The following is a 115,343-nucleotide window of genomic DNA, read 5'->3' on the forward strand; positions in this document are numbered from 1 at the left end:
CTGGCGCACCCAGCGTTCGGGCTTCTCGCCCCGTACGCGGAACAGCCCGTCGTCGTTCCGGGTGACCGTGAAGCCCGCGTCGTCCACGGCCTTGGGCCGGATGACGACGCGCGTGGCCTCCTGCGGCGGGCGCGCCGCGCGGGCCTCCTCGATGATGCCGCCGAGCGCGAACGACAGCTCCTTGAGGCCGTGCCGCGAGACGGCCGAGACCTCCAGGACGCGGTAGCCGCGAGCCTCCAGGTCGGGGCGGATGATGTCGGCCAGGTCCTGGCCGTCCGGGATGTCGACCTTGTTCAGCACGACCAGCCGGGGCCGGTCCTGGAGCCCGGCGCCGTACTCCGTCAACTCCCGCTCGATGACGTCGAGATCGGACATCGGGTCGCGGTCGGACTCCAGCGTCGCGCAGTCCAGTACGTGCACGAGCACCGAGCAGCGCTCCACGTGCCGCAGGAACTCCAGGCCCAGGCCCTTGCCCTCGCTCGCGCCGGGGATCAGCCCGGGGACGTCCGCGACGGTGAAGACCGTCGAACCGGCCGTCACCACACCGAGGTTGGGCACCAGCGTGGTGAACGGGTAGTCGGCGATCTTCGGCTTGGCCGCCGAGAGGACCGAGATGAGCGACGACTTGCCCGCCGACGGGTAACCCACCAGGGCCACGTCCGCGACCGTCTTCAGCTCCAGCACCACGTCCCGCGCCGTACCGGGCTCGCCCAGCAGCGCGAAGCCCGGCGCCTTCCGGCGCGGCGACGCCAGCGCCGCGTTGCCCAGCCCGCCGCGCCCGCCCTGCCCGGCGACGAAACGGGTGCCCTGCCCGACCAGGTCGGCCAGCACCTCGCCGTCCCGGCCGAGCACGACGGTGCCGTCCGGCACGGGCAACACCAGGTCCGTACCGTCCTTGCCGGAACGGTGGTCGCCCTCCCCCGGGCGGCCGTTGGTGGCCTTGCGGTGCGGGTGGTGGTGGTAGTCGAGGAGGGTCGTCACGTCCTGGTCGACGACCAGGACGACGTCGCCGCCGCGACCGCCGTTGCCCCCGTCGGGGCCGCCCAGCGGCTTGAACTTCTCGCGATGCACGGAGGCGCAGCCGTGGCCCCCGCTACCCGCGGCGACGTGCAGCTCGACGCGGTCCACGAAGGTGGTCATGACGGGTGCCTCCAGATGGCGTGCGGGGTGACTCGGGTGACGCGAATGGTGCGGTCGTACGGGGTCGTGCGCGCCGTACGGGATGGTGCGGGTCGTACGGGTACCGCCGTGGCGGACGTACGTAACGGATCGAGGGCGGCGCCGCTCCCCAGCGGGGAGAGGCGGTCCGCCCTCGGAGTTTCCGGTGCCTCGACGAGTGGTTACTCGGCGACCGGCACGATGTTCACGACCCTGCGGCCGCGAGCGGTGCCGAACTTGACCGAGCCCGCGTCCAGCGCGAACAGCGTGTCGTCCTTGCCGCGGCCCACACCCGTGCCCGGGTGGAAGTGGGTGCCGCGCTGCCGGACGATGATCTCGCCCGCCTTGACGACCTGGCCGCCGAAGCGCTTCACGCCGAGGTACTGCGCGTTGGAGTCGCGACCGTTCCGAGTGGACGAGGCGCCCTTTTTGTGTGCCATGTCTTGTCAGTCCCTTACTTCGCAGCCGGGGCGGGGATGTCCGTGATCTTCAGCCCGGTGTGCAGCTGGCGGTGACCGATCCGCTTCTTGTACCCGGTCTTGTTCTTGTACTTCTGGATGCGGATCTTGGCGCCCTTGTGGTGGTCCACGACCTCGGCCTGGACCTTCACACCCGCCAGCACCCACGGGTCGCTGGTGACGGTCTCGCCGTCCACCACGAGCAGCGCCGAGAGCTCGACGGTGTCGCCGACCTTGCTTTCGGCATTACGGTCAACCTCGATGACGTCGCCCACAGAAACCTTCTGCTGGCGCCCGCCGGTGCGCACGATCGCGTACACGCGGAACTCTCTCTCGCTCGATTCGGGACCCCTGATGCCAGCCACCCGCGCGGGACAGGACCCACGGCTGATCCGTGACGGACCGAGCGGCCTCTTCCGGCGTACGCACGCGGCTCTCGCCTCGTACGCGCGATCCGGAAGGGATGTGCTCAGGAGCGCGGCGCGTCTTTCCAGACATGCCGACGGTCAAGGTTACGGGGCCTTGACACGGCTGGTCAAACCAGGGCCCGGCGGTGGAACGGCCGCCGCCCCCGCCGTACGGAACGGTGGGGGCGGCGGCCTTCGTACGTGACGCGTCAGGCGTCGGACGGGGTGGTCTCGGCCTTCTTCGCCGCCGTCTTCTTCGTGGCGGCCTTCTTGGCCGTGGCCTTCGCCGCCGCCTTCTTGGCGGGCGCCTTCTTCGCCGCGGTCTTCTTCGCGGTGGCCTTGGCCGCGGACTTCCTGCCCGCCGCCTTCGTGTCCCCGTCCGCGCCGTCGGCAGCGTCCCCGGCGTCGGCACCGTCCCCGGCACCGGCCTCCGGAGCGGTCACCGTCGTGACGGCCGCCCCGTCCGCCGACGCGGGCGAACCGGCCGGAGCCGAGACCGTACGCGTCGCACGGCGCCGCGTCCGCGCGGGCGGCGCGGCGGAGACGGACGGCTCCGACGCCACCGGCTCGCCGTCCGACGTGCCGAACGGGTCGGCCACCGGCGCGTGTTCCTCGGGGGCGACCACGATCGCGGCCGCCTCGTCGGTCGCCTTCGGCGAACCGGCCGGGGCCGTCGCCTTCCGCGTGGCCCGGCGCCGACCGCGCGCCGGGGGCTCCGCCGCCTCGGCCGCGTCACCGCTGCCGTTGGCGTTGCCGCTGCCGCTGCCGTTGGCGCTGCCACTGGTGCCGCCGTCGCCGTTGGCGCCCGCGTCCGCGCCGGGACCGGCCGCGGCACCGTTCGCCGCGCCGTCGGGCGCCGAACCGTTCGCGTGCGCCGCGCCGTCGCCGTCCGCCGGGACCACCGTCACCGCCGCGTCGTCCGCCGCCTTCGGCGCACCCGCGGGCGCGCTGGCCTTGCGGCTCGCGCGGCGCCGCGTACGCGCCTGCGGCTCCGCCGCGTCCGTACCGGCCGTCTCGCCCGAGGGCGAGCCCGCCTGCCGTCCGGCCCGGCGCCGCGTACGACCGCCGCCGCGCCCGCCCGCCGCGGCCTCCGCCTCGGCCACGCTGCTGTAGAGGTCCTCGTCCGCGACGAACTCCGGCGCGGGCAGCGCCTTCGGCTCCGCCACCTCGGCCGCGACCTCCGCCGCCGACTCCGTACCGTGGTCGTCACGGTCGCCGTGCTGCTCGTGCCCGTCCGCACCGGCGTCCGCACCGGACTCCGCGCCACCGGACGCGGTCTGCGCGGCGGCGGCCGCCTTCTGCTTGCGCTTGCTCTTCTTGCCGCCCGCGCCACCGGAGTTGCCGGTGCCCCAGGACTGCGGGTGCTCCATGTGCACGATCACGCCGCGCCCGTTGCAGTGCACACAGGACTCGGAGAACGACTCCAACAGCCCCTGCCCGACGCGCTTGCGCGTCATCTGCACCAGACCGAGCGACGTCACCTCCGCCACCTGGTGCTTCGTACGGTCCCGGCCCAGGCTCTCCAACAGCCGCCGCAGGACCAGGTCGCGGTTCGACTCCAGCACCATGTCGATGAAGTCGATGACGATGATGCCGCCGAGGTCGCGCAGCCGCAGCTGGCGCACGATCTCCTCGGCCGCCTCCAGGTTGTTCCTGGTGACCGTCTCCTCCAGGTTGCCGCCCTGGCCGGTGAACTTCCCGGTGTTGACGTCGACCACGATCATGGCCTCGGTCCGGTCGATCACCAGCGAACCGCCGCTGGGCAGCCACACCTTCCGGTCGAGCGCCTTCATCAGCTGCTCGTCGATGCGGTACGTGGCGAACACGTCCACGTCCGACGTCCACTGCTGGAGCCGCTCGACGAGGTCCGGCGCCACGTGCGACACGTAGCTGCTGATCGTCTCCCACGCCTGCGCGCCACTGACGATGACCTTCGAGAAGTCCTCGTTGAAGATGTCGCGGACGACGCGGACGGTCATGTCCGGCTCGCCGTAGAGGAGCGTCGGCGCGTTGCCCTTCTGGGCCTTGCGCTTGATGTCCTCCCACTGCGCCTGGAGCCGCTCCACGTCGCGGCGCAGCTCGTCCTCGCTGGCGCCCTCCGCGGCCGTACGCACGATCACGCCCGCGTCCTCGGGCACGACCTTCTTCAGGATCTGCTTCAGCCGCGACCGCTCGGTGTCCGGCAGCTTGCGGCTGATGCCGGTCATCGAGCCCTCGGGCACGTACACCAGGTAGCGGCCCGGCAGCGACACCTGGCTCGTCAGACGCGCGCCCTTGTGCCCCATCGGGTCCTTGGTGACCTGCACGAGCACGGACTGGCCGGACTTCAGCGCGGTCTCGATCCGGCGCGGGCCGTGGGACAGGCCGAGCGCCTCGAAGTTGACCTCGCCCGCGTAGAGCACCGCGTTGCGGCCCTTGCCGATGTCGACGAAGGCGGCCTCCATCGACGGCAGGACGTTCTGCACCTTGCCGAGGTAGACGTTGCCGACGTACGAGGTCGACTGCTCCTTGTTCACGAAGTGCTCGACGAGGACGTCGTCCTCCAGCACCCCGATCTGCGTACGGTCCCCGGCCTGGCGCACCACCATGACCCGTTCGACCGCCTCGCGGCGGGCCAGGAACTCGGCCTCGGTGATGATCGGCACCCTGCGGCGGCCCTGCTCGCGCCCCTCACGGCGGCGCTGCTTCTTCGCCTCCAACCGGGTCGAGCCCTTGATGGACTGGACCTCGTCGGACGGCTCGCTGTCCTTCTTCTTGCGGGGCTCGCGGATCTTGACGACCGTACGCTCCGGGTCGTCCCCACCGTCCGCCTGCGCGGCGCCGTCCGAGTCACCGCTGCGGCGACGCCGGCGGCGACGACGGCGCGAGCTGCTGCTCGAACCGCCGGAGGAGTCGCCGGAGTCGGCGTCGTCCCCGTCGGCGTCGTCGCCGTCCGTCCCGGCCTCGGCGTCACGGCCCTGACCCTGGCCACGGCCCTGGTCGGCGCCGTCCGTACCGGAGTCGGCGGCCTGGTCCTCGGCGCCGTCGTCCGCGCCGTCCGCCGCGTCACCACGGCGACGGCGACGGCCGCCCCTGCGGCGGCGGCGGGCGGGACGGTCGCCGCCGTCCTCGTCGGACGCGTCGGAGTCGTCCGCGCCGGAGGCGTCGTCGTCACCGTCCTCGTCGCTGTCCGCGCCGGAGTCGGCACCCTGCTGCGCGGCGCGGCCGCGGCCGCTCTCGCGGGCGTCGTCCTCGCCGTCCGCGCCGCGACGGCGACGGCGACGGCGGGCGGGCGCGGCCGGGGCGGCCTCCACCTCGTCCTGCTCGTCCTCGTCGTCCTCCAGCTCCGCCTCGGCGGCGGCGGCCGCGGCGGCGCTCTGCGCGGTCTGGAACGTCGGCTCCGTGAACACCGGCGCCTGGAACACCGCCATCGGCGGCAGGCTTCTGCCCCCGGACCCCTTGCGGGCGGGCTCGCTCTTCTCGCCCTTGCCGGACTTCTCCGCCTTACCGGCCTTCTCGCCCCTGCGGGCGGACCCGGCGGGCGCCTCGGCGGCCTTGCCCGCGTCGGCGGCGGGCGCCTCGGGGGCGCTCTCCGCCGTCGCGGCGGCGGCCTCGGCCGGAGCGTCGGCGGTGGCCTTGCGGGACGCGCGGCGGCGCGTACGGCCCTTGGGCTCGGCGGCGTCGGCCTCGGCACCGTCGGAGGCCACGGCGGCGGGCTCGGGCGCGGCGGTCCCGGCGGAGTCCACCGTGGCGGGCTCGTCGGCGGGCGCGCTGGCGGCCGGGCTGGTCGCCTTGGCGGAGGCGCGGCGGCGCGTACGGGTCTTGGGTTCGGCGGGCGCGGCGTCCCCCGCGTCCCCGGCGGCGGGTGCGGGCGCGGTCTCGGCCACCGGCGCGGCGGCGGACGCGCGGCGGCGCGTACGGGTCGGGGCGGCCGTCTCGGCGGCCTGCTCGCCCGTGCTCCCCGCGTCCCCGGCGGCCTCGGCGGCGGGTGCGGGCGCGGGGGCCGTGGCGGCGGAGGTGGCGCGGCGGCGCGTACGGCGCGGGGGCGCGGCGTCCCCGGCGGAGGCGACGGGCTCGGCGGCCGCGACCGGGGCGGGCTCGGCGGACGCGGGCGCGGCGGCGGTCACGGTCGTCACGGCCGACTCGGGCGCCGCCGACGGCGGACCCGCGGGCCGGGACGCTGCGCGGCGGCGGCGCGGCGGCAGGGTGTCGCTGGGGCCGCCGGTGTCGGCGGGGCTCCCGGCGCCGGTAGTCTGTACGCCCTCCGGCGCGGCCGGGGACCCCGTGGAACGGGGCTCGTGCGTGTTCGTGTGCGTGCTGTCCGCGGCTGCGGACTCGCTGGACTCGGGCATGCGGGCGGTTCTCCCGTCACGCTCCCGGGCGCCGCGCCGGTTCCGGTCGCGATCCGCGCGCTGCGCGGGACCGCGCCCGGGGCGAGGGCGCCACACGGGAGCTGTTGTCTAGCTCGCCGGTTCCGGCCCTGGGGGCTCGGCTACGGCGAAAGTCTTCTGGTCGGTGCACGCCCGGCCGGACAGCGGCCCGGGTGGCTCCCTGGCGCGTGCGTCGGCGGCGGTGCGTTCGGCGGCGGCTCCTACGCGGTGACTGCCCCTGCTGATTCCGGGGCGACCCCACTCGGCGCCGTCGCAACGAGGGTTGCGTCGCGGTCGGGCCCGAACGGGTCGGTCACCGTGCCGGTCTCCTCATCGAGCGGCCCCTGCGCCAGCCTGGTCACCGCTGCGGGGACCGGCGGCGCCAGGTCGGCCGTAGCTCGGAGGCCGGACAGGACGTCGTCAGGTCGTACGGCAGGTGTCAGGTGCCGTACCACCAGGCGCAGTATCGCACAGGCTCCCGTCGGCGTCCTATCGTCAGGCTCCCGTACGGCCTCCAGCGACGCGACCGCGCCGCGCGCGTCGAAGGTGCGCATGCCCTTCTTCGTCTGCCGCTGGACCTCGACGGACTCCGCCGCGAGGAAGACGCCGACGGCCGTCTCCGCGGCCTCCGGCGTCACGCCGTCCAGCCGCAGCTCCCAGGCGGACGCCTGGAGCCGTTCGACGAAGTCGGACGTACGGGCCTCGACGGCGTCCACGAGGTCGAGCCCCGTGGGCATGCACGCGTCGAGTACGGCGCGGAGCCGCTCGGGGTCGCGGCGCTCGGCGAGGGCGATCTCCAGGTACTCGGCCTCGCTGCCCGTACCGGTGGGGGCGGCGTTCGCGTACGAGACCTTGGGATGCGGGGTGAACCCCGCCGAGTACGCCATGGGCACCGCGGCCCGGCGCAGCGCCCTCTCGAAGGCGCGCTGGAAGTCACGATGGCTGGTGAACCGGAGGCGGCCACGCTTGGTGTAGCGCAGTCGGATGCGCTGCACCGCTGGTGCGGGCGGCGGGCCTTCGGGCTGTCGCTTGCCCAGTGGTTCTCTCCTTGGTGCCTGGTCCCGGGGACGGCCCTGGTGAGCGGGTGGCCGCCCCTCGGCTACGGGTTCCGTCGAAGGGGTCGGAGGCCCGCACCCCGCCCCACGGCGCCGGAGCGCTCCGGTGGTGCGTTGTGCGGATCATCCTCCCGCCAAGGGTACGCCGCGCCACCGCGCGAGGGGACGCCGCCGCTCCCCGGCCCGCGCGCGTACCCGTGTCGCCAGGCGGGGGCAGGATCTCGGGCGGGGACCTCGGAGTGGCCTCGCGGGCGGGGTCAGGGCAGTTCGCCGTGCTGACAGAGCTGGCGGGCGACGTCGCGGAGCTTGACGTTTTTCTCCTGCGAGTAGCGACGCAGCACGTCGAACGCCTGATCCTCGTCCAGGCGTCGGCTGCTCATCAGAATGCCCATGGCCTCACCGATGATGTGGCGCGTGGCCAAGGCGTTCTCCATCTGCGAGTGGGTGCGCGCGCCGGAGAAGGCGACGGCGGCGTGGGAGGCGAGCAGCCATCCCGCCATCTCGCTGTCCTCGGTGAACGCCCCGGGCTTGTGCGAGTAGAGGTTGAGCGCGCCGAGTTCCTCCTCGTCGGTGAAGAGCAGGAAGCCCATCATGCTGCCCACGCCCAACTCGCCGGCCAGTGGCGCGTACTCGGGCCAGCGCTGCTCAGCGGCGGTCAGGTCGGCTATGCGGTAGACCCGTTCACGGTCCGCGAGGCGGGCGGCGTCGAAGCACGGCCCCTGTCCGAGCCGCTCCTGCAGTTCGTGGCTTCCGAGAACCAGTCGGCTGGTGGGGGCGAGCGTCTCCACCTTCCCGTCGTGCAGGACGAGGATGCCGGCCGCGTCGCAGCCCTCGACCAGTTCGGTGGCCGAGGCGGTGATCCGCCCCAACGTGGCGTCCACCGAGTCCTGCTTCAGCAGGTCCCGCGCCATCGTCGCCATCTCCTGCGCGAAGCGTCTCCAGTCCATACCGTCCTCCACGGCACCATGCGAACAACCTGACCGGATTGCCGTTCCCGGTTCCCGGATGGTCATGCACCGATGTCGCGCAGACCGCAGAGGGCGAGGACCGCTGTCACCGACCCGCGCCAGCTCCACCCGGGTCGGGCGGGAGAGGGCGGCGCGAACACGGCGAAGGACCGGTCGGCGCGGGTCCCGTCCACCGAGGCGCGGCCTCGCGAGAGGCGGTCCGGTTCGTACGACCGACCGCGCGGCCCACCGTGTTGCGCACCGCGAGGCCCGGCCGGGTGCGGGGCACCATGAGCCGGGAGAGCGGCCCGACGCGTCGCTGCCGCGGGCCCACCTCACGGCGGAGACGGGACTCGTAGGCGGCGAAGGCGCGGGCGTGGTCACCGGGCCGGGCGGCGAGCTCCTCCGCGAGGGCGTACGCGCCCGCCATCGCCATGCTGGACCCGTCGCCCAGCAGGGCCGTCGCCGCCGCCGCGTCCCCGAGCAGTACGACCCGCCCGAGGGACCACGAAGGCACCCGGACCGTGGTCAGGGGGTCGAGGAACGGAGCCGGGTGGTCGAGGTACGCCGTCACGAACTCGGGGGCCCGCCACCGCACGTCGGCGTAGGCGTCGGCCACGGTCTGCTTGTGCAGGCCGACGTTCTTGCGGTCGTGGGGCGCCGACCGTGCGGCCCGGAAGGTGAAGATCGCGAGCGGGGTGGTCCGCGAGGGGTGGAGGACCAGCATCCGGTTCGGCACGGTCAGCATCGTCATCTCGGTCGGGTCCTCGACGGCGTCCGGCCCCAGCGGGACGGTCGCGCCGTACAGGCCCAGGTCGCCCGCGAAGAGCCGCTCGGGGCCGAAGACCAGGCGTCGTACGGTGGAGTGCGCCCCGTCGGCACCGACCACCAGGTCGAAACGCCGTGGCGCGGACCGCCGGAAGGTGACGTCCACGCCGCCTTCGTCCTGGTCGAGAGCGGTGACCGTGTCGTCGAACAGGAACTCGGCCTCGGCCTGCGCCGACCGGTGGAGCACCTCGGACAGGTCGGCTCGGGTCACCTCGACCGTCGACGCCCCGTCCGAGGTGAGCGGGAGTCGCAGGACTCGCCTGCCGCCGGGGTCGAGCAGCGTCAGCGACCGGGCACGGGTGGCGAGTTCGCGGAGCCGCGGGAGGATGCCCATGCCCTCGGCGGCCGGGATCGCGGGCCCCTTGACGACGACGGCGCTGCCACCGGAGCGCAGCTGCCGGGCGTGTTCGACGACCGTCGGCCGGTAGCCGTTCCGGGAGAGCCAGTACGCGAGCGCGGGCCCCGCGATTCCGGCTCCGACTATCAGCACCTCGGGCTTCTTCATGACGATGACCTCTCGGGGTGTCGTTGACCAGGTCCCCGGCGGGCACGGGGCGGCACCGTCGAGATCAGGTACGATCAATTTCGTACCTCAGTGGAGCACACCCTTCAGGTACGATGCAAGTCATACCTGAAGGGGGTGCCGCGTGACCGGGAGGAACCTGGTCGGCCCGGAGGCCGACGCGCTCGATCTGGGTGCGGTGTTCCGCGCCCTCGCCGACGAGCACCGTCGTTCGGTGATGACGGAGTTGGCCGCCGACCACGGCGACGCCGAACGGGGCTGCAACTCGTTCGCTCTGCCGATCTCGAAGCAGACCCAGACCCACCACTTCCGGGTCCTGCGCGAGGCGGGTCTCATCGACGAGATCGACTACGGCAACCGCAAGGGCATCCGACTACGGCGCGCGGACATCGAGAGGAGATTCCCCGGGCTGCTCACGCTCCTGGACGCGGAGTCCCCCGGCGGGCACTCGTCCTCGCCGCCCGGTTGAGCGCACCGGAATGAGTCGCCCCCGAACGACGACCGCCCCCGAACTTCGCGGAAGTTCGGGGGCGGTCGTCGTTCCCGCTGGGACAGGTCACGAACCGTTCTTGACCGTCAACGGCAGCAGCTTCTTGCCCGTCGGGCCGATCTGGATGTCGAGGTCGAGCTGCGGGCAGACGCCGCAGTCGAAGCACGGCGTCCAGCGGCAGTCCTCGACCTCGACCTCCTCCAGGGCGTCCTGCCAGTCCTCCCAGAGCCAGTCCTTGTCGAGGCCCGAGTCCAGGTGGTCCCAGGGCAGGACCTCCTCGTACGTGCGCTCCCGCGTCGTGTACCAGTCGACGTCCACGCCCTGCGGCGGCAGCGCCTTCGCGGCGGACTCCATCCACAGGTCGTAGCTGAAGTACTCGCGCCAGCCGTCGAAGCGGCCCCCGCGCTCGTACACCTCGCGGATCACCGCGCCCACGCGGCGGTCGCCGCGGGAGAGGAGGCCCTCGACGATGCCGGGCTTGCCGTCGTGGTAGCGGAAGCCGATGGAGCGGCCGTACTTCTTGTCGCCGCGGATCGCGTCCCGCAGCTTGCCGAGGCGCGCGTCGGTGTCCTCCACGGACAGTTGCGGCGCCCACTGGAACGGGGTGTGCGGCTTGGGTACGAAGCCGCCGATGGAGACGGTGCAGCGGATGTCGTTCGAACGGGACACCTCGCGGCCCTTGGCGATGACGCGGGTCGCCATGTCGGCGATCTGGAGGACGTCCTCGTCGGTCTCGGTGGGCAGGCCGCACATGAAGTACAGCTTCACCTGCCGCCAGCCGTTGCCGTACGCGGTGGCGACGGTGCGGATCAGGTCCTCCTCCGAGACCATCTTGTTGATGACCTTGCGGATGCGTTCGCTGCCGCCCTCGGGCGCGAAGGTGAGGCCGGAGCGGCGGCCGTTGCGGGTCAGCTCGTTGGCGAGGTCGATGTTGAAGGCGTCGACGCGGGTGGAGGGGAGGGACAGGCCGATCTTGTCCTCCTCGTACCGGTCCGCGAGCCCCTTCGCGACGTCCGCGATCTCCGAGTGGTCGGCGGAGGAGAGCGACAGCAGGCCGACCTCCTCGAAGCCCGTGCTCTTCAGGCCCTTCTCGACCATGTCACCGATACCGGTGATGCTGCGCTCCCGCACCGGCCGGGTGATCATGCCCGCCTGGCAGAAGCGGCAGCCGCGCGTGCAGCCGCGGAAGATCTCCACGGACATCCGCTCGTGCACGGTCTCCGCGAGCGGCACCAGCGGCTGCTTCGGGTACGGCCACTCGTCGAGGTCCATGACGGTGTGCTTGGAGACGCGCCACGGGACACCCGAACGGTTGGGCACGACGCGGGAGATGCGGGAGTCCGGCAGGTACTCGACGTCGTAGAAGCGGGGCACGTACACCATCCCCGTACGCGCCAGGCGCAGCAGCAGCTCGTCGCGGCCACCGGGGCGGTCCTCCGCCTTCCACGCGCGGATGATCTCGGTGACCTCCAGTACGGCCTGCTCGCCGTCACCGACGATCGCGCAGTCGATGAAGTCCGCGACGGGCTCCGGGTTGAACGCCGCGTGCCCGCCCGCGATCACCAGCGGGTGGTCCTCCGTACGGTCGCGGGACTCCAGCGGGACGCCGGACAGTTCCAGCGCGGTGAGGAGGTTGGTGTAGCCCAGCTCCGTGGCGAACGAGACGCCGAGCACGTCGAACGCGCCGACCGGCCGGTGCCCGTCCACGGTGAACTGCGGGACGCCGTGCTCCCGCATCAGCGCCTCCAGGTCCGGCCACACGCTGTACGTGCGTTCCGCGAGGACGCCGTCGCGCTCGTTCAGCACCTCGTAGAGGATCATGACGCCCTGGTTGGGCAGCCCCACCTCGTACGCGTCGGGGTACATCAGCGCCCAGCGGACCTCGGCGGCGTCCCAGTCCTTGACGGTGGAGTTCAGCTCGCCGCCGACGTACTGGATCGGCTTCTGGACGTGCGGGAGGAGGGCCTCCAGGCGCGGGAAGACCGACTCGACTGGCATGGGTGGTTCCTCGGATCGGGGGGCTTCGGAGCAGGGGCTGTCGTGAGGCTGTCGTTCGGGGTGGCCATCCAGCCTAACGCGGCGGCGGCGCCCGCCCGGCGGCCCCACCGGTGGGCGTCAGAGCGGGGCGGCGTCCGCGACCTTCCGCCAGAGGGCGGGCAGTTCCCGCTCGTACTCCTCCGCGAGGGCGCGCTCACTCGCGTACAGCATCCCGTACGTGAACGTCTCCTCCCCCGCCGCGTGCGCCTCCCTCGCGACCCGTTCCAGGGCCTCGCGGGCGACGACGCCGTCCTGGTGCTCACCGAGCAGGTCCTGGACCCGGGTCATCCGCTTCTGCTGCCGCTTGGCGTCCTTGCCGAGGGCGGGCCGGGCGGCCTCCGCGGCGTAGCGGGCGCGTTTGGCGGCCTTGCGCGCCTCGTGGAGGGCGGTGTCGCGCTCCGGCCCGGCGGGGGTGGCGAGGGCGCGGCCGACGCGGGTGGCGAGCCGGTCGAAGTCGCGGGTGACGGCCTTGGCGGTGGCCTTCGCGGCGGGCCGGGACGCCTTGGGGCGCAGCGGCGGTTCGCGCAGGAGGGCGTCGAGGGCGTCGAGCAGCGCGAGGTAGCGGGCGCCGTCCAGGGTGGCGGCGAGCGGGGGCCGCTCCCCGGTCGGGGCCGCGGGCGCGAGGAGCCGGGCGCGTACGGGAGCGAGCCGTACGGGGCCGGGCTGGAGGCCCTGCGGCAGCTCCGCGAGCCGTTCGGTGAGGCGGGCGGTGAGCACCTCGTGGTCCCGGTCGACGCCCAACTCCCCGGCGAGCCACTTCAGTTCGGCGCGCAGCGGGTCGGTGGCCGCGCGGTCCAGCACCCGCCGGTACGAGCGGAAGCAGCTGCGCAGCCGCCGGGTGGCGACGCGCATGCGGTGCACGGCGTCGGGGAGTCCGCGGCGTACGGCGGGGTCGAGGAAGACGAGCGCGTCGCGCTGGGCGCGTACGTAGTGCAGGACGTGCTCCCCGGCGGTGGGCCCCGGATCGCCGTACGGCCGGGGCGGTTTGACGGGGTGGACGACCTCGCCGTGCGCCTCCGTCCCGGCGGCGGAGCCGTCGGGGGCGCCGGTCTCGGCGAGCGCGCGGGCGAGCTTCGACGTGTCGGGGGCGCGTCGTACGCCCGCCGCGCGCAGCCGCTTCCCGATCCGGTCGAGGAGCTTCGCGGGGGCGCCCTCCGCCGACTCCGTCTCGATCTCCGTCCAGGCGGCGGTGCCGCCGCCCGGCAGCCGTTCGGCGCGCACCCGGTCCACGGCGACCTCGACGAGGAGGGCGCCGGAGGCGTCGAGCAGGTGCAGTACGCGGCGTTCGGTGCGGAGCCGCATCACCGGGACGAGGGGCTCCTCGCGGACCCGGGAGCGTACGAGGGCGGTGAGCGCGGCCGGTACGTCCCCGGACGTGGGTCCGCCGGAGAGCGGTTCGCGGATCTCGTCCCGTACGCCCGGCTCGACCGGCAGCTTCAGGTGCCAGCCGTCGTCGCCACCGCCGGTGCGGCGGCGCAGGGTGACGCCGTCGGCGGCCAGGCGACCGGCCGCGGTGTCGAAGTAGGTCGCGTCGAGCCGCACCGTGCCCTGCTCGACGGCGGTCCCCACGCCCCGTACGAGGAGGTCGGGGAGGGTCGTGTCGTCGTCGGCCGCGTACTTCCGTTCGGTCTCTCGCACCACATCCGCCATCCCGCGAACGTAATCGGGGGATCGCCGCTCCGCAATGCGCCCATCTGCCCTGTTTGCCGCCGGGCGACCGTGGAAGACCCCGCGCGGGCTACGCCGAAACCGGCCGCTGCACCTTGATCGACTGGAGGAGTCCGACCGCGATCCACACGGCGAACATCGAGGTGCCGCCGTACGACACGAAGGGCAGCGGCAGTCCCGCGACGGGCATGATGCCGAGGGTCATGCCGATGTTCTCGAACGTCTGGAACGCGAGCCAGGCGATGACACCGGCGGCCACGATCGTCCCGTACAGCTCCGTGGTCTCGCGCGCGATGGCGCACGCGCGCCACAGCACGACGCCCATGAGCAGGATGATGAGGCCGCCGCCGATGAAGCCCAACTCCTCGCCCGCGACGGTGAAGATGAAGTCCGTCTGCTGCTCGGGCACGAACTGGCCGGTGGTCTGCGTGCCCTCGAAGAGGCCCTTGCCGCCGAGCCCGCCCGAACCGATCGCGATCCGCGCCTGGTTGGTGTTGTAGCCGACGCCCGCGGGGTCGAGGGCGGGGTTGGCGAACGCGGCGAAGCGGTTGATCTGGTACTCGTCGAGGATGCCCAGCATCCACACCGCGACGGCGCCGGACGCGCCCGCCGCGACGAGGCCGACGATCCAGCGGTTGGAGGCGCCGGAGGCGAGGAGGACGCCGAGGACGACCACGACGAGGACCATGACGGAGCCCAGGTCGGGCATGAGCATGATGACGAGGACCGGTACGGCGGCCAGGGCCAGGGCCTGCACCACCGTGCGGTGGTCGGGGTGGTCACGGTCACCGGCGTCGACGCGGGCGGCCAGCAGCATGGCCATGCCCAGGATGATGGTGATCTTGAGGAACTCGGCGGGCTGGATGGAGAATCCCGCGCCGAGCTGGATCCAGGCGCGCTGTCCGTTGATGGTCGCGCCCAACGGCGTCAGCACCAGCAACGCGAGGAGCACGGAGATCCCGTACAGCACCGGCACGGCGCCGCGCAGCCTGCGGTGGCCGACCCAGATGGTGACGCCCATCAGCGCGATGCCGATGAAGAAGAACAGGGCGTGCCGCAGCAGGAAGTACTGCGGGTCGCCCTGGTTGATCTCCGTACGGTTCCGGGTGGCCGACCAGACGAGCAGCGCGCCGACGGCGGACAGCCCGGCGGCGGCGAGCAGCAGCAGCCAGTCGAGCCGCCAGGCGACGGAGCCGCGCGCGGTGAGGCGGTGCCAGGTGGAGGCGTTCTGCGGTCCGTAGCGGCCGAGCGGGTAGGAGTGGGTGCTCACTCGACGGTCTCCTCGGCCTTCCCGGACGCCTCGGCGGCCCGCTTCTTCTCCCGCGCGGCGAACTTCTCGTCCTTCCGCGCCTGGATCTGCCCGTCCCGGTCGATCTTCGGCAGGGCCTTCTCCGGCTCCGGGAGGAGCGCGTTCGCCGGGTTCTGCTTGCCCTTGGCGTCGACGCCGTAGAGCGCGTTGTAGATGTTGCGGACGGCGGGCCCGGAGGCGCCGGAGCCGGTGCCGCCCTGGGAGATCGTCATGACGACCGTGTAGTCCTCGGTGTACGTGGCGAACCAGGACGTGGTCTGCTTGCCCGCTACCTCGGCCGTACCGGTCTTGGCGTGCATCGGGATCTTCTTCTGCGGCCAGCCCTCGAACCGCCAGGCGGCGGTGCCGCGGGTGGCGACGCCCGCGAGGGCCTTGTCGATCTCCTTCAGCTCGGCCTTGCTGACGGGGAGCTTGCCGTGCGACTTCGGCTTGATCTCCTCGACCTCGGTGCCCTCGGGGTTGACGACGGCCTTGCCGAGGCTCGGGTCGTAGAGCGTGCCGCCGTTGCTGATCGCGGCGTAGATCGTCGCCATCTGGATCGGGGTGACGAGCGTGTCGCCCTGGCCGATGGAGTAGTTGACGCTGTCACCGGCGCGCATCTTCATGCCGGAGACGCAGTTCTCCTTGGCGATCTTGTCGGCGTACGTCTTCGGGTCCTTGATCTTGCACCAGCTGTCCTTGTTGGCCTTCCAGTAGTCCTTCTTCCACTGGCGGTCCGGGACGCGGCCGGGGACCTCGTTCGGCACGTCGATCCCGGTCTCCTTGCCGAGGCCGAACTCGTGCGCCATCTCGTAGAACCAGTCGTTGGCCTTCTTGTTCGGCGTCATCCCGCCGTCCTTCTTCCACTGCTCGTGCGCGATGCGGTAGAAGACGGTGTCGCAGGAGACCTCCAGGGCACGGCCGAGGTTGATCGCGCCGTGGCTCTCGGACTCGAAGTTCTTGAAGACCTGGCCGCCGATGTTGTACGACGACGAGCAGTCGAACCGGTCGTTGAAGCTGTGGCCCGCCTTGAGCGAGGCGGCGGTGGAGATGACCTTGAAGATCGAGCCGGGCGCGGCCTGCCCCTGTATGGCCCGGTTGATCAGCGGGTAGTTGGACTCCTTGCCGGTGAGGCGCTGGTAGTCCTTGGCGTCGATGCCGCCGACCCAGTCGTTGGGGTCGTACTCGGGGTTGGACGCCATCGAGACGACCCGCCCGGTCTTGGACTCCAGGACGACGACGGCGCCCGCGTCGGCCTCGTAGTTCCGGCCGGTGTTGCGGTCGTTCTGCTTGCGGGCCTCCTCCATCGCCTTCTTCAGCTCCTTCTCGGCGACCGCCTGGACCCGCGAGTCCATGCTGGTGACGAGGCTGGAGCCGGGCTCGGCCTGCTCGCTCTGGGTGCGGCCCATGACACGGCCGAGCTTGTCGACCTCGTACCGGTCGACACCGGCGTCGCCGCGCAGCGCCTTGTTGTAGCTGCGCTCCAGGCCGGAGCGGCCGATCTGGTCGGAGGAGAGGAACGGCGAGTCGCTGTCCTTGGCCTCCTCGATCTCCTCGTCGGTGACCGGGGAGAGGTAGCCGAGGACCTGCGAGGTGTGCGAGCCGTACGGGGCCGGGTAGCGGCGTACGGCCGTGGGCTCGGCGCTGATGCCGGGGAAGTCCTCGGCGCGCTCGCGGATCTGCATGGCCTGCTGCGCGCTGGCCTCGTCGGTGACGGGGATCGGCTGGTACGGCGAGCCGTTCCAGCAGGGCTGCGGCGTCTCCGCGTCGCACAGCCGGACCCGCATCTTCACCTCGTCGGGCTTCATCCGCAGCACCTCGGCGAGACGTTCCAGCACCACGGCGCCGTCGTCGGGCTGCTTCATCAGCTCGGTGCGGTTCGCGGTGACGACGAGACGGGTCTCGTTGTCCGCGATGGGCACACCGCGCGCGTCGAGGATGGAACCGCGGACGGCGGGTTGGACGACCTGCTGGACGTGGTTCCCGGCGGCCTCCTCCTGGTACTCCGCGCCGTTGCGCACCTGGAGATACCACAACCGGCCGCCCAGGGTCAGCAGCAGGGAGAACACCAGGATCTGGATCGCGACCAGCCGGATGGTCACCCGTGGGGTGCGTCCGGTCTCCGGGATGTTGCTCACAAGCGCTTGACCCCCTTGATCCGTGCTGCCTTGTTACGGGTGGCGCGGCTGAGGAGCGAGCCGCGCTGCCCGCCGATCCGGGCGGGCTTGACACCGTCACGACCGCCGCCGCCCATACGGAGTCCCGTGCCCGCGACCAGCCAGCCGTACGCGCCCTCGCCCGAAGCGCTGCCCGACGCGTCGGTCGCGAGCGTGTCGCTCTCCAGCCGCCGGGCCGCCGCCATGACGAGCGGCACGGTGAACGGGGCCAGCAGCAGGTCGTACAGCGTCGCGGTGAACAGCAGCCCACCGAGGCCGACCTGACGGGCGGCGGTGTCGCCGACGAGCGCGCCCACCCCCGCGTACAGCAGCGTGGAGCTGATCGCCCCGCTGGCGACGACGAGCATGGGCACGGTCGCCGAACGGTGCTGGCCGCTCTCCGGCTTGGTGAGCCCGGCGGCGTACCCGACGACGCACAGCACGAGGGCGTAGCGGCCCACGGCGTGGTCGGCGGGGGGCGCGACGTCCGCGAGGAGCCCGGCGGCGAAGCCCACGAGGGCGCCGCCGGTGTGCCCGTAGACCATCGCGAGACCGAGGACGGTGAGGAGCAGCAGGTCCGGTACGGCGCCGGGGAGTTGGAGCCGCGCGAGGACGCTCACCTGCACCAGCAGGGCGAGCGCGACCAGCACCGCCGAGAGGAGGATTCGGTTGACTCTCATTCCTCGTCTCCCGTGTTCGCGTCGGGTGCGGCGCCCTGGTCCACGTCGTTCGCCTGACCGGCCGGGTCGTCGTTCCGTCCCGCCTCGTCGCCCTGCGGCGGGTCGCCCTGGGCGGGGTCGTCGGCGTTCCCCTGGCCGTTCCGGCCGTTCCGGTCCTCCTGGCCGTTCGCGCCGGGGGTCGCGGTCACGGTGACGGTCGGGGTGGGCTTGGGCTTCTCGGGCTGGGGCCGCAGGACGTTGTCCCGCGGGTCCTTGCGGGGCGCCTCCACGACCACGCCGACGATGTCGAGCTTGCTGAAGCCGACGTACGGACGGACGCGCAGGGTCCGGGTCAGGTCCCCGCCCTGCCGCTCGACCTTGCTGACCTCACCGACCGGCACGCCGGGCACGAACGGCTTCCCGGCCTGCGAGCCGAAGGTGACGAGCCGGTCGCCGGACTTCACCTTGGCCTTGCCGTTGAGCAGCTGCACCGTGAGGGCGTTGCCGCCACGGCCGGTGGCGAAGCCCAGTTCGCGGTTGCCCTCCAGCCGGGTGCCGACGGTGAAGTCCGGGTCGTTGGCGAGCAGCACGGTGGAGGTGGAGTGGCCCGCGGTGGTGACGCGGCCGACGAGACCGTCGCCGTTGAGCACCGTCATGTCGCGGCGGATGCCGTCGTCCGTACCGGCGTCGATGGTGACCGTCCACGAGAAGCCCTGCGTGGCTCCTATGGCGATGACCTCGGCGGGCTTCACGCCGTATCCCCCGGCGCCCGCCGTCTTGAGGAGCTTGTCCAGCTCGCGGGCGCGGGCCCGGTTGCCGTCGGCGGAACCGGCCTCGCGCTTGAGCGTCATGATCTCCTGCTCCAGCGCCTTGATCCGGTCGTGCCGTTCGTCCGAGTCCCGTACGGCCGCGACGGCGTTGCCGACGGGGTCGACCGCCGTCGCCACTCCTTCCTGCACTGGTCCGAATACGGACGCGGCTCCTTGCCGCGCACCGTCGAGCGGGGACTGCTCACCGCCTCTGATGTCCACCGTGATCAGTGCGAACGCGATGGAGACCAGCAGGACGAGCAGCAGCCGACTTTCTCGTGTGTCCCTCACGTGCGACGGCCGTGCCTTTCTCAGTCGGACCGGGTCGTGCGTGTGTCGTACGGGTCGTACGGACGGGGCTCACCTCGGCCGTACGACCCGGTGTCAGCGCCGCGGCTGCGCGTCGAGGACCTGCTGGAGCGCCTCGAACTCCTCCACGCACTTGCCGGAGCCGAGCGCGACGGAGTCGAGCGGGTCCTCCGCGATGTGGATCGGCATGCCCGTCTCGTGGCGCAGGCGCTCGTCGAGGCCGCGCAGCAGGGCGCCGCCGCCGGTGAGCACGATGCCGCGGTCCATGACGTCACCGGACAGCTCGGGCGGGCACTTGTCGAGGGTCGTCTTGACCGCGTCGACGATCGCGTTGACCGGCTCCTCGATGGCCTTGCGGACCTCCGCGGCCGAGATCACCACCGTCTTGGGGAGTCCGCTGACCAGGTCACGGCCGCGGATCTCGGTGTGCTCGTCCTTCTCCAGGTTGAAGGCCGAACCGATGGTGATCTTGATGCTCTCGGCGGTGCGCTCACCGAGCAGCAGGCTGTACTCCTTCTTGATGTGCTGGATGATCGCGTTGTCCAGCTCGTCGCCCGCGACGCGGATGGACTGCGCCGTGACGATTCCGCCGAGCGAGATCACCGCGACCTCGGTGGTGCCGCCGCCGATGTCCACGACCATGTTGCCCGTGGCCTCGTGGACCGGCAGCCCGGACCCGATGGCCGCGGCCATCGGCTCCTCGATGATGTGCACCTGCCGCGCGCCCGCCTGGGTGGACGCCTCGATGACGGCGCGGCGTTCCACTCCGGTGATACCGGAGGGAACACAGACGACGACGCGGGGGCGTGCCAGATAACGGCGTTTGTGGATCTTCAGGATGAAATAGCGGAGCATCCGCTCGGTGATCTCGAAGTCGGCGATCACGCCGTCCTTCAGGGGGCGGACCGCGACGATGTTGCCCGGGGTGCGGCCGATCATCTTCTTCGCCTCGGCGCCGACCGCGAGGATGCCGCCGGTGTTGGTGTTGATGGCGACGACGGACGGCTCGTTGAGGACGATCCCGCGACCTCTGACGTACACCAGCGTGTTGGCGGTCCCGAGGTCGACAGCCATATCACGGCCGATGAACGACATGTTGTTCGCCATGAGGATACGTCTGGCCTTCCAACTGGATCGATGGGCAGGGGAGGACGGCTGGGGTGTGTGGATACGCGTCGCGCGGCGGGAAGCGAGGGTCCATCGTAAACGCGGTCACCGGGACACGTGGCAGGGGTTCCTCCGCCATTGTGGGCGGAACGCCGGTCGTCATCCGTAATGGTGACGTCGTGTCCGAGTGATGCGTTCCCCCGAACGGGCTCGCATATACCAAAGGGCGACCGAGGAATTGTGGCCGCCCCAGGTCAACGACACGAATACCGTGACACCCCGTCAGCCATATGTCAGCTGAAATCCGGGAAAAAAATCTTCAGTTCCCGCTCCGCGGACTCCTCGGAGTCCGAGGCGTGGATCAGGTTCTCCCGGACGATGGTGCCGAAGTCACCACGAATGGAACCGGGCGCGGCGGCGATCGGGTCGGTCGGCCCGGCCAGCGCGCGTACGCCCTCGATGACACGTTCGCCCTCGACCACCAGGGCCACCGAGGGCCCGGACGCCATGAACTCCATCAGCGGCTCGTAGAACGGCCGCCCCTCGTGCTCCGCGTAGTGCTGCTCCAGCGTCGCCCGGTCGAGGTCACGGAGTTCGAGGGCGCGGAGTGTCCAGCCCGCCTTGCTCTCGATACGGCCGATGATCTCGCCGACCAGACCCCGGCGTACGGCGTCGGGCTTGAGCAGGACGAGCGTGCGCTGGCTCATGGTGCGGACTCCTTGGGAAACGGCGGCTGCCCGCGGGCAGCGGGTGGTTCGATGCGCGAGTGCTCAGAGGCTACACGGGTGCGGTGGCCGCTCGTCACGCAGCGTCAGGCTCCGGCGGGTACGCCGCCGCGCGGGCCGCCTTCGCCTCGTCCACCTTGCGCCCGTAGTGCACCGACGCCCACCACAGGGCGGTGAAGACGGCGCCCAGCACGAACATCGTCGGCACCACGAGACCGCTCACCACCAGACCCGCCTGGAGCAGCCAGCCGAACGCCAGGCCACCCGGGCGTGTCAGCACGCCGCACAGCAGCAGGCACAGCACCATGGCGGTGCCGCACACCGCCCACACGGTGCCGGTGGACAGGTCGGTCGTCCGCATCGCCACCAGGCCCGCGAAGCCGATCACGAAGAACTCACCGAGCAGGGTGCTCGCGCAGAGGGTACGCACTAGCGGCCCCCGCCCAGCAGCAGCCGCGCCTCTCCGACGGTGATGACGGAGCCGGTGACGAGGACGCCCGCCGCGCCGTACTCCCCCTCCTCCTCCGCCAGGGTGATGGCGGCCTCGACCGCGTCGTCCAGCCGCGGCTCGACCTGTACGCGCTCCTCCCCGAACACCTCGACGGCGAGCGCCGCCAGCGCGTCCACGTCCATCGCGCGCGGCGTCGAGTTCCGGGTGACGACGACCTCGGTGAGGATCGGCTCGAACGCCTCCAGCATGCCGCGTACGTCCTTGTCACCGCTCGTACCGACCACGCCGATCAGGCGGCTGAAGCCGAACGCCTCGGTGACGGCGGCCGCGGCGGCCTCCGCTCCCGCCGGGTTGTGCGCGGCGTCCAGCAGGACGGGCGGCGACTTGCGCACCAGCTCCAGCCGGCCCGGTGTGGTGGCGGCGGCGAACGCCTGCCGGACGGTGTCGATGTCGAGCGTACGGGCGTGGGCCGAGCCGACGCCGAAGAACGCCTCGACGGCGGCGAGCGCCACGCACGCGTTGTGCGCCATGTGCGCGCCGTGCATCGGCAGGAAGACGTCCGGGTACTCCCCGCCGAGGCCGCGCAGCGTCAGCAGCTGTCCGCCGACGGCGACCTCGCGCGAGACGACGCCGAACTCCATGCCCTCGCGGGCGACGGTGGCGTCCACCTCGACGGCCCGCTTGAGCACCACCGACGCGGCCTCGACGGACTGCTGCGCGAGCACGACCGTCGCGTCGGCCTTGACGATCCCGGACTTCTCGCCCGCGATCTCCTCCGGGGTCTCCCCCAGCCGGTCGGTGTGGTCCAGCGTGACGGGGGTGATGACGGCGACGGGCGCCTCCATCACGTTCGTCGCGTCCCAGGTGCCGCCCATGCCGACCTCGACGACGGCGACGTCGACCGGTGCCTCCGCGAAGGCGGCGAACGCCATGGCGGTGAGCACCTCGAAGAACGACAGCCGGTACTCCTGCCGGGCGTCGACCAGCTCCAGGTACGGCTTGACGTCCTCGTACGTCGCGACGAAGCGCTCGGCGGGCAGCGGGGCGCCGTCCACGCTGATCCGCTCGGTGATCGACTGGACGTGCGGGCTGCTGTACCGGCCGGTGCGCAGCTCGAACGCGCCGAGCAGCACCTCGATCATGCGGGCGGTGCTGGTCTTGCCGTTGGTGCCGGTGATGTGGATCGACGGGTACGCCCGCTGCGGCTCGCCCAGCACGTCCAGCAGCGCGGTGATGCGTACGCGGGAGGGTTCGAGCTTCGTCTCGGCCCAGCGGGTGGCGAGTTCCTCCTCCACGGCGCGCAGCGCGCGGTCCGCCTCGGGGTCCTCGGGGCGGGCGGGGGCGAGTCCCGGCTGCGGGACGCCCACCTGCGCGCGGAGCGTACGACTGCCCGCCTCGATCACGGCGAGGTCGGGGTCGCGGGAGGTCTCCGCCTCGACGATGTCCTCGAAGTCGCCGTCCTCGAAGTCGCCGGAGGTCGCGGCGGGGTCGTCGGCCGGGTCGGGTTCGGGCTGCTGGGGCTGGTCGCTCACGCGGGCCAGTCTACGGATGCCCGCCGGGGCCGCCCGCCCCGGCGCCCGTCCGCGCGGGCGGGCGCGGGGCGGGCCCGAGGGCGGGCGCCGGGAGGGCCGCGGCACGGCCCCGGAGGCGGGGCCGGGGCGTCACCCCCGCGGCAGCCGGTCCAGCTGCTCGCGGATGCGGGCGATGTCCGCCTCGGCCTGCCCGCGGCGCGCGCGGATCTTGTCCACCACGTCGTCGGGGGCCTTGGCGAGGAAGCCCTCGTTCCCGAGCTTCGCCGTCGTCTGCTTCAACTCCTTCTCGGCCAGGCCGAGGTCCTTCGTCAGCCGCTTCCGCTCGGCCTCGAAGTCGATCGCCCCCGACAGGTCCAGCGCGACCGTGACCCCGGCGACGGGCAGCGACGCCGTCGCCGCGAACTCCTCGCCCGCAGGCTGGAGTCGGAGCAGCGAGCGGATCGCGTCCTCGTGCGCCGCCAGCGCCGTACCGCCCAGGTCGAGCCGCGCCGGGACCCGCTGCCCCGGCTGGAGCCCCTGGTCGGCGCGGAACCGCCGGACCTCGGTGATCACCTGCTGGAGCGTGTCGATCTCGCGCTCGGCCGCCGCGTCGCGGTAACCGGAGTCGGCGGGCCAGTCCGCGACGACGACGGACTCGCGGCCGGTGAGCGTCGTCCACAGCGTCTCGGTGACGAACGGGACGATCGGGTGCAGCAGCCGCAGCAGCACGTCCAGCACCTCGCCGAGGACCCGGCCCGAGACCTCCGCCGGGCGGCCGCCCTTCTGGAACGTGGTCTTCGTCAGCTCCACGTACCAGTCGAACACCTCGTCCCACGCGAAGTGGTAGAGCGCGTCGCTGAGTTTGGCGAACTGGTAGTCCTCGTAGAAGCCGTCGGCCTCGGTGACGACCGCGCCCAGCCGGGAGAGGATCCAGCGGTCCTCGGCCGCCATCTCGTCCGGGGACGGGAGCGGGCCCTCGACGGTGGCGCCGTTCATCAGGGCGAAGCGGGTGGCGTTCCAGATCTTGTTGGCGAAGTTCCGGGACGCCTTCACCCAGTCCTCGCCGATCGGCACGTCCGTACCGGGGTTGGCGCCGCTGGCCAGGGTGAAGCGGAGGGCGTCGGAGCCGTACGCGTCCATCCAGTCGAGCGGGTCCACCACGTTGCCGAAGGACTTCGACATCTTCTTGCCGTGCTCGTCGCGGACCAGGCCGGTCAGCGCGATGGTGTGGAACGGCGGGGTGCCGTCCATCGCGTACAGCCCGAACATCATCATCCGCGCGACCCAGAAGAAGATGATGTCGTGGCCGGTGAGGAGGACGTCCGTGGCGTAGAACTTCTCCAGGTCCGGGGTGCGTTCGGGCCAGCCCAGGGTGGAGAACGGCCACAGGCCGGACGAGAACCAGGTGTCCAGCACGTCCTCGTCGCGCCGCCAGCCCTCGCCCGTCGGCGGCTCCTCGTCCGGGCCGAGGCAGACGACCTCGCCGTCCGGGCCGTACCAGACGGGGATGCGGTGGCCCCACCACAGCTGACGCGAGATGCACCAGTCGTGCATGTGGTCGACCCAGTCGAAGTAGCGGCTCGACATGTCCGCCGGGTGGATGCGCACCCGGCCGTCGCGCACCGCGTCGCCCGCGGCCTGCGCCAGCGGGCCGACCTTCACCCACCACTGGAGCGACAGCCGCGGCTCGATCGTCGTCCGGCACCGCGAGCAGTGCCCGACGGAGTGCGTGTACGGGCGCTTCTCCGCGACGATCCGGCCCTGCTCGCGCAGCGCGGCGACGATCGCGGAACGGGCCTCGAAACGGTCCAGGCCCTGGAACGGGCCGTGCGCCGTGATGTTCCCGCGCTCGTCCAGGACCGTGAGCATGGGCAGGTCGTGCCGCTGCCCGATGGCGAAGTCGTTCGGGTCGTGCGCCGGGGTCACCTTGACCGCGCCGGTGCCGAACTCCGGGTCGACGTGGGTGTCCGCGACGACGGGGATCGTACGGTCGGTCAGCGGCAGCTTGATCCGCTTGCCGACGAGCGCCGCGTACCGCTCGTCGTCCGGGTGCACGGCGACGGCGGTGTCACCGAGCATCGTCTCGGCGCGGGTCGTCGCGACGACGAGGCTCTCCTCGCCCTCGCCGTAGCGGATGGAGACCAGCTCGCCGTCGTCGTCCTGGTAGTCCACCTCGATGTCGGAGATGGCGGTGAGACAGCGGGGGCACCAGTTGATGATGCGCTCGGCGCGGTAGATGAGGCCGTCGTCGTACATCCGCTTGAACACGGTCTGCACGGCGCGCGACAGGCCGTCGTCCATCGTGAAGCGCTCACGGGACCAGTCGACGCCGTCGCCGAGGCGGCGCATCTGGCCGAGGATCTTCCCGCCGTACTCCTCCTTCCACCGCCACACCCGCTCGGTGAACGCCTCCCGGCCGAGGTCCTGGCGCGACTTGCCCTCGGTCTCGGCGAGTTGCTGCTCCACCTTGTTCTGCGTGGCGATGCCCGCGTGGTCCATGCCGGGCAGCCACAGCGACTCGTAGCCCTGCATCCGCTTACGTCGGGTGAGGGCGTCCATCAGCGTGTGCTGGAAGGCGTGGCCGAGGTGCAGGGAGCCGGTGACGTTCGGCGGCGGGATGACGATGGTGTACGCGGGCTTGTCGCTCTTGGGGTCCGCCTCGAAGTAACCGCGCTCCACCCAGCGCTCGTACAGCCGCTCCTCTACCTCGGCCGGCGCGTACTGTGTCGGCAGATCGGCGGGGGCTGCGGCGTCGGACCCGTCGCTGTGCGGGGTCCGCTGAGAGTTGTCGGTCACGTCGCTCAGTGTAGGCGCGGGGGTGTCATGGTCTCGAACCGGTTTGCGTCCCGATGGGGCGCGGCGGCCCGCGTTCCGTCAAGATGAGCGTGCGTGTCCACGCACAGTCGACGGAGGGGGAACGCACCATGAGCAACGGCCAGCCACCACCGGGTCCGTACGGCGGACAGCCCGACCCGTACGGCACTCCCCCGCCACCGCCCCAGGGTGCCCCGAACCCGTACGGCGGGCCGCCGACGCCGCCCCCGCCCGGACAGCCCGGCTACGGGTATCCGCAGCAGCCCAACCCGTACGCGCAGCAGGGTCCCTACGGCCCGCAGCAGCCGTACGGCCCGCCCGGCCCGCCGATACCGGGGCAGGGCGGCGGCCAGGGCCGGAAGGTCGCGCTGGGCATCGGCGCGCTGGTGGTGGTGGGCGCGCTCATCGGCGGCGTCCTCGCCCTGTCCGGCGGTGACGACGACGGCGGCGACGACGCGGACGGGACGAAGGGCGGGAAGCGCGGGACGGCGGCGGTCGCCCCGTACAAGATCGTGCCGCCGGAGTCGGTGCTCGACGGCGAGTACACCTCCGCCGGGACCGGCAGCAGCTCCGAGGACCTCGCGGGCGACGCGCAGGCGAAGCGGGTCGGCGTCGAGAACGGCACGGGTGCCTCCGACGACTACCGGTCCACCAGCAAGGAACAGCTCCAACTCGCGGGCGTGTACGGCAAGGTGGCCGACCCGGAGAAGGCCGCCGACGGCATGTTCGACATCGTGCACGACAACCAGGCCAAGGGCGCCCAGGTCATCCAGAACTACCGGGTCGAGACCACCGACGGGCCCCAGGAGTACACCCCGGAGGGGTTCGACGGCGCCCTCATCCGGTGCGAGACCCGTCGGCAGACCGGCCAGATCAGCGGACAGCAGGTCGAGTTGGAGTTCCCGACCTGCGTGTGGGCGGACAACGCCGCCGTCGGCGTGGTCTCCCAGACCGGCGCGGCTCCCGCCGCCGGCGCCGGTGTCTACGGCGAGTCGATGACCCAGGACGAACTCGCGGAGGCCACCGCCGAGATCCGCGAGGCCGCGCGGGAAGAGATCTGAGCGGTGTCCGGGCGGCCTCCTCGGGCCGCTCCACCGCGTCCGACGCCGCGAAGTCCGACGTCGCGCACCACCCTTCGAAGACCACCGCGACACCACCTAGGAGAAGTGACGGCTCGATGAGCTTCAACCAGCCGCCGCCCGGCCCCTACGGCCAACAGCCCCAACAGCCCGGTCAGCCGGGCCGGTCCGGGCAGCCCAACCCGTACGGGCAGCCGCCCCAGCCGGGTTACGGCTACCCGCAGCAGCCCCCGCCGCCGCCCCAACCCCCGCAGCAGCCGGGGTACGGCGCGCCGCAGCAACCGCCGCCGGGCGGGCAGCCCGCCTACGGCTACCCGCAGCAGCCCGGCCAGCCGTACGGACAGCCGTACGGGCAGCAGCCCTACGGCCAGCCCGGCATGCCCGGCCCGCCCGTGCCGCCGCCACCGGGCGGAGGCGGGAAGGGCAAGGCGATCGGGCTGACCGTCGGCGCCCTGGTGGTCGTCGCCGCGATCGTCGGCGGAGTCGTCGCGTTCACGGGTGACGACGGCGGGGCCTCCGACGACGGCAAGTCGTACCGCCTGGAGGCCAAGCCCCAACTCCTCGGCGAGTACAAGCGGATGGGCGGCGAGGACACCTCCACCGGCGACGACTTCGGCGCCGAGGACCAGCGGCGCATCGGCATCACGAACGCCACCGGCGTGAAGGCCACGTACTCCACGATGAACATGGAGAGCGGCAGCACCGCGCCGCCCGACCCGAGCGAGATCGCGTCGGCCAAGCTGCTGTCGTTCATCGGGGCGTACGGCGACGTGGCGGACCCGGAGACGTCGGTCGACGCGTTCTTCACGTACATGCGGGGCGAGATCGCCGGGGACGACGACACCGAGGTCGTCGGCAGCCCGGAGAAGCAGTCGCCGGACGGCTTCGACAACGGCGTCATGAAGTGCCAGGTGCTCCGGAACAAGGCACCCGAGGCGGGCGAGCCGCCGCAGATGACGATGTGCGCGTGGGGCGACAAGAGCACCCTCGGCGCGGTCATCCCCGTCAACGGGGCGAGCGCGCCGTCCACTTCGGAGGCGGCGAAGACCACGGCGGACGTACGGAACGAGGTGCGCGTGGAGCAGTAGGGGCGTCAGCGTCCGTACGCGAACGGCACACGGAAGAGGGGCGCCCCCGCCGGATTACCGGTGGGGGCGCCCCTCTTCGACGTACGGGCGTCGGCGCTACGCGCTCTTGTCGTGCCGCTCCTGGTCGGTGCCGCGCGTGCGGGGCACCAGGGTCGGGTTCACGTTGGAGTGGACGACGTCCTCCGTGATGACGACGCGCTCCACGTCCTTGCGGGACGGGACCTCGTACATCACCGACATCAGGACCTCCTCCATGATGGCGCGCAGACCCCGCGCGCCGGTGCCCCGCAGGATCGCCTGGTCCGCGATGGCCTCCAGCGCCGGGCGGTCGAAGTCCAGCTCGACACCGTCGAGTTCGAACAGCCGCTGGTACTGCTTCACCAGGGCGTTCCGCGGCTCCATCAGGATCTGGAGCAGCGCCTCGCGGTCGAGGTTGTGGACGCTCGTGATGACCGGCAGCCGCCCGATGAACTCCGGGATCATCCCGAACTTCACCAGGTCCTCGGGCATGATCTCCTCGAACTGGTTGCTCGCCTCGATCTCCCGCTTCGACCGGATGGTCGCGCCGAAGCCGATGCCCTTGGCGCCCGCGCGGGACTCGATGATCTTCTCCAGACCGGCGAAGGCGCCGCCGACGATGAACAGCACGTTCGTCGTGTCGATCTGGATGAACTCCTGGTGCGGGTGCTTCCGTCCGCCCTGCGGCGGCACCGACGCGGTCGAGCCCTCGAGGATCTTCAGCAGCGCCTGCTGCACGCCCTCGCCGGAGACGTCGCGCGTGATCGACGGGTTCTCGCTCTTGCGGGCGACCTTGTCGATCTCGTCGATGTAGATGATCCCCGTCTCGGCCTTCTTGACGTCGTAGTCGGCCGCCTGGATCAGCTTCAGCAGGATGTTCTCGACGTCCTCGCCCACGTACCCCGCCTCGGTCAACGCGGTGGCGTCGGCGATGGCGAACGGTACGTTCAGCATGCGGGCGAGCGTCTGCGCCAGCAGCGTCTTGCCGGAGCCGGTCGGGCCGAGCAGCAGGATGTTGGACTTCGACAGCTCGATGCCGTCGTCGCGGCCCTGCGCGCCCGCCTTCTCCTCCGCCTGCACCCGCTTGTAGTGGTTGTAGACGGCCACGGAGAGCGCCTTCTTGGCGGCCTCCTGCCCGACGACGTAACCCTCGAGGAACTCGTAGATCTCGCGTGGCTTGGGCAGTTCGTCCCAGCGCACTTCGGAGGTCTCGGCCAGCTCCTCCTCGATGATCTCGTTACACAGGTCGATGCACTCGTCGCAGATGTAGACACCTGGACCCGCGATGAGCTTCTTCACCTGCTTCTGGCTCTTGCCGCAGAACGAGCACTTGAGCAGATCGCCGCCATCACCGATGCGTGCCACGAGGTGCTTCCCCTTCGCCTGGGATCCGTCCGCTCCGACGGACCGAGGTACGTGCACTCCGACCGTACCTTGCCGGACCGCCGATTTGGGCCCCCCTTGGACGGACTCGGTACGGCTGAGCGACAGCCGGACGCCGGGTCCCGCCCAAGGAGGGCGCGGGACTTCAGACCTCGACCGAACTCTTGCGGGTCGAGACGATCTGGTCGATGAGACCGTACTCCAACGACTCCTCGGCCGTAAGGATCTTGTCGCGCTCGATGTCGTCGCGGATGGCCTCGATGTCCCGCGTCGAGTGCGTGGCCAGCAGCTGCTCCAGCTGCGAGCGCATCCGCTGCACCTCACGGGCGGCGATCTCCAGGTCGGACACCTGGCCGCGGCCGGTCTCCGTGTACGGCTGGTGGATCAGCACCCGGGCGTTGGGCAGCGCCATCCGCTTGCCGGGCGTACCCGCCGCGAGCAGCACGGCGGCGGCCGAGGCGGCCTGGCCCATGCACACGGTCTGGATGTCCGGCTTCACGAACTGCATCGTGTCGTAGATGGCCGTCAGCGCCGTGAACGAGCCGCCGGGGCTGTTGATGTAGACCGAGATGTCGCGGTCCGGGTCCATCGACTCCAGGCACAGCAGCTGCGCCATGACGTCGTTGGCCGACGCGTCGTCGATCTGCACGCCGAGGAAGATCACGCGCTCCTCGAAGAGCTTCGCGTACGGGTCGTACTCGCGCACGCCCTGCGACGTCCGCTCGACGAAGCGCGGGATCACGTAGCGCGACTCGGCGGTCGGCCCGGAGTAGCGGCCCTGGAGACCGGGGAGGCCGGGGGTGCCGGAGGGACCGGGGAAACCGGAAGAAGAAGTCATCGGAGCTTTCTCCTGGTGGTGGGCTGGCTGCGGGGAGCGGGCGCGGTCTGCGTGGTCGACGGGGCTCACGCGCCCGTACCGCCACCGCCCGGGAGCTGGGCCGCGTCTCCGTAGACCTCGTCGATCAGGCCGTAGTCCTTGGCCTCCTGCGCGGAGAACCAGCGGTCGCGGTCGGCGTCGCGGGTCCACTGCTCGACGGTCTGACCGGTGTGCAGGGCCGACAGCTCGGCCATCTTCTTCTTCGTGCGCAGCAGCTGCTCGGCGTGGATCTTGATGTCCGATGCGGAGCCGGCCAGTCCGGCGGACGGCTGGTGGATCAGCACCTCGGCGTTGGGGAGCGCGAAGCGCTTGCCGCGGGTGCCGGCGCTGAGCAGGAACTGGCCCATGGAGGCGGCGAGGCCCATGGCGATGGTCACCACGTCGTTCTTGATGTACTGCATGGTGTCGTAGATCGCCATACCGGCCGTGATCGAGCCGCCGGGGCTGTTGATGTAGAGGTAGATGTCCTTGTCCGGGTCGGCGGCAAGGAGCAGCAGCTGTGCGGTGATCTTGTTGGCGATGTCGTCGTCGACTGCCTGGCCGAGGAAGATGATCCGCTCGTTGAGCAGTCGGTTGTAGACCTGGTCGCCGAGGCCACCACCGAAGTTGGGCTCAGCGGCGGCAGAAGGCATCGGAAGCGTCACGTGTCCACCTGCTCGTATCCGGACGGCTGCGACTCGGCGTGGCCGTCACTGGCGTCGTCTGTACGGTCGTTTTCTACGGGGGCGGGGCGTCCCGGCGGCCCTCCTCGGGCCCGTCGGAGAACACCCCTGCCATCCGTATCTATGGACCCTAACGCGCTGGTCGGCGGGTGCCATCCCGCTTCCGGAACTGTTCGCTGTGAGCGCAGGTCGGGCGCCTCGGAGGGCGCGCGTGAGGCGGCCGGGCCGGGGGCGGCACATGGCCCGCCCCCGGCCCGCCGGTACGCGTCGTGGCGTGCCCGCGACGGGGCCCGCCGTCAGCTCTTGTCGGCCTTCTCGGCGTCGTCGGCCTTCTCGTCGGCCTTCTCCTCGGCGGCGGCCTCCGCGGGCTCCTCGGTGGACTCCGCGTCGACCGTCTCGCCGGTCTCGTCCTCGTCGTCCTCGAGGTCCACCACGTCGCCGTTGGTGTCCTTCACCGTGGCGGCCTCGACCACGACGGCCAGCGCCTTGCCGCGGGCGACCTCGCCGACGAGCATCGGGACCTGGCCGCCCTCGACGATGGCCTGGGCGAACTGGTCGGGGCTCATGCCGGAGGACTGCGCGCGGCGCATGAGGTGCTCGGTGAGCTCCTCCTGACTGACGTTCAGCTTCTCCTTGTTGACCAGTTCGTCGAGCACGAACTGCGTCCGGATGCCCTTCTCCGCCTGCTCCTTGAGCTCGGCGTCGAACTCCTCCTCGGTCTTCTCCTGCATCCGCAGGTACGCCGCGAGGTCCAGGCCCATCTGCGCCAGCTGGTGGTTGACCAGGTTGTGCTTACGGGTGTTGATCTCGTCCGCGAGCAGCTTCTCCGGGACGGGCACCTCGACCAGCTCGATGAGCGCGTCGAGGACCTTCTCCTGCGCCTCGGTGGCCTGCTCGTACTTCTTCGAGGTCTCCAGCCGCTTGCGGCTGTCCCCGCGCAGCTCCTCCAGGGTGTCGAACTCGCTGGCCAGCTGCGCGAAGTCGTCGTCCAGCTCGGGCAGTTCACGGGCGGAGACGGTCTGCACGTCGACCTTGACCTCGGCCTCGCTGCCGGCGGCGGAGCCGCCCTTCAGCTCGGAGGTGAAGGTGGCGGAGCCGCCCGCCTCCAGGCCGGTCACGGCGGCGTCGATGCCTTCGAGCAGCTCGCCGCTGCCGATGGTGTAGTCGACGCCCTGCGCGACGCCGTCCTCCAGCACCTCACCGTCGACCTTGGCCTCCAGGTCGACCTTGACGACGTCGCCCTCGGCGGCGGCGCGCTCCACGACGGAGGTGGAGGCGAAGCGCTCGCGCAGCTGCTCGACGGACTTGTCGATGTCATCGTCGGAGACCTCGGTGGCCTCGACGGTGACCTCGATGCCCGAGTAGTCCGGGATCTCGATCTCGGGGCGGATGTCGACCTCGGCGGTGAAGGACAGCAGCTCGTTGTCCTTGAGGTCGGTGATGTCCACCTCGGGCTGGCCGAGCGGGGTCAGCTCGCCCTCCTCGACGGCCGACTGGTAGAGCTTCGGAAGCGCGTCGTTGACGGCCTCCTCCAGCACCGCGCCGCGGCCGAAGCGCTGGTCGATCACCCGGGCAGGGATCTTGCCCTTGCGGAAACCGGGCACCGTGACCTGCTGGTTGATCTTCTTGTACGCCGCGTCGAGGCTGTCCTTGAGCTCCTCGAAGGGCACCTCGACAGTGAGCCGAACCCGGGTCGGGTTCAGGGTCTCCACGGCGCTCTTCACGGTCGGTCTCCTTGGGGCTGACTACTTGGGGCTACTGCGAGTTCCTACGAAGGATGGGCGCCCCGTATGCGGTACGAAGGTTGCGACAAGAGGTCGCGGACACGACACAGGCACGCGCGTCACCCATAGTACGTGGTCGGGGTGGCCGGATTCGAACCGACGACCTTCCGCTCCCAAAGCGGACGCGCTACCAAGCTGCGCCACACCCCGTCGGTGCGACACGTAGCGTACATGCCGTACGATGCACAGCGTGCCGCTCCGGCCACGGTGCACGACAAGTGGACACCGGGGCAGCGGATCGAGGGCCCCGGCCCGGACGACCGATCACGCGGCGCACGCGGGCGTAGCTCAATGGTAGAGCCCTGGTCTTCCAAACCAGCTACGCGGGTTCGATTCCCGTCGCCCGCTCCGGACACCGACGGCCCGGCCCCCGAGGGGACCGGGCCGTCGGTGCGTACACGGGAGCCGTCCATCGGCGGGACGGGGCCCGGGCAGCCCCTAGAAGCCGCTGAGGGTGTTGGCGAAGACGTCGACCATGTCGTTGACCGCCGGGGCCGCGCCGGTGGAGGCGAGGAAGAAGCCGAAGAGGGCGGCGACGAGGGCCGGGCCGGTCTTGATGGAGCCGCCGCGGAGCATCAGCGCGAGGACGACTCCGAGCAGCAGCACCACTGACAGGGAAATGGCCACACCTGATCACACCTTCGCGGTCGAACGCACCACCTGGGAGCCCCTCGCCACCGGCTCCTCGTCCGGTCCCATCGTGCCACCAACTGCCCCTCCCGTGGGGCGGAGTGACAGGTCATCGCGCCGCGTGCGGCGGAGGACGCTCGCGCCGCGGATGTTTCCCGTACGAGGGAACGCCGCCGGGCCCGATCCCGTCTGCCAGGGCGGCGGAGGGACCGGACGGAACGGGGTGGGACGGAAGGCGGGAACGGGGTACGCGGCGCGGGAAGTGCCGAGTCGAGAGCGGTACGTGGCCTGTACAGGCAGTCGTCCCGGGGTGGAGCGCCGGGGGTGACGACAGAGCGACAGGTCGATAAACGCATACCCATGGGCTCCTGAATTTACGGGCCCCGGATCGGCCGCTATCGTGATTCGGATGTTGCACGCTCGTTATGAGCGGGCCCCGCTCCCCCCGGCCCGCCCTGAGACGCCTCCCCCCACGTCAACGGAACCGCCGCCGAAAGCACGCGGCGCCTCCGGGGCGAAGCAACGTGATCCCTTCTTCGACAACGCCAAGTACCTGACGATCCTGCTCGTCGGTGTCGGACACGCATGGGACCCGCTGCGCGCCGACAGCCGTACGGCGGAGGCGCTGTACTACGTGATCTACACGTTCCACATGCCGGCGTTCATCCTCGTCTCCGGCTATCTGTCGCGGAGTTTCACGGGGAAACCGGGTCAGCTGAAGCGTCTGGTCACGGGTGTCGCGGTGCCGTATCTCGTCTTCGAGATCGTCTACACCCTCTTCATGCGCTGGGCGGACAATCCCGACCGCGCGTTCAGCCTCCAGAAGCCCGGGTTCGCGCTGTGGTTCCTCGTCGCGCTGTTCATCTGGCGGCTCACGACGCCGTTCTGGAAGACGCTGCGCTGGCCGGTGCCGGTGGCCCTGGCGATCGGTGTGGCCGCGAGCGTCACGGACGACATCGGCTCGGACCTGAACCTGATGCGGGTCCTCCAGTTCCTCCCGTTCTTCGTCATCGGGCTGCAACTGCGCCCGGAGCACTTCCAGTTGGTGAAGCGTCGCGAGGCGCGGCTGGCCGCCGTGCCGGTGATCGCGCTGACGCTGCTGTTCTCGTACTGGGCCGTGCCGCGCATGAGCAAGGACTGGTTCCTGCACGAGAAGTCGGCGTCGGAGATGGCCGTTCCGGACTGGGCGGGCGCGGCGATGTACCTGGCGCTGTTCGGCTGCGGCCTGGTGCTCACGGCCTGCTTCCTGTCCTGGGTGCCGCGGCGGCACATGTGGTTCACGGCGCTGGGCGGCGGCACGCTGTACGCGTACCTGCTGCACGTCTACCCCATCAAGCTGTCGCGCGAGTTCGACTGGTACGACATGGAGTGGGTCGACCACCCGCTGAGCCGCGTCGCGATCACCCTGCTGGCCATGGTGATGATGACCGTGCTGTGCACGCCGCCGGTCCAGTGGATGTTCCGCTTCGCGATGGAGCCGAAGATGACCTGGTTCTTCAAGGAGGACCCGGTCGCCAGGGCGAAGGAGCGCGAGCAGGGCCACGAGAAGGGCGCGGGCGCGGCGCAGGAGGCCCCGGCCGCCCCGGGGCGGGAGAAGCCCGCCGAAGCCCCCCGCTGAGCCACCACCACCCCGTACGAACGCCCGCCCGCACGCCACAGCCGTGCGGGCGGGCGTTCGCCGTCTCCGCGCGACGTGCGGGGGGCCGGACGCCGGGGGCCGCCCGGTCGCGTACGGGAGGGGCTCTCAGTCGCGGCAGATCAGCAGCAGCGCGCGGTCGTCGTTGACGTCGCGGGCGACCGACTCGATCAGGTGCCAGGCGGCGCCCGCGAAGCCCGTGGCCACGTACCGGTCGGCCTCGCCGGTGAGCCGGTCGATGCCCTCGGAGAGGTCGCGTTCGGCGGTCTCCACCAGGCCGTCGGTGAACAGCATCAGCACGTCGCCCTGCCGCAGCGTCCCCTTGACCGGGTCGAACTGGCCCCCGTCGTACACCCCGAGCAGCGGCCCCTCGCCGGACTTCTCCTCCCACTCCCCGGTCGCCGCCGACCGCTGGAGCCCGGGGACGTGGCCCGCGGAGAACAGCTCGTAGTCGCCGCTGTCCAGATCGAGCACGAGGTGGACGGAGGTCGCGAAGCCCTCGGCCCAGTCCTGCCGCAGCAGGTAGCCGTTGGCCGCCGGGAGGAACGCGTGCGGCGGGAGCGAGCCGAGCAGGCCGCCGAACGCGCCGGACAGCAGCAGCGCCCGGGACCCGGCGTCCATGCCCTTGCCGGACACGTCGGTGAGGACGACCTCCAGGGTGCGGTTGCCCGGCCCGGTCCGCGCGGCCACCACGAAGTCGCCGGAGAAGGACTGGCCGCCCGCCGGGCGGAGCGCCATCTCGCGGTGCCAACCCCGGGGCAGGGACGGCAGTTTGCTCTGCACGCGGATACGTTCGCGCAGGTCGAAGAGCATCGTCCCGCCGCGCCGCCAGGGCACGCCGACCCGGCTGCGGAACTGCGCGACGAGCAGCCCCGACAGCCCCACAGCGGCGACCGCGAGCACCGTGCCGGGGGTGACGCGGCCCGCGCCGTCCGGGTACGGGTCGAGGGCCGTGGCCTGCACGATGAGACCGGCGGCAGCCGCCGCGTACAGCGCGAGCAGGCTCGCGGGGCGCAGCAGCAGTCCGCCCGCGATGATCGGCAGCACGAGGGACTCGGGCGCGCACCACAGGGGCTGGCGGATGGTGGCGTACGTGAGGGCGGGCACGGTGAGCAGGAGCGCGACGAGCACGAGCCAGTCGGAGCCGCCGCCGCGGAAGTAGTCGACGGCGGAACGGCGCATGCTCGTACGGACCCGGTGCAGCGCCTTGCGCGCCCTGGACCACCGGGCCGTCGGAACAACCGCTTTCACTCGACGTGCCGCCATGCCCTGTGACCTTATCGACCGCTCGGGGGCGCGTCGATTCCCGGGGCGGGACCGGGCGTTCACCGGTATCGTGCCGCTCGCCCGCCCGCCGGGCGCGCGGCCGGGTCCGCGCGCTGCCCGTACACCTCCGCGTACTGCCCGTGCTTGCCCGCGCCCGTTCCGGCGCCCCCGCGCCCCGGGGACGGCGCGTGCGGTCCGCGCGGGGCGGCGCGGGCGGTCTCGCGGGGCGGTGGTCGGCACTGGTACGCATGGCGCATGACGACTGGACTGCGGGTGCTGCGCCGGGCGGAGTTGGACACGTTCTTCGAGGTGCTCGTCGCGGCGTTCGCCGGGGCGCTGGAGACGCCCGAGGAGCAGGAGAAGTGGCGTACGGTCATCGACCCCGACCGTTCGCTGGCCGCCTGGGACGACGGCGCGATGGTGGGCACGGCGGGCTCGTACGGCTTCCGCGTGACGGTGCCGGGCGGGGCGGCCGTGCCCGCCGCCGGGGTCACCATGGTGAGCGTGCTGCCGACGCACCGGCGGCGCGGCGTCCTCACCTCGCTGATGCGGCGGCAGTTGGACGACGTACGCGCCTGGGGCGAGCCCCTCGCGGTGCTGACCGCGTCCGAGCCGGGGATCTACGGGCGGTTCGGCTACGGCGTCGCCACCGAGCAGTTGAGCGCCCGCGTCGACACCTCGCGGGTACGGCTGTCGCCGCCGCCGGGCGGTGACGCGCTGCGGCTGCGGCTGGTGGACCCGCGGGACGAGGGCGTACGGCAGCGCTGCGCGGCGCTCTACGCGGCGCGCGTCCCGCTGCGCCCCGGCATGCTCGTCCGCAGCCCCGGCTGGGAGCGGGCGGACACGCACGACCCGGAACGGCTGCGCGCGGGGGCGTCGGCGCTGCGGTGCGTACTGGCCGAGCGGGACGGCGAGTTGCGCGGGTACGCGCGGTACGCGGTGCGCGCCGACGTGGACTCCACCGGGCCGAAGGGCGAGGTGCTGGTGCGGGCGGTGGAGGCGTGCGACCCGGTGGCGCTGGGGGCGCTGCTGGGGCACCTCTTCGACCTCGACCTCACGACGTGGCTGACCCTCGGCAACCGGCCGGTGGACGACGGCTGGCTGCACATGGTGTCCGACGTGCGGCGTTGCGGGATCGCCCTGCGGGACGGGCTGCACCTGCGGCTGGTGGACGTGGGCGCGGCGCTGGCGGCCCGTACGTACGCGGCACCGGTCGACGCCGTGCTGGAGGTGGCGGACGGCTTCTGCCCCTGGAACGAGGGGCGTTGGCGGCTGGTGGGCGGCCCGGCGGGCGCGACGTGCGTACGGACGGACGACGCGCCGGATCTGGCGCTGTCCGTACGGGAGTTGGGCACGGCCTACCTCGGCGGGCCGACGCTGCTGGCGCTGGCGGCGGCGGGGCGCGTACGGGAGGTGCGGGCGGGGGCGCTGGCGGAGGTGTCGCGGGCGTTCCGGGGGGACGTTGCCCCGTGGCTGCCGCACTCGTTCTGACCGGGGCGGGGCGTACGGGCGGGCGGGGCCCGGCGCCGGGGGCTCAGCGGGGCTGGCACTCCGGGCACCAGAAGAGGTTCCGCCCGGCGAGCACGGCGGTGCGCACCTCCGTGCCGCAGACGTGGCACGGCTGGGTGGCGCGGCGGTACACGTACACCTCGCCGCCGTGGTCGTCCACGCGCGGCGCGCGGCCCATCGCCTCCGGCAGGTGCTCGGGGCGGACGGTGTCGATCCGGTTGTGCTCCACGCCCGTGCGCATCAGGGCCACCAGGTCGGCCCAGACCGCGTCCCACTCGGCGCGGGCCAGGTCGCGGCCCGCGCGGTACGGGTCGACGCCGTGCCGGAAGAGGACCTCCGCGCGGTAGACGTTGCCGACGCCCGCGACGACCTTCTGGTCGAGCAGCAGCGCGGCGACGGACGTACGGCTGCGGGACACGCGCGCCCACGCCGCCTCCGGGTCGCCCGCGACGCCGTCGCCGTGCCGCAGCGGGTCCGGGCCGAGGCGGGCGTGGACGGCGGCCTTCTCCTCGTCGGTGACCAGCTGGCAGCGGGTGGGGCCGCGCAGGTCCGCGTACGCGTCGTCGCCCGCCAGCCGCAGCCGTACCTGCCCGACGGGCGCGGGCGCCGGGCCCGTACCGAAGCGGAACGTGCCGTACAGGCCGAGGTGGATGTGCGTCCAGCCCGCCGCGTCGAAGCCGAGGAAGAGGTGCTTGCCGTGCGCGTCCGCGCCGCGCAGCACCCGCCCGTCGAGGAGCGCGGCGCCGTCGGAGAACTTCCCCTGCGGGCTGGACGCGCGCACGGCGCGGCCCGCGAAGCGCGCGTCGAGGTCGTCGGCCAGCCGCCGGATGGTGTGACCCTCGGGCACGGGCCGACCTCAGCCCCGCGGGCCGGGCAGCGGCGGGAGTTCGCGCGTCGTCTCGTACGCGGAGAGCATGCCGACGCGGCGGGAGTGGCGCTGCTCGCCGGAGTACGGGGTGTCGAGGAAGGTCCGTACGAAGGCGACGGCCTCGTCGGTGGTGTGCATGCGGGCGCCGACGCTCATCAGGTTGGCGTCGTTGTGCTCGCGGCCCAGCGCGGCGGTCTGCTCGCTCCAGGCGAGGACGCAGCGGGCGCCCTCGACCTTGTTCGCGGCGATCTGCTCGCCGTTGCCGGAGCCGCCGATGACGACGCCCAGGGAGCCGCCGTCCGCCACGGTGCGCTCGGCGGCGCGGAGGCAGAAGGGCGGGTAGTCGTCCTGGGCGTCGTACGCGTGCGGGCCGCAGTCGACGGGCTCGTGGCCCGCCGACTCCAGCCACGCGACGAGGTGGTTCTTGAGTTCGTAACCGGCGTGGTCGGAGCCGAGGTAGACGCGCATGGGCGCAGTCTAGGCGGTGCTCCGACGCCCTTCGCGGGGCGGCCCGGGGCCGTCCGGCGAGGGCCCGGCGGTCAGGACCTCTCGCCGACCAGCTTCCAGGCCGCCGGGAGCGCGCCCATCGCGAGGGCGGCCTTCAGCGCGTCACCGACGAGGAAGGGCACCAGGCCGTCCGCGATCGCCTCGCCCGCCGACAGGTCGGCGGCGAACGCCAGGTACGGGACGCCGACCGCGTACGTCACGGCCATGCCGACCGCCATCGTGCCCGCCGTGCGGAGCACGCCGCGGTCGCCGCCGCGCCGGGCGAGGGCGCCGACGACGGTGGCGGCGAGGAGCATGCCGAGGATGTAGCCGAAGGACGGCATGGCGGCGCCGGTCGCGCCCTCCGAGAACCAGGGCATCCCGGCGACGCCCGCCACCGCGTACAGCGCCATGGACGCGAGGCCGCGCCGCGCGCCGAGGGAGGCGCCGACGAGGAGCGCGGCGAAGGTCTGCCCGGTCACGGGCACCGGGGAGCCCGGCACCGGCACGGCGATCTGCGCGGCGACACCGGTCAACGCGGCGCCGCCGACCACGAGGGCGACGTCGCGGACGCGCGCGCGTCCGGCGGTGGACGCGGGGAGGACGTCCGCGAGGACGGCGCCGGGGCGGACGGTGGTGGCGGAAAGACTCATCGGAACTCCGGTACGGAAATCAGGACTTGAGCGGACCTTCCGACGCTAGCCGAAGGGCGCGCGGAGCAGCGCGTGAGTTTGGCGACAGTGCCGCGAGGTGTACGGCGGCGCCCGCCGGGACACGTACGCGCTCCGCCCGCCGGACCGTGCCGACGGGCGGAGCGGGGACGGTCGCCGCCGGGTGCGGCGGGTGCCGTCAGTCGAACTGCGGGTCCCGGTCGCGCGTCCGCTTCAGCTCGAAGAAGCCGGGCGTCCCCGCGACGAGCAGGGTGCCGTCCCAGAGGCGCGCGGCCTCCTCGCCCTTGGGCGCGGGCGTGACCACCGGGCCGAAGAAGGCGATCTGCTCGCCGTCCGGTCCGGGTACGGCGATCACCGGGGTGCCGACCTCCTGGCCCACGAGGTCGATGCCCTCCTTGTGGGAGGCGCGCAGCTGGGTGTCGTACGCGTCGGTGTCGCCCGCCTCCAGCAGCTCCGCCGGGAGCCCGGCGTCCTCCAGCGCGGCGGCGATCAGCTCGGGGGAACGCTCCTCGCCCCGGTTGTGGATACGGGTGCCGAGCGCGGTGTAGAGGCGCGCGAGCGCCTCGTTGCCGTGCTTCTCCTGGGCCGCGATACAGACGCGTACGGGCGCCCACGCGGACTTCATCAGCTCGCGGTAGCGCTCGGGCATCTCGTCGAGCCGGTCCTCGTTGAGGACCGCGAGGCTCATCACGTGCCAGCGGACCTCGACGTCGCGCACCTTCTCCACCTCCAGCATCCAGCGGGAGGTCATCCAGGCCCAGGGGCAGACGGGGTCGAACCAGAAGTCGGCGGGCGTCTTCTCGGACATGTCCTCGCATCTCCTCACACATCGGAACGGCAGGCGGCGGGCACCCCGACCGTACGGTCGGCGGTACCGCGCCCGCCTGAGGAACATGCGGGCGGACCGGACCATTCCCCGGTGTGCCCGCCACCACCGCCGTGCGATGCTGACCCGATCCGTTCGCTATCCGAGACGAGGAGTCCGCTGTGCCCGGTGAGAATCTGACCCGCGACGAGGCCCGCCGCCGGGCGGAGCTGCTGTCCGTGGACGGGTACGACGTGGCGCTGGACCTGCGGTCCGCGTCGGCACCGGTGCCGGAGGGCGCGGAGCGCACCTTCCGCTCCACCACGACGATCCGGTTCCGCTGCGCCGAGCCGGGCGCGGCCACGTTCGTCGACCTGATCGCGCCGACGCTGCACTCGGTCCGGCTCAACGGGCGCGACCTCAACGCCGACCTCGTCTTCGACGGCTCCCGGATCGCGCTGGAGGGCCTGGCCGCGGAGAACGAGCTGACGGTCGACGCGCGCTGCGCGTTCAGCCGTACCGGCGAGGGCCTGCACCACTTCGTGGACCCGGAGGACGGCAAGGTCTACCTCTACACGCAGTACGAGCCCGCCGACGCCCGCCGCGTCTTCGCCAACTTCGAACAGCCGGACCTCAAGGCCCCGTTCGACTTCACGGTGACCGCGCCCGCCGACTGGACGGTGCTCAGCAACGGCGCGCGGGAGGGCGAGCCCGCGCCCGCCGACGGGGGCGCCGCCGTGTGGCGCTTCGCCCGTACGAAGCCCATCTCCACGTACATCACGGCGGTCGTCGCGGGCCCGTACCACCACGTCACCGACCACTACCGGCGCACCTTCGACGACGGCACCGTGCTGGACGTGCCGCTCGGCGCGCTCTGCCGCAAGGGGCTGGCGCGGCACTTCGACCCGGAGGACGTCTTCCGGGTGACCAAGCAGGGACTGGACTTCTTCCACGACCACTTCGACTACCCGTACCCGTTCGGGAAGTACGACCAGGCATTCGTGCCGGAGTACAACATCGGCGCGATGGAGAACCCGGGCTGCGTCACCTTCCGCGAGGAGTTCGTCTTCCGCGGCCGGGTGACGGAGGCGTCGTACGAGGGCCGGGCGAACGTCATCCTGCACGAGATGGCGCACATGTGGTTCGGCGACCTGGTCACCATGGAGTGGTGGGACGACCTGTGGCTGAAGGAGTCGTTCGCGGACTACATGGGCGCGCTGTCGCTCGTGGAGGCGACGCGCTTCCACGACGGCTGGATCACCTTCGCCAACCGCCGCAAGTCCTGGGCGTACCGCGCCGACCAGCTGCCGTCCACGCACCCGGTCACCGCGGACATCCACGACCTGGAGGACGCGAAGCTCAACTTCGACGGCATCACGTACGCCAAGGGCGCGTCCGTGCTGAAGCAGCTGGTGGCGTACGTCGGGCGGGACGCGTTCCTGGAGGGCGCCCGCCGCTACTTCAAGCGGCACGAGTGGGGCAACACCCGCCTCGGTGACCTGCTGTCCGTCCTGGAGGAGACCTCCGGGCGGGACATGGGCGAGTGGTCGAAGGCGTGGCTCCAGACCGCCGGCGTCAACTCCCTCACCCCGCAGGCGACGTACGACGCGGAGGGCCGCCTCACCGAGCTGGCCGTCGTGCAGGAGGCCGCCGACTCGCACCCGGTGCTGCGGCCGCACCGCATCGCGGTGGGCCTGTACCGGCGGGCGGCGGGCGGCGCCCTGGAGCGGTACGCGCGGGCCGAGGTGGACGTGACCGGCGCGCGTACGGCCGTGCCGGAGCTGGCCGGTGCCGAACGGCCGGAGCTGGTGCTGCTGAACGACGAGGACCTGACGTACTGCAAGGTCCGCTTCGACGAACGTTCGCTGGCGACGCTCCGCGAGCACCTCGGCGGGCTGACCGACCCGATGGCGCGCGCGCTGTGCTGGTCGGCGCTGTGGGGCATGACCCGCGACGGGCTCATGCCCGCCCGGGACTTCCTCGCGCTGGTGCTGCGCTTCGCGGGCGACGAGACGGACATCGGCGTGCTCCAGATGCTGCACGCGTGGGCGCGTACGGCCGAGGTGCAGTACACGGCGCCCGACCGGCGCGAGGAGGCCGCCCGGGAGCTGGCCGAGGGCGCGCTGAGCGGGCTGCGGCAGGCCGCGCCGGGCAGCGGGCACCAGCTGGCGTGGGCGCGCTTCTTCGCGGCGGTCGCGCACGGCGAGCACGACCTCCAGCTGCTGAGCGGGCTGTTGGCCGGTACGGCGCGGGTGGACGGGCTGGAGATCGACCAGGAGCTGCGCTGGACGTTCCTGCACACGCTGACGGCGCACGGCGCGGCCGACGAGGCGGCGGTGGCCGGGGAGTTGCGCCGGGACGACACCGCGTCGGGGCGGCGGCACGAGGTGCGCAGCCTCGCGGCGCGCCCGTCGTCGGCGGTGAAGGCGGAGGCGTGGGACGCGGTCGTGGGCTCCGACCGGCTGTCCAACGCGCTGGTGGAGGCGACGATCTCGGGCTTCTCGCTGCCGGGGCAGCGGGAGCTGGTCGCGCCGTACGCGCCGCGCTACTTCGAGGTGCTGGAGGAGATCTGGCGGACACGGTCCATCGAGATCGCGATGGCCGTCGTACGGGGTCTGTTCCCCGCGCTCCAGGGCGACCGCGCCACGTTGGACGCCACCGACCGGTGGCTGGACGGGCACCCGGACGCGGCCCCGGCGCTGCGGCGCCTCGTGCTGGAGGCGCGCGACGACCTGGCGCGGGCGCTGACGGCGCAGGAGTGCGACGCGCGGGCGGGCGCGCGCTGAGACCGCACCGGTGCCCGCTCCCCCGCGCCCCGGCGGGGCGGGCGCCGGATCGGCATTCGAACTGCCGTACTTGAGGCCGCGGTTGTCCCTGTTTCGCGACGGCCCTGTAACAGGGGGTGGGACGAGCCGCCCGAATGGGCATCGACGGGGGCATGACGTACGACGCCCCGCTCTCCCCCCGGCCCCTGAGCCACCTCAACGACGCGTCACCGCGGGTGCTGGACAGCCGCGCCCTGCGCGAGCACGGCGTGACCGACGCCGAGGCCGGTGCCCGCTGCCGTCCGGGCGGGCCGTGGCAGATGCCGCTGCCCGGCGTGTACCTGCTCCACCCCGGCCCGCCGACCAGCACCGACCGGCTGCACGCGTGCCTGCTGTACGCGGACCGGCCCGCGCGGCGGACCCCGGCGCGTACGGCCGCGTACGGGCGTACGACGGCGGCTCCGTCGGCGACCCTGGCGGCCGGGCGGGCGCGGCCGTCCACGCCGGTCCGACTCCCCGCGTCCGACGCGCAGTTCACCGGTTTCGCCGCGCTCGCCCTGCACGGCTTCACGTCCGTGCCGCCGCTGGCCACCCTCGCCCGGATCGACGTGCTGGTGCCCCGTACGCGGCGGCTGCGCTCCGTCGGTTTCGCCCGCGTCGTGCGCGCGCAGGCCGTGCCCGAGCCGGAGGAGATCACCGGGCTGCCGGTGGCGCCGGTGACGCGGGCGCTGGCGGACGCCGTACGGCAGACGGAGGACGCGGTGGCCGTACGCCGGATGCTGACCGAGGCCGTACGCGCGCGGCACTGCGAAGCGCGGGCGATCGTACGGGAGTTGGGCCGGGCGCGGCTGCTGGCGCGGCCGCAGGTCGTCGGCGCCGTCGACACACTGCTGGCGGAGGGGCGGGCCATCGCGGAGGAGCACCTCTACGACATGGTGTGCTTCCAGCGGCTCCCCGACCCCTGCTGGAACGTCGACCTGCGGCTGCCCGGCGGGCCGTGCCTGGGGAGCGTCGACGCGTACTGGCCGGAGCAGGCCGTGGCCGTCGAACTGGACACGCGGGCGCACCGGCACGGGCACGAGGAGGAGGCGCTGCGGGAGGAGCGCGCGCGGCGGCGGGAGGCGCTGGAACGCTTCGGGATCACCGTCGTGCACCTGGCCCCGGCGGCGCTGCGGGACTCGCCGCGGCAGCAGGCCGCGATCGTACGGACGGCCCTGATGGCCGCCGACGACCGCGAACCGGCGGCGCGGGTGGCGGTGACGCCCAGGTGACCCCGGGGGTGCCGGGTCACACCCTCTTCTTCGGCTTCCGCAGCACCAGTTCGGTGTTCCGGTCGCCCTCCTCCCCCGCGAGTTCCGTACGGCGGCCGGGCGCGTTGAAGGACAACTCCCGGTAGAGGGAGGCGAGTCCGGCCTGCGAGAGGTCGGCGTGGTCGGTGCGGTGCGGGGCGGCGGACTCGATGAGGGTGGTGAAGAGGGACAGGGTGCCGTCGCCGTTGTCGGTCAGCTCGATGGTGCGGGCCAGCTGCGGGAAGTCGATGTGCGAGGCCGTGGAGACCTCCCAGAACGTGCCGTGCGGCGTGACGCTGTTGCGGTGGCCGTGGCCGTTGATCCAGGCCAGCACGTGCGGGTTGCGCCCGAGCAGGTCGGTCAGCTCGGCGCCCCCGTCGGGGGTGCTGTCCGAGGTGTGGTGGCTGAACACCAGCACCCAGTCGTCCCGGTGCCGCTTCAACTCCTGCTCCAGCCAACGGAGTTGGCCGGGGCCGACGCGGCCCTCGTAGTGGCCGCCGCGCCGGGTGGTGTCCAGGCTGATGCCGACGACGTCGTCCGATATCCGGAACGAGTAGTAGGCGCGCTCCTCCACGAGGTTCGCCTCGGTGTAACCGTGGCCGACCGGGCCGGGCCCGGTGTACCTCGGGTCGAGGTGCGCGGCCAGGTACTCACGCGGCGTGAACGGCGCCCGCCCCGGGTCCGGCGTCACGGCCCGCAGCTCGGCGCGGTGCGTACGCAGCAGCTCCTTGTACTGCTCGCCCTTCGGGTCGCGTCCCTTGCGCACCTGCTTCCACAGGGCGGCGCCCTCGGCGCGCGGCAGGTCGTACAACTTCCGCCCGCCGACGGCGAATTCGGTGAGGAACGGGTCGGCCGAGGCGTAGCAGCCGCCGGGCAGCAGGTCGTGGTTGCCGACCGTGGAGTACCAGGGCAGGGCCAGCCCGGGGCTGCGCACCTCGCGGATCGCGGCCTCCAGGAAGCCGTCGAGGCGCGGGAAGCCGAGCTGCTTGTCACCGTCGCGGAGCGCGGAGTCCGGCTGCCAGTACAGCTCCAGGCCGGAGTTCTGCACGCCCTCGTACGCGCGGGAGTCCCCGGTGTTCGGGGTGATCCGGCCGCCGCTCATCGCGGTGAGGAACCACTCCAGTTCGGCCGTGCAGTTGTTGTCGGTGTTGTCGCCGGTGGTCATCACGAACGACAGCGGGGCACCCGTCGCGGGGCCGCCCGGCAGGGAGTTGACCCGTTCGATGAGCGAGACGACACCCGCCACCGACAGGGCCTCCTGCGGGCGCCAGGCGCTGGCCGTCTCGGCCCGCAGGTACTCGTACCGCAGCGGGTGCTGCACGTCCACCATGTGCAGGTCGGTGAACTGCGCGAACGACGCGAGCGCCGTACGCGTGTCCGCGCGCCCCGCCGAGGGCGCCGCCAGCTCCGCGCGCACCACGCGGTCCCAGCCGGGGCCGTCGCCGAGCCGCCGGTAGCCGCCGCCCCCCTGCGGGGTGGCGACGGAGTGGAGGGTCGTGCCGGTGGCCGAGGGGTGCTCGGCCGCCGCGGCGGCGGCCATCCGCCGCGGGCCGGGTACGGCACGGGCGGCGGCGGGCGGCCCGGCGGTGGCGGAGCCGCCCGCGGGGCCGAGGACGACGCCGAGACCGGCGGTGGCGCCCGCGGCGCCAGCCATGGTGAGGAGCCGGCGGCGCTCCAGGAGGCCGCCGGGGGAACGGGGGGTGGGGGCGGCTGCGTGGGGGGCGGACGTGGGGGTCTGCGTACGGCTTCTGCCGGACATGCGCGGTCTCCCGAGTGCGAACGCGGCGTGTGCGGGCGGGCTGGTCCCCACCCACTCGGGATGTTTGGCAGCGCGGATGGCCTGCGCTTTAACGACGCGGGAACGGGTGGCGCCCATCTCCGTTCTTGGATCACCGTTCTTCGCGTTCGCCATGCCCCGCACCCCGCCGCGTGTCCCGCCGCTCATGCGGAGTTCACCCGCGGCCGAGGGCGGCGCCGTACGCGGTGAGCGGGGCGTACCCGCGGCGTAGGGGTCCGGGGCGGGTGCGCGGCGGCTCCGCGCGCGGGGGAAATGTCACCGCGTCGGCCCGGGACCGCATGGAAGGATGACGCGAACGTCTTTGCAGAGGGAGAGGGAGATGACCACGTGCCTGGGACGAATCTGACCCGCGCGGAAGCACAGGAGCGGGCGCGGCTGCTGACCGTGGACGCGTACGAGATCGAGCTGGACCTGAGCGGCGCGCAGGAGGGGGGCACGTTCCGGTCGCGGACGACGGTGCGCTTCGACGCGGCCGAGGCGGGCGACACGTTCATCGACCTGGTGGCGCCGACCGTCCACGAGGTGGTGCTGAACGGCGCGGCCCTGGACCCGGGGAAGGTCTTCGCTGACTCGCGGATCGCGCTCGACGGGCTGGCGGCGGGCGCCAACGAGCTGCGCGTCGTCGCGGACTGCGCGTACACCAACACCGGTGAGGGACTGCACCGGTTCGTCGACCCGGTGGACCAACAGGCGTACCTCTACACGCAGTTCGAGGTGCCGGACGCCCGCCGTGTCTTCGCCAGCTTCGAACAGCCGGACCTCAAGGCGTCGTTCGCGTTCACCGTACGCGCCCCCGAGGGCTGGGTGGTGATCTCCAACTCGCCGACGCCCGAGCCCGAGGGCGACTCGGGCGCGGTCTGGCGCTTCGCTCCCACGCCGCGGATCTCCTCGTACATCACGGCGCTGATCGTCGGCCCGTACCACAGCGTGCACTCCAGCTGGGAGGGCGAGGACGGGCGGCTGGTGCCGCTGGGGCTCTACTGCCGTCCGTCGCTGGCCGAGTTCCTCGACGCGGAGGACATCTTCGCGGTCACGCGGCAGGGCTTCGACTGGTTCCAGGAGAAGTTCGACTACGCGTACCCCTTCGAGAAGTACGACCAGCTGTTCGTGCCGGAGTTCAACGCCGGGGCGATGGAGAACGCGGGCGCGGTGACCATCCGCGACCAGTACGTCTTCCGGTCCAAGGTGACGGACGCGGCGTACGAGGTGCGCGCCGAGACGATCCTGCACGAGCTGGCGCACATGTGGTTCGGCGACCTGGTCACCATGGAGTGGTGGAACGACCTGTGGCTGAACGAGTCGTTCGCCACGTACACCTCCATCGCGTGCCTCGCGCACGCGGAGGGCAGCCGGTGGCCGCACTCCTGGACCACCTTCGCGAACCAGATGAAGACCTGGGCGTACCGGCAGGACCAACTGCCGTCCACGCACCCGATCATGGCGGAGATCCGCGACCTGGACGACGTCCTGGTGAACTTCGACGGCATCACGTACGCCAAGGGCGCGTCGGTGCTGAAGCAGCTCGTCGCGTACGTCGGCGTGGACGAGTTCTTCCGCGGCGTGCAGGCGTACTTCCGGCGGCACGAGTGGGGCAACACCCGCCTGTCCGACCTGCTGGACGCGCTGGAGGAGACCTCCGGGCGGGACCTGCGGACCTGGTCGAAGGCGTGGCTGGAGACGGCCGGGATCAACGTCCTGCGCCCGGAGATCGAGACGGCCCCGGACGGCACGATCACCTCGTTCGCCGTACGCCAGGAGGCCCCCGCCCTCCCGCCGGGCGCCGCGGGCACCTCGACGCTGCGGCCGCACCGCGTCGCCGTGGGCCTGTACGACCTGGTCGACGGACGGCTGGTGCGCACCGACCGGATCGAGCTGGACGTCGACGGGCCGCTCACCGACGTACCGCAGGTGGCGGGCCGCCCCCGCCCGGCGGTCGTCCTGCTCAACGACGACGACCTGTCGTACGCCAAGGTCCGGCTGGACCCGGCGTCGCTGGAGGCCGTCACGCGGCACCTCGGTGACTTCACCGAGTCGCTGCCGCGCGCGCTGTGCTGGGCCTCCGCCTGGGACATGACGCGGGACGGCGAACTGGCCACCCGCGACTACCTGGAGCTGGTGCTCGCCGGGATCGCCAAGGAGTCGGACATCGGCCTGGTGCAGTCGCTCCAGCGGCAGGTGAAGCTGGCCCTCGACCTGTACGCGGCGCCGGACTGGCGGCCGACCGGGCTGGCGCGCTGGTCGGAGTTCGCGCTGGAGCGGCTGCGTGCCGCCGAGCCGGGCAGCGACCACCAGCTGGCGTGGGCGCGGGCGCTGGCGGGCACGGCCCGTACGGACGAGCAACTGGGCCTGCTGGAGGGGCTGCTGGACGGCTCCCGGTCCGTGGACGGGCTGGCCGTCGACACCGACCTGCGCTGGTCGCTGCTGCTGCGGCTGACGGCGACGGGCCGCGCGGACGGCGCGCGCGTCGACGCGGAGCTGGCCCGGGACGCGACCTCGGCGGGCGAGCGGCACGCCGCGTCCGCGCGGGCGTCGCTGCCGACGGCGGAGGCGAAGGCCGAGGCGTGGGCGTCGGTGGTGGAGAGCGACAAGCTGCCGAACGCGCTCCAGGAGGCGGTCATCGGCGGCTTCGTGCAGACGGAGCAGACGGAGCTGCTGGCGCCGTACACCGAGCGGTACTTCGCCGCGCTGAAGGACGTCTGGGAGACCCGCAGCCACGAGATGGCGCAGCAGGTGGCCGTGGGGCTGTACCCGGCGGCCCAGGTCGAGCAGGCCACGCTGGACGCGACCGACGCCTGGCTGGCGTCGGCGGAGCCGGGCGCCGCGCTGCGGCGGCTGGTGACGGAGTCGCGCGCGGGCGTGGAGCGCGCGCTGCGGGCACGGGCGGCGGACGCCGCCGCGGGTGGCGCGGCCGGGGGCGGCGCGAGCTGACACGGCGGAGCGGGCGCGCGGCCGGTGGGTACCGGCCTCGCGCCCGCAGGGGCCGAGGTGGTGTCCGTACGGGCGGTCGCCGGAGCGGGCGCCCGCGGCGTCAGCTGTTCGGCTGCTGCTTGCGGGACTTGTCGCTCACGACGACCAGGCCCGCGATCACCAGGAACAGCAGCACGGGCAGGCCCACGAAGACACTGAGGGTCTCCAGGACGCTCAGGCCGGGGCCCGGGTCGTCGCCGTCGTCGCGGGTGACGGCGAAGGCGGGGGACGACATGAACAGCAGGGCAGCCGTCCCGGCGGTGAGGGTGCCTGCGCGCAACGCGTTCTTCTTGTTTGCCACGCTCAGACGGTAACGAACGCCCGCCTCCGGCGCGCGCCCGGGGTCGCGTAAGCGGCGTGGCCCGGCCCACGGCCCGCCGGGCGGGCCGTACGCACGGTGAACGGGGTGGGAACGGAGCGGGAACGTGCCCTCCGCACCGGGCACAACGGGCGTACGCGCGCATACGTGCCCGCACCGGGGCGCGCGGGCCAAGGAATGGCCAACGCATCGCCACGGGTCGCCAAAGCTATGCCCATGACTTGGTGCGAGGTCTGGTGCCACGGGCCCCGGGTGCGTCGGATCGGTCCGTGACCACCACCTCCGCACACTCCGCCCCCACGCCGGGCGACATAGCGCCGCACCCCGGCGCCCCGCTCCGCCGCTCCGTCCTGCGCGGCGCGCTGACCGGCGCCGCGGCGCTCGGCGCCGGGCTCGCCCTCGCCTCCCCCGCCGCCGCCTCCCCGGCCCCCACGGCGCCGCCGCGCCCCCCGCGCCCCACCACCCCGGGGGCGGCCCTGCGCGCGCTCGCGGAGGGCAACGCGCGCTGGCGCTCGTACCGCGAACGGCACCCGCACGAGACCCGCGCCGTACGGGAGGAACTGGTCACCGGCCAGCACCCGTTCGCCGTCGTCCTCAGCTGCGTCGACTCGCGCGTCCCGCCGGAGCTGGTCTTCGACCAGGGGCTGGGCGACCTGCTGACCGTGCGCAGCGCCGGTGAGGTGCTGGACGAGGCGGTGCTCGGCAGCATCGCGTACGGCGTGCTGGAACTCGGCATCCCCCTGGTCCTGGTGCTCGGCCACCAGTCGTGCGGCGCGGTCGGCGCCGCCGTCGCGGCCGACGAGAGCGGGGAGGAGCTCCCCGCCCACATCCAGTACCTGGCCGACCAGATCGCCCCGGCCATCGACCGCGACCAGGAGGGGGACGCCCGCGTCGACGCGACCATCGACGCCAACGTACGGCTGGTGCGCTCCCGCCTCCTCGCGGAGCCGGACCTCGCCGCGAAGGTGTCCGCCGGTGAACTGGCCGTCGCCGGGGCCCGTTACGAGCTGACCGACCAGCGCGTGCACCGGCTGGACTGAGCCGGGAGCGGGGGCGGGCGGCCGGGCGCGGGACGGCCGGGTTCAGGTGACCAGGCCGTGCCGGTACGCGTACACGACCGCCTGCACCCGGTCCCGCAGGTCCAGCTTGGTGAGGATGCGGGACACGAACGTCTTCACCGTCTCCTGGCTGATCAGCAGCGCCGCCGCGATCTCGCTGTTGGAGAAGCCGTCCGCGAGGAGCCGCAGCACCTCCAGCTCGCGCGGCGTCAGCGGTACGTCCTCGGCCGCCGCGCCGTCCGCGGGCCGGATGCGGGCGGCGTACGTGCCGACCAGCCGCCGCGTCACCTCGGGGTCCAGCAGGGCGGCGCCGGTGGCGACCGTACGGATGCCGTGCAGCAGCTGGACGGGCGGCGCGTCCTTCAGCAGGAAGCCGCTCGCCCCCGCGCGCAGCGCCTGGTAGACGTACTCGTCCAGGTTGAACGTCGTCACCACCAGCACCTTCACCGGGTGCGCCACCCCGGCCCCGGCCAGCAGGCGCGTCGCCTCGATGCCGTCGAGCACCGGCATGCGCACGTCCATCACCACGACGTCCGGGCGGAGTTCCACCGCGAGGTCCACGGCCGTACGCCCGTCGCCGCACTCGCCCGCGACCTCCAGGTCCGGCTGCGCGTCGATGATGGTGACGAGGCCCGTACGGACCAGCACCTGGTCGTCGCAGACCAGCACCCGGATCGGGGCCGCGCCGCTCACGAGGGCTTCCCGGCGGGTATGCGCGCCCGTACGTGGAAGCCGCCGCCCGCCCGCCGACCCGCGCTGAAGTCGCCGCCGAGGACGCCGACCCGCTCCCGCAGCCCGTCCAGGCCGCGCCCGCTGCCGCCGGGCGACGCGGTGTCCGTGCCGGAGCCGTCGGTGCCGACCTCCACGGTGATCTCCCTCCCGCCATGGCGCACGTCCACCGAGGTACGGCTGCCGTGCGCGTACTTGAGCGCGTTCGTCAGGGCCTCCTGCACCACCCGGTACGCCACGAGTTCGGCGCTGCCCGTCGACTCCGGCGGCGTGCCCTCCTCGGTGAACTCCACCGGCTGGCCCGCCTGCCGCGTCTCCTCGACGAGCGTGCGGATGCGGCCGACGGACGGGGCGCGGACCCCGCCGGAGTGGTCCGGGTTGAGCAGGTCGAGCAGGTGCCGCAGGTCGGTGATGGCCCGGCGGCCGGTGTCGCTGACGGCGGTCAGGGTCTCGTCGAGCCGGTCGGGCGCGGCCGTCAGATAGCGGGCCGCCTCGGCCTGGACGACCATCGCCGTCACGTGGTGCGTCACCACGTCGTGCAACTCCCGGGCGATGCGCGTGCGTTCGGCCGCGCGGCTCTCCTCCGCGACCCGGCGGCGGCGGTCGGCCTCCGCTGCGCGGACGGACCGCAGCCAGGTGCCGATGCCCCACACCAGGACGAGCACCAGGTAGAACGACACGAACTCCGCGACGGAGGCGTCCGTACCGCGCCGGTGCACCTCGTACGCCATCGGCACGTACGCCGCCGAGAGCACCAGACCCACCGTGTGCCGACGCCACTCCAGATGGCAGCCCGCGCTGAGCAGCGCGAGGGACAGGCCGGTGCCCGCCACCGTGTGGTAGCCGCGGATCTGGTCGAGCGCGAAGCCGAGGCAGACCAGGGCGAGGCAGGCGGCGGGCCACCTGCGGCGTACGGCGAGCGGCAGCGTCTGGAGGGCCACCGCCACCACCGCGAGGGCGTCGAAGGAGCGGTCGGGTACGCGGCCGAGCAGCGTCCCGTAGTGGTGGAACGAGGGCACGAGCGACGCGGCGAGAAGGGCGAGCCCCGGGGGGAGGTCGCGGACCTCGACGGGCGCCCGGCGCCACGGCTCCGGGACCCGCCGCAGCGTCTCTTCCCGAAGCCGCCGAAGCTGGATCACCGGGAAAGGCTATGCGTGGTGTCAACCCGCGCGACCCGCCCGCCCCGGGGGACGAGGTGGCCGCGGCGGCGGGCCAGCCACAGGAACGCGGCCGTCAGCGCCAGCCCGGCGAACACCGCGTACAGGCTGCCCTCCGGGCCGAAGTCCCCGCCCGTGGCGAGCGCCGGGCCGGACGTCACGGAGTCGAGCAGGCCCCGCGGGGTGTCGTTGCCGGAGACCTCGGTGCTGAAGACGCCGGACGCGGCGTAGTTCCAACCGAAGTGCACGCCGATCGGCACCCACAGGGTGCGGGTGGCGACGTACGCGGCGGCGAGCATGCCGCCCGCCTCGATCGCGACGGCCACGGCGCCCCACGGGCTCGCGTCCGGGTTGAGCAGGTGCGACAGGCCGAACAGCAGGGCGGTCAGCACCAACGCGAGCCAGGTGCCCGCCCGTTCCTCGACCAGTCGGAAGAGGACGCCCCGGTACAGCACCTCCTCCGTCACCGCGGCGGCCGCCATGAAGCCGACCAGCCCGGCCGCGCCCGCCGGGGAGGCTATGCCGTCGACCTCGTAGTAGCCGAGGAACGCGAGGTTCACGACGACGAACGCGAACATGCCCGCGCCGACCAGCAGTCCACGGCCGAACGCGGGCGCCGCGCCCTCCCGCGCCACCTCCGTGACCGGGCGGTGCTCGGTGCGTCCCACCACCCAGCGGTAGACGAGCAGCGCCAGCACCGCCGCCGGGAGGCCGCAGACGAGGGTCAGCCAGGGCCTGCCCTCCACCGCCGTGATCGCCTGACCGCCGACGGCGGAGACCGCCACCACCGCCAAGACCTGCCACACCACTCGCATGAGGACTCCTCCGCAGATCCCCGCGGCAGGGGCGCCGCGACCGCGCCGAACGCTACGGATCGGGCGCCGCGGAATCGTCACCGTACGGAGGACACCTGCGCGTAGCTCGCACGGGGGACGGCGGTCAGGGGGCGGGGGCAGGCGCGGTGGGTGCGGGCGGCGGCGCGGACGGTACGGCGGGGGTGGGCGTGGGCGCGGCGAGCACGGGCGGCGCGGCGCCCAGACCGCGCCGCACCTCGTCGAGCAGCGCGTGCACGCGCGGCGAGGCCGCCAGGTCCTCCAGCCCGTACGGGGTGCCGCCGCCGTCCGCGACCGGCAGCCGCCAGTTCGGGTACTCCCCGCTGGTGCCCGGCACGTTCTGCGGGCGGCGGTCACCGATCGCGTCCGGCAGCCAGACGCCGAGCATCCGGGCGGGCGTACGGACCAGGAAGCGGTGCGCCGCCTTGATCTCCGCCTCCTCGTCCCCCACGCCCTCCGGGAGCAGCCCGAGCCGCCGGAACAGGCCGAGCCAGCCCGCCGTCTCCGCCGCGTCCGCCGACACCTCGACGGGCAGGGGCCGCGCCAGCAGGCCCAGCCGGTCGCGCAGCACGACGTGGTCGCCCGACAGCCGCGCCGCCGCGGGCGGCAGGTCGTGGGTGGTGACGGTGGCGAGGCAACCGGCCCGCCAGGCGTCCGGCGGCAGCGGCGGCGGCTCGGCGGCCGTACGGGCGCGGGCGGCGCCGTCGCGCGGATGGTCCCGTTCGAACCAGAGCACCGACGTGCCGAGCACGCCCCGGTCCGCCAGCTCCTCCCGTACGCCGTCCTCGACCGTCCCCAGGTCCTCCCCGATGACGGCGGCGCCCGCGCGGTGCGCCTCCAGCGCGAGGGCGCCGAGCATGGCCTCCGCGTCGTACCGCACGTACGCGCCCTCCGTCGGCGGGCGGCCGTCGGGCACCCACCACAGCCGGAACAGGCCCATGACGTGGTCGATGCGGAGCGCCCCGCTGTGCCGCAGCAGCCCGGACAGCACCTCGCGGTACGGCGCGTACCCCTGGTGGGCCAGGGCGTCCGGGCGCCAGGGCGGGAGCCCCCAGTCCTGGCCGCGCGGGTTGAACGCGTCGGGCGGCGCCCCGATCGACATGCCCGCCGCGAACACGTCCCGCTGCGCCCAGCTGTCCGCGCCGTGCGGGTGCACCCCGACGGCCAGGTCGTGGACGAGGCCGACGGCCATGCCCGCGTCCCGCGCGGCCCGCTGCGCGTGGCCCAGCTGCTCGTCGGTCAGCCAGGCCAGCCAGCTGTGGAAGTCGACCCGGTCCAGCAGCTCACGGCGCGCCCGCGCCGTACGCGTCGAACGCGGGTCGTCGAGGCCGGCGGGCCAGGTCCGCCAGTCGGGGCCGTGCGCCTCCGCGAACGCGCACCAGGTGGCGTGGTCCTCCAGGGCGGTGCCGCGCGCGGCGAGGAAGTCGCAGTACGCCGCGCGCCGTCCCGGCCCCAGCGGCACCTGCCGGACCAGCTCCAGCGCCTCCCGCTTCAGCGCCCAGACCGCGTCCCGGTCGATGCGCGCGCCCGCGCGGAGGACGGCGTCCCGCAGGCCCGCGGCCCGTACGGACAGCTCGGCGGCCCGCAGCCGGGCGGCGTCGGACAGGTGCGCGTACTCCGGGACGGCCTCGACGCGCAGGTGCACCGGGTCGGGGAAGCGGCGCGTGGACGGGCGGTACGGCGAGGGGTCCGTGGCGTCCGCCGCGCCCGCGCCGCCGGGGACCGCCGCGTGCAGCGGGTTGAGCTGGACGAAGTCCGCGCGGTGCGCGCGGCCCGTCCAGGCCGCCAGCTCCGCGAGGTCGCCGAGGTCGCCCATGCCCCAGGAGCGCGCGGACAGCAGCGAGTAGAGCTGGGTGAGCAGGCCGAAGCCGCGCCCGTCGGCGCCGCGTCCGCGCGGTCCGGCGATCCGGTCGGGGACGACGAGCAGCGTGGCCCGCGCGGTGCGCCCGTCGGGTGCCCGCGCGTGCAGCGTGTGCGCGCCGAGGGGCAGCGGGGTGCCCGGGGTCCAGTCGCGGGAGCGGGTGCCCGTACCGCCCGTGGCGGCGACGGGTCCGGCCGGGTGCCCGGCGTCGGGGTCCTCCGGGTCGACCCGGAGGGTCGTGCCGTCGGGGAGCGCGGGGAGGGTGCTCCGCGCGGAACCGGCGCGCAGCACGACGGTCGGCGGCAACAGCCGCCGGGACTCCCGCTCGTGCCGCGCCAGGGAGCGGCGCACGGCGTCGGGCGTGGAGGCGTCCACGCCGAGGGCGGCGAGCACGGCGACGACCGAGTCGCCGGGCACGTCGACGCGCTGCCCGGCCACGGGCTCGTACGACGTGCAGACACCGTGTGCAGAGGCGAGCCGCGCGAGGCGGTCCATCAGATGTCCGCGGACTCCGTGCCGAAACCGGTGCCGGTCGGCTCGCTGGTCAGCGGCAGCTCGGCGGCGATCGGCGCCTCGCTCGTCAGGGGCGCGACGTCCGCGAGCGGGGGCTCGCTGGTGAGGGGTGCCTCGGGGCACCCGCAGGTGCACGAACCGTCCAGTCCGGAGTCCGGGTCGGACACGCCGGACAGGTCCACCGGCTCGTGCCCGGGTTTCAGCGGGGGCGAGGGGATCGTGCTGCGCGGGGTGAGGGCGGTGAGGAGGAGTTCGGCGGACGCGGCCACGGTGGGCCTCCGTTCGTGGACGTCGTGGGTCGAGGTCTGACCTACCCAGCCTGCACAGGTGCAGACGTCTCGCGAGACATAACGTGGCTCGGCTCACAATGGTTCCGCAGGCGATTTGCCGGTGCGGGGCGCCGCCGGACGCAGGGATTCCGGGCGGACGGGGATTCCCGCCCCAGGATTTGCGCACCGCTCACGTACGGTGACCGACACAGCCCGTGCCCGCGCGGCCACCGAAACGCGGGGACATCAGGGGGCAATCCGGCCACTCTCGTTGACAGCGGCACCACGCGGTGGTGGGCTCAGTCGCCGGCTGCCGTCGGTACGCCCGTGCGGGTGCCCGCGCGCCCGTACGGGAGCGCGTGCGCGGTCCCGCGTACGGCGCGGGCGGGCCGTCCCCCAGCAGCGCACGACCGGAGGAGCCGTGGTGCAGTCGCCGCACAGCGAGCCGCGCAGCGAGACCGTCGACCGGGCCGCCGGAGCGGACGGTCCCGACGCGACCCCCGCCGCCGCGCGGGACGCCGCCGGTCCCCCCGCCGCCGTTCCCGCCGTGCCCCCTCCCCGGCGCGGCCCGAAGCACGCGCGCGTCCGCCGGAGCGCGCGCCGCGCCGGTGCGGGCGCGCTCGTCGCGGCGTTCGTCGGCGGGCTGCTCAGCGGGGCGCCCGCCGCGCAGGGCGCGCCGTCCGCCGACGGCGTGGCCGACGCCCCGGACGACGAGGCGGCGCGGGAGTCCCGGCAGGGCGGCCCGCCGCAGGTGTGGCCGCGCCCGCAGGCGATGCGGGCGGGCGGCACGTCCGTACCGCTGGGCGCCGAGGTGACGCTGGTCTCGGACGCCGACGCCGACCCGTACGCCCTGGCCGCCGTACGCGACCTGCTGCGCGACGCCGGTGTCCGCACCGTGCACGAGGCGCGCCCCGGCGGCCCGGCGCCGCGGGGCGGCGCCGTGGTCCGTCTCGGCGGCGCCGCCGCGGACGGCGCGCTGCGCGAGCTGCGCGCGCCCGCCGTCGGCGACCTGCCCTCCGGGGGCTACCGGCTGGCCGTCGGCCAGGCCGGGGGCCGCCCGACGGTGGCCCTGTCGGGCCGGGGCGGCGACGGGCTGTTCCACGGGGTGCAGACCCTGCGCCAGCTGCTGGACGGGACCGGCGGCACCGTGCCCGGCGTCGTCGTACGGGACTGGCCGACGGCCGCCGTGCGCGGCGTGACCGAGGGCTTCTACGGGCAGCCGTGGACCCACGAGGAGCGTCTCGCGCAGCTCGACTTCCTCGGCCGCACCAAGCAGAACCGCTACCTGTACGCGCCCGGCGGCGACCAGTACCGCGAGGCCACCCGCTGGCGCGACCCGTACCCGGCCGAGCGGCGCGCCGAGTTCCGCGAGCTGGCCCAGCGCGCCGCGCACCGGCACGTGACGCTCGGCTGGGCCGTCTCGCCCGGCCAGGGGTTGTGCTTCTCGTCCGCCGGGGACCGCAAGGCGCTGCTGCGGAAGCTGGACGGGATGTTCGCGCTGGGCGTACGGGCGTTCCAGCTCCAGTTCGACGACGTCAGCTACGACGAGTGGCACTGCGGCGCCGACGCCGACCGGTACGGCAGGGGGCCGGAGGCCGCCGCGAAGGCGCAGGCCGAGCTGGCCAACGCGGTGGCGGAGCACCTGGCGAAGCGGGAGGGCGCGGAGTCGCTGTCGGTGCTGCCGACGGAGTTCTACCAGGAGGGCAGCTCCGCGTACCGCGCCGCGCTCTCCCGCGAGCTGGCCGACGGCGTGGAGCTGGCCTGGACGGGCGTCGGCGTGGTGCCGCGCACCATCACGGGCGGCGAACTGGCCGACGTACGGGACGCGTTCCCCGGCCACCCCGTGGCCACCATGGACAACTACCCCGTCAACGACTACGCCCCGGACCGCCTGTTCCTCGGCCCCTACCAGGGCCGGGCGCCCGCCGTGGCCGCCGGTTCGGCCGCCGTGCTGGCCAACGCGATGGAGCAGCCGACGGTCTCCCGCATCCCCCTCTTCACGGCCGCCGACTACGCCTGGAACCCCCGCGGTTACCGGCCCGACGCGTCGTGGCGCGCCGCCGTCGACGACCTGGCGGGCCCCGACCCGCGCACCCGCGCGGCGGTGCGCGCCCTCGCGGGGAACGACGCGTCGTCGATGCTCGACGGCGAGGAGTCGGCGTACCTGCGGCCCGCGATGAAGGAGTTCTGGGCCGCGTACGGGAGCGGCGGCTCCGGTGCCGCCGCCGCCCGCGAGCCCGGCGCCGAACTGCGCGCCGCCTTCCGTACCATGCGCGGCGCGCGGGACCGGGTGCCCGCCGGGATCGGCCGCGAGGCGGGGCCCTGGCTGCGGCAGTTGGCGCTGTGGGGCGAGGCGGGCGAGCGGGCCGTGGACATGCTCGCCGCGCAGGCCGGGGGCGACGGCGGCGCCGCGTGGGCCGCGCAGCTGGAGGTGCGGCGGCTGCGCGACGAGGCCGCGAAGAAGGGGTCCGTGACGGTCGGCAAGGGCGTGCTGCGGGAGTTCGTCGACCGGGCGCTGAAGGAGGCGGACGGCTGGACGGGCGTACGGAAGGACGCGTTCGGCGACGAGCAGGCCCAGGGCGGCCCCGCCGCGCGCCCCGGCTCCCCCGTGGAGAACGCCGTGGACGGCGATCCGGCCACCGCGTACCGCGCCGGGGCCGCGCCCCTCGCGAAGCTGCCCACCGGCGGCCGTCCCCGCGTCCCGGCGCCGCCGGACGACCTGACGGTCGGGCTGCCCGCGACGCGCGAACTGGCGTCCGTGACGGTGCTGACCGAACCGGCCGACGAGGACGGCGGCACCCGCGCCGACATCGAGGCGCACGTGCCGGGGCAGGGCTGGCGGCGCATCGGGCGGCTGTCGGGCAGCGGCGCGACGGAGGCGGCGGCGCACGGGCTGCGCGCGGACGCGCTGCGGCTGCGCTGGAGCGCGGACTCGAAGGCGCCGGTCGTGCACGAGATCACGCCCTGGTACGCCGACACCCCGGACGCCTCGCTGGCGCTGTCCCGCGACGACACGTACGCGTCCATCGGCGGCCCGCCCGCCGAGATCGGCGTGAAGCTGAAGGCGCACCGCCCCGTCGAGGTGCGCGGGCGGCTGGCCGTGGACGCGCCGGAGGGGTTCACCGTACGGGCGCCGGGCCGGGTGACGGTGCCGCGCGGCGGTACGGCCGAGGTGCCGCTGACGGTGACGGCGGGCCCGGAGGTGCGGCCGGGCACGTACGAGGTGCCGGTGTCGTTCGGCGACGAGCGCCGCACGCTGACCGTACGGGCGTTCCCGCCGGTCGGCGGCCCGGACCTGGCGCGTACGGCGGAGGCGTCGTCGTCGGGTGACGAGACGGCGGACTTCCCGGCGGGCGGCGTCAACGACGGCCGTACGGACACCCGTTGGTCCTCGCCCGCCGAGGACGGCGCGTGGGTGCAGCTCGAACTGGCGCGCGCGGCACGGGTCGGCGAGGTGCGGCTGCACTGGCAGGACGCGTACGCGAGCCGCTACCGCGTGCAGGTGTCGCCGGACGGGCGGCGCTGGCGCACGGCGGCGACCGTACGGGACGGTGCGGGCGGCCGGGAGACCGTACGGATGGACGCGCCGCCGGACACCCGCTTCGTACGGGTGCAGGGGGACAAGCGGGCGACCCGCTTCGGCTACTCCCTCTGGTCGGTGGAGGTGCGCGCCGTGCGGCAGCAGGACGACCGCGAGCGCGGGCGGGAACGGAAGCCGGAACGGGAGCGGGAGCGGGGCGGGGAGGGCGACCGCGGCCGGGAGCCGGGGCGCGCGGAAGCGCCGGAACGGCCCGCGCGGGAGCCCTGACCCGGTGTGTCCCGGGCGGGCCCGCCCGGGACGTACGAAAGCCCGGTCTCAGGCAGAGAGTCTGCCGTCGATCCGGGCGAGGGCGTCGTCGGCGCCGTACGGTTGCAGGTACGGCAGCCAGCGCGGGTCCCGATGGCCTGTCCCGATGATCCGCCAGGCCAGTCCGGACGGCGGCGCGGGTTGGTGCCGCAGCCGCCAGCCGATCTCCCCGACGTGTTTGTCCGCCTTCACGTGGTTGCAGCGGCGGCAGGCCGCCACCACGTTCTCCCAGGTGTGCTGACCGCCGCGGCTGCGCGGGACGACGTGGTCGACGCTGGTCGCCACACCCCCGCAGTACGCGCACCGGCCGCCGTCCCGGGCGAACAGCGCGCGGCGGGTGAGCGGCACGGGGCCGCGGAAGGGCACCCGCACGAAACGCTTGAGCCGGACCACGCTGGGTGCGGGCAGGGCCCGGGTCGCGCTGTGCATCAGGGCGCCGGAGTCCTCGAGACTGACGGCCTTGTCGTTGAGGACGAGTATGAGAGCGCGTCGCAACGGCACGACACCGAGCGGCTCGTACGACGCGTTGAGGACCAGGACATGCGGCACGGTGCCTCCTTGTACGTCGGCGGCGCGTGGCTCGCGCCGGGACGATCTCCCCTCAGTGTGTCCCGTGCCCCGGTCGCGGCGCCACCACGACCGCATAACGCAAGCGGGAGCGTTTCACCCCATAGGGGATATTCCGTTCGGCATGAGCCTCGTCACGTGCGACGGGGCGTCCACGGGCACCCCGGAAGCGGTCACTCCGCCGTTGTCGCGCCGTGACCGGCGGTGACGCGCCCCCGGCGCCGCGGAGCCGCGCGCGGGAGGCGGCACCGGCGACGCGCGCGAGCCGGGGAGCTGGGAGGTTGTGCAGAGGATGGGCCATTAGTGTGGGCCCTTGGTGGGCAAGCCTGTTCGCGTCCCCCCGCGCTCCCCCGCGCGTCCCGCACGGAAGGTTCTGCTGTGTCCTGGTTGCTCGGTGCCACCCCTCCTCCGGACGCGGAGACGTCCCTGGAAGACGCCCAGGAGACGGCGAACAACGCGGCGGGCTGGTTCGGGGACAACTGGTCGAGCTGGCTCGCGGGCGGTCTGCGCATCACGCTCGTCCTGATCGTCGCCGGCGTGCTGCGGTTCCTGGTGCGGCGGGCGATCACCAACTTCCTGCGCCGCATGAACCGCAACGCCGCCGCCGAGGCCAGCGGCAACGCCCTGCGCGGTCGCGGCCTGCTGGTCAACGTCGAGCGGCGGCGCCAGCGTTCGGAGGCCATCGGCTCCGTGCTGCGCAGCGTCGCCACCATGGTGATCATGGGCACGGCCGCGCTGATCGTGCTGTCGATACTCGGCATCAACCTCGCGCCGCTGCTCGCCAGCGCCGGTGTCGCGGGCGTCGCGCTCGGCTTCGGCGCGCGGAACCTGGTCACCGACGTACTCACCGGCATGTTCATGCTGCTGGAGGACCAGTACGGCGTGGGCGACCGGATCGACGCGGGCGAGGCCACCGGCGAGGTGCTGGAGATCAACCTGCGCGTCACCAAGCTGCGGGGTGACGACGGCGAGGTCTGGTACGTGCGCAACGGCGAGATCCGGCGCGTCGGCAACCTCAGCCAGGGCTGGGCCACGGCCGCGCTGGACGTACAGGTGCGGGCGCGCGAGGACCTGGAGGAGGTCCGCGCGGCCGTCGCCGCGGCGGGCGAGGACATGGCGAAGTCCGAGCCGTGGGACGAGGTCCTGTGGGCGCCCGTGGAGATCCTCGGCCTGGACTCGGTGACGCTGGAGTCGATGGTGCTGCGGGTCTCCGCACGGACCATGCCCGACAAGGCGCTGGGCGTGGAACGGGAGTTGCGCTGGCGCATCAAGCGGGCGCTGGACCACCGGGGCATCGAGATGGTCGACGACGAGTCGCTGGCCCTGGAGGCCGGGCGGCAGGCGCTGGAGAAGCCGTCGCGGCCGTCCCCCGACCGGTCCTCGCGCCCGGCGCGGCCGTCCCTGCGGAAGTGACGCGCCCGGGAGGTCCGCCGTACGACCGCCGCTGAGGCGCGCGTACGACCACCGCCGGGCGCCGTACGCGCGTCTCCGACCGGCGAAGCCCCGCCCGGCCGGCTTCCGCGCGGCGGGCCGCGACCGGCGCCGTATAGAGATCCCCTATGCCGTCCGCTGTCTTTTCGTCTTTGCCGCCCGCTGTTCCCCGCCCGTAGCGTGAAACGGGCCGACGGGGAGAACGGCGCGCTTTCTCGGACAGGGGCGCGAGCACCCGTCGGCGCTTCTTTCCTCTTCCGGAATTCGCACGGACGAAAGGGCCGGTGGAACGACCATGCTCGAAAACGGAGCGCCAGCAGGAGAACTCGCGGGAAAGCGGGCCCTCGTCACGGGTGGCTCGCGCGGGATCGGCGCCGCGGTCGTACGGCGGTTCCTGGCAGCGGGTGCCGAGGTCCTCACGACCGCCAGGTCGGAGCCGGACACGGTGCCGGAAGGGGCCACGTTCGTGACCGCCGACGTACGGACCAGGGCCGGTGCGGAGGCGCTCGCCGACGCCGCCCGGAGAGTGCTCGGCGGAGTGGACGTCCTGGTGCACAACGCGGGCGGCGCCCAGCCCTACCCGGACGCGTCGGCGATACCCGACGAGGAGTGGCAGGACCAACTGGACCTGTGCTACCTGGCGCCCGTACGGCTGAACTCCCTGTTGACACCGGACATGCGGGAGCGGCGGACGGGAGCCGTGGTGCACGTCTCCTCCGCCGCGGTGGCCACCCCGCTGCCGCAGTTCCTGCACTACACACCGGCGAAGGCGGCGCTGGAGAACTACAGCCAGGGACTCGCCGCGGACCTCGCCCCGTTCGGCGTGCGGGTCAACACCGTGAGCCCGGGCAGGGTCGCCACGCCCGGCGGTGAGGCCACACGGAAGGTCTGGGCTCGCCTGAACCCGGCCTCGGGCCCGGCCGGTGGTGGCGGCGACAACGTGCCGTTGGGACGTGACGGCCAGCCCCGTGACATCGCCGAAGCGGTGCTCTTCCTGGTGTCCGGACGGGCGAGTTGGCTCACCGGTGTGAACCTCACCGTGGACGGCGGGGAATTCCCCCGGAGTTGAGCAGCGCGGTGTGCCCGTAAGGGCATCTCTCACGGATATCGGATCGCGTGTGCCGTCCTCGCCCGACCGGTGAGGACGGCACGGGCCGGGGGCGGTTCCGGGAATTCCCGTGAAAGGGCCTCCCCCGGTCCTCAGGTCGGCTGCGGGCCGGTGGTGGACCAGCTCTCCTCGCGCAGGAGTTCCAGCAGGACCGTCTCCGCCGGGCCCGCGTCGCGCCGGACGACGGCGATGACGGGCCGGGAGACGGTCGGCAGGACCGGCCGGACGAGGTGCTCGTGACCGTGGGGGACGGCGGACGCGGGAACGAGCGTCGGGCCGAGCCCGTGCGCGGCCCAGCGGACGGCCGTCGCCGTCTGGGAGACGCGGGCGGCCGTGGGCGGGTCGTTCCCCCGCAGCACGTCCAGCAGGACGCCGTCCAGGACGCTGTCGCGGTCGAACCTCACCCACGGCTCGCCCGCGAGCGTACGCGGGTCGACCCGGTCCTCGGCGAGCTGCCGGTGTCCGGCCCCCAGCACCACGACGAACTCCTCGTCGCCGAGCTGGTGGGCGTCGGCGGGGCTCTCCGCGCACTTCGCCATCAGGGCGAGGTCGAGTACGCCCCGGCGCCCCAGCCTTTCCAGCTCGGCGGAGCTGGGCTCCTCGAAGACGGTGATCTCCAGCCGGGGGAAGCGGCGGCGCAACGTGCCCAGCGCGCGCGGCAACTGCCGCGTACCGAAGCCCATCTGCACCGAGACCACCAGCTCGCCCGCCAGTTCCTCCGCGCCGCTCCGCGCCGTCGCCCGCGCCCGTCGCGAAGCGCGCACCGCGACCTCCGCCTCCCGCAGGAACGCGCGGCCGACGACCGTGGGCACCAGCCCGGTCGGCGTGCGGACGAACAGCTCCACGCCGAGTTCCCGCTCCAGGCCCCGGATCTGCTGGGAGACCGACGGCTGGGCGACGCGCAGCAGTTCCGCGGCGGCCGTCACGGAGCCCGCCTCGGCCACTGCCAGGGCGTACTCGAACTGGCGCAGGCTCATCGGCCGGTCGACCTCCTCGTGGCGGGCCGCCGCCCACCACCGTCGTGACACGGTGATCCTCCCACGGCGGTTCCGTACGGGACGCGGCCCCGTCCGACCGTTGACGCCGGTCGGGCGGGGCCTTACTGTCCTCAGCACAGAATAGGAAGCTTTCCTAACAGTGTCCGTCGACGACGGACCCCGCCGACCCGGGTGGAGGCAGTCCATGACCCAGGCGTCCCCAGGCACCCCGCGCGTGCTGCGCGCGATGAACGACCGCGCCGCGCTGGACCTGCTGCTCGCGCACGGGCCGCTGTCCCGCAGCCGGATCGGCAAGCTCACCGGCCTGTCCAAGCCCACCGCGTCGCAGCTGCTGGCCCGTCTGGAGGCCGCCGGGCTCGTCGTCGTCACCGGCACCAGCGAGGGACGGCCCGGCCCCAACGCCCAGTTGTACGCGGTCGCCCCGACCGCCGCCCACGTGGCCGGGCTGGACGTCACCACCCTCGGCATCCGCGCCGCCGTCGCGGACATCACCGGCCGCACGGTCGGCACGTACGAACTGCCCACGCCCGGCCGCCGGGCCGCCGCCGACACCGGCGAGCTGGTCGTCCGCGCCGTGGACGGCGCCGCCAAGGACGCGGGCCTGGTCCGCGGCGACCTGCACCGCGTCGTCATCGGCACCCCCGGCGCGTTCGACCCGAGCACGGGTCGGCTGCGCTACGCCTCGCACCTGCCCGGTTGGCACTCCCCCACGCTCCTCGACGAGTTGGCCGCCGCGCTGCCGATGCCCCTCGCGTACGACAACGACGTGAACCTCGCCGCCGTCGCCGAGCAGCGGCTCGGCGCCGCGGGCGGCGCGGACGACTTCCTGCTGCTGTGGAACGAGGAGGGCATGGGCGCCGCCCTCGTCATCGGCGGCCGTCTGCACCGCGGCTTCACCGGCGGCGCCGGTGAGGTCGGCTTCCTGCCGGTGCCCGGCACCGCGCTGGTACGGAACGCCGCCCGCACCGGCAGCGGCGGCTACCAGGAGCTGGCCGGGGCCAACGCCGTACTGCGGCTGGCGGACGAACTGGGCCTGGCGTACGACCGTTGCGCGCCCATGCACGAGGCCGCGGCCGCGCTGCTGCGCCAGGCGCTCGCCGCGACGGCCGCCGGGCCGGGCAGCGCGGCGGCGGCGGACGCGGGACGGTACGGGGAGCTGCTGCGGCGCTACGCGACCGGGCTCGCCACCGGACTGGCCTCGCTCGTCGCCATGCTCGACCCCGAACTGATCGTGCTCTCCGGCGGCGTGCTCGCCGCGGGCGGCGAGCGGCTGCGCGAGCTGGTCCGCGCCGAACTGGCCGAGCTGGCCGTGCCGCGGCCCCGGCTGGTGCTGGGCACCGTCACCGAACACCCCGTGCTCAGCGGGGCGTTGCAGAGCGCGCTCGCCACGACCCGGGACGAGGTGTTCGACACCTCGCGCTGACCGGACCGCGCCCCGCCACCCGAGCGACACCGCCCGCACCCCGCACGTCACCCGCCCCAGCCCCGCCACGCCCCGCCAGAGGGAGGCCCCGCCATGCCCGGACACCCGAGAGCGGCCCGCAGCCGATCCGGCCGCACCCGCCGCGCCCCGTACGCCCGTACCGCCGCGCTCGCCGCCGTCACGGCCGTCTGCCTGCTCGCCGGTGCCTGTACGGGCTCCAGCGGCGGCGGCGCCCAGGACGACCCCGACGCCGAGACCACGCTCACCTTCTGGCACGGCTGGAGCGCGCCGAGCGAGGTCGAGGCGATCGACGCGAACATCGAGGCGTTCGAGGAGAAGCACCCCAACATCACGGTGAAGACCGTCAAGAACGTCAGCGACGACAAGCTCAACCAGGCGCTGCGGGCGGGCGGCGGCGACTCCCCCGACGTGGTGTCCTCCTTCGCCACCGACAACGTCGGCCGCTTCTGCGCCGCGAACGCGCTCGCGGACCTGAAGCCGTTCCTGGCGAAGTCGGGGATCGACCCGGCGAAGACCTTCCCGAAGCCGATGCTCGACTACACGCAGTACGAGGGGAAGCGCTGCACGCTGCCGCTCCTCGGGGACGCGTACGGGCTCTACTACAACAAGGACGCCTTCGCGAAGGCGGGGATCGAGGCACCCCCGAAGACGTTCTCGGAGTTCGACGAGGTCGCGAAGAAGCTGACGAAGGAGAAGGGCGACTCGTACTCCCAGCTCGGCTTCATGCCGAACTACCACGGATACGAGTCCACGGTCGAGCACTTCGGCGCGCAGTTCGGCGTCGACTACTTCGACGCGGACGGCAGGGCCGCGAACGCCTCCGACCCCGGCATGAAGGCCCTCTTCACCTGGCAGCGCGAACTCGTCGACGCGCTCGGCGGGTTCGAGAAACTGGAGCGCCACCGCTCCACCTTCGGTGACGAGTGGGGCGCCAAGCACCCGTTCCACACCGGGCAGGTGGCCATGCAGCTGGACGGCGAGTGGCGCGGCAAGATGGCGAAGGAAGCGGGCGCGGACTTCGAGATCGGCACCGCCCCGCTGCCCGTACCGGACGGCCAGGAGGACTCGTACGGCAAGGGCTACCTCTCCGGCACCGTCGTCGGCGTCGCCAGCTCCAGCCCCCGCCAGAACGCCGCCTGGGAACTGGTCCGCTTCCTCACCACCGACACGAACGCGGTGGTGGACTTCGCCAACGCCATCCACAACGTGCCGTCCACCCTCGCCGCGATGAAGTCGCCGCGACTGAACGAGGACCCGGACTACCGCACGTTCGTAAAGATCGCGCAGCACCCGGGGAGCCGCCACGCGCCCGGCAGCGTCAACGGCGCCGCGTACCTGCTGACCCTCCAGGACCTGGGCTACGCCTACGAGTCGGGCCGGGAGAAGAGTCTGGACGCCGGGCTGCGGAAGGCGGACCGCCAGATCGACAAGGACCTCGCGCAGGCGGGCTGACGCGCCCGCGCCCACGGCGCGCACGCACCACCCCCACGGCAACCACGGCAACCACGGCACTGGAGGAACGGCGGTGAAAGGACCGCGATGACCACGATCCACCCCGGGCTCAAGGCGAGGCGCCGCCGTTCCGCGCTGCGGACGGCCGCCTTCCTCTCCCCCTGGCTCCTCGGCTTCAGCGTCTTCTTCGCGTACCCGCTGCTGGCCACCCTGTACTTCTCGTTCATGAAGTACGACGGCTTCACCGCGCCGGTCTGGAACGGGCTGGCCAACTGGAGCTACGTCTTCCAGGACTACCCGTTCTTCTGGCCCGCCCTGCGGAACACGCTGTGGCTGGTCGTCGTGATGGTGTCGCTGCGGGTCGTCTTCGGACTCGGCGTCGGGCTGCTCGTCACGCGCGTCAGGACGGCGCCGGGCCTCTTCCGTACGTTCTTCTACCTCCCGTACCTGGCGCCGCCGGTCGCCGCCACCATGGCGTTCGTCTTCCTGCTGAACCCCGGTACGGGACCGGCGAACACGGTGCTGGACCTCTTCGGGATGCCGCAGCCGGGCTGGTTCAAGGACGCCGACTGGTCGAAGCCCGCGCTGACCCTGCTGGCGCTCTGGGGCATCGGCGACCTCATGATCATCTTCATGGCGGCGCTGCTCGACGTGCCCCGGGACCAGTACGAGGCGGCCGAACTCGACGGCGCGGGCCCGTTCGCCCGCTTCCGTTACGTGACGCTGCCGAACATCTCCCCGATCCTGCTGTTCGCGGTGGTCACGGGCGTCATCGAGACGATGCAGTTCTACACGCAGCCGCTCGTCGCCGGGAAGGTCGCCTCCGGCGTGATCGGGGGCTCCGGCCAGCAGTTCGAGCCGGGCTACCCGGACCAGTCGACGCTCACCGTCCCGCAGATCGTCTACAACCTCGGCTTCCAACGGTTCGACACGGGCTCGGCGTGCGTCGTCGCCCTCGTCCTGTTCGCCCTCTGCATGGCCTTCACCGCCGTGCTCATGCGCCGCGGCAGCGGCTTCCTGTCAGCGGAGGACTGAGGCCCGATGTCCACACGGACCGACCGACTCCCGCGCACCGCGCCGGAGCCCACCTCCCGGACCGCGCCGGGGACCGCCGGGCGCCCACCCGCGCCGTACGGCCGCCGCGCCGCCACCCTGGAGTGGATCGCGGTGCACGCGCTGGCGGTCGCCGCGGCGCTGTTCTTCGTGCTGCCGTTCGTCTTCGTGCTGCTGACCGCCGTGATGAGCGACAGCCAGGCGCTCACCCGCGACCTGTGGCCGAACACCTGGGAATGGGGCAACTTCCGCACCGTCTGGGAGACCCCGGGATTCCTCACCTGGTGGCGGAACACCCTGCTGTACGCGGGCCTCGGCACGGTCCTCGCCGTCGGCTCCAGCATTCCCGTCGCCTACGCGCTCGCGAAGTTCCGCTTCCGCGGCCGGAACCTGATGATGATGGCGGTCATCGCCATGATGATGCTGCCGCCGCAGGTCGTCATCGTGCCCATGTACCTGTTCTGGTCGAAGCAGCTCGGCCTCTCCGGCACGCTGTGGCCGCTGATCGTGCCGATGGCGTTCGGGAACCCGTTCACCATCTTCCTGCTGCGGCAGTTCCTGCTGACGATCCCCCGGGAGTACACGGAGGCGGCCCGGATCGACGGCTGCGGCGAGTTCCGGGCGATGGTCCGCGTCGTACTGCCCATGGCGAGACCGGCACTGGCGGCCGTCGCCCTCTTCCACTTCTTCTACTGCTGGAACGACTACTTCGGCCCGCAGATCTACGCCTCCGAGAACCCCGGCGCGTGGACGCTCAGTTACGGACTCGAATCGTTCAAGGGAGCGCACCAGACCGACTGGAACCTCACGATGGCGGCCACCGTACTGGTCATGGCGCCGGTGATCGTCGTGTTCTTCTTCGCACAGAAAGCCTTCATCGAAGGCGTCACCCTGACAGGAGTAAAGGGCTGAGCATGAAACTAGCTGTTGTCGGCGGCGGTTCGACCTACACGCCCGAACTCATCGACGGTTTCGCCAGACTGCGCGACACCCTCCCCCTCACCGAACTCGTCCTCGTCGACCCGGCCGCCGAGCGCCTGGAGACCGTGGGCGGGCTGGCCCGCCGTATCCTCGCCAAGCAGGGCCACCCGGGCCGCGTCACCACCACCACGGACGTCGACAAGGGCGTCGAGGGCGCCGACGCCGTCCTGCTCCAGCTGCGCGTCGGCGGCCAGGCGGCCCGCGCGAAGGACGAGTCCTGGCCGCTGGAGTGCGGCTGCGTCGGGCAGGAGACCACGGGCGCCGGGGGGCTCGCCAAGGCCCTGCGGACGGTGCCGGTGGTGCTGGACATCGCGGAACGCGTACGCCGCCGGGCCCCGGACGCCTGGATCATCGACTTCACCAACCCCGTCGGCATCGTCACCCGCGCCCTGCTCCAGGCCGGACACCGGGCCGTCGGGCTGTGCAACGTGGCGATCCACCTGCAACGCAAGTTCGCGGGCCTGCTGGGCGTCGCCCCCGAGGGCGTGCACCTCGACCACTACGGTCTCAACCACCTCACCTGGGAGCTGGCCGTACGCCTCGGCGGCCCCGACGGCGAGGACGTGCTGCCGTCGCTCCTCGACGCGCACGGCCCGCGGATCGCCGACGAACTCCGGCTCCCCGCGCCCGTACTGGCCCGGCTAGGGGTCGTGCCCTCGTACTACCTGCGCTACTTCTACGCGCACGACGAGGTCGTCGACGAGATGCGGACGAAGCCGTCGCGGGCGAGCGAGGTCGCGGCGATGGAGGCGGAACTGCTGGAGATGTACCGGGACCCCGCGCTGGACGAGAAGCCGGAGCTGCTCGCGCGGCGCGGCGGCGCCTTCTACTCCGAGGCCGCCGTCGCCCTGGCCGCGTCGCTCCTCGGCGGCGGGGCGGGGGACGGCGCGGACGCGGGCGGTGTGCAGGTCGTCAACACGTACAACCACGGCACGCTGCCCTTCCTCCCCGACGACGCCGTCGTCGAGGTCCCCGCGCGCGTCGGCCCGCACGGCGCCCGCCCGCTGCCCGCGCCCCCGCTCGACCCGCTGTACGCGGGACTCGTCGGGCACGTCTCCGCGTACGAGTCGCTGGCCCTGGACGCGGCGCTGCGCGGCGGGCGCGAACGGGTCTTCCGCGCCCTGCTGTCCCACCCGCTCGTCGGCCAGTACGCACAGGCCGAGCAGCTCACCGACCGCCTGCTCGCACACAACCGGGAGCACCTCGCGTGGCTCTGACCGACGCCTGCCTGGCCATCGACGCGGGCAACAGCAAGACGGACGCGGCCGTCGTCGCCGCCGACGGCGCCGTACTCGGCACCGCGCGCGGGGGCGGCTTCCAGCCCGCCGTCACCGGCGTGGCCGCCGCCGTCGGCGCCCTCGCGGCGACGGCCGCGCGCGCGGCGGCCGCCGCGGGCGCCGACGGTGCCCGGTTCACCGCGGCGGGCGGCGTCCCGGTGCTCGCGGACGTGTCCGCCTGCCTGGCCAACGCCGACCTGCCGCGCGAGGAACGCGAACTGGGCGCCGCCGTCGCCGCGTACGGCTGGGGTCGCGCCTCCCACGTCGCCAACGACACGTTCGCGATCCTCCGCGCGGGCCTCCCCGACGACGGCTCCGTACGCCACGGCGCCGCCGTCGTCTGCGGCGCGGGCATCAACTGCGTGGGCCGCGACGGCGCCGGGGAGACCCACCGCTTCCTGTCCCTGGGCCGGGTCTCCGGCGACTGGGGCGGCGGCGGCGGCCTCGCGGAGGAGGCGATGTGGCACGCCGCGCGCGCGGAGGACGGCCGCGGTGAGGACACCGAGCTGGCGCGTACGGTGCCGGGGCACTTCGGGCTGCCCACGATGTACGCGCTGATCGAGGCGCTGCACCTGGGCGAGCTGCCGTCGGTGCGGCGGCACGAGCTGGCGCCCGTGGTCTTCGAGACGGCGCGCGCCGGTGACGCCGTGGCGCGCGGCCTGGTGCACCGGCAGGCCGACGAGATCGTGTCCCTGGTGACGGTCACCCTGGAACGGCTGGATCTGCTCGGCCTGGAGACACCCGTACTCCTCGGCGGCAGCGTGCTCGCGGCACGCCATCCGATGCTCCAGGACCGGCTGACGGAGCAGCTCGCCGCCCGCGCGCCCAAGGCCGTACCGCGGCTGGTGACGGCCCCGCCGGTGCTGGGCGCGGCGCTCCTCGGCCTGGACCGGCTGGGGGCGCCCGAGGCGGCGTACGCGCGACTGCGCGACCACTTCTCGTGACCGCGCGCGCGGTCACGGGAAGTCCGCGGAGGGAGGCGGGGAGTGACGCGGAGGGAACGCGGAAACGGGTGCGGCGGGAACGGTGCCCCGGCGCCGGTGACGCGCGGACGGTGCCCCGGTTCGCGGCGGCGCGCCCGCACCCGCGCGCCGGGCGGCGCACCCTCCCGTACCGCCTTCCGTACCGCCTCCCGCACGGCCTCCGCGCGGGCCCGTTCTTTCGTCGGCATGCGCCGGGGTTTCGGGGGTACGTGCCCAGGACGTTCCCCCATGCGGCACACGCCACCCGCAAGTGAACTCCCGCCGCACACGGGAACGTTCGGGGCGCGCGGGGAACCGGACGGGCGCCCCGCGCGTGAAGAGAGTCGAGGACGTGGGTCGGTCGGCACACCAGGCGGCAGATCGCGATTCGAACAAGATCCCGGCACCGGCCGTGTGGCGACCGGACGGTTGCCGCCATACTGCTGGCCGTGGGCCCGAAGCCGTCGCGGTCCAGCGTCGTCGTCGGGCCGGGCCCCGCCGGCGTCCGAGGGGGAGGTCTCGACCCGTGACACAGCCGCCCGACGTGCGTACCGCGCCACCACCGGCCACGTCCCCGCCGGCAGGCGTGCCCGTACCGCACGCCTCCGCGCCTCCGCCGCCCTTCGAGCCGCGGCAGCACCAGCCGGTCTGGATCGAGGGCGCGAGACGGGCCCGGGAGGTCGCCGGTACGGAGCCCGGACGGCTTCTGATCATCGGGGCGGCGCTGGCCGCCCTGATCATGGCGTTCGGCGTGACCACCGCGTGGCAGGTGCACGACCGCCGGTCGTCCGCGAGCACCGTCATCGAGCACAGCGAGCCGCTGGCCCGTGACGCCGCCCGCATCTACCGCTCCCTCGCCGACGCCAACACCACGGCGTCCACCGGCTTCCTCGCGGGCGGCAACGAGTCGCTCGCCGTACGCAAGCGGTACGAGCAGGACATCCAGATGGCGTCCGAGCTGGTGGCCAAGGCGGCGGCGAACTCGGAGGGCGCCGAGTACGCGCAGTACCAGATCACCATCCTGAACCGGGAACTGCCGCGCTACACGGGCATGGTCGAGTCCGCGCGCGTGAACAACCGGCAGGGCCTCCCGCTGGGCGGCGCCTACCTCCGCTACGCCAACGACCAGATGACGGCGGAGCTGCTGCCCGCCGCCCGCAAGCTCTACAAGACCGAGATCGACGCGGCGTACGACGACTACCACGGCGCGCGCGAGTGGCCCCTGAGCGCCCTCGGCCTCGGCGTGGTCACCCTCGGCGCGCTCGTGTGGGCCCAACGGCGCCACTACCACCGCACGAACCGCGTCCTCAACCCCGGCCTGGTCGGCGCCACCGTGGTGACCGTGATCACCCTCGGCTGGCTGGTCGGCGGGCACACGATGGCCCGCTCCGACTTCACCGACGCGCACAAGGAGGGTGCCGTCTCGATGAGCATCCTCACCGACGCCTGGACCAACGTGCTCCGGGCGCGCGGCGACGAGAACATCTGGCTCGTCGGGCGCGGCTCCGGCAAGGACTACGACGCGATCTACGAGAAGCGCATGAAGGCCATCGCCGGTGAACGCGGCGAACGCGGCGGGCTGCTCGCCCAGGCGCTCGCCATCGCCGACGACCGCGCGGGCAGCGAACCGGTCCAGGAGGCCATCGCCGGGGTCAACACCTGGCGCGAGAAGCACCGGGACGCCCGTACGAAGGAGGAGAGCGGGGACTACCAGGACGCGGTGAGCCTGGTGATCGAGTCGAAGGACAGCTCCGAGGAAGCCTTCAACAAGGTCGACAAGAAGCTGCGCGAGGCGAGCGTGCACGAGCAGGGCCAGTTCCTGGGCGCGGCCCGGGACGGCCGGGACACCCTGGGCGGCCTGCCGGTCGGGGCGACCGTACTGGCCGTGCTGGGCGCGCTGGGCGCGCTGCTGGGCATCGGCCGACGGCTCTCGGAGTACCGGTGAGGTCGAGGGGAGAGGCGGCGACGATGGGACCGAAACGCAGGGAACGACGCTGGGCCGTCGCGGTCAGCGGGCTGGCGGTGGCCGCCACGGCGCTGGCGCCCGCGCTGCTGCCCGGCGGCACGGGCGACCGGCCGGACGACCGCGCGGGGCACGGACGCCTCGACGAGGACCCGGGCGGCGAACGGGCCGCGGACGGCGGTACGGACGCGCGGCCCGCGTCCGCGCCGCGCGCCCCCGCGGCACCCGCCGCGCCGGACGACCCGAAGCCGGAACGCGAGGTCTGCGCGGACGGCAGCGACCCGGCGGCCAGCCTGAAGCCGTCCGGCGCGGACGGCGAGGCCGTCAAGCGGATCAAGGACCGCGGTCGGCTCGTGGTCGGCGTGGACCAGAACAGCTACCTGTGGGGCTACCGCGACCCGGCCACCGGTGACCTCGAAGGCTTCGACATCGACCTGGTCAAGGCCATAGCCGAGGACATACTCGGGGACGACGCGGAGATCACGTACAAGACCATCCCCACCGACCAGCGCATCCCGGCCATCCAGGACGGCGAGGTCGACATGGTGGTCCGCACGATGACGATCAACTGCTCGCGCGCCGAGGAGGTCGCGTTCTCCAACGCGTACTTCGAGAGCGGCCAGCAGCTGCTCGTGCCGCAGAGCAGCCCCATCGACGGGATCAACGAGTCCATCACCCGCAAGCGGATCTGCATCGCCACGGGCTCCACCGCCGAGGAGGTGCTGAACCGCGAGGAGTACCCGCTGGGCGCGGTGCTGGTGAAGGTCCCCAACCAGCTGGACTGCCTGGTGCGGGTCCAGGTCGGGGAGGCCGACGCCGTCCTGACCGACAACGCGCTCGGCGCCGGGCAGGCCGCGCAGGACTCGTCGGTGCAACTGGTCGGCGGGCTGGGTTCCATCGAGCCGTACGGCGTGGCCATGCACAAGGACGACAAGGACCTGGTCCGCCGGGTCAACAAGGTCCTGGATGACTACACCCAGGGCGGCGGGGGCAGCAAGTGGTCAGCCTCGTACGAGAAGTGGCTCGCGGAGATCATCCCCGACGACGACCCGAAGCCGCCGGCGCCGATCTACAGCGACGACTGACACGTACGGCGGCACGCGGCGCGCACGCACGGTGTGCGCCGCGCGGACGGCGTACGGCGGTGTGCGGCGGCGCGGCAGGGCCGCGGCAGGAAGCCCGACGGAGACAGTCCCGACGGAGACAGTGAGGTGATCGATGGGGCCCTCGGGACCCACCGGCCCGGTGATGAGCCGGGAGGAGGCGGACCGCGCCCTGGCGCGGCTGGACGCCGAGCACGAGGCCGTCGAGACCACCCTGTTGTCGCTCCAGGACCACGCCGGTCGCCGTCTGCTGGAGGGCGCCGACCTCACCGGCACCACCGCGCGCCGCTGGGCCGAGGCGGAGCGCGTGATGACGGTGCTGTGGACGGCGTACGACGTCTACGCCCGTGCCCTGCACCACGCCCGTGAGCTGCGCGCCCGCCGCCGCTGGCCCAGCCGCGACGACCTGGCGGAGCTGACCGCGCTGCTGCGCGGCAGGCACACGCTGTCCGTACCCGCCCCGGACGGGCCCGCCCCGGACGGCGACGCGGGCACCGCGGACCCGGACGAGGAGCTGACGCTCGGCGGGCTCGTCGCCCGCATGAACGCCGGGTACGCGCGCGCCCTGGACGTCGTCGCCGCCGCCGACTCCGTGTGGTCCGCGCTGCCCGCCCGGATAGACCTGCTGGCGGAGGAGTTGCAGCGCGTCCGCTCGCTGGCGCACTCCGTCGGGGTGCGTCCGGGCGAGCACCCGTCGGGCGACGAGCTGGACGACATCACGGACGAACTGACCGGGCTGCGCGCCGAGGTGCTGCGCGACCCGCTCGCGTTCTGGACGGCGGACGGGGGCAGTTCGGCGCCGGGCGTGGGCCGTCCGGACACCACGCGGTACGACGCGGCGGCGCGCGCCCTGGAGGACGTACGGCGGGAGATCGACGCCGTCCTCACCGTCCGGCAGGACGCGGAGCAGCGGCTGATGAGCCTGCGTGACATCCTGTCCCGCGCGGACCGCACGCTGGCGGAGGCACGTTCGGCGCGCGGCGAGGTGCTGGCGAAGATCGCCGCGTCCGAGGTGCCCGCGGTGAGCGGACCGCCGACGGCGCTCCAGGAGCAGCTGGTGCGCGCCGCCGACTACCGCAGGCACGCCCAGTGGCACCGGTTGTCCCCGCTGCTGGAGAGCCTGGAGCAGCGGGCGGAGGACGAGTTGGAACGGGCTCGCGCCTCGCTCTCCGCCGTGACCGCGCCGCTGGCGGTCAGGGCGGAGCTGCGTGGCCGACTCGACGCGTACCGTGCCAGGGTGTCCCGGCACGGCCTGGCCGAGGACCGGATGCTGATGGAGCGGTACGACGTCGCACGCCGCATGCTGTGGAGCGCGCCGTGTGACCTACGGGCGGCGGAGGACGCCGTACTGCGCTACCAGCGGGCGGCGCAGGAGATCCTGGTACCCCGGCAGGGCGGAGCCGCCCGAGCCGATCACAGGGGGGAAGCATGAGCGAAACGCCGGACGCGCCGAAGAGGCGGTGCCAGCGCCCGGGTTGCACCGGTGTCTACGAGGACATGGGCGAGGGCGAGCTGTACTGCGACACGTGCGGTCTCGCACCCGTCGTCTCGCCGGAGGGCCTGATCGGCTCGGCGCCGACGGGGCGCTCCGTGGCGCGCGGCGGCCTCCTGCCGGGTTCGTCGTCGATCCCGTCGTCGCGTACGTCGGCGCCGTCGTCGCGGTCCTCCTCGCAGTCGTCGCAGTCGTCGTCCCGCTCGTCGCACTCGGTGCGCTCGCAGTCGTCGCGCCGCTCCGTGTCGGGTCGGCTGTCCCGTTCGCTGTCGCACGGCGTCGGGTCCGGGCGGCAGGTGTCGGTCTCGGTGCGCAGTTCCCCGTCGCGCACGGTCGGCTCGGTGCGGGCCCGGATGGGCGTGGGCCTGGTGACGGTGCCGGACGTGCCGCGCGCCGACCCCGGCACGGTGGTGCTGCCCAACCCCGAGGTGCCGGAGCGCAAGCGCTTCTGCAGCATCAGCGACTGCGGCGCGCCCGTCGGCCGTACCCGGGGTGACCGGGCGGGGCGTACGGAGGGCTTCTGCACCAAGTGCGGCAACCCGTACTCCTTCGTGCCGAAGCTCCGCAAGGGCGACATGGTGCACGGGCAGTACGAGATCGTCGGCTGTCTCGCGCACGGCGGGCTCGGCTGGATCTACCTCGCGGTCGACCGCGCCGTCTCCGACCGCTGGGTGGTCCTCAAGGGCCTGCTGGACACCGGCGACCAGGACGCCATGGCGGCCGCGATCTCCGAGCGGCGCTTCCTGGCGGAGATCGAGCACAACAACATCGTGCGGATCTACAACTTCGTCGAGCACCTGGACCGCCGTACGGGCAGCCGCGACGGCTACATCGTCATGGAGTACGTCGGCGGCAAGTCCCTGAAGGAGCTGGCCAACGCCCGCCGTACGTCCGAGGGGCGCCGCGACCCGCTGCCGGTCGAGCAGGCGTGCGCGTACGGCATCGAGGCCCTGGAGGCTCTCGGCCACCTGCACTCGCGCAACCTGCTGTACTGCGACTTCAAGGTCGACAACGCCATCCAGCAGGACAACCAGCTGAAGCTGATCGACCTGGGCGCGGTCCGGCGCATGGACGACGACGACAGCCCGATCTACGGCACCGTGGGCTACCAGGCGCCCGAAGTCGCGGAGCACGGGCCCTCGGTGGCGTCCGACCTGTACTCGGTGGCGCGCACGCTGGCGGTCCTCACCTTCGACTTCCAGGGCTACACGAACGTCTTCGTGGACAGCCTGCCGGAGCCGTCGAACGTCGAGGCGTTCCAGCGGTTCGAGTCGTTCTACCGCTTCCTGGTCCGGGCGACCGACCCGGACCCGCACCGCCGGTTCGCCTCGGCAGCCGAGATGTCGGAGCAGCTCACGGGCGTGCTGCGGGAGGTCGTGGCGCTCCAGACGGGCCGCCCGCGACCCTCGGTGTCGACCCTGCTCGGTCCCGAACTGCGCGTCGTGGACACCGAGTTGCTGGCCGCCACCCGTGGCGACACCTCCACGCTGGGCGGCCGCAAGGCGTCGTCGCCGCTCTACTGGCTGCGGCGCGGCGGACGCGCCTGGGCCTCGGCCGTCGTGAACGGCACGACCGTCGGCGAGGGGGACGGGACGAAGGGTCAGGACGGCGCGGAATCGGGCGACGCCACGGCCGAACCGGGCGCCGCGAACGGCGCGAACGGCGCGAACGGCTCCGGCGGTACGGGTCGGGGTGCCACCCCGGGCACCCCCGCGGCATCCGCCGTACCGCCCGGCGCGGCCGGACAGGGCGCCGTACCGGCGGCGTTCGCCGGTGCCCACCCCGACGGCGGCCCCGCCCCCGGCACCCCGGCACCCACGCCCCTCTCGCCGCAGGGCGCCGGTACCCCCGTGCCGCTCGCGGCACCGGAGGGCCTCGGGGCGCCCTCGCAGCAGGGCCGCGTCGCCGGGCGGCACGGCGCGTACGTCGGCACGCCCGCACACGTACGGCTGCCCGGCCGCCCACCGCCCCCGCCCGGCGGCCCGGTCGGCGGGCACGGCAGCACCGGGCCCCGGCTCGTACCGCTGGAGGCGAGCACCGCCGCCCTCTCGCTGCCGGTGCCGAGGGTGGACACCTCGGACCCCAACGCGGGCTTCCTCGCCGGGATGATGACCTCCGCGCCCGCGGAGGTGCTCGCCGCCCTGCGGGACGCCCCGGTGCAGTCCGTCGAACGGCGCCTGCGCGAGCTGCGCGCCCGGCTGGAACTGGCCACGCAGGAGGGCCGCCGGGCCGCCGAGCGGGCGCTCGTCGACCTGGAGGCGGAGCACTCAGACGACTGGCGCGTGGTGTGGTACCGCGGCGTCGTCGGCCTGGTGTCCGGCGACTGGGAGTCGGCGGCGGTCGCGTTCGACGCGATCTACGACGCGTTCCCCGGCGAGCCCGCGCCGAAGCTGGCGCTGGCCATCTGCGCGGAGGTGCTGGGGCAGCTCGACAACGCCGCCGAGTACTACCGCCTCGTCTGGTCCACCGACCCGTCGTACGTGAGCGCCGCCTTCGGGTTGGCCCGCGTACGGCTCTCGGTCGGCCAGCGGCAGGGCGCCGTACAGACGCTGGAGTCCGTACCGGAGGCGTCCATCCACTTCACCGCGGCACGCGTCGCGGCCATCCGCGCCCGGCTGCGGGAACGCTCCCCCGAGGAGCACCTGCTCGTCGACCTGCACGCGTCCGCGCTCCAGATCGTCCGGCTGCGGGACATCGGGCTGGACGAGCGGCGCGGTGAGGAACTGACGACCGAGGTGCTGGGCAGAGCGCTGGACTGGGTGCTCGCGGGCCGGAACGGCGCCCCCGGCGGCCCGCACAGGCAGGGCCCGACGAGCGGTCTCCTGCTGGGCTGCCGCCTGGAGGAGGAAGCCCTGCGCGCGGGCCTGGAACGTTCGTACCGGAAGCTGGCGCGACTGGCGCTGACCGGTGCTGAGAGGATCGAACTGGTGGAACAGGCCAACAGGTTCCGCCCCAGGACGTGGGTGTGACGATGGCACAGGTCGACCAACTGTCCGCCTGCCCGAGCTGTGCGGAGCCGCCCGAGCAGGGCGACCTCTTCTGCGGCGCGTGCGGCTCGGACCTGCGGACCCCCGCACAGCGGGCCGCGGCGTACGACGACCGCCCGACGGCGGGGATGAACGACGAGCCGCTGCCGCGGCTCCCCGACGGCCCGGCACCGGGCGCGGCACCCGACGCCGCCGCGCGGCCGGAGAGCCGCAAGTCCGGCGGCGGTGGGGCGCGCGGCGGCGGGACCGCCCGTACGTCCCGCGGCGACGCGGCGAACCGCGACGCGGCGGCCGGTGGCGTGCCCGCCAACGGCCACGGCACGTCCGCGCCGGAGCACGCGCACACCTCCACCGAGGCAGACTTCCTCCTCCAGCCCGCCGCGCCGACGGCCCGTACCTCCGCCGAGCGGTCGGAACGCGGGGACGACGACGGCCGCGCGCACAGCACCGAGGACTCCGCGACCGGCGCGGACGCCTCGCCCCCGATGCCGCCCCCGCCGCCGCCACGGCCCGCGTCCGCGGCGCCCCGGCGGTCGTACACACCGCAGCCGTCGCAGGCCGTGGACCCGCGTACGGCGGACCCGCAGGAGTTGCGCGACGACACCCCCGGCCGTACCGCCGAGCCCTCCGGACCGGCCACGGCCGCCGCCGCGGCGAAGCCCGCCGTCCCGCGCTGCGTCGCCTGCGGCACGGGCGCGATCGACGCCGACGGCTACTGCGAGCACTGCGGCCACAAGCAGCCGCAGCCCCGCGACCACATGGAGCACGAGCTGCGCTACGTGGCCGCCGCCAGCGACCGCGGGCTGCGCCACCACCGCAACGAGGACTTCTTCGCCATCGACGCCCCGGTGATGGCCGACGGCACCACGGCCACCATCGCCGTCGTCTGCGACGGCGTCTCCTCGGCGTCCCGTTCCGACGAGGCGTCGGCCGCCGCCGCCGAGGCGGCCCGCGCGTCGATGAGCGTGTCCGTTCCGCGCGGCGTGCACACCCAGCAGGCGATGCACGAGGCGCTGCTCGCCGCGGGCAAGGCCGTCGCGGACCTCGCCACCGACGAGGACGCGGAGTCCCAGCGGAACGCGCCCGCGTGCACCATCGTCAGCGCGGTCACCGCGGGCGGTCTGCTCACCGTCGGCTGGATCGGCGACAGCCGGGCGTACTGGGTGCCGGAGGACCGTACGTCATCGGCCGCCCGGCTCACCGAGGACGACTCGTGGGCGGCCCAGATGGTGGCGGCGGGCCTGATGAACGAGGCCGACGCGTACGCCGACCCGCGGGCCCACGCGATCACCGGCTGGCTCGGCGCGGACGCGTACGACCTGGAGCCGCACACGGCGTCGTTCAAGCCGGAGCAGCCGGGGGTGATCGTGGTGTGCACGGACGGACTGTGGAACTATGCCGAATCAGCGGACGAGATGGCCGCCGCGGTACCGCCCGACGCCCGTTCACGGCCGATGCGATGCGCTCAGCACCTGGTCGGCTACGCACTGGACGCGGGCGGCCACGACAACGTAACAGTGGCACTCGTGCCGTTCCCGGCCCCCGACGAGAGGGCAGGATCGGCCTGACACCCCAGGGCCGGGGGGACCGGCGACGGGTCAACGGGGGCGGCGTGGGGAAACCGAGAGGGCACAGCTCTCGCCGGTTCTCCCCCGGTTGCCTCTCTGCCTGCTCACCCCGGAACAGGAGCGGACCACCATGGCCAACTTCTCGAAGTCGAGCGTCCCGCAGTTCTCGGTCAGCGTGTACCAGAACGCGCACCTGCCCGCGGGAGGGCAGGAGATCAACGCGATCGTCACGGTGACGTCGACCGGCGGCGGCACCTCGGGCGGCGTACCGCTGCCGGTGGGCGTCCAAGCGGGCACGCCACCCGGGCAGAGACCGGACGCGGCGGTCGTGGTGATGGTCGACTGCTCCGGCTCGATGGACTACCCGCCGACGAAGATGCAGAACGCGCGCCACGCCACCGCGGCCGCCATCGACACCCTGCGGGACGGCGTCGCGTTCGCCGTCGTCGCCGGCACCCACCAGGCCAAGCAGGTCTATCCGGGCAGCGGGCGGCTGGCCGTGGCCGACGCCACCACGCGCGCGGCGGCGAAGGACGCCCTGCGGCACCTGTCCGCGAGCGGCGGTACGGCGATCGGCAACTGGCTGCGGCTCGCGGAACGGCTGCTGGCCTCCGCCGACGTGTCGATACGGCACGGCATCCTGCTCACCGACGGGCGCAACGAGCACGAGGACCCGGAGCAGTTGCGGGCCGCGCTCGACGTGTGCGCGGGCCGCTTCACCTGTGACGCGCGGGGCGTCGGTACGGACTGGGAGGTCAAGGAGGTCACGGGGATCGCCTCCGCGCTGCTCGGTTCGGCGGACATCGTGGCCGATCCGGAGGGTCTGATCGCCGACTTCAAGCGGATGATGGAGTCGGCCATGGGCAAGGAGGTCGCCGATGTCGGACTCCGCCTGTGGACGCCCCAAGGGTCTGTGATCCGTTTCGTCAAGCAGGTTGCGCCAACTGTAGAAGATCTCACCGAACGTCGTACCGAGTCCGCGCCCCGTTCCGGCGACTACCCGACCGGTTCCTGGGGTGACGAATCTCGCGATTACCACGTCTGCATCGACGTCCCGGCGGCCGAGGTCGGCAGTGAAATGCTCGCCGCACGCGTGTCGTTGGTGCTCCCGTCCCCGGACGGGAGCGCGCCGCAGACGCTGTCGCAGGGCCTGATCAGAGCGGTGTGGACGGACGACTCGACCGTCACCACCCAGATAAACCCGCAGGTGGCCCACTACACCGGGCAGGCGGAGCTGGCCCAGGTGATCCAACTCGGCCTGGAGCTGCGGAAGTCCGGCGACGTACCCGGCGCGACGGCGAAGCTCGGCCGGGCGGTGCAGCTGGCCAACGCCTCCGGGAACGCGGAGACTGCGAAACTGCTTTCGAAGGTGGTCGACGTGGTGGACGCTGTGACGGGTACTGTTCGACTGAAGGCGAAGGTCGCCGACGCCGACGAAATGACCCTTGAAACGCGGTCGACTAAGACAGTCCGTGTGAAGAAATAGCAGTACGGAGGGGGAGGCACGAGATGCCGACTTGCCCGAACGGCCACCGGTCGGCGGCCGACGACTGGTGCGAGGTCTGCGGTCACCGCATGGCGCCCGCGCCCGGCGCCGCCCCCGGTGCGGCCGCGCAGCCGCCCGCACCGGGCGCACCGCAGGGTTACGGCTACCCGGGAGCGCAGAGCGCGCCCCCCGGCGCCGGTCAACCCGCGTACGGATACCCGGGACCCGGCCAGCAGCCGGGCCGCGCCGAGGCGTGCCCGCAGTGCGGCACGCAGCGCGAGGCGCAGGCGCCGTTCTGCGAGGGGTGCCGGTTCAACTTCCTGACCAACTCCCCCACCGCGTTCAGCCCCACCGCGCACCCGGGGCAGCCCTACCCGCCGCAGCAGCCGTACGGGTACCCGGCCCAGTACCCGCCGCCCGGCCCGCAGGGCTACGGCTACCCGCCACCCGCGGCGTATCCGCCCCCCGGCCAGCCCATGTACGGCTACCCGGCGCCGGGTCAGCCGCCCGTGCACCCGGGTGCGCCCGGCCAGCCCGCGTACGGATACCCCGGCGCGCAGCCGCCCCCGCCCGTGCACCCGGGCGCCCCGGGGCAGCCCGCGTACGGATACCCGGGCCAGCCGCCGGTTCCCGGCCAGCCGGGACAGCCCGGTCAGCCGGGTGCGCCCGCCCACCCCGGTCAGCCCGGTCAGCCCGGCGCGGCCGGTCAGCCCGGAGCGCCCGGCCAGCCCGCGTACGGCTACCCGGGTCCGGCCCAGCAGCAGCCCGGCCAGCAGGCCCCCGAGGCCGCCCCCGCCGGTGCCCCGGCGCCGGAGCCGCAGGGCGGCGAGCCGGAGCAGGCGCCGGTGCCGGAGCGCGCACGGCTGTCCGCCGTCGGCCCCAACGGCTCGGTGCCGGGCGGCGGTCCGGTCTCGCCCGTGGCCCCGCCGCCGCCGGGCGGCCCGCAGGCCGGCCAGCCCGAGGCCGGTGGCCGACCCGCCGCCGGTGACTGGATGCTGTCCCCGCCGAGCGCACCCGTACGCGAGGAGCCCCCGGCCCCGAGGCCGGTCGGCGGCTACGGCTTCCCGCCCCTCGTCGACGCGCCCCCGCCCGGCGGTGCCTCCGCACCCGCCCCGGCAGCGGCGCCCGCTCCCGCGGGTGCGGCGGCGCCCGGGGTGTTCGGCAGCCCGAGCGTGCTCGGTTCGCCTCCCGGCCAGGCCGCGGCGGCGCCCGCGGGCGCACCCGCCGGTGTCGGCCTGGAGACGGGCTGGACGGCGCGGATCGCCCCGGACCGCGAGTACTTCAAGGCCATGATGGAGCGCAGCGGCCCGGACGCCTCCGAGTTGGACCTGCCGCCGGCCGAGGCCGCGCGGGAGATCCCCCTCAGCGGGAACCAGATCACGATCGGGCGACACCGCCAGTCGTCCGGCGAGATACCCGACATCGACCTGGCCAGCTCGCCGGAGGACCCGGGCGTCTCGCACGCGCACGCCGTGCTCATCCAGCAGCCGGACGGCAGTTGGGCGGTGGTGGACCAGGACTCCACCAACGGCACGACGATCAACGGCAGCGAGGAGCCGATCCAGCCCTTCGTGCCGATCCCGCTCTACAACGGTGACCGCGTCCACGTCGGCGCCTGGACCACCATCACGGTCAAGCAGCACTGACGACCGGCCGGTGCCCGTCGGGCACCGGCACGCGACGCACGTACGGCGGCCCCCGGCCGGACCTCCACGGTCCGCGCCGGGGGCCGTTGGCGTGTGCCGGGGGCGCGGCGGGCGGGCACGGGTTCGGGGCGCGGGGGTTCGGGGCGGGCGCGGCGAAGTGCCGTACGGGCGGCGGGGGTTCGGGTGGCGGGGCGACCTGACGGGCCAGCGGCTGACGGGGCGTACGGGAGCCGGGGCGTACGGGAGCCGGATGACGGCGCGTCAGGGTGCGAGCGGCCAGGTGTGGGCACCGTACGGCGCGTCGAGCCAGGCCCACTGCCGACCGTCGCGCACGGTCACCCCGTAGCGGCTCCGCTCCGGGCGACCCACCGCCTCCCAGAGGGCGTACGCCGCGTGCCCCGGCAACCGGCCCCGGGTGAGCGCGAGCAGGAAGTGGAACGCGTCGCTGCGCCGCGCGTCGGCGGGCAGCCCGTCCGTACTGCCGACGTGGTGCGGCGCGGGGGTGGGACCGCGCAGCGGTACGAAGTACGCGGGGGTGGGGAGGAAGCGGCCCGAGGCGTGGCCGCCGTCGAGCACGCGGAGCGCGACCAGCCCGGTGGCGAGCGGGGCCAGGACGAGCGCGCCGGGCGTGCACCGGGCGAGCCACGCGGTGGGGACGGCGGACAGGGCGCAGGTGGCGATGATCCGGTCGTACGGGGCGTGTTCGGGGCAGCCGCGCGCCCCGTCGCCGGTGACCACGGCCGGGTGGTGACCGGCGGCGGCGAGGTGCTGTCGGGCGGCGGAGGTGATCTCCGGGTCCAGGTCGACGGTGGCGACGTTCCGGTCGCCGAGCCGGTGGGAGAGCAGGGCGGCGTTGTAGCCGGGCCCCGTACCGACCTCCAGCACCCGCATCCCGTCCCGCACCCGTAGGGCCTCCAACATGCCCGCCATCAGGGACGGTTGGCTGCTGGAGGAGACCGCTTCCCCGCCGCGCCACCGGGTGGCCAGCGGCACGTCCCGGTAGACGCCGCGCAGCCAGCGGGCCCGCCCCTCCGGGGTGGGGTCGTCCCGGCGGCGGCGCTCACGGGCGCCGGTGTCGGTGCCGGGCGCGTAGTAGCAGGGTACGAACAGCTCGCGCGGCACCTCCTCGAACGCCCTGCGCCAGGCGGGGTCGGTCAGCGCGCCCGCCGCGATCAGCTCGTCCGCCAGGCGGTGGGCCGGGTCCGTCGGTGCGCCCGTACGACCGTTCATCTCTCCACTGTGCTGCGCGGGCGCGCCCCGCGCGAGGGGGCGGGGGTGGGGGTTGCGGGGGCTGTGGCGGGGGGCGGTTCGCGGGTGGGGCGCGAGGACGCGTCTCGCGGTGGCACCCACGGCGCGAGCCCGGAGGCGTACCCCCGTGCCGGACGCCGCGAGATCCGGTCCAGCGGATCGCTGGACGACGTCTCGCGCCTACGGGGCGAACGCCCGTTCCCCCAGTCCGCCCGTTCCCGGCACGAGAGGAGACCCCGATGCCGCACCCCACCGGCGCCGCACCGCTCCCCGAGAATCGGGATCGCGACCGGGACCGGGACCGGACTCCGGCCGCGCTGCGCGTCGCGGTGATCATCGGCAGCACCCGGGAGGGGCGGGCGGGCGGCGCGGTGGGCGAGTGGTTCACGGAGCGGGCCCGACGGCGTACGGACCTTGAGCTGCGGCTCGTGGACCTCGCGGGCTTCCGCTTCCCGGAGCGCTATCCGGAGCGGCCGTCACCCGACATGACCGCGTTCTGCGACGAGGTGGCGCGCGCGGAGGGCTTCGTGGTGGTCACCCCGGAGTACAACCGCAGCTTCCCGGCGTCCCTGAAGCAGGCGATCGACTTCGCGTACGACGAGTGGCACGCCAAGCCGGTCGCGTTCGTGTCGTACGGCAGCAGGTCGGCCGGGCTGTTCGCGGTCGAGGCGCTGCGTTCGGTCTTCACCGAGCTGCACACCGTCACGGTGCGGGACGGCGTCGGCTTCGACCTGCTGGCGGGCCTTCCGGGCGAGCCCGGGCGGCCGACGGAGGACGCCGAGGAGCGGGCCGTGACCGGCATGCTCGACCAGCTCGTCTGGTGGGGGCTGGCGCTGCGCGAGGGGCGGACGGTGCGGCCGTACGTCACCTAGGCGATGTCCGGGCGCGGTCGCCCCGCGTCCCGCGACGGGCACCCACCGAAGCGGTCGCGGGCGAGGGGTGGCGGCCGGGAGCCGGAAGCGGTAGAGGGATGCAGTACGCGAAACAGCACAGAAGCGACATCACACCACACACACGGAGTTCCGGAATGAGTGAGAAACGGGAGGGACCGGCGATCGAGACGTCGGGTCTCGTCAAGGTCTTCGGAGACAACCGCGCGGTCGACGGAATCGACCTGACCGTCCCGACCGGCGCGGTCTACGGCGTGCTCGGGCCCAACGGCGCCGGGAAGACCACCGCCGTGAAGATGCTCGCCACGCTGCTCCGCCCGGACGGCGGCGAGGCCCGGGTCTTCGGCCACGACGTGGCGCGCGAGGCCGACGCCGTACGCAGCCGGGTCAGCCTCACCGGACAGTACGCCTCGGTGGACGAGGACCTGACCGGCACGGAGAACCTGGTGCTGCTCGCACGGCTGCTGGGGCACCGCAAGCCCGCCGCGTACGCGCGCGCGGCGCAGCTGCTGGAGGCGTTCGGCCTGACCGACGCCGCGTCCCGCCAGGTGAAGAACTACTCGGGCGGCATGCGGCGGCGCATCGACATCGCCGCGAGCATCCTCAACACCCCCGACCTGCTGTTCCTCGACGAGCCGACGACCGGCCTCGACCCCCGCAGCCGGAACCAAGTCTGGGACATCGTCCGCGCCGTCGTCGCCCAGGGCACCACCGTGCTGCTGACCACCCAGTACCTGGACGAGGCCGACCAGTTGGCGTCCCGGATCGCCGTCATCGACAAGGGCCGGGTCATCGCCGAGGGCACCAAGGGCGAGCTGAAGGCGTCCGTCGGCGCGGGCTCCGTGCACCTGCGGCTGCGGGAGGCGGCACAGCGTTCCGAGGCCGAGGCGCTGCTGACCCGCGCCCTCGACGCCCAGGTGCAGGTCGAGCCCGACCCGGTGGCCCTCACCGCCCGGATAGGTGCGGGCGACAGCGGGCAGGGCGCGGCCGAGCAGGCGTCACGCGCCCTCGGGGAGTTGGCACGCGCGGGCATCGTCGTGGACACCTTCTCGCTGGGCCAACCCAGCCTGGACGAGGTGTTCCTGGCGCTCACCGACCACCCCGCGACCACCCGCGAGTCCGCCGCCACCGCCACGTCCGCCACCTCCGCCACGTCCTCCGAGGAGGCCGCAGTATGAGCACCGCGACGACCACCGACACCCGTGACGAACACCTCGCCCCGGTCAGCACGGACAGCCTGGCCGCCCTGCTCGTCGCCAAGGAACGACCACCCCGGCCCACCGCGAGGAGCGCGTCGGTCACCTTCGGCTGGCGCGCGATGCTGAAGATCAAGCACGTACCGGAGCAGCTGTTCGACGTCACCGCCTTCCCGATCATGATGGTGCTGATGTACACGTACCTCTTCGGGGGCGCGCTGGCCGGCTCGACCTCGGAGTACCTCCAGTTCCTGCTGCCGGGCATCCTGGTCATGAGCGTCACCATGATCACGATGTACACGGGGGTCGCGGTCAACACCGATATCGAGAAAGGCGTGTTCGACCGCTTCCGCACCCTCCCGATCTGGCGCCCGTCCCCGATGGTCGGCTACCTGCTGGGCGACCTCATGCGCTACGCCCTGGCCTCGGGCGTGATGCTGGCCATCGGCATGCTCCTGGGCTTCCGGCCGCACGGCGGGGTGGTGGGCGTGCTGGCCGGAGTGGCGCTGCTGCTGGTGTTCTCGTTCGCCTTCTCGTGGATCTGGACCATGTTCGGGCTGCTGCTGCGCTCCGAGAAGTCGGTCATGGGCGTGAGCATGATGGTGCTGTTCCCGCTGACCTTCGGCAGCAACATCTTCGTCGACCCGAAGACCATGCCGGGCTGGCTCCAGACGTTCGTGAACAACAGCCCGATCACCCATCTCTCGTCCGCCGTACGGGACCTGATGGCCGGTGACTGGCCCGCCGCCGACATCGCCTGGTCGCTCGGCTGGTCGGGCGTGCTGCTGGTCGTCTTCGGGACGCTGACGATGCGGCTCTACAACCGCAAGTGAGCCGGACGGCCCGGCGCTCGGCCCGCTCGGATGGCCGGGCGACCGGGCGACCGGGTCGCCGCCCCGCCGCTCTCGCCCCACGGTCAGAGACGCCAGCGGGGGTCGGTGCCGCTGTCGGGCTGGTAGCGGCAGGCGGCACCCGTCGACACCGTGGCCCGGAGGTGCGCCGCCAACTCCGGATGGCGCTCGTCCAACTTGCGGAGGCTGTCCCGGATGCGGGCGGTGACCGTCTTACGGGCCCGCTCCGACTCGTCCCCCAGGCGGCGACTGCGTCCTCCGAGTCCGGCCGCCGCGCGCAACTCCCGTAGCAGCGCGGCCCGTTCCCGGTCGTGGTCCGCCGCCCGGCCGTCGTCGCCGCGCTCCACTGCGCGGTCGATCTCCTCGTCGAGCTGCGTCAGCCGCAGCTTGTAGCGCGCCTTCGCCTCGTCGTCGAGCACGTCGTCACCCCCCAACCGGCGGGCGGCGACGACCACTTCCCCGCCCGCCGGGTCCAGCAGCCGCACGGCCGGGATGTCGGTGCCGGGGCTGCCCAACAGGGTGTGCAGGTCGCGCAGCCCCTTGGCGTCGGGCATGTGGACCGTGCGGCCGCCGAGGCGCAGCGTCCACACCGCGCCCTCCCGCCGGAACTCCCCCGCGGGCGGCGCCTCCCGGCCGCCCGCCCGACCGCCGTCCCGGCTCCCGTCCGGCTCCCCTCCCGGGCCCCCGGTCTCCGGCTCCCCGCCGTCGCGCTCTCCACCGTGTCCCCCGCCCTGCCCCCCGACGCGCCGCGCCTCCCCCGGCCCGGCGTCCCCCTCGGTGTCCGGCGCGTCCGCGATCCGCACCGCGGGCGGCGGGGCCGGGGCCAGCCGGGTGCGCCGGGCCCGCTCCGCGACGTGCGCCATGCCGCACGCGGTGGCGTCCCGTTCCGCGTCCTCCAGCAGGGCCGCTGCCGCGCGGGCGTCCCCCGGCGCGCCGCGTGCGAGCAGCGCCTCCCCGAGGCGTGCCCGCGCCGTCACCGCCCACAGGTCGGCCCGCAGCCGGTCGGCGGACTCGGCGGCGGCGGTGAACCCCTCGACCGCCTCGTCCCAGCGCCCTTCCGCCGCGTCCAGCCGCGCGAGCCAGAAGGCCATCGGCCCGCTGATGTCGCAGCCGTGGTACGAGACGGCCCACTCGTGCGCGTACGGCGCGATGGCCCGCCGCGCGCGCTCGCACAGGTCCGGGTCCCGCGACTCCGCCGCCACCTGCGCCTGGAAGCGCAGCCACAGCGACTCCTCGCTGCTCGGCAGCGGTTCGGGCCGCTCGGAGATCTCCGCGAGGTGCCGCAACGCCTCCTCCAGGTCGCCCCGTTCCACCGCGGTGATGCCCGCGAGCAGCCGGGGGTTGGAGTGGCCGCGCTCGGTGAGCGCGGCGTGCACCGCGCCCAGTTCGGCGAAGCGGCCCTGCGCCAGCCGCAGCGCCCACAGCACATGGCCGGTCATGGCCCCGAAGCCGGGATGGTCGTGCTCGTGCCCGTCCCCGGCGGCGGCCGCCTCCGCGAGTCGCGCCTCGGCCTCCTCGAACCGGGCGCCCAACGTGGCGATGATGCACCGGTCCAGGGCGGACGCCATCCGCATCCGCTCGCCCGCGTCCCGCGCCGCCATGCCGACGAACGCCTCGAACCGCTCGTGGTAGCGCGGGTCCCCTTGCTCCAGCAGCGCCACCCAGCTGAGGGCGACCGCGAAGCGCTCGGCGTCGTCGTCGGACGCCCGGCGCGCGACGGTGATCATCTCCTCGGTCAGCGCGGCCCGTTCCACCGCCGTGCCGGGACCCCAGACCAGGTTGTGCCGACTCCAGAGGCTGAACGACAGTGCCTCGTCGTCGTCTCCGCTCCGGGCCAGTACGAGGGCGCGGACGGCCAGTTCGCGGGCGAGGCGGTCCAGGCACGGCCCGTCCGTCTCCGCCGGGTCGTCCACCGCGTGCGCGCCCGCCGCCCGCCGCGGCTCCTCCGCACCGGCGGCCGCGCCACCGCCCTCGGCTGAGGCTCCCCCGCTCCCGCCACCGGCTCCCCCGGCCCGTACGCCGTCCCCCCGTGCGCCGTACGGCCCGCCGTCCGCCTCCGGACCGTCCCGCACCAGCCTGCGGTGCGCCTCGACCAACAACTCCCCCGCCCGCCGCGGATCGGCCTCGCTCCGCCCGCCCAGCCCGTGCACGGTGAGCGCCGCGCGCGCGAGCAACCCGTCGTCGTCGAGCGCGCGGGCCCGCCCCACCGCCTCCCAGAGAACCCGCCAGCCCTCCCGGAGGTCACCGCACGCGTGCAGCTCCACCCCCAGGTCCAGGCCGATGACGACGCGGCGCCGCGGCTCGTCCCGCTCCGCCCGTTCGAGCGCGCCCCACAGGTGCCCGACGCTCTCCTCGAACGCGAGCCGCTCACCCGCGTCCCGCGCCGCCGCCAGCAGGTGGTCCACCGCGCGCGCCGGCGGCAGCGCGCCGCCCGCGAGCCGCGCGTGGTGCGCCAAGTCGGCGGGCCCCAGCCGCCCCGGCCCCACGCCCGCCGGTGCGGGCGCGGGCGCCGCGTCGCCCTCCAACGCCCGTACGACCGCCGCGTGCCGCCCGGCGGCCTCCTCCTCGCCCAGCGCGCCGTACAGCGTCTCCCGCACCAGGTCGTGCGCGAACGCGAACCGGCCCGCCCCCCGTGCCACCACCAACCGCGCCGCCACCGCCTGCTCCAGCAACCGGTCCACCTGCGGCACCGGCGCCCCCACCGCCGCCGCCAGCACCCGCCGGTGGAACTCCCGGCCGAGCACCGCCGCGTCCGTCAGCAGCCCCTCCACGGGCGGCGGCAGCTGGGCGAGCCGCCGCCGCAACGCGTCCCGCACACCCGGCGCGACGCCCGTGACGGTGCCGCCGCTGCGCCACAGCCGGGCGGTCTGCTCGACGAAGAACGGGTTCCCGCCCGTACGCCGACGCACCTCCGCCGCCAGCTCCGGGCCGGGCTCCGCGCCCGCCGTACGCGCCATCAGCGCGCCGACCTCCCCGGCCGCCAGGCCGGTCAGGGTCACCGTCGTCGCCCGGGACAGCAGCGGCATGATCAGGGGGCGCAGCGGGTGGTCTGCGGACTCGACCTCCACGTCGCGGTACGTGCCGACCAGCAGCACCCGCTCGAACCACGTGTGCTGGGCCGCGAACTCCAGCAGCCGCAGCGACGCCGTGTCCGCCCAGTGCAGGTCGTCGAGGACGACGACCACCGGCCGGGTCTGCGAGACGGAGACCAGCGCGCTGGCCACCGCGTCGTACAGCTGGAAGCTCTCGACGCCCTCCGCCCCGCGCGCCTCCCCCAGCAGCACGGACAGCCCGCTGCCCGCGGCCCGTTCGGCGGCCTCCCACTCCGGGCCGGTCGCGGCGCGCCGCAGGCCGCGCAGGACCTGCACCCACGGCCAGTAACCCGGCGCGTTCTCCGAGTCCCAGCACGAGCCGCCGAGCACCAGCGCGCCCAGCCGCCGCGCCTCCTCCGCCGCCCCGGCGACCAGCGCGGTCTTGCCGATCCCGGCCTCGCCGGTGACCAGCACGAGACCGCGGTGGCTGTGCGCGGCGCGGTCGATCTCGGCGCGCAGCACTCCGGCGGGATGGTCGCGGCCGATCAGGGCGTGGGTCTCGGGGATGCCAGTCATGGTCGTCCGAACGTACCCGCCGCCACTGACAACGGACCATCCCGGACGTACCGTGACGAACCCTTCGCCGGGTGCTCCCCGCGCCCGTTCCGGGCCGTCCCCGTTCCGCCCGGGGCCGGTCCCGTACGCCGCGCCGTCTGCGACCATGGGGAACGTGATGGAGATTCCGCGCGGCACCTTGCAGACGCAGACCTTCTACGAGCAGGTCGGCGGCGAGGACACCTTCCGACGGCTCGTGCACCGCTTCTACGAGGGCGTCGCCGAGGACCCGCTGCTGCGCCCCATGTACCCGGAGGAGGACCTCGGTCCGGCGGAGGAGCGGCTGACGCTGTTCCTCATGCAGTACTGGGGCGGCCCCCGTACGTACAGCGAACAGCGCGGGCACCCGCGGCTGCGCATGCGGCACGTGCCGTTCACCGTGAACGAGGCCGCGCACGACGCGTGGCTGCGCCACATGCGGGACGCCGTGGACAGCCTGGAACTGGACCCGGAGCACGAACGGCAGCTGTGGGGCTACCTGGTGTACGCCGCGCGGTCCATGGTCAACTCCGCGGAGTGACCGCCCGGCCGGGCCGGTGCGCCACCCGGCCCGGCGCGCGCGGCCCGGACCCCGCCGCCGTCAGACCGGCGTGACCCCGAGCCCGCCCCCGGCGGCCCCTTGGAGGCCACCGCCCGTACGCGCGATCACCGACCCGTACGCCGTACGCAGCCGCAGCCACGGCCCCGTGCCGTAGAGGCCGACGGGGGCCGCGGCGTCGCGCAGGAAACCGAGCGCGTGGGCCGCGTGGACCGCCCGCAACGGCAGGTCCGTACCGTGGAGTCGCCGCTGCCAGATCTCCTCGGCGAGGCCGTCGAGGGCGTCACGCGTACGCTCCTCCGCCGCCAGCCGGTCCGTACGCTCCCGGAACTCCGCGACGACTCCCGCCGCCGCCTCCCGTACGTCCCCGGGCGGCAGCTCGCCCTCCTGGCGCCAGCCGCCGCGCGGCGGGAGCAGCCCCGCCCAGGACGGGCCCGTGACGGCCGCCGGGACCCGTACCGACTCGTGCGGCTCGTCGACCCCCTCCAGCAACTCGCCCGCGGAGACGGTGGTGTCCAGCTCCGCCGTCTCCAGCAGTCGGGCGGTCAGCACGGCCAGCACCTCGAAGCGGGCGGGGCGGGCGAAGACGCCGAGGACACCGTCGCCCGCCTGGAGCCGCACGGCCGCGCCCTTCTCCCAGCGCAGCAGGCGGCCGAGGAAGGCCGCGAGCCCGGCGGCCTCGCCGGGGTCAGCGAAGACCAGACGCGGCACTGTCATCGAAGTACCCCTCCAGGAAGGTCTTCTCCTCGGGCGTCAGCCGACGGGGGCGGCCCCGCTCCAGGTCGTAGGGGACGATGACGGTGCGGGCGCGCGCGTATACCTCCCCCGGGTCCTTGATCTCGTAGTCCAGCGTCGCGGACGCGGCGTTGACCTTGGTCACCCACGTCTCGATCGTCACCGGGGTGTGCCGGTGGACGAGCGGCCGGAGGTAGTCGATCTCGTGCCGGGCCACGACCGAGCCGCCCTTGAACGACCCGGCGGCGGAACCCGCCCCGGTCTCCGCCTCCTCCGCCAGCCGGAACATGAGGTCGATACGGGCTTCCTCCAGATAACGGACGAAGACCACGTTGTTGACGTGCCCGAAGGCATCCATGTCCGACCAGCGCAGGGTGCACTGGTATTCGTGCCGCACGCTCAGACCATCACTCTCAAGAACCGGCGGGCCCGGCCGGAGCCGGTGCCCGCCTCGGACACTTCCTCGTCAGCCGCGCGTGAGCTTCTTGTACGTGGCGCGGTGCGGGCGGGCGGCGTCCGGGCCCAGCCGCTCGATCTTGTTCTTCTCGTACGACTCGAAGTTGCCCTCGAACCAGAACCACTTGCTGTCGCCCTCGTACGCCAGGATGTGCGTCGCGATGCGGTCCAGGAACCAGCGGTCGTGGGAGACGACCACGGCGCACCCGGGGAACTCCAGCAGCGCGTTCTCCAGCGAGGACAGGGTCTCCACGTCGAGGTCGTTCGTCGGTTCGTCGAGGAGCAGCAGGTTGCCGCCCTGCTTCAGGGTAAGCGCGAGGTTGAGGCGGTTGCGCTCACCGCCGGAGAGCACACCGGCGGGCTTCTGCTGGTCCGGGCCCTTGAAGCCGAACGCGGAGACGTACGCGCGGGACGGCATCTCGACCTGGCCGACGTTGATGTAGTCCAGCTCGTCCGAGACCACGGCCCACAGCGTCTTCTTGGGGTCGATGTTGGCCCGGGACTGGTCCACGTACGAGACCTTGACCGTCTCACCGACCTTGATCGAGCCGGAGTCCGGCTCCTCGAGGCCCTGGATCATCTTGAACAGGGTGGTCTTGCCCGCGCCGTTGGGGCCGATCACGCCGACGATGCCGTTGCGCGGCAGGGTGAACGACAGGTCGTCGATCAGCACCTTGTCGTCGAACGCCTTGTTGAGGTGCTCGACCTCCACGACCACGTTGCCCAGGCGGGGGCCCGGCGGGATCTGGATCTCCTCGAAGTCCAGCTTCCGGGTCTTCTCCGCCTCGGCCGCCATCTCCTCGTAACGGGTCAGCCGGGACTTGGACTTGGCCTGCCGCCCCTTGGCGTTGGAGCGGACCCACTCCAACTCCTCCTTGAGGCGCTTCTGCCGCTTAGCGTCCTTCTGGCCCTCGACCTTGAGCCGGGCCTGCTTCTTCTCCAGGTACGTGGAGTAGTTGCCCTCGTAGGCGTGGGCGCGGCCGCGGTCCAGTTCGAGGATCCACTCGGCGACGTTGTCGAGGAAGTACCTGTCGTGGGTGATCGCGACGACGGTGCCGGCGTACTTCGCGAGGTGCTGCTCCAGCCACTGCACGGACTCGGCGTCCAGGTGGTTGGTGGGCTCGTCGAGGAGGAGCAGGTCGGGCTGCTCCAGCAGCAGCTTGCAGAGCGCGACGCGGCGCTTCTCACCACCGGAGAGGGTGGTGACCGGCCAGTCGCCGGGCGGGCAGCCGAGGGCGTCCATCGCCTGCTCCAGCTGGGCGTCGAGGTCCCAGGCGTTGGCGTGGTCCAGGTCCTCCTGGAGCTTGCCCATCTCGTCCATCAACGCGTCGGAGTAGTCCGTCGCCATCTGCTCGGCGATCTCGTTGAAGCGGTCGAGCTTGCCCTTGATCTCCGCGACGCCGCCCTGGACGTTCTCCAGGACGGTCTTGGTCTCGTCGAGCGGGGGCTCCTGGAGGAGGATGCCGACGCTGAAGCCGGGCAGCAGGTAGGCGTCGCCGTTGGACGGCTGCTCGAGACCGGCCATGATCTTCAGCACCGTGGACTTACCGGCGCCGTTGGGGCCCACGACACCGATCTTCGCCCCCGGCAGGAAGTCCAGGGTGACATCGTCAAGGATGACCTTGTCGCCGTGCGCCTTACGCGCCTTGCGCATGGTGTAGATGAACTCAGCCAAGAGAAACCGTCCGGCAATCAGTAGGGGTCGAGAGGCGGCTGCGGGTGTCGAGAGGCGGCTGCGCCGCGCGGTCGGCATATGGCTCCGCTGCGGGCGGGCACATGGAACCATCTTGCCGCACGGCGCGGCCAACCCGGAAACGGGGCGGTGGGGCGGCCACCGGGACCGGCGCGCGGGCCGGGTCCCGGTGCACGGCCCGGCACGAGGACGTACGGAGGGGCGAGGACGTGCGGGCGTGAACCGTACGGGTCGTCGAGGACGCGCGGGCGGGCTCAGTCCCCGTCGGGTGCGTCACCGGACGCCGTGGCCGTACCGGAGGAACCGGCCGTACCGGACGTACCGACGCCCGGCTTGCGCTTCCGTACGAGCACCATGGCCGCGCCGCCGACCACGACCAGCCCCACCGCGACACCGACCAGCAGCGGGGTGTCGCTGTCGCTGCCCGTCTCCGCCAGGTCGGGGCCGCCGTCCGTCGTGGCGGTGTCGCCACCGAGGACGGGTGACTCCGAACCGGTCTGCGGCGAGAGTCCGGCCTCCTCGTCGGCGCCCTCCGCGCCCGCGGCCTCGCAGTCGAGCACGCCGCTGAACGTACGGTCGCCGCCACCGGCGTCGGCGCCCTCCGGCGCGGGCAGTTCGACGCGGTACGGCTGGTCCTCACCCACGGGGAACGTGATCGTTCTGGTCTCGCCCGGGGCGATCTCGTAGCCCACGTCGTGGAGGGTGAAGCGGAACGCCTCGTCGCCCCGGTTGGCGGAGGTGACGTCCACGCCGCCCTCGGCACAGTTCTTCTGAGCGGTGACGGCGGGGATCGGGCCCTTGTCGGCCCAGCGGACGGCGGCGGTCGCGGAGACCGTCGAGCCGCTGGAACCGGCGAGTATCTGCGTCTGGCTGCGGGCCAGTTCGCCGGTGCCCGTGAAGGTGCGGCCGACCGGGACGGTCGTCGCGGCCTGCGCGGTCAGCGTGGTGGTGCCCGGCTCGGCACCCGCGGGCACGTCGAAGTACAGCTTCGCGCCGTCCCGTGCCGTCGTGACGGCCCTGCCCTCGGCGTCGGTGATCCGCACCCCGCCCGCCGCGGCGTCCGGGCCCGGCGTGACGGTGACGGTCTCGGCGTTGGTGTGCACGGTGACCGGTCCCAGCCGCCCACCGTCCTTGCCCGCGACGGCGGGCGGGGTGAGCGTCAGGGACCCCTCCGGCTCGGCGGTCCTCCTGGCCGCGCGGACGAGGTGGTCGGCGAGCTTCTGGGCTGCGGGGTCGACGGCGCGGGCGTCGGTGCCGTCCGCGAGCCGCCAGATGGCGACCTGGGTGCCCGCCGCGGCGGTCTCGGGGGTCAGTGCCCCGCTGCGGGCCGCGGAGGCGAGCTTCGCCAGGTCGTTCACCTGCGGGTAGGAGTGCTGGAGTATCCAGCGGATCCTCCCGGCGTCCCGGTTGCCGTGGAGTGAGGAGGCCCGCCACGGCACCTCCTGGTAACGCGCCAGCTCCTGGGCCGGGTTGTGGACGTCGAGGGAGTACGTCTGGAGCGTGCCGCCGTCCTCCACGGACATCTCGAAGAGTCCGGCGCCCGTCTTCAGGTCCCCGCCTTCCTCCTGCCGTACGAGGGCCTGCCCGTAGGTCTTCAACCCGTTCAGCGTGGCGGCGGCGCCGCCCTGCTCGGGGAGCCCCCCGCGAGCGGCGGCCTGTCCCGCGCCCGCCACCGCACCCGCCGTCAACAGTCCGGAGGCCAGCAGTACGGAGGCCAGACGGGCGGTCACCCGTCCGCGTACAGAAGTCATGCTCTTCCCCTCTGGCAGAGCCGCGGGTGCCGGGAAGCGGGCCGACGTGGTCGCACGCATGGCCCAGAGCCCCGGGAGTACCCGAGGGATCGTAGAGACCGAGCGCAACACGGTCCCCAACAATCCCAGCCGGCAAGCTTTCCGAATCACAATCGTTATCCGAGAATCCGACGGACCGGGAGGTTCACGACGGCCGCGTCGGATGCGGAACTGCCGCCTCCGACCTGCCCGTTGTCCTCCCGCGCCGTCTCACGCCGCGCGCGGGTCCGCCCGTACCGCCACCGGCACGCCCCGCCCCGCGTCTCCGTCCGGTGTCCGAACGGTCGCCGCCCAGCCCCGGCTTGGCGCGGCTCACCCGGGCGAACGCGGAGGTGCCGTACGACAGGTCGTGTCCGACGGCGGCCGCCAACAGGTCCACGGTCGCGGGGCCCCGGCCACCGCCTCCCATCCCGCGCACCCGCAACGTGCCCCGCACGATGAGGGGTTCACCGAGCAGCACCGACGAGGCCACGTTCGTGGCGAGCGTCCGCTGCGCCCAGACCGTGTAGTAGTCCGTGTACGCCTCGGTCCAGCGGCCGCGGGCGCGGTCGAACTCCACGACCGTGCCCGCCAGTCGGAAGCGGGCCGTCGGGTATCCGGGGCCCGCCTCCTGGTACTCGACCGGTGTGACCGCGTTCCCCAGCACCGTCACCTGCACCTCACGCATGCGAACTCCCCCGTGGCTCAGCCCTCGACCAGCCGTCGACCGGCTGCGGAGCGGATGTGCGCCGGTCGCGCCTCGGCCGCAGAGCGGCCGGGCACCGGCGTCGGCCCCGTCGTTCCCACCGCCGGGACCTGCGGAGACACCATCGTGCACGAGAACGTCGAGCCCCCGCTCGAACCTGTGGACCACCCACCGGTTGTGCACAACTCGGCCACCCGAACGGGACGTTCCGCCCACAGAACCGCCTGCGGCAGCCCCGTTCCGTACGACACCGATCGCCCGACGCCACCCGCGCGGCGCGGGCCGCGCGCCCCCACCCCGACCGCGAACCACCGCGCTACGAACGCCCCGTCACAGCGGCCCTCTCACCGCGGCCCGTCACCTCTGCCCCCGTCACAGCCGTTCCGCGCCGCCCGCCGCGATCACGTACTGCTCGCGCACCTCCCGGTAGCGCAGCAGTTCCGCCGCCACCGGCTCCAGCACCCGCGCCCGCCCGCAACCGGCCGCCAGGCGCCGGAGCCTGCGCTCCTCCTCCTGCCCGTACGCGCGCGCGGGGCCGCGTGCCGCCGCGCGGCAGCCCCACGCGAGCAGCGGTCCGCCGAGCGCCCCGCCGAGGATGAGGGCGACGGGGAGCCAGAGCTCGCCGTGGTAGCTGCCGAACACCGCGCCGACCAGCCAGATAAGGCCCAGCACCTGCACCGCCAGCAGCAGCCCCTGACCGGCCATCGCGGCCGCCCACCACGGCGGACGGTGCATCCGTACGGGACCGTGCCACCCGCCGTCCGCCGCCGCACCGCCCGGCTCCCGCACGGCACCCGGCGGACCCGGCGCGCCCGCCGGGCGCGTTCCCGCACGTCGCGCCGGGGTGCGCGCCCCCGAGTCCGGGTCGGCGTACGCCTCCCCGGACTCTCGTGTCTCCGCCACCACCGCGTCCAGCGCCTCGGGCAGCCCCTCGGCGCCGCGCCAGGCCGCGTCCCGCACGGTCTTCCGCCACGCCTCCGGCAGCCCGGTGACCGCGCGCGCGGCCAACTCCCGTACGGCCTGCGCCAGTACCGGCCGGGCCACGCGCGGCGCGCACCCCGGCCCGCCGCCCGTGCTCCACGAGCCGGTGCCCGACCGGAAGCCGCGCGCCCCCGGCGCACCCGTACCGGTCGCGGAGCCGCCCTCGTACGCCCCGTCGGCCAGTTGCGACGGCACCTCCTGCCGCCGCGTGTCGTGCCACCGTACGAGCTGGGACCACGGGGTGCCGCAGGACCGTTCCGCGTGCCGCAGCCAGGCGCGTTCGGCTGCCTGGCCCGCGGCGACGGCGCCCACCGCCGAGGCCAGCCGGTCCTCGAAGTCCTCCCGCACCTGCTCCGTGAGCCCCACCGGAAGGGGCGCGTCCAGGTCCGCGTACGCCGGGCGCAGGCGCGCCGCCGCGCCGTCCAGGTCCGCGGTCAGGCGCCGCGCGGGTGCCTCGCGCGCGGCGGCGAACGCGCCCAGTTCCTCGCGGAGTTCGGCGATCCCGTCGCCGGTGAGCGCCGACGTGGCCAGCACCCGCGCGCCCGGCTCGCCGTGCTCCCCCAGTGCCACGCCGTCCTCGTCCAGCAGCCGCCGCAGGTCGTCGAGTACGGCGTCGGTGGCGTCGCCGGGCAGCCGGTCGGTCTGGTTCAGCACCACGAAGGTGACCTCGGCGTAGCCCGCCATGGGGCGCAGGTAGCGCTCGTGCAGCACGGCGTCCGCGTACTTCTCCGGGTCGACCACCCACACCACCGCGTCGACCAGCCCCAGCAGCCGGTCGACCTGCTCGCGGTGGCCGTCGGCCACGGAGTCGTGGTCGGGCAGGTCGACCAGGACGAGCCCGTGCAGCCCCGCGTCCTTCACCCGGCGCCGTACGACGGGGGCGATGCCGAGCCGGTCCAGCAACCCGTCGGCGCCGCCCTCCCGTTCCGCTTCCCAGGTGCACGCGATGGGCTGGGCGGTGGTGGGACGCCGTACGCCCACTTCGGAAAGGGTGCGCCCGGCAAGCGCGTTGAACAGTGAGGACTTTCCGCTTCCGGTCGCCCCGGCGATCGCCACCGTCGTGTACGCGCGGGAGAGCCGCCCCCGCGCTCCCGCCTCCTCCAGTACGCGCAGCGGTTCGGTGAGGACCGTCGCCTCCAGCCGCGTACGGGAGAGTCCGACGAGTTCCCGCAGGGCGCCGAGGCGGCGCAGCAGGACGCTGTCACCGACGCCGACGATCGAGCCGTACGGGTCGGGGATCTCGCGGCGGGCGGCGGTCGTACGGGCGTCCTGCGGGGTGTTCGCGTCGGGCGCCTCTGGCGTCACGTGACCGCCGTCCGGCACGTCCGAGGCGTCCGGCGCATCCTCCCCGTCCGGCGCCTCGGCCTCCCGCTCCGGGGTGTCCGGCTCGGCCACCTCGTCCCCCGTGCCCGTGCCCGGCCACTCCTCGGAGGCGTCGTCCGCGCGCGCCCGCGTGGTCACCGGCGCGTGCTCCACTCCCACTCCGGCGCCCACGACGGCGCTCGCGTGGCGGTACGCGCCGTACGCGTGCCCTCCGCCCGCGTCCGTACGGTGGCCGTCCGCGCGTTCCCTCCGGCTCGCCTCCAGATCCGCCTCCGTACGGGGTGCGCGCCGCGCGATCAGCCCGTCGTCCCAACCGCCGCCCGCGGGCTCCGTACGGAAGGGCGCCACCGCCTGCTCCGCGACGACGGGCGCGGTGGCCACGGCGGCGGGCCCCACGGCGGGCGCGTCGACCGCGACCGGCTCCGCCTCGTCACCGTCCCCGTCCCCGTCCCCGGCATCGCGCCCCGCCCCGGTGGAGGCGGCCGCTGCCGGGTGGAACACCTGCGCCGGGGCGTCCACCCCGTACTCCTGCCCGCCGCCACCGGCCTCCGGCCACGGCTCCGCCCGTACGGCCTCCGGCGCGAGCGGCGGCATCGGCCCGGCGGGCACCGGAGCGACCGGCACCGGACCGGCCGCCTCCGGGGCGGCACCGCCCTCCCCGACGCCGCCCCCGTCCGAGGGGTCCGACGACTCCGACGCACCGTCCGTACGGACCTCCGCAGACGACATGACCGTCACCTCTCCCTCTCGGTACGGGCCTGCGGCGTCTTCCCCGCAGCCACCGCCCTGCGCACGGCGGAGTACGCCGCGATCAGTTCCACTTGCGGTTCCGGTGTGGCTCCGGCCTCGTCGAGCGGTGCGAGCCAGCGGTCGCGTTCGCCGCGCAGTACGCGGGTGACGCAGGTGTCGAGGACGGACTCGGCGTCCTCCCGCAGCCGCTGCGCGCGCTCCTCGCCGAGCGACGCGGTGAGCGTCGCGTCCACACCGTCCGCCCGGCGTCCGCCGAGCAGGGAGACGGCCAGCAGGCCCGCCGTCTCCTCGGCGTCGGGCGCGGGCCCGCGCTCCGTCGCGCGGGTCTCCTCCTCCGCCAGCTCGTCCACGCAGCGCTGCCAGCGCCGTACGAGCACACCGACCCGGCCCCTGCCGTCCTCACCCTCGGTACCACCGGCGCCCGCGCTCAGCGGGACGTCCGCCGGGGCGCCGGGCTCCTGCCGCCAGGCGGCGGCGACCCGTTCGTCCGCCGCCGCGACGGTGCCCACCAGCAGCGCCGTCAGCCCTTCCGCGAAGGCGCCGAGCAGTTCGCCGCCACCGCTGTCCAGCGGGAAGCCGTGCCAGTGCGCCGCCACGTCCCCGGCCAGCAGCTCGCCGTCGGCCACGCGCCGGCGTACGCGGCGGGACGCCTCGTCGAACGCCTGGTCCACGTGCTGTCGGAGGCGTACGGCGGTGGCGTACTGCTGCGCGGCGGCGTTCGCCAGCTCCGCCACGCGCGGGCGCAGGGAGGTGAGCGCGCCCGCCGCCGTGCGCCGTGCGGCCTCCGCCCGCGTCTCCGGGTCGTCGGCGCAACGGGCGAGCCAGTCGCGCAGTCCGGCGACGGCCGTCATCGGCAGCAGGCCGGAACCGCCCGCCGACTCGGGCAGTTCGGGAACGGTGAAGCAGGGGGCGTCGCCGAGCCCCGCGCGTTCCAGCAGCTTCGCGTACTGCTCGGAGACCTCGTCGACCATCTGGTGCGGCACCCGGTCGAGCACGGTGGCGAGCGTGACGTCGTACTCCCGCGCCGTACGCAGCAGGTGCCACGGCACCGCGTCCCCGTACCGCGACGCCGTCGTCACCAGGACCCACACGTCGGCGGCGCAGATCAGCCGGGCGGCGAGGTCGCGGTTGCCGACGACGAGGCAGTCGATGTCGGGGGCGTCGAGGAGCGCGACGCCCTTGTGCAGGGAGGTGTCGGTCTCGACGCGGAGTGCGTACGGGGTGTGTTGCGGGGGCTCGTCGCGGGTGTGCCGCGCGGACGTGTTCCGTTCGGACCAGTCGTCGCCCCACGCGTCACGGTCGCGGCCGGAGCCGTCCGCGGTTCCCGGGGGGCCGGAGGACGCGTCGGCGGTGAAGCCCTCGATGTCCTCGATGTCGAAGAGGACGTCACCGTCGCCGCCGTACTCGTGCCCGTACTCGTACCGGCCCACCGTTCGCGGGCCGCGCACCCGTCCCAGGGCCGACAACACCCGGTCCCCCTCGAACCAGTGCGCGTCGTCGGGATGGCACACGAGCACGGGTGTGCGCGTCGTCGGCCGGAGCACACCGGCCTCGCTCACGCGCCGCCCGGCGAGGGAGTTGACCAGAGTGGACTTGCCCGCTCCGGTCGATCCGCCGACGACCGCGAGCAGCGGCGCCTCCGGGTCCCGCAACCGGGGCATCAGATAGTCGTCGAAGCGCGCCAGCAGATCCGTACGGGAGCGCCGCGCACCGTCGGCTCCGGGCAGCGCGAGCGGAAAGCGTACGGCGGCGACGCGCTCCCGCAGCACGCTGAGCGCATCCAGCAGCTCGGGCTCTACATCCAAGATCGCCACCCGGGAAGAATGCCCAATTTTGCGTGGCTTTTGAAGCGCATTCGTCCGCTATGCCATGAAAATGCATCGGATGAGCCCATTGGTCAGCGGATTGACCCCATGTGGCCTACACGACGGGCACAGAGCGGCCATAACGACTACGCAACACCCACCCCACACGACGCGAAAAACGCTGCGGAAATCGCACCAGCCTGCGAGTATCGGACCGCTTCACCGAACCTCCACAACCTACGGCGGTCGGTAAGCACGAGGGACGAGCACCACCGCCCCCTATTCTTGACCCGGCATGGTCAGAACCAGGGGCGCGCCCGCCCGCCCGTGACCACCACCGGCCCCCGTAGCTCAGTGGATAGAGCAGGTGCCTTCTAAGCACTTGGCCGCAGGTTCGAGTCCTGCCGGGGGCACCAACCGCCTCTCACCTGCGCTCACGCGGGCGAGGGGCTTTCTTGTCACCCTCCGGATGGCACCCACGTCCCTTATGGGCCGAGTACCTTGACCTGTCGCGTTCATGGACGTCATCGTTTCGGGCATGACGCCCCCTCCCGCCGAAGCGGCGGAGCACCGGCTGCGGCTGGTTTCGCGCGCGTACGGGCAGGTCGAGTCGGGGCGCAAGACGGTCGAGGCGTGCGTCGCCTCCGGTGGGGCGGCGGGTATCGCCGTCGGGGACACCCTCGTCCTGTACGACGGCGGTGACGGCGGACGGGAACTCGACGTCACCGTACGGCGGATCACCCCGTACGCCTCCTTCGCGGAGCTGCTCCGCGCGGAGGACCCCGCCCGTGTCGACCCGGACGGGCGGCCCGAGGACACGCTCGCCGCGCTCCGTGGGGCGCAGCCGCCGGGCGGGGAGGCGCGCGGCGTGCTCGCGCTCGTTTTCGACCACCGGCCCGCGCGGCCGGGGCGCGCGATGCCGATGACGGCCGTGGAGTACGCGGGGACCGTCCCGCACCACACCGTGTACGGCTGTCTGTACGTCCGCGACGAGCGGGACCGGCCGGTGCAGCTGCGTTCCGTGTACGGCGCCCGGCACTGGCAGTTCCCGGGCGGGAACCTGGACGTCCTCGGGGAGGACCCGCTCGGCACCGCGCGGCGCGAGACCGTGGAGGAGACCGGCCTCGAACCGGCCCGGGAGGAGCCGAGGTTGCTTCTCACGCACTTCCTGCACGCCGGGCCGCGAACGCCCCTGAACAGGGTGGGTCTCGTCTTCGACGGCGGGCGGCTGACCGCCGACCAGCTCCGCCGGGTCCGTCTCGACCCCGCCGAGCACGACATGTGGGCCGTACACGACCTGCCCGGCTGGCGGGAGTTGATGGCGCCACGGGACTTCGCCCGCCTCGACGCCGTCGAACGGTCTCGGCTCGGCCGCGGCCCCGCCTACCTCACGACGCACACCTGACGCACCGCCCGGACCGCACCACCCGGACCGCTTCGCTTGACGCGCCCCGCCCCCGCGCCCGGCGGCGGCTCAGGCGCGTACGCGGGCGAGGAAGCGACGGACGTGGCCCGCGACGACGTCGAGGTGGCTCTCCAGCAGGAAGTGGCCGCCGTCGACGAGGTGCACCTCCGCGTCCTTCGCGTCGCGGGTGAACGCCTCGGCGCCCGCCGGGCCGAAGATCTCGTCGTTGCGCCCCCAGACGGCGAGTACGGGTACGTCGTGGGTGCGCAGGAACGTGTGCAGGCGCGGGTAGAGCGGGCGGTTGTTGCGGTAGTCGCGGAAGAGAGCGAGCTGGATCGCGTCGTTGCCCTCGCGGGAGACGAGGGCGAAGTCGTGCTCCCAGGTGTCCGGGCTGACGACGCTCGGGTCGGGCACGCCGTGGACGTACTGCCAGCGGATGGCCTCGCGGCTCAGGGCGGCGCGTACGGCGGGCTCGGTCGCGGGGCCGGGGTCGTCGCCGTACGCCCAGACGTCGGTCCAGAACGACTCGACGAAGCCGTCCTCGTACCCGTTGCCGTTCTGGGTGACGAGGGCGGTGATCCGGTCGGGGTGGCGGAGGGCGAGGCGCCAGCCGACGGGGGCGCCGTAGTCCTGGACGTAGAGGGCGTAACGGGTGAGGCCCAGCTGGTCGAGGAGGCGGGAGGTGAGGTCGGCGAGGGCGTCGAAGGTGTAGGCGAACGTGTCGGCGGAGGGCGCGGCGGAGAGGCCGAAGCCGAGGTGGTCGGGCGCGATGACGCGGTGGTCCTCGGCCAACAGCGGGATGAGGTCGCGGAACATGAACGAGCTCGTCGGGTAGCCGTGCAGCAGCACGATCGCGGGGGCGTCGGCGGGACCGGCCTCCCGGTAGAAGATCTCGTGGCCGTCGACGGTGGTGGTCCGGTGGTGCACCGTACGCATGTCTAACCCCTTTACATGCTTGAACTGGTTAGCCTGGCGTCATGCAAGCACGCGGCGGACTAACCTGTCAAAGGCATCGATGGGGTGAGGAGGAGCCGTGACGACGGACGTGCTGCTGGCACTTCTCAACAGCAGGCCGCTGGTGGGCGGCGAGGAACGGGACGCGCTCGGCGACCCGGCGCGCGGCGCGCGCTGGGCGCGCGAGCACGGCGGCGACGGCAGCCGCGCGGAACTGGCGCTGCTGCGCCGGACCCGGGACGCCCTGCGGGACGTCGTACGCGGCGCGAGCCCGCCCGCCGTACTGGAGCCGCTGCTCGAAGGGGTGCACCAGGTCCCGGAGTTGACGGCGGAGGGGCTCGCCTGGAACGTACGGACGCCGCCGCACGCCCGCCTGGCCGTCGACGCCGTACTGGGGTGGGCCGAGGCCGAGGAGCGGCTCCCCGGACGGTTGCGCCCCTGCGCGAACGACGAGTGCCGGCTGTTCCTCCTCGACCGCAGCCGCGCCAACCGCGCCCGCTGGTGCTCGATGGCCGTCTGCGGCAACCGCGCGAAGGCGCGGCGGCACTACGCGCGTTCGCGCTGACCCGCCACCCCGCGGGTCAGGCCGCGCGGCAGAGGCGTTCGGGGTCGACCGCGACGGGGACGCGGGCGAGGGCGGCGGCACGTACGACGACGGGGACGCGTACGGGCGTCGTACGGGTCGGGGTCGTGAGCACCGGGGCGGTGCGGGTCGGGGCCGTACGGGTCGGAGCGGTGCGGGCGGGCGCCGTACGGACCGGCGTCGGGCGGACGTCGGCCTCGGCGGCGGGAGCGGTGGGCGCGGAGGCGGTGGGCGCGGAAGCGGGGGACGCGGTCTCCGTACGGGCGAAGACGAGGAGGCGGAGCACCACGAAGCGGCCGAGCCCGGCGAGCGCGGAGGCGGTGAGGTAGACGGCCTGTTCGAGCAGCGCGCCGGGAGTCGCGACCAGGTACTGGAGGGCGAGCATCGCGACGCTGGTCGTGGCGTACGCGGCGAGGGCGGACCCGGCGGACTGCGTGTGCTGGCGCCAGGTGGCGCGGCGGCCCGCACCGAAGGTGAAGCGGGCGTGCAGCTCGGTGGCGAGGAGGGTGGAGGCCGCGGTGATCAGGGCGTTGGCCAGGACCCAGGGGAGGTGACCGGCGAGGGCGGCGACCGCGAGGCTGGAGGCGAGGCCGAGGCCGCCGCCGCAGACGACGAAGCGCGCGAAGGCGGTGAAGGCGCCGGGTGCCGCCTGCTGGTGGCCCTGTGTCGTCTCCATGTCCCGACTCCCTGCCTGACCCCGGTGGCTCGCGCCCTCGGACGGTTTCCGTGGGCAGCGCCCACCTGTCACTTAATGACAGTGTCACTAAGTGACAAGAAATGCAAGCCCGCGCTCACACCCGCCCTCCGGCGGTCCGTCCGGCACACACCCCTCGCCACACCTCAGAAACTACGCAGCGCGCGGGGCGGCGCACATGGGGCTCACAGCCCGGAACGGGGTGGTGCTACACCCCCTCTTTCGCCTCCCGCAGACCCCACCCTCCACACGGGACCGCCGCACGCGACCGTCGTGGACCGCCGTACGTGAACCCGCCCCGGCGCCTCAGTCCGGCGCGACGAGACCGGCGAGGGAACGCAGTCCCGCGACGACGTCGGCCGCTCGCGGAGCCCGTTCCGGGTCGGTCAGCCACTGCGTCATCAGGCCCGTGAACAGGGCGAGTTGGGTCGCGCCGAGCGTACGGACCACCGCGTCGTCGACGTCACCCTCCGGGGTGCCGCCCAGCAGCGCGGCGAGGCCGCGGCGGCCTTCGGCCTGGCCGCCGGCGAGGTAGCGGCGGAGGTCGTCGGAGTGTTCGGCCTGGACGAGGGCCTCCATGGTGGCGAGCCACAGCTTGCGGTCCTCGGTGAACGAGCGGATGACGGCCGTCCACAGGGCCTCGTAGCGCTCGGCGGCGGTCGCGCCCTCGGTGCCGTAGGCGGCGAGCGTACGGCCGAGGCGGGTGCCCCAGTCGTCGATCGCCTCGATGAGCGCGGCGGTCAACAGGGCCTCGCGGGAGCCGAAGTGGTAGCCGATGGCGGCCATGCTCACGCCGGAGGCGGTGGCGATGTCCCGCACGGTGATCCGGCCCCAGTCCTTCTCCTCCAGGCAGCGGCGGGTCCCGGCCAGCAGCGCTTCGCGATTTCCCATGGGAGCGCAGGTTAGCCGACCCGGGGCGGCCGGGGACGCGCGATTCGGGCGTATGCGCTATACGCTCGTCTTGCACGTACGCCCAAGCTCCCGTTACCGTCGCGCCGTCCGCATCACCCCACCCCCGTGCCCCGAGGGAGCCCCCCATGTCCCGTCGCCCGTACGCCCGCCGTCGTCTCACCCGTCCACGCGCCCGGACCGGCGTCGCGCTCGCCGCCGCCGCGCTCGCCGGGGTCGCGCTGCTCCCCCTCGGCGGCGGTCCGCCCGACGCGCGCGCCACCGGGGACGGCGCCCCGGTCGCGGCGCTGGAACGGCACGCGCGCCCCCTCGGGGACCTGGACTCCCTGGTGCGTCGGGTCGGCGGGGCGCGCGTCGTCGGTGTGGGCGAGGCGAGCCACAGTGGACACGAGTTCTTCGTCCTGAAGCAGCGCCTCTTCCGGAAGCTGGTGGCCGAACGGGGCTTCACCACCTTCGCGTTGGAGGCCAGCTGGAGCACCGGGCTGCGCCTCGACGCGTACGTGACGCGCGGTGTCGGCGACCCGGAGCGGGTCATGCGCGACGAGTTCCAGGGGCAGTACGTCTTCTGGAACACGCGGGAGTACCTGGACCTGGTCCGCTGGATGCGCCGCCACAACCTCGACCATCCCGGCCGGCCCCCGCTCCGCTTCGTCGGCAGCGACCTCGGGTATCCGGGCCCGGAGGCGTTCGACGAGGTCACCTCGTACGTCACCGCGCACCGGCCGGAGTTGGCGGAGCGCGTCGACGGCCTCTACGCCGGGCTGCGGCCCGACGCGGGGACGGAGGCGGGCGGTTGGATGGCGGGGCAGCTGGCGAAGGACCTGGCCGTACGCCGCGCCGAGGCCCGCCGCGCCACGCGGGCGCTCGACCTGCTGCGGGCGGCGGACCGGCCGGAGGGGGCCGAGGGGCGGTCGTACGACTGGGCCGTACGGAACGCCCTCGCCGTCACGCAGAGCTTCACCGGATACGCCTTCCCCGACGAGGAGTTCGCGGAGCGCATGCGCTACCGCGACCGCGTGCTTGCCGCCAACACCGCCTGGTGGCAGCGGCGTTCGGGCGGCAAGGTGCTGCTGGCGGCGAACAACGGGCATGTGGCGTACGAGGCCACCAGCGCCGAATTCCCCGTGCCCGCAGGGGCGTTCCTGCGCGAGAGGCTGGGCGCGGAGTACGTGAACGTGGGGCTGACCTTCGGCCGCGGCCGGATCAACGCGCTCCCCGACCCGGCCGCACGGGAGCCGGAGACGTACGCGGTGCCGCCCGCCCCCGCCGGATACGGCGAGCACACCCTGGACCGGGTACGCCGCCGGGACCTCGTCCTCGACCTGCGCACCGCCACGGGCGCCGCCCGCGCCTGGCTGGAGGCGCCGCGGCCGGTGCGCTCGTACGGCCTGTACTGGTCGGCGGAGGCGCCCGTCACCGACCTGGCGGCCACGTACGACGTGCTGGTGCACCTGCGTCGGGTGACGGCGGCGCACCTCCGCTGACGTACCCCCTCAACACGCCGCCGTGGCAGGGGCGTTGGGGCGCGACGCTCACTCCGCCCGTTCGGACTCCGGCAGCGCGTAGACGCGGGCGCGGTCGACCTCGTAGACGGCGCCTTGGAGGGCGTCGCCGTGGAAGTTGTCGAGCTGGATGGTCTGGTGCATGGACGGGGCGCACTGGAGGCAGTCGCGGTCGGCGTTCGCACCGCCCGCGAAGCGGAACCACTCCTCGCCGTCGACGAAACCGCGTACGTGGTCGGGTGTCCACTCGACGCCGATGTCGTGCCACTGCGTCAGGTCCACCCCGCACCGCCGCGCGAACTCCTGCTGCACGGGCACCTCTTCGGAGTGCGGGTAGTGCAGGAACGCCTCGGCGCACCGCTCACCGGGGGCCATGTTCTCCAGGTAGTCGTACTCGCCGTCCCGGGGGTGCTCGTCGGAGTCCGGCCACAGGATGAGCAGCGGGTGGTACTGGCGCCCGTCGTCCTCGGAGGTGGGGCGGGAGCGTACGCGGGCCTCCCAACGGCCGTACCGCTGGCCGTACACGGACGAGAGCCAGCCCGTGTCGCCGTTGGTCTCGCCGGTCATGCGGAGCATGCCGCCGACGACACGGGTGTTGGCGTCGCAGCGGCGGCCGTTGCCCGCGTGGCCGGGCCAGCACGCGCCGGGGCCGCCGCCCGCGAGGTCCCACTTGTCGCGGTCCGGTACGGCGGGCTCCTCCTCGGAGCCGTAGTCGAACTCGTCGGACCACCGCGGCAACGGGTCGCCCCAGCCGTACCGTTCGGCGGCGGTGGTGGTCGTGGCGGCCGTGGTGGCCGTTCCCGTGCCGGTGGGACGCGCCGGGGCGGCCGGGGCCGTGGCGAGCGTCAGCGCGCTCGCCACGGCGAGCGCCGCCGCCAGCGTCGCGCGCAGTGGTGTTCCGTACCCGCGTCCGTACATGTATGTCTGCCTCTCCGTCTGCCCCGCCCGTCACCCACGGCCGCCCGAGCCCTCCCCTCGTGGGGCTCGGGTGCCGCCGTGGCCGGGGAGCCGTGCCGCGTGTCGTGTTCCCGGGAGGCATTCGACCGCCCGCCGGGTTTGTTCGGCAGGCCCCCCACCAGCGGCGAACAATGGCGGGCGGTGCGAGGGCCGCAGCGGGAGGCGCGGAAAAGTCCGTGAAGATGGCGTGAACGCCCGTACCGGGCCCGGCGACACGGCGAAGGGTCGGGCGGGGGCGTACCAGCGCGGGCAGCGGGACGAGGGGGAGGGCACGTGTCGGGACAGCCTGGACCGGGGCGCAGCGAAGGGGAGTTGGATCTGGACGCGGGGCCGGTGCCGCGGTTCGCCGCCGCGCTGCGCGCGCTGCGCGAGACGGCGGGCAGACCCACGTACCGCGTGCTGGCCGACCGCTCGCCGTACGGGGTGACGGCGCTGTCGCAGGCGGCGGCGGGCAGGCAACTGCCCACGCTGCCCGTGGCGTTGGCGTACGTGGCCGCGTGCGGCGGCGACACCGCCGAGTGGGAGGCGCGGTGGCGGCAGGCGTCCGCCGAGGCGGCGGCGGAGGCCGCGGCCGACGTGGCGGCGGGTGACGGGGCCGGGGCGACGCGACCGCCGTACCGCGGGCTGACCCGCTTCGAACCGGACGACGCCGACCTGTTCTTCGGCCGGGAGCGGCTCGCGGACCAGTTGGCGGAGCTGAGCCGGAGGCACCGGTTCACGGCCGTCTTCGGGCCCTCCGGCAGCGGCAAGTCCTCGCTGCTGCGGGCCGGGTTGGTCCCCCGGCTGCGCACGCCCGGGACACCGGACGGGACGCGGGCGCCGGGCACGGGCACACGTACGGGCACGGGGACGCGCACGGACACGGACACGGGCACGCGTAGGGACACCGACACGCGGACGGGCGGCGGCCCGCCCGCCGAGGCGCCACCCGCCGCCGTACGGCTGCTCACGCCCGGCCCGGCCCCGTCGCGCACGCACGCGGACCGGCTGCTGCCCGTACCCGGCACGGACGCCGACACCTGGCTGATCGTCGACCAGTTCGAGGAGCTGTACACCCTCGGTTGCGACCCCGCCGACCGCGACGCCTTCATCGACCGTCTCGTCGCGGCGGCCGCCGAGGACAGCGGGCTGCGCGTGGTCGTCGCCGTACGGGCCGACTTCCTCGGCCGCTGCACCGAACACCCCGGTCTCACCGGGGTGTTGCAGGACGCCACGCTGCTCGCGGGCCCGATGAGCCGTACGGAGCTGCGCGACGCCATCGTCCGACCGGCGACCGCGGCCGGGCTGATCGTCGAACGCGCCCTGACCGACCGCCTCCTGGACGCGGTCGAGGGCGAACCGGGTGGGCTGCCGCTGATGTCGCACGCCCTGCTGGAGACCTGGCGGCACCGCGGCGGCCGGGTGCTGACCGAGGACGCGTACGAGGCGGCGGGCGAACTGCACGGCGCCGTGGTCCGCACGGCCGAACAGGTGTACTCCGAACTCAGCTCCGCAGAGGCCGAGTTGGCGCGCCGCATCCTGCTGCGGCTGGTCGCCCCCGGGGCGCCCGGCGGGGCGCCGGACACGCGCCGCCCCACCGACCACGGGGAGTTGGAGTTCGGCAGTCCCACGGACGCCCGCCGGGTCGTGGACCGGCTGGTACGCGCCCGCCTGATCACCGTGGACGACGGCACCGTCGACCTCGCCCACGAGGCCCTCATCACCGTCTGGCCCCGGCTGCGCGCCTGGATCGACGCCGAACGCGACCGGCTGCGCGTCCACCGCGCGCTGTCCGAGGCGGCCCGCACCTGGCAGGCGCTGGGCCGGGAGAACGCCGCGCTGCACGCGGGCTCCCGGCTCACCGCCGCTCGCGACGCGTTCCCGCGCCCCACCCCGACCCGACCGGCCGGCACCCGGCCGAGGGACGGCACCCCACCGCACGCCACCCCACCGCAGGCCATCCCACCGACCGCCACCCCACCGGACGACGAACTCACCCCGCTGGAACGGCAGTTCCTCACCGCCTCGCTGCGCCGCCGACACCGCGCCCTGCGGCTGCGCCGTACGGTCGTGGGCGTCCTCGCCTCCCTCGTGCTGCTCACCGGCGGCACCGCCGTGGTGGCCCTCCAGGCGCGCGCCACGGCGCAGGCCGAGCGCGACGAGGCGGTCTTCGGCCGCCTCACCGCCGAGGCCGACCGGCTCCGCGACACCGACGCCGGGCTGGCGGCGCGGCTCGACGTCGCCGCGTACGGCATGCGTGCCACCCCCGACCTGCGGACGCGGCTGGCGTCGGACGCGACCCGTACGCTCGCGACGCGGCTGTCCGGGCACGACGGGGTCGGCAGCTCCGTGGCGTACGCGCCGGACGGCCGCACCCTCGCCAGCGGCGGCCACGACGGAACGGTGCGGCTGTGGGACACCTCGGCCGCACCGGGTGCGGTGGACCCCGAGGACGTGGGCCGCCCGCTGGGCGCCCCGCTGCGGCTGGCCTCGGGCCGGGTCGACTCGGTGGCCTTCTCCCCCGGCGACGGCGGTCTGCTCCTGGCCGCCGGGGACGGCGGCGCCGTCCAACTGTGGGACGTGCGCGACCGGCGGCACCCGCGACCGGTGGCACCGCCGCTGCTGGGCCACGACGGGAGGACGGTCGTGGCCGCCGTGTTCTCCCCCGACGGCCGCACCCTCGCCACGGGCGGCGTCGACGGCACCCTCCGGCTGTGGGACCTGCGCGACCGTGAGCACCCCGCCCCGCTGGGCGAACCCGTCGAGGCCGACGACTCGGACGCGAACGGCGTCCGCGACGTGGCGTTCTCCCCCGACGGCCGCACACTGGCCACCGCCGGGTACGACGGCACGTTACGGCTGTGGCGCCCCCGCGGCGACGACGGGCCCGAGCCGTTGGGCGCGCCGCGACGCGCGCACGGCGAGCCGGTCTGGTCGGTGACCTTCTCCCCCGACGGCCGCACGCTGGCCACGGGCGCGTACGACCGGACCGCGCGGCTGTGGGACGTGTCCGACCCGCGCCACGTGCGGTCCTTGGCGGAGCCCCTCGGAGGGCACAACCGGCCCGTGATGTCGGTGGCGTTCAGCCCCGACGGCCGGACGCTGGTGACCGCCGGGGAGGACGACCAGCCGCGGCTGTGGAACGTCGCCAACCCCGCGTACCCGATCCGGCTCGGGGAGCCGCTGACCGGCCGTACCGAGGCCGTCTGGGAGGCGGAGTTCAGCCCCGACGGCCACACGCTGGCCGGTGTCGGCTCCGACGGCGGCGTCCTGCTGTGGCACCTGCCCCGGACCGTGCTCACCGACTTCACCAACCCCCTGACGGGCGTCGCCCACAGCTCGGACGGCCGCCTGCTCGCCGTCTCCAGCACCGACGACGGCCGCATCCGCCTCTGGGACGTACGCGACCCCTCTCGGCCGCGGCGGCTGCCGGGACGGCTGGAGCACGACGGAAAGGTGCTGGACGTGGCGTTCGCGCCCGGCGGACGGACGGTGGCCGGGGCGCTGGACGACGGGACCGTGCAGCTGTGGGACGTCTCGGCACCCGCGCGACCCGCCGCGCTGGGCGGTCCGCTCAAGGCCCACGAGGGTGGCGCGCTCGCCGTCGCGTTCAGCCCCGACGGGCGCACGCTGGCCACCGGCGGTGTGGACGACACCGCCCGGCTCTGGGACGTACGGCAGCCGGAGCGCGTACGGCGGCTCGCGCGCCTGCGCGGGCACCGGGACGTCGTCACCTCGGTCGCCTTCCGGCGCGACGGCCGCCTCCTCGCCACCGGCGGCGAGGACGGCACCGCCCGGCTCTGGCACCTGGACGGCGCGCGGTCCCGGCCCGCGGGCAGCCCGCTGACCGGGCACGAACAGCAGGTCAACAGCGTGGCGTTCGCGCCGGACGGCAAGACGCTGGCGACCGGCAGCGACGACCGCACGGTACGGCTCTGGAACGTGGCCCGGGCCGACCGCGCGCGCCCGTACGGGGAACCGCTGGACCCGCACCGGGCGGCGGTCGCCTCCGTGGCGTTCGCCCCGGACGGGAAGACGCTGGCGAGCGCCGGCGACACCACCGTCCGCCTGTGGGACGTGGGCGGACCGGCCGCCGCCGAACCGCTCGGCGACGGGCTCACCGGGCACGTCGGCACGCTCAGCGGGGTCTCGTTCGCGCCGGACGGCCGTACTGTCGCCTCCGTCGGCGACGACCTGACGGCGCGGCTGTGGCCCCTGGACACCGACCGGGCCGCGGAGCGGGTCTGCGCGCGCACGGGCGGTGTCCTCACCCGCGCCGAGTGGGCGGAGCACCTGCCGCGGCTCGGCCACCGCGAGGTGTGCGAGGGGCGCTAGCGGCGGTCGTGGCGGAGGACGGGGCTGCTCTTTGTCCGATCCTCCGGTGGGCCTGCCGGAAGTGAACGGCGGGACGGCGCCGCCGCTCCGGGCCGTCGGCCGGAACCGTCCGCCGGGATCGTCAGCCGAGCCGTTCCGCCAGCGCGACGATGATCCCCGAGGGGCCGCGGAGGTTGCACAGGAGGTACGCGTCCCCGTAGCGCGTGACCTCCCCGAGGAGTACGGCGCCGTGGCCGCGCAGGCGGGCGAGTGTGGCGTCGAGGTCGTCGACGGCGAACATGACACGGTGCAGGCCCATGGTGTGGGGCGGCGGTTCGGCCGGTCCGGCGGTGACCGCCGCGGGGGCGTGGAACTTCGTCAGCTCCAACTTCCCGTGGCCGTCCGGGGTGCGCATCATCGCGATGGTGGTGCGCACGCCGTCGAGGCCGAGCATGCGGTCGGCCGGGCCGCCGTCGATGTCGGCCTCGCCCTCCAGCTCCATGCCCAGCTCGGTGAAGAAGGCGACGGCGGCGGGCAGGTCGTCGACGACGATGCCCACGTTGTCCATCCGCTGAATCGTCATGGGGTGCTCCCTCTCGTACGCCGCGCGCCGCGCCACGGGGCGCCGTACGCGGTCCGTCGCGGCTGTTCGTACCCCTGGGACGGAGCCGGTGCCGCGTTCTCGACATCCGTACGGGGTGGATGTCGCGTCAGTCCGGGCCGAGCGCGACCGTCGTGGTGATCCGGGCGACCGCGGGGGCACGCGGCACCGAGCCGAAGCCGAAGCGCACGGGCGGGGCGACGGGTGCGAGGGGGCCGAGGTCCGCGCCGTCGAAGGCGGCCGACAGGGCGGTGACCGGCAGCAGGTCCCGCGCGCCGTACCACTCGCGGCGGCCCTGGCCCGCGCCGCCGCGGGTCCGCACGCCCGGCAGCAGCACGCGGGCGAACGGGTCCGTCAGCGCGCTCCACAGCGGGCTGCCCGCGACGGCGCCCGGTACGCAGCGCAGCAGCAGGCCGAGCGGGCCGCGCCGACCGGTGGTGAAGCGCAGGTCCAGCGGGCCCGCCGCGACCCGCCAGGAACCGCCGACGACGTGCGCCGCGACGGGGAGGACGCGCACGGTGTCGAAGGTGTACGTGCGGCGGACGAAGTCGGCGATCTCGTCGGTGGGGGCCAGCAACAGCCGCTCGCCGTCGGGCCGTTCGACCATCACGTCGCTGAACGGCCCGAACGGCGAACGCGGCCAGTGGCCGATCACCAGACGTGTGCCGGAGGCGGTGCCGAGGCCCGCGATCCAGCCGTCGAAGCGCAGCCGCGCGCGGCGTCCGGCGCCGCCGGGGTGCGGGCGGTCGTGGCCCCTGCCGTCCATGTCCGACTCCTTCCGCGGGTGCGCCGTACGGTTCCACGGTGTGCCGTACGGGAGCCGCGCGGCACGCGGGTACGCGCGGGACGCGCGGTGGCGGGCGCCCCGCGCGGGCACCGGCCCCAGCATGCCCGCCGGACGGGCCGCGGGCCCGGACCGGCGCGGGGCCGCGCGGCGGGCGCCGCGCGGACGCCCGCGTCGGAAGCCCGGCGCCGCGCGCCGCGCACCCCCGCGCCCGCTCAGGCGGTGTGCGGGCGCCAGACCAGCGGCGCCCACAGGTCGCCGCCCGCGTGCTCGTCGACGGCCGCCAGCTCGTCCGGGGTGAAGTCGAGCCGGTCCACGGCGCCGAGGTTCTGCTCCAGCTGCGCGACGCTGCTCGCGCCCATGATGACCGAGGTCATCCGGGGGTCCCGCAGCGCCCAGGCCAGGGCCGTCTGCGACAGCGTCTGCCCGCGCGCCTCCGCGAGCGCGTTCAGCGCCCTGATCCGCCGCAGCCCCTCCCCCGTGGCGAGCCCGGCCAGGGGCGACGAGGGCTGCGCGGCGCGCGAACCGGCGGGGACGCCGTCCAGGTAGCGGCCCGTCAGCAGGCCCTGCGCCAACGGCGAGAACGCGATGGTGCCCGCGCCGACCTCCTCCAACGTGTCGAGCAGGCCGTCCTCCTCG

85 protein-coding genes, 3 tRNA genes and 1 pseudogene (2 of these 89 cut by a window edge) are annotated in these 115,343 nt (G+C 73.8%); 35 read left to right on the top strand and 54 right to left on the bottom strand.

From position 1 onward, the window contains the following. The 7 genes from obgE to D7M15_RS07685 all read right to left on the bottom strand — a co-directional run. Window positions 1-1,140: the 5' portion of a GTPase ObgE gene (obgE, locus tag D7M15_RS07655; RefSeq protein ID WP_121516801.1), read on the bottom strand. It extends 303 nt beyond the left edge of the window; only the first 1,140 of its 1,443 coding nucleotides appear in the window; the start codon lies at window positions 1,138-1,140; its stop codon lies off the left edge, out of view. Between the two features lie 200 nt (window positions 1,141-1,340). Next, complete coding sequence (rpmA, locus tag D7M15_RS07660; protein WP_121516802.1) at window positions 1,341-1,598, bottom strand: 50S ribosomal protein L27; 258 nt, start codon at window positions 1,596-1,598, stop codon at window positions 1,341-1,343. A gap of 14 nt (window positions 1,599-1,612) precedes the next feature. Then, window positions 1,613-1,936, bottom strand: a complete 324-nt coding sequence (gene rplU, locus D7M15_RS07665) for a 50S ribosomal protein L21 (RefSeq protein WP_121516803.1) — start codon at window positions 1,934-1,936, stop codon at window positions 1,613-1,615. Window positions 1,937-2,232: 296 nt separating this feature from the next. Then, a complete protein-coding gene (locus D7M15_RS07670; RefSeq protein ID WP_121516804.1) occupies window positions 2,233-6,354 on the bottom strand; it encodes an Rne/Rng family ribonuclease in 4,122 nt (1,373 codons plus the stop codon). 239 nt (window positions 6,355-6,593) lie between these two features. Then, window positions 6,594-7,367: a TIGR03936 family radical SAM-associated protein gene (locus D7M15_RS07675; RefSeq protein ID WP_121516805.1), complete on the bottom strand. Its 774-nt coding sequence runs from the start codon at window positions 7,365-7,367 to the stop codon at window positions 6,594-6,596. 317 nt (window positions 7,368-7,684) lie between these two features. Further along, window positions 7,685-8,374, bottom strand: a complete 690-nt coding sequence (locus D7M15_RS07680; RefSeq protein ID WP_121516806.1) for a GAF and ANTAR domain-containing protein — start codon at window positions 8,372-8,374, stop codon at window positions 7,685-7,687. A 106-nt stretch (window positions 8,375-8,480) separates the two neighbouring features. After that, window positions 8,481-9,707, bottom strand: a complete 1,227-nt coding sequence (locus tag D7M15_RS07685; RefSeq protein ID WP_240649179.1) for an FAD-dependent monooxygenase — start codon at window positions 9,705-9,707, stop codon at window positions 8,481-8,483. Between the two features lie 142 nt (window positions 9,708-9,849). Between D7M15_RS07685 and D7M15_RS07690 the strand changes: the two genes are divergently transcribed. Further along, window positions 9,850-10,194: a helix-turn-helix transcriptional regulator gene (locus D7M15_RS07690; RefSeq protein WP_121516807.1), complete on the top strand. Its 345-nt coding sequence runs from the start codon at window positions 9,850-9,852 to the stop codon at window positions 10,192-10,194. Window positions 10,195-10,281: 87 nt separating this feature from the next. Here D7M15_RS07690 and D7M15_RS07695 read toward each other — a convergent pair whose 3' ends face one another. From D7M15_RS07695 to D7M15_RS07745, 11 genes are all read right to left on the bottom strand, one after another. After that, entirely contained in the window at window positions 10,282-12,213 is a 1,932-nt protein-coding gene (locus tag D7M15_RS07695; RefSeq protein WP_121516808.1) for a TIGR03960 family B12-binding radical SAM protein, read from the bottom strand. 117 nt (window positions 12,214-12,330) lie between these two features. After that, window positions 12,331-13,902, bottom strand: coding sequence for a CYTH and CHAD domain-containing protein (locus tag D7M15_RS07700; protein WP_121516809.1), 1,572 nt, complete (start codon window positions 13,900-13,902; stop codon window positions 12,331-12,333). Window positions 13,903-13,990: 88 nt separating this feature from the next. Further along, window positions 13,991-15,190, bottom strand: coding sequence for a rod shape-determining protein RodA (gene rodA / locus D7M15_RS07705; RefSeq protein ID WP_121516810.1), 1,200 nt, complete (start codon window positions 15,188-15,190; stop codon window positions 13,991-13,993). Further along, complete coding sequence (gene mrdA / locus D7M15_RS07710; protein ID WP_121516811.1) at window positions 15,187-17,346, bottom strand: penicillin-binding protein 2; 2,160 nt, start codon at window positions 17,344-17,346, stop codon at window positions 15,187-15,189. The genes rodA and mrdA overlap by 4 nt, the downstream gene beginning before the upstream one ends. Further along, window positions 17,343-18,044, bottom strand: a complete 702-nt coding sequence (mreD, locus tag D7M15_RS07715; protein WP_121516812.1) for a rod shape-determining protein MreD — start codon at window positions 18,042-18,044, stop codon at window positions 17,343-17,345. Before mreD ends, mrdA begins: the two co-directional genes overlap by 4 nt. Continuing rightward, complete coding sequence (mreC, locus tag D7M15_RS07720; protein WP_121516813.1) at window positions 18,041-19,123, bottom strand: rod shape-determining protein MreC; 1,083 nt, start codon at window positions 19,121-19,123, stop codon at window positions 18,041-18,043. Before mreC ends, mreD begins: the two co-directional genes overlap by 4 nt. Window positions 19,124-19,216: 93 nt before the next feature. Beyond that, entirely contained in the window at window positions 19,217-20,236 is a 1,020-nt protein-coding gene (locus tag D7M15_RS07725) for a rod shape-determining protein (protein WP_121520400.1), read from the bottom strand. A 305-nt stretch (window positions 20,237-20,541) separates the two neighbouring features. Further along, window positions 20,542-20,955, bottom strand: coding sequence for a nucleoside-diphosphate kinase (gene ndk / locus D7M15_RS07730; protein ID WP_121516814.1), 414 nt, complete (start codon window positions 20,953-20,955; stop codon window positions 20,542-20,544). Between the two features lie 94 nt (window positions 20,956-21,049). Continuing rightward, window positions 21,050-21,403: a DUF4233 domain-containing protein gene (locus D7M15_RS07735; protein WP_121516815.1), complete on the bottom strand. Its 354-nt coding sequence runs from the start codon at window positions 21,401-21,403 to the stop codon at window positions 21,050-21,052. Continuing rightward, window positions 21,403-22,956: a folylpolyglutamate synthase/dihydrofolate synthase family protein gene (locus D7M15_RS07740; RefSeq protein WP_121516816.1), complete on the bottom strand. Its 1,554-nt coding sequence runs from the start codon at window positions 22,954-22,956 to the stop codon at window positions 21,403-21,405. Before D7M15_RS07740 ends, D7M15_RS07735 begins: the two co-directional genes overlap by 1 nt. Window positions 22,957-23,085: 129 nt before the next feature. Then, window positions 23,086-25,731 (bottom strand): valine--tRNA ligase, encoded by a 2,646-nt coding sequence (locus tag D7M15_RS07745; RefSeq protein WP_121516817.1) that lies wholly within the window; start codon window positions 25,729-25,731, stop codon window positions 23,086-23,088. 128 nt (window positions 25,732-25,859) lie between these two features. Here D7M15_RS07745 and D7M15_RS29365 point away from each other — a divergent pair, with 128 nt between their 5' ends. After that, the gene (locus D7M15_RS29365) at window positions 25,860-26,810 is read left to right on the top strand and encodes a hypothetical protein (RefSeq protein WP_127201718.1); all 951 of its coding nucleotides are present in this window, start codon (window positions 25,860-25,862) and stop codon (window positions 26,808-26,810) included. A gap of 116 nt (window positions 26,811-26,926) precedes the next feature. Continuing rightward, entirely contained in the window at window positions 26,927-27,916 is a 990-nt protein-coding gene (locus tag D7M15_RS07755; protein WP_121516819.1) for a hypothetical protein, read from the top strand. A 96-nt stretch (window positions 27,917-28,012) separates the two neighbouring features. On the opposite strand, the gene clpX is transcribed toward D7M15_RS07755, so the two are convergent. The 5 genes from clpX to D7M15_RS07780 form a co-directional block, all read right to left on the bottom strand. After that, window positions 28,013-29,299 carry an ATP-dependent Clp protease ATP-binding subunit ClpX gene (gene clpX, locus D7M15_RS07760; RefSeq protein ID WP_121516820.1) on the bottom strand — a complete coding sequence of 429 codons (1,287 nt, stop codon included), beginning with the start codon at window positions 29,297-29,299 and terminating at the stop codon, window positions 28,013-28,015. A 163-nt stretch (window positions 29,300-29,462) separates the two neighbouring features. Further along, window positions 29,463-30,155 carry an ATP-dependent Clp protease proteolytic subunit gene (locus tag D7M15_RS07765; RefSeq protein ID WP_121516821.1) on the bottom strand — a complete coding sequence of 231 codons (693 nt, stop codon included), beginning with the start codon at window positions 30,153-30,155 and terminating at the stop codon, window positions 29,463-29,465. A gap of 65 nt (window positions 30,156-30,220) precedes the next feature. Next, on the bottom strand, window positions 30,221-30,826 hold the full coding sequence (locus tag D7M15_RS07770) for an ATP-dependent Clp protease proteolytic subunit (RefSeq protein WP_121516822.1): 606 nt from the start codon (window positions 30,824-30,826) through the stop codon (window positions 30,221-30,223). Window positions 30,827-31,152: 326 nt separating this feature from the next. Beyond that, window positions 31,153-32,580: a trigger factor gene (tig, locus tag D7M15_RS07775; protein ID WP_121516823.1), complete on the bottom strand. Its 1,428-nt coding sequence runs from the start codon at window positions 32,578-32,580 to the stop codon at window positions 31,153-31,155. Window positions 32,581-32,713: 133 nt separating this feature from the next. Then, window positions 32,714-32,790, bottom strand: a tRNA-Pro gene (locus tag D7M15_RS07780). Between the two features lie 127 nt (window positions 32,791-32,917). On the opposite strand from D7M15_RS07780, the gene D7M15_RS07785 reads away from it, so the two are divergent. Then, window positions 32,918-32,988 (top strand) — tRNA-Gly (locus tag D7M15_RS07785). Window positions 32,989-33,078: 90 nt separating this feature from the next. Here the strand turns inward: D7M15_RS07785 and D7M15_RS07790 are convergent. Further along, a complete protein-coding gene (locus D7M15_RS07790; RefSeq protein WP_121516824.1) occupies window positions 33,079-33,267 on the bottom strand; it encodes a hypothetical protein in 189 nt (62 codons plus the stop codon). 412 nt (window positions 33,268-33,679) lie between these two features. Between D7M15_RS07790 and D7M15_RS07795 the strand changes: the two genes are divergently transcribed. After that, a complete protein-coding gene (locus D7M15_RS07795) occupies window positions 33,680-34,888 on the top strand; it encodes an acyltransferase family protein (protein WP_121516825.1) in 1,209 nt (402 codons plus the stop codon). A 126-nt stretch (window positions 34,889-35,014) separates the two neighbouring features. On the opposite strand, the gene D7M15_RS07800 is transcribed toward D7M15_RS07795, so the two are convergent. Further along, on the bottom strand, window positions 35,015-36,172 hold the full coding sequence (locus D7M15_RS07800) for a PP2C family protein-serine/threonine phosphatase (RefSeq protein ID WP_121516826.1): 1,158 nt from the start codon (window positions 36,170-36,172) through the stop codon (window positions 35,015-35,017). A 255-nt stretch (window positions 36,173-36,427) separates the two neighbouring features. Here D7M15_RS07800 and D7M15_RS07805 point away from each other — a divergent pair, with 255 nt between their 5' ends. Then, entirely contained in the window at window positions 36,428-37,663 is a 1,236-nt protein-coding gene (locus tag D7M15_RS07805; protein WP_121516827.1) for a GNAT family N-acetyltransferase, read from the top strand. Window positions 37,664-37,706: 43 nt separating this feature from the next. On the opposite strand, the gene D7M15_RS07810 is transcribed toward D7M15_RS07805, so the two are convergent. The 4 genes from D7M15_RS07810 to D7M15_RS07825 form a co-directional block, all read right to left on the bottom strand. Next, entirely contained in the window at window positions 37,707-38,528 is an 822-nt protein-coding gene (locus D7M15_RS07810) for a DNA-formamidopyrimidine glycosylase family protein (protein WP_121516828.1), read from the bottom strand. 9 nt (window positions 38,529-38,537) lie between these two features. Further along, window positions 38,538-39,017 carry a ribose-5-phosphate isomerase gene (locus tag D7M15_RS07815; protein WP_121516829.1) on the bottom strand — a complete coding sequence of 160 codons (480 nt, stop codon included), beginning with the start codon at window positions 39,015-39,017 and terminating at the stop codon, window positions 38,538-38,540. Window positions 39,018-39,088: 71 nt separating this feature from the next. After that, window positions 39,089-39,688 (bottom strand): biotin transporter BioY, encoded by a 600-nt coding sequence (locus tag D7M15_RS07820; protein WP_121516830.1) that lies wholly within the window; start codon window positions 39,686-39,688, stop codon window positions 39,089-39,091. A gap of 196 nt (window positions 39,689-39,884) precedes the next feature. Then, window positions 39,885-40,514: a DsbA family protein gene (locus D7M15_RS07825; RefSeq protein WP_121516831.1), complete on the bottom strand. Its 630-nt coding sequence runs from the start codon at window positions 40,512-40,514 to the stop codon at window positions 39,885-39,887. A 179-nt stretch (window positions 40,515-40,693) separates the two neighbouring features. Between D7M15_RS07825 and pepN (D7M15_RS07830) the strand changes: the two genes are divergently transcribed. Beyond that, window positions 40,694-43,297, top strand: coding sequence for an aminopeptidase N (gene pepN / locus D7M15_RS07830; protein WP_121516832.1), 2,604 nt, complete (start codon window positions 40,694-40,696; stop codon window positions 43,295-43,297). A 152-nt stretch (window positions 43,298-43,449) separates the two neighbouring features. Then, on the top strand, window positions 43,450-44,547 hold the full coding sequence (locus tag D7M15_RS07835; RefSeq protein WP_121520402.1) for a hypothetical protein: 1,098 nt from the start codon (window positions 43,450-43,452) through the stop codon (window positions 44,545-44,547). 16 nt (window positions 44,548-44,563) lie between these two features. On the opposite strand, the gene D7M15_RS07840 is transcribed toward D7M15_RS07835, so the two are convergent. Next, window positions 44,564-46,219, bottom strand: a complete 1,656-nt coding sequence (locus D7M15_RS07840) for a TIGR03767 family metallophosphoesterase (RefSeq protein WP_121520404.1) — start codon at window positions 46,217-46,219, stop codon at window positions 44,564-44,566. 471 nt (window positions 46,220-46,690) lie between these two features. On the opposite strand from D7M15_RS07840, the gene pepN (D7M15_RS07845) reads away from it, so the two are divergent. Then, the gene (gene pepN, locus D7M15_RS07845) at window positions 46,691-49,291 is read left to right on the top strand and encodes an aminopeptidase N (RefSeq protein WP_121516833.1); all 2,601 of its coding nucleotides are present in this window, start codon (window positions 46,691-46,693) and stop codon (window positions 49,289-49,291) included. Between the two features lie 100 nt (window positions 49,292-49,391). On the opposite strand, the gene D7M15_RS07850 is transcribed toward pepN (D7M15_RS07845), so the two are convergent. Next, on the bottom strand, window positions 49,392-49,637 hold the full coding sequence (locus D7M15_RS07850; protein WP_121520406.1) for a hypothetical protein: 246 nt from the start codon (window positions 49,635-49,637) through the stop codon (window positions 49,392-49,394). 323 nt (window positions 49,638-49,960) lie between these two features. Between D7M15_RS07850 and D7M15_RS07855 the strand changes: the two genes are divergently transcribed. Beyond that, the gene (locus tag D7M15_RS07855; protein WP_121520408.1) at window positions 49,961-50,689 is read left to right on the top strand and encodes a carbonic anhydrase; all 729 of its coding nucleotides are present in this window, start codon (window positions 49,961-49,963) and stop codon (window positions 50,687-50,689) included. Window positions 50,690-50,731: 42 nt separating this feature from the next. On the opposite strand, the gene D7M15_RS07860 is transcribed toward D7M15_RS07855, so the two are convergent. The 5 genes from D7M15_RS07860 to D7M15_RS07880 all read right to left on the bottom strand — a co-directional run bounded on the left by D7M15_RS07860 (window position 50,732) and on the right by D7M15_RS07880 (window position 56,069). Beyond that, entirely contained in the window at window positions 50,732-51,400 is a 669-nt protein-coding gene (locus D7M15_RS07860; RefSeq protein ID WP_121516834.1) for a response regulator transcription factor, read from the bottom strand. Continuing rightward, window positions 51,397-52,575 carry a histidine kinase gene (locus tag D7M15_RS07865; protein ID WP_240649180.1) on the bottom strand — a complete coding sequence of 393 codons (1,179 nt, stop codon included), beginning with the start codon at window positions 52,573-52,575 and terminating at the stop codon, window positions 51,397-51,399. The genes D7M15_RS07860 and D7M15_RS07865 overlap by 4 nt, the downstream gene beginning before the upstream one ends. Beyond that, on the bottom strand, window positions 52,572-53,408 hold the full coding sequence (locus D7M15_RS07870) for a CPBP family intramembrane glutamic endopeptidase (RefSeq protein WP_121516835.1): 837 nt from the start codon (window positions 53,406-53,408) through the stop codon (window positions 52,572-52,574). Before D7M15_RS07870 ends, D7M15_RS07865 begins: the two co-directional genes overlap by 4 nt. 124 nt (window positions 53,409-53,532) lie before the next feature. Continuing rightward, entirely contained in the window at window positions 53,533-55,782 is a 2,250-nt protein-coding gene (malQ, locus tag D7M15_RS07875) for a 4-alpha-glucanotransferase (protein ID WP_121516836.1), read from the bottom strand. Then, window positions 55,782-56,069: a hypothetical protein gene (locus tag D7M15_RS07880; RefSeq protein ID WP_121516837.1), complete on the bottom strand. Its 288-nt coding sequence runs from the start codon at window positions 56,067-56,069 to the stop codon at window positions 55,782-55,784. The genes malQ and D7M15_RS07880 overlap by 1 nt, the downstream gene beginning before the upstream one ends. A 547-nt stretch (window positions 56,070-56,616) precedes the next feature. Here D7M15_RS07880 and D7M15_RS07885 point away from each other — a divergent pair. Next, a complete protein-coding gene (locus D7M15_RS07885; RefSeq protein ID WP_121520412.1) occupies window positions 56,617-59,877 on the top strand; it encodes a beta-N-acetylglucosaminidase domain-containing protein in 3,261 nt (1,086 codons plus the stop codon). A gap of 48 nt (window positions 59,878-59,925) precedes the next feature. On the opposite strand, the gene D7M15_RS07890 is transcribed toward D7M15_RS07885, so the two are convergent. Beyond that, a complete protein-coding gene (locus D7M15_RS07890; RefSeq protein WP_121516838.1) occupies window positions 59,926-60,465 on the bottom strand; it encodes an HNH endonuclease in 540 nt (179 codons plus the stop codon). Between the two features lie 396 nt (window positions 60,466-60,861). Here D7M15_RS07890 and D7M15_RS07895 point away from each other — a divergent pair, with 396 nt between their 5' ends. Further along, window positions 60,862-61,896, top strand: coding sequence for a mechanosensitive ion channel family protein (locus D7M15_RS07895; protein WP_121516839.1), 1,035 nt, complete (start codon window positions 60,862-60,864; stop codon window positions 61,894-61,896). Between the two features lie 313 nt (window positions 61,897-62,209). Next, complete coding sequence (locus D7M15_RS07900) at window positions 62,210-62,983, top strand: oxidoreductase (RefSeq protein ID WP_121516840.1); 774 nt, start codon at window positions 62,210-62,212, stop codon at window positions 62,981-62,983. A 131-nt stretch (window positions 62,984-63,114) separates the two neighbouring features. On the opposite strand, the gene D7M15_RS07905 is transcribed toward D7M15_RS07900, so the two are convergent. Beyond that, window positions 63,115-63,999, bottom strand: a complete 885-nt coding sequence (locus D7M15_RS07905; protein WP_121520413.1) for a LysR family transcriptional regulator — start codon at window positions 63,997-63,999, stop codon at window positions 63,115-63,117. A 205-nt stretch (window positions 64,000-64,204) separates the two neighbouring features. Here D7M15_RS07905 and D7M15_RS07910 point away from each other — a divergent pair, with 205 nt between their 5' ends. The 13 genes from D7M15_RS07910 (at window position 64,205) to D7M15_RS07970 (ending at window position 83,434) form a co-directional block, all read left to right on the top strand. Next, window positions 64,205-65,443: an ROK family transcriptional regulator gene (locus tag D7M15_RS07910; protein ID WP_121516841.1), complete on the top strand. Its 1,239-nt coding sequence runs from the start codon at window positions 64,205-64,207 to the stop codon at window positions 65,441-65,443. A gap of 93 nt (window positions 65,444-65,536) precedes the next feature. Beyond that, window positions 65,537-66,916 carry an ABC transporter substrate-binding protein gene (locus D7M15_RS07915; RefSeq protein ID WP_121516842.1) on the top strand — a complete coding sequence of 460 codons (1,380 nt, stop codon included), beginning with the start codon at window positions 65,537-65,539 and terminating at the stop codon, window positions 66,914-66,916. Between the two features lie 87 nt (window positions 66,917-67,003). Then, on the top strand, window positions 67,004-67,951 hold the full coding sequence (locus D7M15_RS07920; RefSeq protein WP_121516843.1) for a sugar ABC transporter permease: 948 nt from the start codon (window positions 67,004-67,006) through the stop codon (window positions 67,949-67,951). A 6-nt stretch (window positions 67,952-67,957) separates the two neighbouring features. Further along, window positions 67,958-68,881, top strand: a complete 924-nt coding sequence (locus tag D7M15_RS07925) for a carbohydrate ABC transporter permease (RefSeq protein ID WP_121516844.1) — start codon at window positions 67,958-67,960, stop codon at window positions 68,879-68,881. A gap of 2 nt (window positions 68,882-68,883) precedes the next feature. Continuing rightward, on the top strand, window positions 68,884-70,167 hold the full coding sequence (locus D7M15_RS07930; protein WP_121516845.1) for a 6-phospho-beta-glucosidase: 1,284 nt from the start codon (window positions 68,884-68,886) through the stop codon (window positions 70,165-70,167). Beyond that, window positions 70,158-71,171, top strand: a complete 1,014-nt coding sequence (locus tag D7M15_RS07935; RefSeq protein WP_240649181.1) for a BadF/BadG/BcrA/BcrD ATPase family protein — start codon at window positions 70,158-70,160, stop codon at window positions 71,169-71,171. The genes D7M15_RS07930 and D7M15_RS07935 overlap by 10 nt, the downstream gene beginning before the upstream one ends. Before the next feature lie 544 nt (window positions 71,172-71,715). Beyond that, window positions 71,716-73,134: a hypothetical protein gene (locus tag D7M15_RS07940; protein ID WP_121516846.1), complete on the top strand. Its 1,419-nt coding sequence runs from the start codon at window positions 71,716-71,718 to the stop codon at window positions 73,132-73,134. Between the two features lie 23 nt (window positions 73,135-73,157). After that, entirely contained in the window at window positions 73,158-74,237 is a 1,080-nt protein-coding gene (locus D7M15_RS07945; RefSeq protein ID WP_121516847.1) for a glutamate ABC transporter substrate-binding protein, read from the top strand. Between the two features lie 133 nt (window positions 74,238-74,370). Next, entirely contained in the window at window positions 74,371-75,687 is a 1,317-nt protein-coding gene (locus D7M15_RS07950) for a hypothetical protein (protein WP_240649182.1), read from the top strand. Continuing rightward, window positions 75,684-78,716: a serine/threonine-protein kinase gene (locus tag D7M15_RS07955; protein ID WP_121516849.1), complete on the top strand. Its 3,033-nt coding sequence runs from the start codon at window positions 75,684-75,686 to the stop codon at window positions 78,714-78,716. Before D7M15_RS07950 ends, D7M15_RS07955 begins: the two co-directional genes overlap by 4 nt. A 2-nt stretch (window positions 78,717-78,718) precedes the next feature. Continuing rightward, window positions 78,719-80,302, top strand: a complete 1,584-nt coding sequence (locus tag D7M15_RS07960; protein WP_121516850.1) for a protein phosphatase 2C domain-containing protein — start codon at window positions 78,719-78,721, stop codon at window positions 80,300-80,302. 130 nt (window positions 80,303-80,432) lie between these two features. Further along, window positions 80,433-81,788 carry a VWA domain-containing protein gene (locus D7M15_RS07965; RefSeq protein ID WP_121516851.1) on the top strand — a complete coding sequence of 452 codons (1,356 nt, stop codon included), beginning with the start codon at window positions 80,433-80,435 and terminating at the stop codon, window positions 81,786-81,788. Window positions 81,789-81,811: 23 nt separating this feature from the next. Beyond that, window positions 81,812-83,434 carry an FHA domain-containing protein gene (locus D7M15_RS07970; RefSeq protein WP_121516852.1) on the top strand — a complete coding sequence of 541 codons (1,623 nt, stop codon included), beginning with the start codon at window positions 81,812-81,814 and terminating at the stop codon, window positions 83,432-83,434. Between the two features lie 261 nt (window positions 83,435-83,695). On the opposite strand, the gene D7M15_RS07975 is transcribed toward D7M15_RS07970, so the two are convergent. Then, the gene (locus D7M15_RS07975; RefSeq protein ID WP_121516853.1) at window positions 83,696-84,664 is read right to left on the bottom strand and encodes a methyltransferase domain-containing protein; all 969 of its coding nucleotides are present in this window, start codon (window positions 84,662-84,664) and stop codon (window positions 83,696-83,698) included. A 257-nt stretch (window positions 84,665-84,921) separates the two neighbouring features. Between D7M15_RS07975 and D7M15_RS07980 the strand changes: the two genes are divergently transcribed. The 3 genes from D7M15_RS07980 to D7M15_RS07990 all read left to right on the top strand — a co-directional run bounded on the left by D7M15_RS07980 (window position 84,922) and on the right by D7M15_RS07990 (window position 87,601). Continuing rightward, window positions 84,922-85,554 carry an NAD(P)H-dependent oxidoreductase gene (locus D7M15_RS07980; protein WP_121516854.1) on the top strand — a complete coding sequence of 211 codons (633 nt, stop codon included), beginning with the start codon at window positions 84,922-84,924 and terminating at the stop codon, window positions 85,552-85,554. 155 nt (window positions 85,555-85,709) lie between these two features. Further along, the gene (locus D7M15_RS07985) at window positions 85,710-86,750 is read left to right on the top strand and encodes an ATP-binding cassette domain-containing protein (RefSeq protein ID WP_121516855.1); all 1,041 of its coding nucleotides are present in this window, start codon (window positions 85,710-85,712) and stop codon (window positions 86,748-86,750) included. Continuing rightward, entirely contained in the window at window positions 86,747-87,601 is an 855-nt protein-coding gene (locus D7M15_RS07990; RefSeq protein WP_121516856.1) for an ABC transporter permease, read from the top strand. Before D7M15_RS07985 ends, D7M15_RS07990 begins: the two co-directional genes overlap by 4 nt. A gap of 83 nt (window positions 87,602-87,684) precedes the next feature. Here the strand turns inward: D7M15_RS07990 and D7M15_RS07995 are convergent, their stop codons facing one another. After that, window positions 87,685-91,227 (bottom strand): AAA family ATPase, encoded by a 3,543-nt coding sequence (locus tag D7M15_RS07995; protein ID WP_121516857.1) that lies wholly within the window; start codon window positions 91,225-91,227, stop codon window positions 87,685-87,687. Between the two features lie 154 nt (window positions 91,228-91,381). Here D7M15_RS07995 and D7M15_RS08000 point away from each other — a divergent pair, with 154 nt between their 5' ends. Beyond that, window positions 91,382-91,786, top strand: a complete 405-nt coding sequence (locus D7M15_RS08000; protein ID WP_121520417.1) for a globin — start codon at window positions 91,382-91,384, stop codon at window positions 91,784-91,786. Between the two features lie 60 nt (window positions 91,787-91,846). Here D7M15_RS08000 and D7M15_RS08005 read toward each other — a convergent pair whose 3' ends face one another. The 7 genes from D7M15_RS08005 to D7M15_RS08035 form a co-directional block, all read right to left on the bottom strand. Then, window positions 91,847-92,521: a hypothetical protein gene (locus D7M15_RS08005; RefSeq protein WP_121516858.1), complete on the bottom strand. Its 675-nt coding sequence runs from the start codon at window positions 92,519-92,521 to the stop codon at window positions 91,847-91,849. Further along, entirely contained in the window at window positions 92,493-92,936 is a 444-nt protein-coding gene (locus tag D7M15_RS08010; protein WP_121516859.1) for a thioesterase family protein, read from the bottom strand. The genes D7M15_RS08005 and D7M15_RS08010 overlap by 29 nt, the downstream gene beginning before the upstream one ends. Before the next feature lie 69 nt (window positions 92,937-93,005). Continuing rightward, window positions 93,006-94,670 (bottom strand): energy-dependent translational throttle protein EttA, encoded by a 1,665-nt coding sequence (gene ettA, locus D7M15_RS08015; RefSeq protein WP_121516860.1) that lies wholly within the window; start codon window positions 94,668-94,670, stop codon window positions 93,006-93,008. 272 nt (window positions 94,671-94,942) lie between these two features. Then, window positions 94,943-96,439: a thioester domain-containing protein gene (locus D7M15_RS08020; RefSeq protein ID WP_121516861.1), complete on the bottom strand. Its 1,497-nt coding sequence runs from the start codon at window positions 96,437-96,439 to the stop codon at window positions 94,943-94,945. Window positions 96,440-96,623: 184 nt separating this feature from the next. After that, window positions 96,624-97,145 (bottom strand): single-stranded DNA-binding protein, encoded by a 522-nt coding sequence (locus D7M15_RS08025; RefSeq protein ID WP_121516862.1) that lies wholly within the window; start codon window positions 97,143-97,145, stop codon window positions 96,624-96,626. A 390-nt stretch (window positions 97,146-97,535) separates the two neighbouring features. Next, on the bottom strand, window positions 97,536-100,196 hold the full coding sequence (locus D7M15_RS08030; protein WP_240649183.1) for a GTPase: 2,661 nt from the start codon (window positions 100,194-100,196) through the stop codon (window positions 97,536-97,538). 5 nt (window positions 100,197-100,201) lie between these two features. Beyond that, on the bottom strand, window positions 100,202-102,022 hold the full coding sequence (locus tag D7M15_RS08035; RefSeq protein WP_121520421.1) for a dynamin family protein: 1,821 nt from the start codon (window positions 102,020-102,022) through the stop codon (window positions 100,202-100,204). Window positions 102,023-102,362: 340 nt separating this feature from the next. Between D7M15_RS08035 and D7M15_RS08040 the strand changes: the two genes are divergently transcribed. Both D7M15_RS08040 and D7M15_RS08045 read left to right on the top strand, forming a co-directional pair. Next, window positions 102,363-102,438: transfer RNA gene (locus D7M15_RS08040), tRNA-Arg, on the top strand. 122 nt (window positions 102,439-102,560) lie between these two features. Next, window positions 102,561-103,427 (top strand): NUDIX domain-containing protein, encoded by an 867-nt coding sequence (locus D7M15_RS08045; RefSeq protein ID WP_121516863.1) that lies wholly within the window; start codon window positions 102,561-102,563, stop codon window positions 103,425-103,427. 69 nt (window positions 103,428-103,496) lie between these two features. Here the strand turns inward: D7M15_RS08045 and D7M15_RS08050 are convergent, their stop codons facing one another. Then, the gene (locus D7M15_RS08050) at window positions 103,497-104,363 is read right to left on the bottom strand and encodes an alpha/beta hydrolase (RefSeq protein ID WP_121516864.1); all 867 of its coding nucleotides are present in this window, start codon (window positions 104,361-104,363) and stop codon (window positions 103,497-103,499) included. A gap of 97 nt (window positions 104,364-104,460) precedes the next feature. On the opposite strand from D7M15_RS08050, the gene D7M15_RS08055 reads away from it, so the two are divergent. Next, window positions 104,461-104,946 (top strand): CGNR zinc finger domain-containing protein, encoded by a 486-nt coding sequence (locus D7M15_RS08055; RefSeq protein ID WP_121516865.1) that lies wholly within the window; start codon window positions 104,461-104,463, stop codon window positions 104,944-104,946. Window positions 104,947-105,223: 277 nt separating this feature from the next. Here D7M15_RS08055 and D7M15_RS08060 read toward each other — a convergent pair. Next, window positions 105,224-105,640 (bottom strand): annotated as a pseudogene (locus tag D7M15_RS08060) (hypothetical protein); the annotation flags it as partial. A gap of 324 nt (window positions 105,641-105,964) precedes the next feature. Beyond that, window positions 105,965-106,549, bottom strand: a complete 585-nt coding sequence (locus D7M15_RS08065; RefSeq protein WP_121516866.1) for a TetR/AcrR family transcriptional regulator — start codon at window positions 106,547-106,549, stop codon at window positions 105,965-105,967. A 146-nt stretch (window positions 106,550-106,695) separates the two neighbouring features. Between D7M15_RS08065 and D7M15_RS08075 the strand changes: the two genes are divergently transcribed. Further along, window positions 106,696-108,051 carry an erythromycin esterase family protein gene (locus D7M15_RS08075; RefSeq protein WP_165906214.1) on the top strand — a complete coding sequence of 452 codons (1,356 nt, stop codon included), beginning with the start codon at window positions 106,696-106,698 and terminating at the stop codon, window positions 108,049-108,051. 48 nt (window positions 108,052-108,099) lie between these two features. Here the strand turns inward: D7M15_RS08075 and D7M15_RS28400 are convergent, their stop codons facing one another. Further along, a complete protein-coding gene (locus tag D7M15_RS28400; protein ID WP_165906215.1) occupies window positions 108,100-108,987 on the bottom strand; it encodes a glycoside hydrolase family 16 protein in 888 nt (295 codons plus the stop codon). A 312-nt stretch (window positions 108,988-109,299) separates the two neighbouring features. Between D7M15_RS28400 and D7M15_RS08100 the strand changes: the two genes are divergently transcribed. Then, window positions 109,300-113,340, top strand: coding sequence for a WD40 repeat domain-containing protein (locus tag D7M15_RS08100; RefSeq protein WP_240649184.1), 4,041 nt, complete (start codon window positions 109,300-109,302; stop codon window positions 113,338-113,340). Window positions 113,341-113,461: 121 nt separating this feature from the next. On the opposite strand, the gene D7M15_RS08105 is transcribed toward D7M15_RS08100, so the two are convergent. From D7M15_RS08105 to mgrA, 3 genes are all read right to left on the bottom strand, one after another. Then, window positions 113,462-113,902 (bottom strand): VOC family protein, encoded by a 441-nt coding sequence (locus D7M15_RS08105; protein ID WP_121520427.1) that lies wholly within the window; start codon window positions 113,900-113,902, stop codon window positions 113,462-113,464. A 127-nt stretch (window positions 113,903-114,029) separates the two neighbouring features. After that, window positions 114,030-114,686, bottom strand: a complete 657-nt coding sequence (locus D7M15_RS08110) for a hypothetical protein (protein ID WP_121520429.1) — start codon at window positions 114,684-114,686, stop codon at window positions 114,030-114,032. Window positions 114,687-114,919: 233 nt separating this feature from the next. Next, on the bottom strand, window positions 114,920-115,343 hold the 3' end of the coding sequence (gene mgrA, locus D7M15_RS08115) for an L-glyceraldehyde 3-phosphate reductase (RefSeq protein ID WP_121516868.1). Its footprint extends 611 nt past the window's final position; only the last 424 of its 1,035 coding nucleotides appear in the window; the start codon falls outside the window, past its right edge; the stop codon is at window positions 114,920-114,922.

This window comes from Streptomyces sp. Z26, assembly GCF_003665095.1.
GTDB classification, from domain to species: Bacteria; Actinomycetota; Actinomycetes; order Streptomycetales; family Streptomycetaceae; genus Streptomyces; species Streptomyces phytohabitans.

What these genes read in the sequence shown, in the direction of transcription:
- D7M15_RS07870 (WP_121516835.1), bottom strand. Translation starts at nt 53,408, where the DNA reads ATGCGAGTGGTGTGGCAGGTCTTGGCGGTGGTGGCGGTCTCCGCCGTC.
- rpmA (WP_121516802.1), bottom strand. Translation starts at nt 1,598, where the DNA reads ATGGCACACAAAAAGGGCGCCTCGTCCACTCGGAACGGTCGCGACTCC.
- D7M15_RS28400 (WP_165906215.1), bottom strand. Translation starts at nt 108,987, where the DNA reads ATGTACGGACGCGGGTACGGAACACCACTGCGCGCGACGCTGGCGGCG.
- D7M15_RS07905 (WP_121520413.1), bottom strand. Translation starts at nt 63,999, where the DNA reads ATGAGCCTGCGCCAGTTCGAGTACGCCCTGGCAGTGGCCGAGGCGGGC.
- D7M15_RS07970 (WP_121516852.1), top strand. Translation starts at nt 81,812, where the DNA reads ATGCCGACTTGCCCGAACGGCCACCGGTCGGCGGCCGACGACTGGTGC.
- D7M15_RS07950 (WP_240649182.1), top strand. Translation starts at nt 74,371, where the DNA reads ATGGGGCCCTCGGGACCCACCGGCCCGGTGATGAGCCGGGAGGAGGCG.
- ndk (WP_121516814.1), bottom strand. Translation starts at nt 20,955, where the DNA reads ATGAGCCAGCGCACGCTCGTCCTGCTCAAGCCCGACGCCGTACGCCGG.
- D7M15_RS07910 (WP_121516841.1), top strand. Translation starts at nt 64,205, where the DNA reads ATGACCCAGGCGTCCCCAGGCACCCCGCGCGTGCTGCGCGCGATGAAC.
- D7M15_RS07825 (WP_121516831.1), bottom strand. Translation starts at nt 40,514, where the DNA reads ATGTCCGAGAAGACGCCCGCCGACTTCTGGTTCGACCCCGTCTGCCCC.
- D7M15_RS07835 (WP_121520402.1), top strand. Translation starts at nt 43,450, where the DNA reads ATGACGTACGACGCCCCGCTCTCCCCCCGGCCCCTGAGCCACCTCAAC.
- D7M15_RS08075 (WP_165906214.1), top strand. Translation starts at nt 106,696, where the DNA reads ATGTCCCGTCGCCCGTACGCCCGCCGTCGTCTCACCCGTCCACGCGCC.
- D7M15_RS07805 (WP_121516827.1), top strand. Translation starts at nt 36,428, where the DNA reads ATGACGACTGGACTGCGGGTGCTGCGCCGGGCGGAGTTGGACACGTTC.
- D7M15_RS07990 (WP_121516856.1), top strand. Translation starts at nt 86,747, where the DNA reads ATGAGCACCGCGACGACCACCGACACCCGTGACGAACACCTCGCCCCG.
- D7M15_RS08030 (WP_240649183.1), bottom strand. Translation starts at nt 100,196, where the DNA reads ATGTCGTCTGCGGAGGTCCGTACGGACGGTGCGTCGGAGTCGTCGGAC.
- D7M15_RS07900 (WP_121516840.1), top strand. Translation starts at nt 62,210, where the DNA reads ATGCTCGAAAACGGAGCGCCAGCAGGAGAACTCGCGGGAAAGCGGGCC.
- D7M15_RS07700 (WP_121516809.1), bottom strand. Translation starts at nt 13,902, where the DNA reads ATGGCGGATGTGGTGCGAGAGACCGAACGGAAGTACGCGGCCGACGAC.
- D7M15_RS07915 (WP_121516842.1), top strand. Translation starts at nt 65,537, where the DNA reads ATGCCCGGACACCCGAGAGCGGCCCGCAGCCGATCCGGCCGCACCCGC.
- D7M15_RS07975 (WP_121516853.1), bottom strand. Translation starts at nt 84,664, where the DNA reads ATGAACGGTCGTACGGGCGCACCGACGGACCCGGCCCACCGCCTGGCG.
- D7M15_RS07980 (WP_121516854.1), top strand. Translation starts at nt 84,922, where the DNA reads ATGCCGCACCCCACCGGCGCCGCACCGCTCCCCGAGAATCGGGATCGC.
- D7M15_RS08045 (WP_121516863.1), top strand. Translation starts at nt 102,561, where the DNA reads ATGACGCCCCCTCCCGCCGAAGCGGCGGAGCACCGGCTGCGGCTGGTT.
- D7M15_RS07995 (WP_121516857.1), bottom strand. Translation starts at nt 91,227, where the DNA reads ATGACTGGCATCCCCGAGACCCACGCCCTGATCGGCCGCGACCATCCC.
- D7M15_RS07840 (WP_121520404.1), bottom strand. Translation starts at nt 46,219, where the DNA reads ATGGCTGGCGCCGCGGGCGCCACCGCCGGTCTCGGCGTCGTCCTCGGC.
- D7M15_RS07755 (WP_121516819.1), top strand. Translation starts at nt 26,927, where the DNA reads ATGAGCTTCAACCAGCCGCCGCCCGGCCCCTACGGCCAACAGCCCCAA.
- D7M15_RS07815 (WP_121516829.1), bottom strand. Translation starts at nt 39,017, where the DNA reads ATGCGCGTCTACCTCGGCTCCGACCACGCCGGTTACGAACTCAAGAAC.
- D7M15_RS07925 (WP_121516844.1), top strand. Translation starts at nt 67,958, where the DNA reads ATGTCCACACGGACCGACCGACTCCCGCGCACCGCGCCGGAGCCCACC.
- D7M15_RS07955 (WP_121516849.1), top strand. Translation starts at nt 75,684, where the DNA reads ATGAGCGAAACGCCGGACGCGCCGAAGAGGCGGTGCCAGCGCCCGGGT.
- D7M15_RS08065 (WP_121516866.1), bottom strand. Translation starts at nt 106,549, where the DNA reads ATGGGAAATCGCGAAGCGCTGCTGGCCGGGACCCGCCGCTGCCTGGAG.
- D7M15_RS08005 (WP_121516858.1), bottom strand. Translation starts at nt 92,521, where the DNA reads ATGACAGTGCCGCGTCTGGTCTTCGCTGACCCCGGCGAGGCCGCCGGG.
- D7M15_RS07685 (WP_240649179.1), bottom strand. Translation starts at nt 9,707, where the DNA reads ATGAAGAAGCCCGAGGTGCTGATAGTCGGAGCCGGAATCGCGGGGCCC.
- D7M15_RS07670 (WP_121516804.1), bottom strand. Translation starts at nt 6,354, where the DNA reads ATGCCCGAGTCCAGCGAGTCCGCAGCCGCGGACAGCACGCACACGAAC.
- D7M15_RS07795 (WP_121516825.1), top strand. Translation starts at nt 33,680, where the DNA reads ATGTTGCACGCTCGTTATGAGCGGGCCCCGCTCCCCCCGGCCCGCCCT.
- D7M15_RS07765 (WP_121516821.1), bottom strand. Translation starts at nt 30,155, where the DNA reads ATGACTTCTTCTTCCGGTTTCCCCGGTCCCTCCGGCACCCCCGGCCTC.
- D7M15_RS08050 (WP_121516864.1), bottom strand. Translation starts at nt 104,363, where the DNA reads ATGCGTACGGTGCACCACCGGACCACCACCGTCGACGGCCACGAGATC.
- D7M15_RS07680 (WP_121516806.1), bottom strand. Translation starts at nt 8,374, where the DNA reads ATGGACTGGAGACGCTTCGCGCAGGAGATGGCGACGATGGCGCGGGAC.
- D7M15_RS07770 (WP_121516822.1), bottom strand. Translation starts at nt 30,826, where the DNA reads ATGCCTTCTGCCGCCGCTGAGCCCAACTTCGGTGGTGGCCTCGGCGAC.
- mreD (WP_121516812.1), bottom strand. Translation starts at nt 18,044, where the DNA reads ATGAGAGTCAACCGAATCCTCCTCTCGGCGGTGCTGGTCGCGCTCGCC.
- D7M15_RS29365 (WP_127201718.1), top strand. Translation starts at nt 25,860, where the DNA reads ATGAGCAACGGCCAGCCACCACCGGGTCCGTACGGCGGACAGCCCGAC.
- malQ (WP_121516836.1), bottom strand. Translation starts at nt 55,782, where the DNA reads ATGGACCGCCTCGCGCGGCTCGCCTCTGCACACGGTGTCTGCACGTCG.
- D7M15_RS07965 (WP_121516851.1), top strand. Translation starts at nt 80,433, where the DNA reads ATGGCCAACTTCTCGAAGTCGAGCGTCCCGCAGTTCTCGGTCAGCGTG.
- D7M15_RS07960 (WP_121516850.1), top strand. Translation starts at nt 78,719, where the DNA reads ATGGCACAGGTCGACCAACTGTCCGCCTGCCCGAGCTGTGCGGAGCCG.
- D7M15_RS08020 (WP_121516861.1), bottom strand. Translation starts at nt 96,439, where the DNA reads ATGACTTCTGTACGCGGACGGGTGACCGCCCGTCTGGCCTCCGTACTG.
- D7M15_RS08105 (WP_121520427.1), bottom strand. Translation starts at nt 113,902, where the DNA reads ATGACGATTCAGCGGATGGACAACGTGGGCATCGTCGTCGACGACCTG.
- D7M15_RS07800 (WP_121516826.1), bottom strand. Translation starts at nt 36,172, where the DNA reads ATGGCGGCACGTCGAGTGAAAGCGGTTGTTCCGACGGCCCGGTGGTCC.
- D7M15_RS08110 (WP_121520429.1), bottom strand. Translation starts at nt 114,686, where the DNA reads ATGGACGGCAGGGGCCACGACCGCCCGCACCCCGGCGGCGCCGGACGC.
- D7M15_RS07930 (WP_121516845.1), top strand. Translation starts at nt 68,884, where the DNA reads ATGAAACTAGCTGTTGTCGGCGGCGGTTCGACCTACACGCCCGAACTC.
- D7M15_RS07695 (WP_121516808.1), bottom strand. Translation starts at nt 12,213, where the DNA reads ATGCCAGTCGAGTCGGTCTTCCCGCGCCTGGAGGCCCTCCTCCCGCAC.
- D7M15_RS08025 (WP_121516862.1), bottom strand. Translation starts at nt 97,145, where the DNA reads ATGCGTGAGGTGCAGGTGACGGTGCTGGGGAACGCGGTCACACCGGTC.
- D7M15_RS07985 (WP_121516855.1), top strand. Translation starts at nt 85,710, where the DNA reads ATGAGTGAGAAACGGGAGGGACCGGCGATCGAGACGTCGGGTCTCGTC.
- D7M15_RS07920 (WP_121516843.1), top strand. Translation starts at nt 67,004, where the DNA reads ATGACCACGATCCACCCCGGGCTCAAGGCGAGGCGCCGCCGTTCCGCG.
- D7M15_RS07945 (WP_121516847.1), top strand. Translation starts at nt 73,158, where the DNA reads ATGGGACCGAAACGCAGGGAACGACGCTGGGCCGTCGCGGTCAGCGGG.
- D7M15_RS07820 (WP_121516830.1), bottom strand. Translation starts at nt 39,688, where the DNA reads ATGAGTCTTTCCGCCACCACCGTCCGCCCCGGCGCCGTCCTCGCGGAC.
- D7M15_RS07725 (WP_121520400.1), bottom strand. Translation starts at nt 20,236, where the DNA reads ATGTCGTTCATCGGCCGTGATATGGCTGTCGACCTCGGGACCGCCAAC.